This is a genomic window from Pseudodonghicola flavimaris, from assembly GCF_030164425.1.
Classification (GTDB): domain Bacteria; phylum Pseudomonadota; class Alphaproteobacteria; order Rhodobacterales; family Rhodobacteraceae; genus Pseudodonghicola; species Pseudodonghicola flavimaris.
The window spans coordinates 1-105,378 of the sequence record NZ_JASNJD010000017.1; the positions used below are offsets into that span (position 1 = coordinate 1).

Annotated in this window: 90 protein-coding genes, 3 tRNA genes, 1 pseudogene and 3 riboswitches; of the genes and pseudogenes, 45 read left to right on the forward strand and 49 right to left on the reverse strand. The window is 66.8% G+C overall.

All coding sequences use genetic code 11. The annotated features are described in order from the left end of the window. Positions 1 to 215 (forward strand): annotated as a pseudogene (purU, locus tag QO033_RS18370) (formyltetrahydrofolate deformylase); the annotation flags it as partial. 268 nt (positions 216 to 483) lie between these two features. On the opposite strand, the gene glnT reads toward purU, so the two are convergent. From glnT to QO033_RS18430, 12 genes are all read right to left on the reverse strand, one after another. Next, positions 484 to 1,803, reverse strand: a complete 1,320-nt coding sequence (gene glnT / locus QO033_RS18375) for a type III glutamate--ammonia ligase (protein WP_284482425.1) — start codon at positions 1,801 to 1,803, stop codon at positions 484 to 486. A gap of 68 nt (positions 1,804 to 1,871) precedes the next feature. Then, a complete protein-coding gene (locus tag QO033_RS18380; RefSeq protein ID WP_284482426.1) occupies positions 1,872 to 3,197 on the reverse strand; it encodes an FMN-binding glutamate synthase family protein in 1,326 nt (441 codons plus the stop codon). Positions 3,198 to 3,207: 10 nt separating this feature from the next. Next, positions 3,208 to 3,891 (reverse strand): GXGXG domain-containing protein, encoded by a 684-nt coding sequence (locus QO033_RS18385; RefSeq protein WP_284482427.1) that lies wholly within the window; start codon positions 3,889 to 3,891, stop codon positions 3,208 to 3,210. Positions 3,892 to 3,893: 2 nt separating this feature from the next. Further along, positions 3,894 to 4,781 (reverse strand): class II glutamine amidotransferase, encoded by an 888-nt coding sequence (locus QO033_RS18390; RefSeq protein ID WP_284482428.1) that lies wholly within the window; start codon positions 4,779 to 4,781, stop codon positions 3,894 to 3,896. A 161-nt stretch (positions 4,782 to 4,942) separates the two neighbouring features. Next, on the reverse strand, positions 4,943 to 5,581 hold the full coding sequence (locus QO033_RS18395; protein WP_284482429.1) for a helix-turn-helix domain-containing protein: 639 nt from the start codon (positions 5,579 to 5,581) through the stop codon (positions 4,943 to 4,945). A 408-nt stretch (positions 5,582 to 5,989) separates the two neighbouring features. Further along, positions 5,990 to 9,769 carry a methionine synthase gene (gene metH, locus QO033_RS18400; RefSeq protein ID WP_284482430.1) on the reverse strand — a complete coding sequence of 1,260 codons (3,780 nt, stop codon included), beginning with the start codon at positions 9,767 to 9,769 and terminating at the stop codon, positions 5,990 to 5,992. Positions 9,770 to 10,549: 780 nt separating this feature from the next. Beyond that, positions 10,550 to 10,957: a nucleoside triphosphate pyrophosphohydrolase family protein gene (locus QO033_RS18405; RefSeq protein ID WP_284482431.1), complete on the reverse strand. Its 408-nt coding sequence runs from the start codon at positions 10,955 to 10,957 to the stop codon at positions 10,550 to 10,552. After that, a complete protein-coding gene (nrdF, locus tag QO033_RS18410; protein WP_284482432.1) occupies positions 10,957 to 11,934 on the reverse strand; it encodes a class 1b ribonucleoside-diphosphate reductase subunit beta in 978 nt (325 codons plus the stop codon). Before nrdF ends, QO033_RS18405 begins: the two co-directional genes overlap by 1 nt. A 133-nt stretch (positions 11,935 to 12,067) precedes the next feature. After that, positions 12,068 to 14,149 carry a class 1b ribonucleoside-diphosphate reductase subunit alpha gene (gene nrdE, locus QO033_RS18415; protein WP_321170052.1) on the reverse strand — a complete coding sequence of 694 codons (2,082 nt, stop codon included), beginning with the start codon at positions 14,147 to 14,149 and terminating at the stop codon, positions 12,068 to 12,070. Positions 14,150 to 14,217: 68 nt separating this feature from the next. Then, positions 14,218 to 14,634 (reverse strand): class Ib ribonucleoside-diphosphate reductase assembly flavoprotein NrdI, encoded by a 417-nt coding sequence (gene nrdI / locus QO033_RS18420; protein ID WP_284482434.1) that lies wholly within the window; start codon positions 14,632 to 14,634, stop codon positions 14,218 to 14,220. Between the two features lie 20 nt (positions 14,635 to 14,654). Next, the gene (nrdH, locus tag QO033_RS18425) at positions 14,655 to 14,876 is read right to left on the reverse strand and encodes a glutaredoxin-like protein NrdH (protein WP_284482435.1); all 222 of its coding nucleotides are present in this window, start codon (positions 14,874 to 14,876) and stop codon (positions 14,655 to 14,657) included. 108 nt (positions 14,877 to 14,984) lie between these two features. Further along, positions 14,985 to 15,176: riboswitch (cobalamin riboswitch) on the reverse strand. A 124-nt stretch (positions 15,177 to 15,300) separates the two neighbouring features. Then, positions 15,301 to 15,843, reverse strand: coding sequence for a hypothetical protein (locus QO033_RS18430; protein ID WP_284482436.1), 543 nt, complete (start codon positions 15,841 to 15,843; stop codon positions 15,301 to 15,303). Between the two features lie 347 nt (positions 15,844 to 16,190). Between QO033_RS18430 and zigA the strand changes: the two genes are divergently transcribed. From zigA to thiD, 4 genes are all read left to right on the forward strand, one after another. After that, on the forward strand, positions 16,191 to 17,423 hold the full coding sequence (zigA, locus tag QO033_RS18435) for a zinc metallochaperone GTPase ZigA (protein ID WP_284482437.1): 1,233 nt from the start codon (positions 16,191 to 16,193) through the stop codon (positions 17,421 to 17,423). After that, positions 17,423 to 18,049 carry a DUF1826 domain-containing protein gene (locus QO033_RS18440; protein WP_284482438.1) on the forward strand — a complete coding sequence of 209 codons (627 nt, stop codon included), beginning with the start codon at positions 17,423 to 17,425 and terminating at the stop codon, positions 18,047 to 18,049. The genes zigA and QO033_RS18440 overlap by 1 nt, the downstream gene beginning before the upstream one ends. Then, entirely contained in the window at positions 18,046 to 18,336 is a 291-nt protein-coding gene (locus tag QO033_RS18445; RefSeq protein ID WP_284482439.1) for a DUF6525 family protein, read from the forward strand. Before QO033_RS18440 ends, QO033_RS18445 begins: the two co-directional genes overlap by 4 nt. Before the next feature lie 41 nt (positions 18,337 to 18,377). Beyond that, positions 18,378 to 18,494, forward strand: a riboswitch (TPP riboswitch). A gap of 45 nt (positions 18,495 to 18,539) precedes the next feature. Continuing rightward, complete coding sequence (thiD, locus tag QO033_RS18450) at positions 18,540 to 19,370, forward strand: bifunctional hydroxymethylpyrimidine kinase/phosphomethylpyrimidine kinase (protein ID WP_284482440.1); 831 nt, start codon at positions 18,540 to 18,542, stop codon at positions 19,368 to 19,370. Between the two features lie 121 nt (positions 19,371 to 19,491). Here the strand turns inward: thiD and thiE are convergent, their stop codons facing one another. The 3 genes from thiE to thiC are packed head-to-tail and all read right to left on the reverse strand — an operon-like array spanning position 19,492 to position 22,756. Continuing rightward, a complete protein-coding gene (gene thiE / locus QO033_RS18455) occupies positions 19,492 to 20,130 on the reverse strand; it encodes a thiamine phosphate synthase (protein ID WP_284482441.1) in 639 nt (212 codons plus the stop codon). Then, positions 20,127 to 20,945 carry a hydroxyethylthiazole kinase gene (thiM, locus tag QO033_RS18460; protein WP_284482442.1) on the reverse strand — a complete coding sequence of 273 codons (819 nt, stop codon included), beginning with the start codon at positions 20,943 to 20,945 and terminating at the stop codon, positions 20,127 to 20,129. Before thiM ends, thiE begins: the two co-directional genes overlap by 4 nt. 8 nt (positions 20,946 to 20,953) lie before the next feature. Then, on the reverse strand, positions 20,954 to 22,756 hold the full coding sequence (thiC, locus tag QO033_RS18465; RefSeq protein WP_284482443.1) for a phosphomethylpyrimidine synthase ThiC: 1,803 nt from the start codon (positions 22,754 to 22,756) through the stop codon (positions 20,954 to 20,956). Positions 22,757 to 22,859: 103 nt separating this feature from the next. Beyond that, positions 22,860 to 22,988, reverse strand: a riboswitch (TPP riboswitch). A gap of 118 nt (positions 22,989 to 23,106) precedes the next feature. Between thiC and QO033_RS18470 the strand changes: the two genes are divergently transcribed. After that, on the forward strand, positions 23,107 to 23,550 hold the full coding sequence (locus tag QO033_RS18470) for a PaaI family thioesterase (protein WP_284482444.1): 444 nt from the start codon (positions 23,107 to 23,109) through the stop codon (positions 23,548 to 23,550). Positions 23,551 to 23,701: 151 nt separating this feature from the next. Here QO033_RS18470 and QO033_RS18475 read toward each other — a convergent pair whose 3' ends face one another. Continuing rightward, positions 23,702 to 24,022, reverse strand: coding sequence for a DnaJ family domain-containing protein (locus QO033_RS18475; protein ID WP_284482445.1), 321 nt, complete (start codon positions 24,020 to 24,022; stop codon positions 23,702 to 23,704). Positions 24,023 to 24,050: 28 nt separating this feature from the next. Continuing rightward, positions 24,051 to 24,695, reverse strand: a complete 645-nt coding sequence (locus tag QO033_RS18480; protein WP_284482446.1) for a TetR/AcrR family transcriptional regulator — start codon at positions 24,693 to 24,695, stop codon at positions 24,051 to 24,053. Positions 24,696 to 25,012: 317 nt separating this feature from the next. Between QO033_RS18480 and QO033_RS18485 the strand changes: the two genes are divergently transcribed. Beyond that, positions 25,013 to 26,074: a 3-deoxy-7-phosphoheptulonate synthase gene (locus QO033_RS18485; RefSeq protein ID WP_284482447.1), complete on the forward strand. Its 1,062-nt coding sequence runs from the start codon at positions 25,013 to 25,015 to the stop codon at positions 26,072 to 26,074. 210 nt (positions 26,075 to 26,284) lie between these two features. Here the strand turns inward: QO033_RS18485 and QO033_RS18490 are convergent, their stop codons facing one another. Next, entirely contained in the window at positions 26,285 to 27,403 is a 1,119-nt protein-coding gene (locus QO033_RS18490; protein ID WP_284482448.1) for a THUMP domain-containing class I SAM-dependent RNA methyltransferase, read from the reverse strand. Positions 27,404 to 27,446: 43 nt separating this feature from the next. Further along, complete coding sequence (locus QO033_RS18495) at positions 27,447 to 29,120, reverse strand: amidohydrolase (protein ID WP_284482449.1); 1,674 nt, start codon at positions 29,118 to 29,120, stop codon at positions 27,447 to 27,449. Between the two features lie 365 nt (positions 29,121 to 29,485). Between QO033_RS18495 and QO033_RS18500 the strand changes: the two genes are divergently transcribed. The 6 genes from QO033_RS18500 to QO033_RS18525 all read left to right on the forward strand — a co-directional run bounded on the left by QO033_RS18500 (position 29,486) and on the right by QO033_RS18525 (position 36,243). After that, entirely contained in the window at positions 29,486 to 30,598 is a 1,113-nt protein-coding gene (locus tag QO033_RS18500) for an ABC transporter ATP-binding protein (RefSeq protein ID WP_284482450.1), read from the forward strand. Positions 30,599 to 30,603: 5 nt separating this feature from the next. Beyond that, a complete protein-coding gene (locus QO033_RS18505; RefSeq protein WP_284482451.1) occupies positions 30,604 to 31,578 on the forward strand; it encodes an ABC transporter permease in 975 nt (324 codons plus the stop codon). After that, positions 31,571 to 32,398 carry an ABC transporter permease gene (locus QO033_RS18510; RefSeq protein WP_284482452.1) on the forward strand — a complete coding sequence of 276 codons (828 nt, stop codon included), beginning with the start codon at positions 31,571 to 31,573 and terminating at the stop codon, positions 32,396 to 32,398. Before QO033_RS18505 ends, QO033_RS18510 begins: the two co-directional genes overlap by 8 nt. Before the next feature lie 81 nt (positions 32,399 to 32,479). After that, a complete protein-coding gene (locus QO033_RS18515; RefSeq protein WP_284482453.1) occupies positions 32,480 to 33,505 on the forward strand; it encodes an ABC transporter substrate-binding protein in 1,026 nt (341 codons plus the stop codon). A 93-nt stretch (positions 33,506 to 33,598) separates the two neighbouring features. Beyond that, complete coding sequence (locus QO033_RS18520; RefSeq protein WP_284482454.1) at positions 33,599 to 34,828, forward strand: serine hydrolase domain-containing protein; 1,230 nt, start codon at positions 33,599 to 33,601, stop codon at positions 34,826 to 34,828. Continuing rightward, positions 34,825 to 36,243, forward strand: coding sequence for an amidase (locus QO033_RS18525; protein ID WP_284482455.1), 1,419 nt, complete (start codon positions 34,825 to 34,827; stop codon positions 36,241 to 36,243). Before QO033_RS18520 ends, QO033_RS18525 begins: the two co-directional genes overlap by 4 nt. A gap of 118 nt (positions 36,244 to 36,361) precedes the next feature. Here QO033_RS18525 and QO033_RS18530 read toward each other — a convergent pair whose 3' ends face one another. The 3 genes from QO033_RS18530 to QO033_RS18540 form a co-directional block, all read right to left on the reverse strand. Then, on the reverse strand, positions 36,362 to 37,762 hold the full coding sequence (locus QO033_RS18530; protein ID WP_284482456.1) for a TRAP transporter large permease: 1,401 nt from the start codon (positions 37,760 to 37,762) through the stop codon (positions 36,362 to 36,364). Between the two features lie 27 nt (positions 37,763 to 37,789). Next, the gene (locus QO033_RS18535; protein WP_284482457.1) at positions 37,790 to 38,419 is read right to left on the reverse strand and encodes a TRAP transporter small permease subunit; all 630 of its coding nucleotides are present in this window, start codon (positions 38,417 to 38,419) and stop codon (positions 37,790 to 37,792) included. Positions 38,420 to 38,549: 130 nt separating this feature from the next. Continuing rightward, a complete protein-coding gene (locus tag QO033_RS18540; RefSeq protein WP_284482458.1) occupies positions 38,550 to 39,566 on the reverse strand; it encodes a C4-dicarboxylate TRAP transporter substrate-binding protein in 1,017 nt (338 codons plus the stop codon). 508 nt (positions 39,567 to 40,074) lie between these two features. Here QO033_RS18540 and acs point away from each other — a divergent pair. From acs to QO033_RS18585, 9 genes are all read left to right on the forward strand, one after another. After that, positions 40,075 to 42,039, forward strand: a complete 1,965-nt coding sequence (acs, locus tag QO033_RS18545; protein WP_284482459.1) for an acetate--CoA ligase — start codon at positions 40,075 to 40,077, stop codon at positions 42,037 to 42,039. A gap of 11 nt (positions 42,040 to 42,050) precedes the next feature. After that, on the forward strand, positions 42,051 to 42,737 hold the full coding sequence (locus tag QO033_RS18550) for an adenylate kinase (RefSeq protein ID WP_284482460.1): 687 nt from the start codon (positions 42,051 to 42,053) through the stop codon (positions 42,735 to 42,737). A 206-nt stretch (positions 42,738 to 42,943) separates the two neighbouring features. Further along, positions 42,944 to 43,228: a DUF4212 domain-containing protein gene (locus QO033_RS18555; protein WP_284482461.1), complete on the forward strand. Its 285-nt coding sequence runs from the start codon at positions 42,944 to 42,946 to the stop codon at positions 43,226 to 43,228. Between the two features lie 5 nt (positions 43,229 to 43,233). After that, on the forward strand, positions 43,234 to 45,018 hold the full coding sequence (locus QO033_RS18560) for a sodium:solute symporter family protein (RefSeq protein ID WP_284482462.1): 1,785 nt from the start codon (positions 43,234 to 43,236) through the stop codon (positions 45,016 to 45,018). A gap of 353 nt (positions 45,019 to 45,371) precedes the next feature. Next, the gene (locus QO033_RS18565) at positions 45,372 to 47,204 is read left to right on the forward strand and encodes a DUF294 nucleotidyltransferase-like domain-containing protein (RefSeq protein WP_284482463.1); all 1,833 of its coding nucleotides are present in this window, start codon (positions 45,372 to 45,374) and stop codon (positions 47,202 to 47,204) included. A 130-nt stretch (positions 47,205 to 47,334) separates the two neighbouring features. After that, on the forward strand, positions 47,335 to 47,859 hold the full coding sequence (locus QO033_RS18570) for a hypothetical protein (RefSeq protein WP_284482464.1): 525 nt from the start codon (positions 47,335 to 47,337) through the stop codon (positions 47,857 to 47,859). Further along, positions 47,859 to 49,271, forward strand: coding sequence for a 3'-5' exonuclease (locus QO033_RS18575; RefSeq protein WP_284482465.1), 1,413 nt, complete (start codon positions 47,859 to 47,861; stop codon positions 49,269 to 49,271). Before QO033_RS18570 ends, QO033_RS18575 begins: the two co-directional genes overlap by 1 nt. 135 nt (positions 49,272 to 49,406) lie before the next feature. Next, positions 49,407 to 50,486, forward strand: coding sequence for a calcium-binding protein (locus QO033_RS18580; RefSeq protein WP_284482466.1), 1,080 nt, complete (start codon positions 49,407 to 49,409; stop codon positions 50,484 to 50,486). A 215-nt stretch (positions 50,487 to 50,701) separates the two neighbouring features. Beyond that, complete coding sequence (locus QO033_RS18585; protein WP_284482467.1) at positions 50,702 to 51,775, forward strand: calcium-binding protein; 1,074 nt, start codon at positions 50,702 to 50,704, stop codon at positions 51,773 to 51,775. A gap of 46 nt (positions 51,776 to 51,821) precedes the next feature. Here QO033_RS18585 and apbC read toward each other — a convergent pair whose 3' ends face one another. The 4 genes from apbC to hemA all read right to left on the reverse strand — a co-directional run bounded on the left by apbC (position 51,822) and on the right by hemA (position 56,850). After that, positions 51,822 to 52,883, reverse strand: coding sequence for an iron-sulfur cluster carrier protein ApbC (gene apbC / locus QO033_RS18590; RefSeq protein ID WP_284482468.1), 1,062 nt, complete (start codon positions 52,881 to 52,883; stop codon positions 51,822 to 51,824). 161 nt (positions 52,884 to 53,044) lie between these two features. Beyond that, positions 53,045 to 54,181 carry a flavodoxin-dependent (E)-4-hydroxy-3-methylbut-2-enyl-diphosphate synthase gene (ispG, locus tag QO033_RS18595; RefSeq protein WP_284482469.1) on the reverse strand — a complete coding sequence of 379 codons (1,137 nt, stop codon included), beginning with the start codon at positions 54,179 to 54,181 and terminating at the stop codon, positions 53,045 to 53,047. A gap of 123 nt (positions 54,182 to 54,304) precedes the next feature. Next, positions 54,305 to 55,498: a helix-turn-helix domain-containing protein gene (locus QO033_RS18600; RefSeq protein WP_284482470.1), complete on the reverse strand. Its 1,194-nt coding sequence runs from the start codon at positions 55,496 to 55,498 to the stop codon at positions 54,305 to 54,307. Between the two features lie 128 nt (positions 55,499 to 55,626). Next, positions 55,627 to 56,850, reverse strand: coding sequence for a 5-aminolevulinate synthase (gene hemA, locus QO033_RS18605; protein WP_284482471.1), 1,224 nt, complete (start codon positions 56,848 to 56,850; stop codon positions 55,627 to 55,629). An 808-nt stretch (positions 56,851 to 57,658) separates the two neighbouring features. Between hemA and QO033_RS18610 the strand changes: the two genes are divergently transcribed. Next, positions 57,659 to 59,053 carry a M20/M25/M40 family metallo-hydrolase gene (locus QO033_RS18610; RefSeq protein WP_284482472.1) on the forward strand — a complete coding sequence of 465 codons (1,395 nt, stop codon included), beginning with the start codon at positions 57,659 to 57,661 and terminating at the stop codon, positions 59,051 to 59,053. 60 nt (positions 59,054 to 59,113) lie between these two features. On the opposite strand, the gene QO033_RS18615 is transcribed toward QO033_RS18610, so the two are convergent. From QO033_RS18615 to ggt, 6 genes are all read right to left on the reverse strand, one after another. Continuing rightward, positions 59,114 to 59,854 carry a hypothetical protein gene (locus QO033_RS18615; RefSeq protein WP_284482473.1) on the reverse strand — a complete coding sequence of 247 codons (741 nt, stop codon included), beginning with the start codon at positions 59,852 to 59,854 and terminating at the stop codon, positions 59,114 to 59,116. 87 nt (positions 59,855 to 59,941) lie between these two features. Further along, positions 59,942 to 60,178, reverse strand: a complete 237-nt coding sequence (locus QO033_RS18620; protein ID WP_284482474.1) for an RND transporter — start codon at positions 60,176 to 60,178, stop codon at positions 59,942 to 59,944. Positions 60,179 to 60,204: 26 nt separating this feature from the next. Then, positions 60,205 to 60,281: transfer RNA gene (locus QO033_RS18625), tRNA-Asp, on the reverse strand. A gap of 54 nt (positions 60,282 to 60,335) precedes the next feature. Further along, a tRNA-Asp gene (locus tag QO033_RS18630) sits at positions 60,336 to 60,412 on the reverse strand. A gap of 229 nt (positions 60,413 to 60,641) precedes the next feature. Next, a complete protein-coding gene (locus QO033_RS18635) occupies positions 60,642 to 60,953 on the reverse strand; it encodes an AtuA-related protein (RefSeq protein WP_284482475.1) in 312 nt (103 codons plus the stop codon). A 10-nt stretch (positions 60,954 to 60,963) separates the two neighbouring features. Then, positions 60,964 to 62,682 carry a gamma-glutamyltransferase gene (gene ggt / locus QO033_RS18640; RefSeq protein WP_284482476.1) on the reverse strand — a complete coding sequence of 573 codons (1,719 nt, stop codon included), beginning with the start codon at positions 62,680 to 62,682 and terminating at the stop codon, positions 60,964 to 60,966. Between the two features lie 138 nt (positions 62,683 to 62,820). Here ggt and QO033_RS18645 point away from each other — a divergent pair, with 138 nt between their 5' ends. The 3 genes from QO033_RS18645 to QO033_RS18655 all read left to right on the forward strand — a co-directional run bounded on the left by QO033_RS18645 (position 62,821) and on the right by QO033_RS18655 (position 66,694). After that, the gene (locus QO033_RS18645; protein ID WP_284482477.1) at positions 62,821 to 63,801 is read left to right on the forward strand and encodes a LysR family transcriptional regulator; all 981 of its coding nucleotides are present in this window, start codon (positions 62,821 to 62,823) and stop codon (positions 63,799 to 63,801) included. Positions 63,802 to 63,947: 146 nt separating this feature from the next. After that, positions 63,948 to 65,378, forward strand: coding sequence for an amidase (locus QO033_RS18650; RefSeq protein ID WP_284482478.1), 1,431 nt, complete (start codon positions 63,948 to 63,950; stop codon positions 65,376 to 65,378). Next, entirely contained in the window at positions 65,375 to 66,694 is a 1,320-nt protein-coding gene (locus tag QO033_RS18655; protein WP_284482479.1) for an acyclic terpene utilization AtuA family protein, read from the forward strand. Before QO033_RS18650 ends, QO033_RS18655 begins: the two co-directional genes overlap by 4 nt. Positions 66,695 to 66,715: 21 nt before the next feature. Here the strand turns inward: QO033_RS18655 and QO033_RS18660 are convergent, their stop codons facing one another. Next, positions 66,716 to 69,847: an efflux RND transporter permease subunit gene (locus QO033_RS18660; RefSeq protein ID WP_284482480.1), complete on the reverse strand. Its 3,132-nt coding sequence runs from the start codon at positions 69,845 to 69,847 to the stop codon at positions 66,716 to 66,718. After that, entirely contained in the window at positions 69,847 to 71,163 is a 1,317-nt protein-coding gene (locus QO033_RS18665) for an efflux RND transporter periplasmic adaptor subunit (RefSeq protein WP_284482481.1), read from the reverse strand. Before QO033_RS18665 ends, QO033_RS18660 begins: the two co-directional genes overlap by 1 nt. 422 nt (positions 71,164 to 71,585) lie before the next feature. Between QO033_RS18665 and QO033_RS18670 the strand changes: the two genes are divergently transcribed. After that, the gene (locus tag QO033_RS18670) at positions 71,586 to 72,002 is read left to right on the forward strand and encodes a CHAP domain-containing protein (protein ID WP_321170050.1); all 417 of its coding nucleotides are present in this window, start codon (positions 71,586 to 71,588) and stop codon (positions 72,000 to 72,002) included. Positions 72,003 to 72,217: 215 nt separating this feature from the next. Here the strand turns inward: QO033_RS18670 and QO033_RS18675 are convergent. The 3 genes from QO033_RS18675 to lon form a co-directional block, all read right to left on the reverse strand. After that, a tRNA-Val gene (locus QO033_RS18675) sits at positions 72,218 to 72,292 on the reverse strand. Positions 72,293 to 72,396: 104 nt separating this feature from the next. Then, positions 72,397 to 72,816, reverse strand: a complete 420-nt coding sequence (locus tag QO033_RS18680; RefSeq protein ID WP_284482482.1) for an HU family DNA-binding protein — start codon at positions 72,814 to 72,816, stop codon at positions 72,397 to 72,399. A 148-nt stretch (positions 72,817 to 72,964) separates the two neighbouring features. After that, positions 72,965 to 75,379 carry an endopeptidase La gene (gene lon / locus QO033_RS18685; protein WP_284482483.1) on the reverse strand — a complete coding sequence of 805 codons (2,415 nt, stop codon included), beginning with the start codon at positions 75,377 to 75,379 and terminating at the stop codon, positions 72,965 to 72,967. A gap of 552 nt (positions 75,380 to 75,931) precedes the next feature. Between lon and QO033_RS18690 the strand changes: the two genes are divergently transcribed. Then, the gene (locus QO033_RS18690) at positions 75,932 to 78,145 is read left to right on the forward strand and encodes a glycosyltransferase family 2 protein (RefSeq protein WP_284482484.1); all 2,214 of its coding nucleotides are present in this window, start codon (positions 75,932 to 75,934) and stop codon (positions 78,143 to 78,145) included. An 8-nt stretch (positions 78,146 to 78,153) separates the two neighbouring features. Here the strand turns inward: QO033_RS18690 and tgt are convergent, their stop codons facing one another. Further along, entirely contained in the window at positions 78,154 to 79,284 is a 1,131-nt protein-coding gene (gene tgt / locus QO033_RS18695) for a tRNA guanosine(34) transglycosylase Tgt (RefSeq protein WP_284482485.1), read from the reverse strand. Positions 79,285 to 79,427: 143 nt separating this feature from the next. On the opposite strand from tgt, the gene QO033_RS18700 reads away from it, so the two are divergent. From QO033_RS18700 to QO033_RS18725, 6 genes are all read left to right on the forward strand, one after another. Continuing rightward, positions 79,428 to 80,615, forward strand: a complete 1,188-nt coding sequence (locus QO033_RS18700) for an MFS transporter (protein ID WP_284482486.1) — start codon at positions 79,428 to 79,430, stop codon at positions 80,613 to 80,615. A 126-nt stretch (positions 80,616 to 80,741) separates the two neighbouring features. Then, on the forward strand, positions 80,742 to 82,145 hold the full coding sequence (rimK, locus tag QO033_RS18705; protein WP_284482487.1) for a 30S ribosomal protein S6--L-glutamate ligase: 1,404 nt from the start codon (positions 80,742 to 80,744) through the stop codon (positions 82,143 to 82,145). A gap of 74 nt (positions 82,146 to 82,219) precedes the next feature. Then, a complete protein-coding gene (locus QO033_RS18710) occupies positions 82,220 to 83,110 on the forward strand; it encodes an SPFH domain-containing protein (RefSeq protein WP_284482488.1) in 891 nt (296 codons plus the stop codon). Then, on the forward strand, positions 83,110 to 83,385 hold the full coding sequence (locus QO033_RS18715) for a hypothetical protein (RefSeq protein ID WP_284482489.1): 276 nt from the start codon (positions 83,110 to 83,112) through the stop codon (positions 83,383 to 83,385). The genes QO033_RS18710 and QO033_RS18715 overlap by 1 nt, the downstream gene beginning before the upstream one ends. 92 nt (positions 83,386 to 83,477) lie before the next feature. Then, positions 83,478 to 83,840 (forward strand): SUF system Fe-S cluster assembly protein, encoded by a 363-nt coding sequence (locus QO033_RS18720; protein ID WP_284482490.1) that lies wholly within the window; start codon positions 83,478 to 83,480, stop codon positions 83,838 to 83,840. A 315-nt stretch (positions 83,841 to 84,155) separates the two neighbouring features. Then, a complete protein-coding gene (locus QO033_RS18725; RefSeq protein ID WP_284482491.1) occupies positions 84,156 to 84,548 on the forward strand; it encodes a HesB/IscA family protein in 393 nt (130 codons plus the stop codon). 133 nt (positions 84,549 to 84,681) lie between these two features. Here QO033_RS18725 and QO033_RS18730 read toward each other — a convergent pair whose 3' ends face one another. Then, positions 84,682 to 85,599: an isopenicillin N synthase family dioxygenase gene (locus QO033_RS18730; RefSeq protein WP_284482492.1), complete on the reverse strand. Its 918-nt coding sequence runs from the start codon at positions 85,597 to 85,599 to the stop codon at positions 84,682 to 84,684. A 92-nt stretch (positions 85,600 to 85,691) separates the two neighbouring features. Between QO033_RS18730 and tpiA the strand changes: the two genes are divergently transcribed. The 3 genes from tpiA to QO033_RS18745 all read left to right on the forward strand — a co-directional run bounded on the left by tpiA (position 85,692) and on the right by QO033_RS18745 (position 88,998). Beyond that, entirely contained in the window at positions 85,692 to 86,441 is a 750-nt protein-coding gene (tpiA, locus tag QO033_RS18735) for a triose-phosphate isomerase (protein WP_284482493.1), read from the forward strand. Positions 86,442 to 86,631: 190 nt separating this feature from the next. Continuing rightward, on the forward strand, positions 86,632 to 87,087 hold the full coding sequence (locus tag QO033_RS18740) for an Lrp/AsnC family transcriptional regulator (RefSeq protein WP_284482494.1): 456 nt from the start codon (positions 86,632 to 86,634) through the stop codon (positions 87,085 to 87,087). Positions 87,088 to 87,108: 21 nt separating this feature from the next. After that, positions 87,109 to 88,998 (forward strand): cation:proton antiporter domain-containing protein, encoded by a 1,890-nt coding sequence (locus QO033_RS18745; RefSeq protein WP_284482495.1) that lies wholly within the window; start codon positions 87,109 to 87,111, stop codon positions 88,996 to 88,998. A gap of 136 nt (positions 88,999 to 89,134) precedes the next feature. Here QO033_RS18745 and cobT read toward each other — a convergent pair whose 3' ends face one another. Next, the gene (cobT, locus tag QO033_RS18750; protein ID WP_284482496.1) at positions 89,135 to 90,151 is read right to left on the reverse strand and encodes a nicotinate-nucleotide--dimethylbenzimidazole phosphoribosyltransferase; all 1,017 of its coding nucleotides are present in this window, start codon (positions 90,149 to 90,151) and stop codon (positions 89,135 to 89,137) included. A gap of 78 nt (positions 90,152 to 90,229) precedes the next feature. Here cobT and cobS point away from each other — a divergent pair, with 78 nt between their 5' ends. Beyond that, positions 90,230 to 91,003: an adenosylcobinamide-GDP ribazoletransferase gene (gene cobS / locus QO033_RS18755; protein WP_284482497.1), complete on the forward strand. Its 774-nt coding sequence runs from the start codon at positions 90,230 to 90,232 to the stop codon at positions 91,001 to 91,003. A 14-nt stretch (positions 91,004 to 91,017) separates the two neighbouring features. Here the strand turns inward: cobS and QO033_RS18760 are convergent, their stop codons facing one another. The 6 genes from QO033_RS18760 to QO033_RS18785 all read right to left on the reverse strand — a co-directional run bounded on the left by QO033_RS18760 (position 91,018) and on the right by QO033_RS18785 (position 97,105). Beyond that, a complete protein-coding gene (locus QO033_RS18760) occupies positions 91,018 to 91,806 on the reverse strand; it encodes a potassium channel family protein (protein WP_284482498.1) in 789 nt (262 codons plus the stop codon). A 158-nt stretch (positions 91,807 to 91,964) separates the two neighbouring features. Next, positions 91,965 to 92,474 carry a CarD family transcriptional regulator gene (locus QO033_RS18765; protein WP_284482499.1) on the reverse strand — a complete coding sequence of 170 codons (510 nt, stop codon included), beginning with the start codon at positions 92,472 to 92,474 and terminating at the stop codon, positions 91,965 to 91,967. Between the two features lie 277 nt (positions 92,475 to 92,751). Beyond that, complete coding sequence (gene fdxA, locus QO033_RS18770) at positions 92,752 to 93,090, reverse strand: ferredoxin FdxA (RefSeq protein ID WP_284482500.1); 339 nt, start codon at positions 93,088 to 93,090, stop codon at positions 92,752 to 92,754. A 64-nt stretch (positions 93,091 to 93,154) separates the two neighbouring features. Next, a complete protein-coding gene (locus tag QO033_RS18775) occupies positions 93,155 to 93,532 on the reverse strand; it encodes an RNA-binding S4 domain-containing protein (protein WP_284482501.1) in 378 nt (125 codons plus the stop codon). A gap of 6 nt (positions 93,533 to 93,538) precedes the next feature. Beyond that, positions 93,539 to 96,493, reverse strand: coding sequence for a helicase-related protein (locus QO033_RS18780; protein ID WP_284482502.1), 2,955 nt, complete (start codon positions 96,491 to 96,493; stop codon positions 93,539 to 93,541). A 30-nt stretch (positions 96,494 to 96,523) separates the two neighbouring features. Next, positions 96,524 to 97,105 (reverse strand): tetratricopeptide repeat protein, encoded by a 582-nt coding sequence (locus QO033_RS18785; protein WP_284482503.1) that lies wholly within the window; start codon positions 97,103 to 97,105, stop codon positions 96,524 to 96,526. 70 nt (positions 97,106 to 97,175) lie between these two features. On the opposite strand from QO033_RS18785, the gene QO033_RS18790 reads away from it, so the two are divergent. From QO033_RS18790 to QO033_RS18810, 5 genes are all read left to right on the forward strand, one after another. Further along, positions 97,176 to 97,463 carry an SCP2 sterol-binding domain-containing protein gene (locus tag QO033_RS18790; RefSeq protein ID WP_284482504.1) on the forward strand — a complete coding sequence of 96 codons (288 nt, stop codon included), beginning with the start codon at positions 97,176 to 97,178 and terminating at the stop codon, positions 97,461 to 97,463. Beyond that, positions 97,463 to 98,413, forward strand: coding sequence for an alpha/beta hydrolase (locus QO033_RS18795; RefSeq protein WP_284482505.1), 951 nt, complete (start codon positions 97,463 to 97,465; stop codon positions 98,411 to 98,413). Before QO033_RS18790 ends, QO033_RS18795 begins: the two co-directional genes overlap by 1 nt. Before the next feature lie 135 nt (positions 98,414 to 98,548). Beyond that, positions 98,549 to 100,384, forward strand: coding sequence for a M3 family oligoendopeptidase (locus QO033_RS18800; RefSeq protein ID WP_284482506.1), 1,836 nt, complete (start codon positions 98,549 to 98,551; stop codon positions 100,382 to 100,384). Between the two features lie 96 nt (positions 100,385 to 100,480). Then, positions 100,481 to 100,969, forward strand: a complete 489-nt coding sequence (locus tag QO033_RS18805; RefSeq protein ID WP_284482507.1) for a GNAT family N-acetyltransferase — start codon at positions 100,481 to 100,483, stop codon at positions 100,967 to 100,969. Beyond that, a complete protein-coding gene (locus QO033_RS18810; protein ID WP_284482508.1) occupies positions 100,969 to 101,202 on the forward strand; it encodes a hypothetical protein in 234 nt (77 codons plus the stop codon). The genes QO033_RS18805 and QO033_RS18810 overlap by 1 nt, the downstream gene beginning before the upstream one ends. Before the next feature lie 6 nt (positions 101,203 to 101,208). Here the strand turns inward: QO033_RS18810 and QO033_RS18815 are convergent, their stop codons facing one another. Next, on the reverse strand, positions 101,209 to 101,478 hold the full coding sequence (locus QO033_RS18815) for a DksA/TraR family C4-type zinc finger protein (protein ID WP_284482509.1): 270 nt from the start codon (positions 101,476 to 101,478) through the stop codon (positions 101,209 to 101,211). Between the two features lie 267 nt (positions 101,479 to 101,745). Continuing rightward, a complete protein-coding gene (gene rpoH / locus QO033_RS18820; protein ID WP_284482510.1) occupies positions 101,746 to 102,642 on the reverse strand; it encodes an RNA polymerase sigma factor RpoH in 897 nt (298 codons plus the stop codon). Positions 102,643 to 102,977: 335 nt separating this feature from the next. On the opposite strand from rpoH, the gene QO033_RS18825 reads away from it, so the two are divergent. After that, complete coding sequence (locus QO033_RS18825; RefSeq protein ID WP_284482511.1) at positions 102,978 to 103,655, forward strand: DUF4386 domain-containing protein; 678 nt, start codon at positions 102,978 to 102,980, stop codon at positions 103,653 to 103,655. Here the strand turns inward: QO033_RS18825 and QO033_RS18830 are convergent. Then, positions 103,609 to 104,652: an RluA family pseudouridine synthase gene (locus QO033_RS18830; RefSeq protein ID WP_284482512.1), complete on the reverse strand. Its 1,044-nt coding sequence runs from the start codon at positions 104,650 to 104,652 to the stop codon at positions 103,609 to 103,611. The two genes, QO033_RS18825 and QO033_RS18830, sit on opposite strands and share 47 nt — an antisense overlap. Here QO033_RS18830 and QO033_RS18835 point away from each other — a divergent pair. After that, on the forward strand, positions 104,624 to 105,019 hold the full coding sequence (locus QO033_RS18835) for a DUF6476 family protein (protein ID WP_321170051.1): 396 nt from the start codon (positions 104,624 to 104,626) through the stop codon (positions 105,017 to 105,019). The genes QO033_RS18830 and QO033_RS18835 overlap by 29 nt on opposite strands. Positions 105,020 to 105,378: the final 359 nt, after the last annotated feature.

Sequence of the window (105,378 nt, forward strand, 5' to 3'; positions counted from 1 at the left end):
ACCTGGACGAGGGCCCGATCATCGAACAGGACACGGTGCGGGTGACCCATGCGCAATCGGCGAGCGATTACGTCAGCCTCGGCCGCGACGTGGAAAGCCAGGTGCTGGCCCGGGCGATCCACGCCCATATCCACCGCCGGGTGTTCCTGAACGGCAACAAGACGGTGGTCTTCCCGGCAAGCCCGGGCTCCTACGCCTCCGAACGGATGGGCTGAGGCCCAAGGGCGATGGGGGCGCTGCCCCCGCCGCCCGGACGGGCACCTTCCCCGGGATATTTGGGGCCAGAAAAAGAGCCGGGGGTAGAGCGGCGCCGTTTCAACACGGACACTCCAGACAGGCTCTCAAAATACGGGCGGGACCACGCGGTCGCCGCCCGTTTTGCTGTCGTCCTTGCTGTCGCCTGGCCGAAACGGAAACGCCCCCGCCCGGGGGAGATCGGGCGGGGGCGCGGCGGCCGGTCGGACCGGCCGCAGAGACGGGGGATCAGATGTCCAGCGTGTTCTCACGCTCCCAATGGGAGAAATGCGAGACGAAGGAGTTCCACTCCTGCATCTTCATCTTCATGTAGGAGGCCGAGAACTCCGCCCCCATCATCTCCTTCAGCCCGGCATCGGCGTCGAAGGAGCGGATCGCGTCGAGCAGGTTCAGCGGCAGCTTCGGCGCGCCCTCGACCTTGTGGCCTTCGGCATACATGTCGATGTCGTATCGCGGCCCCGGATCGGCCTTGGACCGGATGCCGGAGAGACCAGCGGCGATGATCACCGCCTGCAGCAGATAGGGGTTCACCGCCCCGTCAGGCAGCCGCAGTTCGAACCGGCCCGGGCCCGGGACCCGCACCATATGAGTGCGGTTGTTGCCGGTCCAAGTCACCGTATTCGGGGCCCAGGTCGCCCCCGACATGGTGCGCGGCGCGTTGATGCGCTTGTAGCTGTTGACGGTGGGGTTGGTGATCGCCGCCAGCGCCTCGGCATGTTTCATGATGCCGCCGAGGAAATGCGCCCCCTGTTCGGAGAGCCCGACCTCACCGGTCTGGCCGGTGCCGTCCTTCGAGGCGAAGGCATTGGTCTTGCCGTCCAGATCCCAGACCGAGACATGGGCGTGGCAACCGTTGCCGGTGAGCCCCTCGATCGGTTTCGGCATGAAGGTGGCGCGCAGGCCGTGTTTCTCGGCGACCGATTTCACCATGAACTTGAAGAAGCTGTGGCGATCGGCGGTGACCAGGGCGTCGGCGAATTCCCAGTTCATCTCGAACTGGCCATTGGCGTCCTCGTGGTCGTTCTGATAGGGACCCCAGCCCAGCTCCAGCATGTAATCGCAGATCTCGGAGATCACGTCGTAGCGGCGCATCACCGCCTGCTGGTCATAGCAGGGCTTGGCGGCGGTATCGGCGGGATCGGAGATTTTGTCGCCCTCGGGCGTCAGCAGGAAGAACTCCGCCTCGATCCCGGTCTTGACCCTGAGTCCGGCCTCTGCCGCCTCGGCGATCAGCCGGCGCAGCACGTTGCGCGGCGCCTGGGCGACCTCGGCGTCCTCCATCACGCAGTTGGCCGCGACCCAGGCGACCTCCGGCTTCCACGGCAGCTGGATCGCCGTCGCGGGGTCCGGCACCGCCAGCATGTCGGGATGCGCCGGCGTCATGTCGAGCCAGGTGGCGAAGCCGGCGAAGCCGGCGCCATCCTCCTGCATGTCCGCGATCGCCTGTGCCGGCACCAGCTTGGCCCGCTGGCCCCCGAACAGATCGGTGTAGGAGATCATGAAATACTTAACGCCCTTCTCCTTGGCGAAGGCGGCGAGATCGGTCATCGGATTATCCTCGGTTTCCCCTGTTGTATCTAAAAAGGCGGAGGTTTCCCCCCGCCTCATGTTCCGGTTCAGAAGCCGGACTGGCCCGGGATCCAGCTGGTGCCGGCCAGCGGCACACCGGCCATGGCGGCGGCTTCGATGGTCAGCGCGCAGAGATCCTCCGGCTCCAGGTTGTGCACGTGGCTCTTGCCGCAGGCGCGCGCGATGGTCTGACATTCCAGCGTCAGCACGCTCAGGTAGTTGCGCAGACGCCGGCCCGCTTCGATCGGGTCGAGCCGCGCCGCCAGCTCCGGATCCTGGGTGGTGATACCGGCGGGATCGCGGCCCTCGTGCCAGTCGTCATAGGCGCCGGTGGTGGTGCCCAGCTTCTGGTATTCGGCTTCCCATTTCGGGTCGTTGTCGCCGAGCGCGATCAGCGCCGCAGTGCCGATCGAGACCGCATCGGCCCCCAGCGCCAGCGCCTTGGCGACATCGGCGCCGGTGCGGATACCGCCCGAGACCACCAGTTGCACCTTGCGGTGCATACCCAGATCCTGCAGCGCCTTCACCGCCGGGCGGATACAGGCCAGCGTCGGCTGGCCGACATGTTCGATGAACACATCCTGGGTCGCTGCGGTGCCGCCCTGCATGCCGTCCAGAACCACCACATCGGCGCCGGCCTTCACCGCCAGCGCGGTGTCGTAATAGGGTCGCGCGCCGCCCACCTTGATGTAGATGGGCTTTTCCCAGTTGGTGATCTCGCGCAGCTCCAGGATCTTGATTTCCAGATCGTCGGGGCCGGTCCAGTCCGGATGCCGGCAGGCGGAGCGCTGGTCGATCCCCACCGGCAGATCGCGCATGCCGGCGACCCGTTCGGTGATCTTCTGCCCCAGCAGCATGCCGCCGCCGCCCGGCTTGGCGCCCTGCCCCACCACGACCTCGATGGCATCGGCGCGGCGCAGGTCGTCGGGGTTCATGCCGTAGCGCGACGGCAGATACTGATAGACCAACTTCTCGGAATGGCCGCGCTCTTCCTCGGTCATGCCACCGTCGCCGGTGGTGGTGGAGGTGCCGGCCATGGTGGCGCCACGGCCCAGGGCCTCCTTGGCGTTGCCCGAGAGCGCGCCGAAGGACATCCCCGCGATGGTCACCGGGATCTTCAGCTCAATCGGCTTCTTGGCGAAACGGGTGCCCAAAACCACCTCGGTGCCGCATTTCTCGCGGTAGCCTTCCAGCGGATAGCGCGACATCGAGGCGCCGAGGAACAGCAGGTCATCGAAATGCGGCACCCGCCGTTTCGCCCCGCCGCCGCGGATGTCGTAGATGCCGGTCGCCGCCGCCCGGCGGATTTCCGAGTTGATCTCGTTGGAAAAGGTCCAGGATTGGCGCGGTTCGGTATGCGGTGTCTTGTCCATGTCGCGCTCCTCAGTATTCGCCGGCGTGGTCGATGTTGAAATTATAGAGCTTGCGGGCAGAGCCATAACGCTTGAACTCTTCCGGCTTGGCATCGGCGCCGGCTTTTGCCAGCAGCTCCTTCAGCACAGCCAGATGCTCGGGCCGCATCTCCTTCTCGACGCAGTCGGCGCCCAGCGATTTGACCGAGCCGCGCACGAAAAGCCGCGCCTCGTAGAGCGAATCCCCCAGCGCGTCGCCGGCGTCGCCCAGCACCACCAGGTTGCCCTTCTGCGCCATGAAGGCCGACATATGGCCGACATTGCCATGCACCACGATGTCGATCCCCTTCATCGAGATGCCGCAGCGCGACGAGGCGTTGCCCTTGACCACCAGCAGGCCGCCGTGGCCGGTGGCCCCGGCGTACTGGCTGGCATCGCCGTCGATGATGACGGTGCCCGACATCATGTTCTCCGCCACGCCCGGCCCGGCAGAGCCTTCGACATGCACGGTGGCTTCCTTGTTCATCCCGGCGCAGTAGTAGCCGGTCGAGCCCTTGACAGTGACCTCGAGCGGGCCATCCAGCCCCACCGCCATGGCATGGGAGCCACGCGGGTTCTCGATCACATAGGCCTCGTTCGCCAGCGATTTGGCGGCGGCCTGCAGGGTGGTGTTGACCTCGCGCAGCGGGGTTTCGGACATGTCCAGTACGGGCATTCTCAACGCTCCCAGAAATAGACGGTTGCGGGTTCGGGTTCCCAGACACGGGCGGTCTCGATCCCCGGCAGATTGGCCAGCGCCCGGTACTCCGAGCCGAAGGCGACGTAATCCTCGGTCTCCGCCATCACCGCGGGTTTGCAGGCGATCGGATCGCGCACCACGCCGAAGCCGTTCTTGGTGCCGACGACGAAGGTGAAGAACCCGTCCAGGTCCTCCAGCGTGCCTTCCAGCGCCTCGCCCAGGTTGGCGCCCTCGGCCAGCCGCGAAGAGATGTAGCAGGCCGCGACCTCGGTATCGTTCTCGGTCTTGGGGGCGAAGCCCTTCTCGGTCAGCACCCGGCGCATCTGGTTGTGGTTCGACAGCGACCCGTTGTGCACCAGGCACTGGTCGTCATCGGTGGAAAACGGGTGCGCCCCCAGGGTGGTGACGGCGCTTTCGGTGGCCATGCGGGTGTGGCCGATACCGTGGCTGCCCCCCATGGCGCGGATGCCAAAGCGGGCCGCCACATCCTTGGGCAGGCCGACCTCCTTGAAGATCTCCATCGCCGTGCCGGCGCCCATCACCCGGATGCCCTTCTCCTCGAGGAAGGCGCGCGCTGCGGCCTCGCTGCCCTCGGGCAGGCCCAACACCGCATGGGTGTCGATCACCTGCAGGGTCACCCGCTGCCCCAGCGCCGCTTCCAGCGCGCCGTCGAGCCCGGCGAAATCGGTTTCAGGGGTATCGGACTGAATGGTCATCTTCAGACCGTCCGCTTCATCGCCATAGATCGCGATCCCGGCACTGTCGGGGCCGCGGTCGGTCATGGTGATGAGCATATCGGTCAGCATGTCACCCAGACGCGGGCGCAAATCATCCTTTTTCAGGAACAGGCCAACGATGCCGCACATGTTTGTCTCCGTCGTGGCGCGACTCATCTGTCGCTCAGCCTTAGCTAACGGAAGACAGAGTTGCCCTTCAAGACATAAATTTTCTTTTCAGGAAATTTCTCACCTTGGTGGGAAAGCGCCCGCCCCCTGCCCGCTTTCTGGGCAGACGGCGCGCTGCCGGGTCAGGTCTTCTGTGGATAGGTGATGATCGACAGATAACGCGCCGGCAGCTCGACCAGCCCCTCCGGCCCGTGCGGCGCATCGGAATCGAACAACAGGCTGTCGCCCGGCTCCAGCCGGTAGATCGCCTCGCCATGGCGATAATCCACCACCCCTTCCAGCATGTAGAGAAACTCCATCCCCTCGTGCTGAAAGGCCGGGAAGCGGTCGCTCTCGGTCGAGAGGGTGATGACATAGGGTTCGACCACGACCCCCGAGCTGTTCGAACCGATATGGCCCAGAAGCGTGTACTGATGCCCGGCCCGGGTGCCGGCGCGGTCCACCTCGACCCCGCTGCCGGCCTTGATATGGACGCAGCCATGCTCCTCCTCGAAACCGGAGAACAACTGCGTCAGCGGAACCCGCAGGGCGTGGGCCAGCGCCTGCAGGGTATTGAGCGAGGGGGAGATCACACCATTCTCGATCTTCGACAACATGCCCACCGACAGCCCGGTCTGCTGCGCCAGGTCGGAGCCGGTCATCCGCGCCCGTTTGCGCAGCTCCCGCACCTGCCGGCCGATGGCGAGCTCCAGGTTCTTCTCGCGCGGCTCCCGCGTGGCATGCGGGTTCTGGGTCAGACGCGGCGCAGTGTCTTGGGTCATGGGCGGGGCTCTCCAGTCTGGCCGCGCGGGCCGCGCGGCAGGCGGATCAGAGCTATCACCCCTCGACCTCCCGCCACAAGTCCGGTGGTGGCAGGGGGCTCTGCCCCCGGCGCCTGCGGCGCCTCCCCCGGGATATTTGGGCCAGATCGAAGGGGCCCCAGTGCAAAGACACCCGATCCGGCGCTTTGTCGCTGGCGCGGAACCGGGTGCCTTCGACCTGGACGGTCATCGGCGTCCCCGCCTGTACCGCAGACCCACTCTGCCGGCGCCCGATTAACAAACCGCTACTGTCTTCGACCTGGAAACAAATATCCTCGGGGGTGAATTGGCCCGGCAGGGCCAAGAGGGGGCAGACGGCCCCCTCCTTCCGCCGGCGGCCTCGGCCGCCGGCCACGCCTCAGCGCCGGATCATTCGGCGGCGATGGCGGCCGCATCGCCCGGGGTGTAGTTCAGGATCGGCGCCAGCCAGCGCTCGACCTCGGCCACATCCATGCCCTTGCGCGCGGCGTAGTCCTGAACCTGATCGCGCTCCACCTTCGCCACGCCGAAGTAATAGCTGTCGGGATGGCCGATATAGAGCCCCGAGACCGAGGAGCCGGGCCACATGGCATAGCTTTCGGTCAGCTCCACCCCGGTGGCAGCGGTGGCATCCAGAAGCTCGAAGAGCGTCGCCTTCTCGGTGTGATCGGGCTGCGCCGGATAGCCCGGAGCGGGCCGGATCCCGGCGTAGCGTTCGGCGATCAAATCGGCGTTGGAGCTGTCCTCGTCGCGGGCATAGCCCCAGAGCTCCTTGCGGACCATCTGGTGCATCCGCTCGGCGAAGGCCTCGGCGAAACGGTCGGCCAGCGCCTTGACCATGATCGAGGAATAATCGTCGTTCTTGTGCTCGAAGGCTTCGGCGATGGCGATCTCCTCGACCCCGGCGGTCACCACGAAGCCGCCGATGTAATCCGGCGCCTGGCCTTCGGGGGCAACGAAATCCGCAAGCGCGACATTGGGTCGGTCGCCACGCTTGGCGCTTTGCTGGCGCAGGGTATAGAAGGTCGCCTGGCTCTCGGACCGCGTGCCATCGGTGAAGACGCGGATATCGTCGCCCACCGCATTGGCCGGCCAGAAGCCCACCACCGCGCGCGGGTGGAACCATTTTTCGTCGATGATCCGGGCCAACATCGCCTGGGCGTCGTCGAACAGCGCCCGTGCCGCGGCGCCCTGTTTCTCGTCCTCCAGGATCTTCGGATAGACGCCCTTCATCTCCCAGGTCTGGAAGAACGGCGTCCAGTCAATATAGCCGGCGAGCTCTTCCAGGTCCCAGCCGTCGAAGCTGCGGGTGCCGAGGAAGCTCGGCGCCGGAACCTTGTACTCAGAGAAGTCGATCTTCAGCGCGTTGTCGCGGGCCTGCTCCAGGGTGATCCGCTTCTTGGCCAGCTCGGCGCGGGCGTGTTTCTCCGCCACATCGGCATATTCGCTCTGGATATTGGCGACATAGCCGGGCTTCTGCCCCTCCGACAGCAGCGAGGAGACCACCCCCACCGCGCGGGAGGCATCGGTGACATAGACCGCTTGCCCCTTGTCGTAGCGCGGGTGGATCTTCACCGCCGTATGCACGCGGGAGGTGGTGGCGCCGCCGATCAGCAGCGGGATATCGAAGCCTTCGCGCTCCATCTCCGAGGCGACATGCACCATCTCGTCGAGCGAGGGAGTGATCAGACCCGACAGGCCGATCACATCGACATTCTCCGCCCTGGCGGTGGCGAGGATCTTCTCAGCCGGCACCATCACGCCCAGATCGATGATCTCGTAATTGTTGCAGGCCAGCACGACGCCGACGATGTTCTTGCCGATGTCATGCACATCGCCCTTCACCGTCGCCATCAGCACCTTGCCGGCGCTGCTGCGGCCGTCGCCGCCAGATTGCGCCTTTTCCTCTTCCATATAGGGCAGCAGAACCGCCACGGCCTGTTTCATCACCCGGGCCGATTTCACCACCTGCGGCAGGAACATCTTGCCCGACCCGAAGAGATCGCCGACCACGTTCATCCCGGCCATCAGCGGGCCTTCGATCACATGCAGCGGGCGCTCCGCCTGCTGGCGGGCCTCTTCGGTGTCGGCCTCGATGAATTCGGTGATGCCGTTGACCAACGCGTGTTCCAGCCGCTTGTCGACCGGCAGCTCACGCCAGGACATGTCCTTTTCGCGCCCCTTGGCACCGCCCTGACCACGGTATTTCTCGGCGATTTCCAGCATGTTCTCGGTGGCGGAGCCGCCGCTGGCCGGGGTGCGGTTCAGCACCACGTCCTCGCAGGCCTCGCGCAGCTCCGGGTCGATCTGGTCGTAGACCGCCAGCTGGCCGGCGTTGACGATGCCCATGTCCATCCCCGCCTGGATGGCGTGATAGAGAAAGACGGCGTGCATCGCCTCGCGCACCGGTTCGTTGCCGCGGAACGAGAAGCTGAGGTTCGACACCCCGCCGGAGATATGCACCCCGGGACAGTCCTGGACGATGCGGCGGGTCGCCTCGATGAAATCGACCCCGTAATTGTCATGCTCCTCGATACCGGTGGCGACTGCGAAGACGTTGGGGTCGAAGATGATATCCTCGGGCGGGAAGCCGACCTCCTCGGTCAGCAGCCGGTAGGCCCGGGTGCAGATCTCGACCTTGCGCGCCTCGGTATCGGCCTGGCCGTCCTCGTCGAAGGCCATCACCACCACGGCGGCCCCATAGGCGCGGCAGAGCCGGGCATGGTGCAGGAACGCCTCCTCCCCTTCTTTCATCGAGATGGAGTTGACGATGCTCTTGCCCTGCACACAGCGCAGCCCGGCCTCGATCACCTCCCATTTGGAGCTGTCGATCATGATCGGCACCCGGGCGATATCGGGTTCGGCGGCGATCAGGTTCAGAAACTCGATCATCGCATGTTTGCTGTCGATCAGCCCCTCGTCCATGTTGATGTCGATGACCTGGGCGCCGTTTTCCACCTGGTCGCGCGCCACGTCGAGCGCGGCGGCGTAATCGGCATTGGTGATCAGCTTGCGGAACCGGGCGGAGCCGGTGACATTGGTGCGCTCGCCGACGTTGACGAAGGGAATGTCGCGGGTCAGCATGAAGGGCTCCAGACCCGACAGCCGCATCTGCCGCGGCGGTTCGGGCAGTTTGCGCGGCGCATAGCCCGCGACCGCGCCGGCGATGGCGCGGATGTGGTCATAGGTCGAGCCGCAGCAGCCGCCGACGATGTTCAAAAGCCCCTCGCGGGCGAACTCCTCGATCTGCGCCGCCATCGCCTCGGGGCTTTCGTCGTATTCGCCCATCTCGTTGGGCAGCCCGGCGTTGGGATAGGCGCAGATCATCGTGTCGGCGACGCCGGCGATCTCGGCCAAATGGGCCCGCATGGCGGCGGCCCCCAGCGCACAGTTCAGCCCCACGGTCAGCGGCTGGGCGTGGCGCACCGAATACCAGAAGGCGGTGGGGGTCTGCCCCGACAGGGTACGGCCCGACAGGTCGGTGATGGTGCCGGAGATCATCACCGGCAGGCGCAGGCCGCGTTCGGCGAAAATCTCCTCACAGGCGAAAATCGCCGCCTTGGCGTTCAGCGTGTCGAAGATCGTCTCGATCAGCAGGATATCGGCGCCGCCGTCGATCAGGGCACGAGCCTGTTCCCCATAGGCCTTGCGCAGATCCTCGAAGCTCACCGCGCGATACCCGGGGTTGTTCACATCCGGGCTGATCGAGGCGGTACGGTTGGTCGGCCCCAGCGCGCCGGCAACGAAACGCTTGCGGCCATCCTCGGCCTCGGCCCGGTCCATCGCCTGGCGTGCCAGACGCGCGCCCTGGAAATTCAGGTCGTAGACGGCCTGTTCCATCGCGTAATCGGCCTGGGCGATGGTGGTGGAGGAAAACGTGTTGGTTTCGACGATATCGGCCCCCGCCATCGCATAGCGATAGTGGATCTCCTCGATCACCTCGGGCCGGGTCAGGTTGAGCAGATCGTTGTTGCCCTGCTGCGGCTGGCCATCGCCATGCGGCAGGTGACAGCTGCAGCCGGCGCCGCTGCAGTGAAAATCCCCCTCGCTCAGCCCCAGTTTCTGGATCTGGGTGCCCATGGCGCCGTCGAGGATCAGGATGCGGTCGCGGGCGGCGGCGGTCAGCTGGTCGAAGACGGGAGATTTCGCAATGCGGGAAGAGGAGGACATGATTTCCTGACGGTATGTGCGCGGGAGCGGCGCGGTGAATGACAGGGCCGCACCCTAAGCCTCTGCGATCCTCTTATCCAGTTCATATTGGTCAACGACTTTATGAGTGGAGCTCATGTTCCCGCATCGGTCGCTCCGCCCTCGGATATCGCCGCCGGTCCCGGGGCGGCGGCCGAAAACCTGACTGAAAAACTCATATCAAAACACCTGAGAAAATCACTCAACTATTTGATTTTCAATGCTTTTATTGACAGCCCTCACGACTCGCCCTAAATAAAGTTTCAAGACAGCCAGCTCGCAAATCGCCAGCCAGCCATCAGCATCCCAGCCAGACAGACGAGACTCCGGGTTCGCGCGTTGCGGCCCTGCCGCTCCGGATCCGTTGCCAGCTTTCGCCAGCCTTTCCGCCAGCTTCATCGATGCTTTGATCGCGATCCGTCTCCGGCCCGCAGCCCGCAGCCGCCGGTCCCAGCCCGCCGCCTCCAGCCCTTCGCCAGAGACCAGGCCCGCAAGCCAGGACAACCGGCCGCCCGCAGCCACGCCTGCCGGGGATGCCGCGATCGCACCGACAGGCCCGGACCAGACGGCGCCCCGGCGGTTTCCGCGGCACCAACGCCCGGACCCACGAAGGCCCGCCAAAGGGCGGGTGCCTGTCTCTGAAACAGATGTGTTGTCGAAAAAAAGGGGGCTCTGCCCCCGACGCCTGCGGCGCCTCCCCCGGGATATTTGGGCCAGATCGAAGGCGCAAGCCTGCCGTGGCCCGCCTGTCACGGAGGGGTCTTAGTCCCCGGACCGGGCGGCCAGCACGGCCGCCAGATCGGGCGGCGAGAAAGCCGGCCCCTTCAGCACCTTGCCATCGGCGCGCAGCACCGGGCGACCGTCGGCGCCGAGCTTGGACATGTTGGAGCGGTGCACCTCTGCCATGGCGGGCGCCTTTTGCCGGTGCAGGCCGAATTCCAGGAAGGTGCCGTCGAGCACATACTGGATATCGCAGAGCGCATCGAGCACCTCGACCAGATCGCCGGTCGCCACCGCCGCGCGCAGCTCCGCCACCTCTTCCTCAAGAAGCGCCAGACGCATCGCCGCGCGCTGCGCCGGGAGGCCTGGGGTTCCAGCCACCGGCACCCCGAAGGCCTCATGCCAGGCGCGCACCAGCGCCAGCGTGTCGGAACCGGTCGGGGCCGTCATCAGAAATCCCAGTCCTCGTCCTCGGTCGCCACTGCCTTGCCGATCACATAGGAGGAGCCGGAGCCGGAAAAGAAATCGTGGTTCTCGTCGGCATTGGGGCTGAGCGCCGCCATGATCGCCGGATTCACCTTGCAGAGCTCGTCCGGGAAGAGCGATTCATAGCCCAGATTCTGCAGCGCCTTGTTGGCGTTGTAATGCAGGAAGGCCTTCACATCCTCGGTGAGGCCGAGACCGTCATAGAGCTGTTCGGTATAGCGCCCCTCGATATCGTAGAGTTCGAAGATCAGCGAGAAGGCGAAATCCTTCAGCTCGTTGCGCTCGGCCTCGGTCAGCACCTCCAGCCCGCGCTGGTACTTGTAGCCGATGTAATAGCCATGCACCGCCTCGTCGCGGATGATCAGGCGGATCAGGTCGGCGGTATTGGTCAGCCGCGCGCGCGAGGACCAGTGCATCGGCAGGTAGAAGCCAGAGTAGAACAGGAAGCCTTCGAGGAAGACGCTGGCGATCTTCTTCTTCAGCGGATGCGAGGCGCTGTCGTATTCGTCGAGGATCAGCCGCGATTTCTGCTGCAGATGCGGGTTTTCCTCGGACCAGCGGAAGGCCTCGTCAACCTCGGCGGTGGAGCAGAGGGTGGAGAAGATCGAGGAATAGGATCGCGCATGCACCGCCTCCATGAAGGCGATATTGGTCAGTACCGCCTCCTCATGCGGGGTGATCGCATCGGGCATCAGCGCCGGCGCGCCGACGGTGTTCTGGATGGTGTCGAGCAGTGTCAGCCCGGTGAAGACGCGGATGGTCAGCCGCTGCTCCTCCTCGGTCAGCTGCGACCAGGAGGGGATGTCGTTCGACAGCGGCACCTTTTCCGGCAGCCAGAAATTGACGGTCAGGCGGTTCCAGATTTCCAGATCCTTGTCGTCCTGCAGCCGGTTCCAGTTGATGGCGCGGGGGACGGGACGGACGGTGGTGAGGTCTTTCATGGCAGCATTCCTCTGGCAGAGGTCATTCGGGACGAAGGGCGGCGCCCGGCCCGGCGTTGTGGGGGCAAGGCACCCGCCCCGTGTCGGACGGATCGGGCGCGGCCCGGGGCGCTAGGCCCCCGGGCACGTCGGATTACAACGAACAGGACACGCAGCCCTGCACCTCGGTCCCTTCCAGGGCCATCTGACGCAGGCGGATGTAGTAGATCGTCTTGATCCCCTTCTTCCAGGCGTAGATCTGGGCGCGGTTGATGTCCCGCGTCGTCGCCGTGTCCTTGAAGAACAGCGTCAGCGACAGCCCCTGATCGACGTGCTGGGTCGCCGCCGCATAGGTGTCGATGATCTTCTCGGCGCCGATCTCATAGGCATCCCTGTAGTATTCGAGATTGTCGTTGGTCATGAAGGCGGCCGGATAATAGACGCGGCCGATCTTGCCTTCTTTGCGGATCTCGATCTTGGCGGTGATCGGGTGGATCGAGGAGGTCGAGTTGTTGATGTAGCTGATCGAGCCGGTCGGCGGCACCGCCTGCAGGTTGCGGTTATAGAGCCCGTCGGCGATCACCGCATCGCGCAGCGCCGCCCAATCCTCGCGGCTGGGCACGGCGATGCCGAATTTCCCGAACAGCGCCTGGACCGTCTCGGTCTCCGGCAGCCAATCGCGGTCGACGTATTTGTCGAAGAAGGAACCGTCGGCATAGGTCGACCGTTCGAACCCGGCGAAGCTGCGGCCGCGCTCGCGCGCCAGCGCGTTGGAGGCGCGCAGGCAGTGATAGAGCACGGTGCAGAAGTAGATATTGGTGAAATCCACGCCTTCGGGCGAACCGTAATGGATCCGCTCGCGCGCCAAGAAGCCGTGCAGGTTCATCTGGCCCAGCCCGATGGCGTGGCTTTCGTCGTTGCCGCGCCGGATCGAGGGCACCGCGTCGATCGCCGACATCTCGGAAACCGCATTCAGCGCCCGCACCGCCGCCTCGACCGTGGCGCCCAGGTCGCCACCGTCCATCGCCTTGGCGATATTCAGCGAGCCGAGGTTGCAGGAGATATCGGTGCCCATGTGCTTGTAGCTGAGATCCTCGTCGAATTCGGAGGCCTCGTTCACCTGCAGGATCTCAGAGCAGAGGTTCGACATGTTGATCCGCCCCGCCACCGGGTTGGCGCGGTTCACCGTGTCCTCATACATGATGTAGGGATAGCCGGATTCGAACTGGATCTCGGCGATGGTCTGGAAGAAGGCGCGCGCGTTGATCTTCTTCTTGCGGATGCGCGGGTTGTCGACCATCTCGTGATACTTCTCGGTGACCGAGATTTCCGAGAACGCCCGGCCATAGACCTTTTCCACGTCATGCGGCGAGAACAGGTACATCTCCTCGTTCTTCTTGGCGAGTTCGAAGGTGATATCCGGGATCACCACGCCCAGCGACAGCGTCTTGATGCGGATCTTCTCATCCGCATTCTCCCGCTTGGTGTCGAGGAAGCGCAGGATATCCGGGTGGTGGGCATTCAGATAGACCGCCCCCGCCCCCTGCCGCGCGCCCAGCTGGTTGGCGTAGGAGAAGCTGTCCTCCAGCAGTTTCATCACCGGGATGACGCCGGAGGACTGGTTTTCGATGCCCTTGATCGGCGCCCCGTGTTCGCGGATGTTGGTCAGCAGCAACGCCACGCCGCCGCCGCGCTTCGACAGCTGCAACGCCGAGTTGATGCCGCGGCCGATGCTCTCCATGTTGTCTTCCAGCCGCAGCAGGAAGCAGGAGATCAGCTCGCCCCGCTGCGCCTTGCCGGCATTCAGGAAGGTCGGCGTCGCCGGCTGGAACCGGCCGCCGATGATCTCCTGCATCAGCGACATCGCCTGCGCCTCGTCGCCGCGGGCCAGGGTCAGCGCCACCATCACCACGCGGTCCTCGAACCGTTCGAGGTAGCGTTTGCCGTCGCGGGTCTTCAGCGTGTAGCTGGTGTAATATTTGAAGGCGCCGAGGAAGGTCGGAAAGCGGAACTTGGCAGCATAGGCCGCGTCCCAGATCTGGCGGCGGAACTCGGTCGAATACTGCTCCAGCACATGGGCCTCGTAATAGCCCTCCTCGACCAGATAGCGCAGCTTCTCCTCCAGCGAGTGGAAGAAGACGGTGTTCTGGTTCACATGCTGCAGGAAATACTGCCGCGCCGCCATGCGGTCGGCATCGAACCGGATGCGCCCCTGGTCGTCATAGAGGTTCAGCATCGCGTTCAGCGCGTGATAATCCAGACCCTGCCATTCCGCCGGCACCGCCTTGGCGGGTGCGGCGTCGGTCACGTCGCGGTCGAGCACTGCGTTGTCCAAAACCTGTCCAATCCTTCTCTGACGCGGGCGAGATCGGTTTCCGTCCCCGCGAGTTCAAAACGATAGAGCACCGGCACGGCGCATTTGCGCGCGACCACATCGCCGGCCGAGGCGAACAACCGGCCGAAGTTGCGGTTCCCCGAGGCGATGACGCCGCGCAGATGGCATCGGGTATCCGGATCGTTGAGGAACCGGATCACCTGTTTGTGGACCGCCCCGCGCCCCTGCCCGTCGGCATAGGTCGGGGTGATCAGGACGAAGGGCGCCCGCGGCGCCGGCAGCGGGGCATCGGGCTCCATCGGGATGCGGCTCGCCGCCAGGCCCAGCCGCTCAACGAACCGGCGGGTGTTCCCGGTGCGGGAGGAATAGTAGACAAGCCCGCCCATCGGCCGCGCCCCCGGTCCGATCAGGACAGCGCGGCGATCTTGTCGGGGCGGAAGCCCGCCCAGTGATCGTCCCCCGCCATCACCACCGGCGCCTGGCGATAGCCGAGCTCGGTCACCTTGGCCATCGCCTCGGCGTCCTCGGTCAGATCGACCAGATCGAAGGCAATCCCCTTGGCGTCCAGCGCCCGGGTGGTGGCGGTGCATTGTACGCAGGCCGGTTTGGAATAGACGGTGATGGTCATGGCAGTGTCCCTAGTCTGGTCTTTCGGTGCCGGACTGCGGGGAAGAGACGCCGTCGGCCGCCCCCGAAGGATGCGTCCCGTCGCACGTCCCGGACCCACCGCCCGGCCTGATCTCTCGTCGTCCTGGCAGGTCTCCTGGCTCACGGCTCGGATGCCGGCCCCGCCCTTCCCGATGCGCTGCACCAGTGGCTTGCGGGTCACGGCTTGCCGCTTACAGTTGCGGGGGCAGCGCCGGATTTTCACCGGTCTTCCCGTTTTCACCCGTGACGAGTCACGGGCACCAAGACAACAGGATATTGACGCCGAAGCGGGGCAACTGTCAATATATAGATCGCCGGACCAGACAAAACGCAACACGGCCTTGTCCCGTGGACAAGCCGCAGGGCACCGGACCCAACCGAAACAGGGGAAAGGCCGCGCGGCCTCAGGTCGGCAGCAGACCGCCGGGACCGCCGTGGCCGACGGAAACCTCTGCCCGGCCGGCGCGGGACCTCTCGCACAGCGGCGCGCGCACCTCCACCAAGGTCACCTCGCTGAAACTGCCGTCCGACAGCAGCAACGGCACGGTATCGCCCAGCCGGACGCCGATCAGCGTCGCCCCCAGCAGCGAGCGCACAGGCACGATCATCGGATCGGCGCGGAACCAGGCCCGATGGCTCAGCCGTCCACCGCGCAGCTGCTGGCCGCGAATCCGATAGCTGAGCACACTGTTGCCCATTGCCACGCCAGCCGCCGGGGCGGTCGAGGGCATCCGCCGCGCATGGCGCAGCTTGTGGCGCAGGATCTCTCCGGTCAGCGCCGCGATCCCGGTCAGTTCGATCTCGCAAGAGCTCAGGTGGCGCTGTACCGCCTCGATATCCCGCAGCGACAGAACCGACCGCCGCGCCAAATCGATCAGGCCGGCGAAGACATCGACTCCCAGATCATTGGGGCCAATCGGCCCCAGTCGTCCTGCATCATCCTTCATGAAGCCTCTCCAGCCGTCAGCGCGCTGAAAACAGATAACAATTCGCTTTTTACTCTGACCCGGTCTCCGGCGGCGCCGCGATCCGGGACCGATCACACCGCAGGCGACCCGAAAACACCGTCCGTTCGGAAAATTGTCCGGGCGGCTCATCAGATCTCTTAATAACCTGAACAGACTACGCCCCGGGCGGAAGTGCCGTCAATCGGCTGCTGCCGCCCTGTTCGCCGCTTCGCCCCGAGCGTGTCTTTGCTGCATCCCTTCGCCAGCGATGCGAAGGGGGTTGTCGGCCCCGGCGTCATTCAATAATGTTACGTTATAACATACCAAATTCCATACGGAGTCCCCCCATGCCCGCCCCTGCCAGGTCCGACGATCCCCGCCTGCCCGTCACCGTTCTGTCCGGCTTTCTCGGCGCCGGCAAAACGACGCTGCTGAATGACGTGCTGAACAACCGCGACGGCCGCCGCGTCGCCGTGATCGTCAACGACATGTCCGAAGTGAACATCGACGCCGACCTGGTCCGCGACGGCGGCGCCGAGCTGAGCCATGCCGAGGAAAAACTGGTCGAGATGACCAACGGCTGCATCTGCTGCACCCTGCGCGACGATCTGCTGACCGAGGTGCGCCGGCTCGCCGACGAGGGGCGCTTCGACTATCTGCTGATCGAATCCACCGGTATCTCCGAACCCCTGCCGGTGGCAGCCACCTTCGAATTCCGCGACGCCAATGGCGACAGCCTGTCCGATGTCGCACGGCTGGACACCATGGTGACGGTCGTCGACACGGTGAACCTGCTGAAGGATTACGCCAGCCACGATTTCATCCGCGACCGCGGTGAATCCCTGGGCGAGGCCGATGAACGCACGCTGGTCGACCTGCTGGTCGATCAGATCGAATTCTCCGATGTCGTGGTGCTGAACAAGGTCTCCGCCGCCGGGCCCGAGCGGCTGGATGCGGCCCGCAAGATCGTCACCTCGCTGAACCCCGACGCCCGCATCATCGAGACCGACTTCGGCAAGGTCGAGGGCAAGGACATCTTCGACACCGGCCTGTTCGATTTCGACACCGCCCATGACCACCCGCTCTGGGCCAAGGAGCTCTATGGTTTCGCCGATCACGTACCGGAAACCGAGGAATACGGCGTCACCTCCTTCGTCTACCGGGCGCGGCGGCCGTTCGATCCGCAGAAGGTCCACGATGTGCTGAACGGCCCGCTCCCCGGGGTGATCCGCGCCAAAGGGCATTTCTGGATCGCCACCCGGCCGGACTGGCTGGCCGAATTCTCGCTGGCCGGCGCGCTCAGCAGCGTCCGTCCGATGGGCATGTGGTGGGCGACGGTGCCGCGCGACCGCTGGCCCGATCACCCGCAGGCGCGCGAGTATCTTGAGCGGCACTGGCAGGAGCCCTTCGGCGACCGCCGGCAGGAACTGGTCTTCATCGGCTTCGACATGGACCGGGCCGGTATCACCGCGGCGCTGGATGCCGCCCTGATCGGCAGCGACAGCAGCTTCGACCCCAGCGCCTGGAGCGATCTGCCCGATCCCTTCCCCGGCTGGCGCCGCGCCCCCGAGGCCGCCTGATGCTCCTGCAGAAGCGGCCGCCGAGGGCCGCCGTCACCGTGGCCGAATCCGCCGCCCCCGAGGGGCTGGAGCGGATCCGGACCCCGGGCTGCGCCGCCGCGATCTGGCAGCGGCGGCCCGATCCGCTGTTTCACCAGTGGCTGGACCGCCTGCCCGCCGACAGGTTGCCGGCGCTGCGGGCGGAGCTGGCGGTGCCCGAGGTCGGCGATGCGGTGGTGCGCGCCTGCGCCGCCTCCGGCCTCGCCGATGGGGCCGGCCGCACCCGGCTCTGCCGCGATATCGCGGATCTCGCCCGCCGGTTCTCCCGACTGATGCACAGCCCGCTGCTGCGGCTGCGGCTGGATGTGATCGGTGATGACGCTTGCCGCCGGTTCCATCTGGACAATGTGCCGGCGCGGCTGTTGTGCACCTATCGTGGCAACGGCACCGAATACGGCCCGGCCGGCCCCGGGTCCCGGCCCGAACCGGTGTTTCGCATGGCGCGTGGCGCGGTCGGTGTGTTTCGCGGCCAGCGCTGGCCGGGGGCGGAGCCTTGTGGCCTGCTGCACCGCTCGCCGCCCGTCGCCCGGACCGACGACACCCGACTGCTGTTGGTGATCGACCTCGCCGAAGGGGTCGGCGGATGACCCGTAGCCGCCACCGCAACAGCCGCAGCACGTTGCGCCGCCGCGCCCGCGCCGCCGATCCGATGCGCGCTTTCGACCGGCTGCCGGCAGAGCTGCGCGGCTGGCTCGCCGGCGCCGCCCTGCCGTGGTCGCCGCAATCGGCGCTGAAGGCCTGGCACCGGGCGCTGGCACGATCGGGCGGCGATCCGGCGGCGGCCCGCGCCTGGCTCAGCGCCAGCGAGGCGCGGCAGCTGCGCCGCGACTGTGCCCGGATCTGGGGGCCGGATCATCCCGCCGCCGGCGCCTGAGCGCCCTTTCCCCGGCCGCCCCGGCAGGCTAGAACGGCCCCACCCGAGGGGGGCCCCGACAAGGGGCTGAGATATCGATGGCATGGCGGCCCGCTGGCCGCCGGGCAGCGCGGTGACCCTTTGAACCTGATCCGGATCATGCCGGCGAAGGGACTGGTGAGCGCGCCCGCCTTTTGCCGGCCTCAGACACACGAGGCCGCCCGATGACTTCCCCGATCCCCAATATCCTGTCGATTGCCGGCACCGACCCCTCCGGCGGCGCCGGCATTCACGCCGATCTCAAGACCTTCTCGGCGCTCGGCGCCTATGGGATGAGCGCGATCACCGCAGTGGTGGCGCAGAACACCTGCGGCGTGCGCGGCGTGGTAACGCTGGAGCCCGATTTCGTCGCCGCCCAGATCGACGCGGTCTTCGACGACGTGCGGGTCGATGCGGTCAAGATCGGCATGGTCGCCAATGCCGGCATCATCCGCGCGGTGGCCGACCGGCTGCGCACGCATCGCGCCGCCAATGTGGTGTTCGATCCGGTGATGGTGGCGAAGAGCGGCGACCGGCTGCTCGACCCCGAGGCGGTGGCGGCACTGAAGACGGAGCTGCTGCCGCTCGCCACGGTGATCACCCCCAACCTGCCGGAGGCGGCGGTTCTCCTGGAGCGGGCCGGAGAAGGAGACGGGGCAGACGACTGGACGGCCGCGACCATGCAAGGCGCCCTGCCCGCGCTGCGCGCCATGGGCCCCGACTGGGTGCTGCTGAAGGGCGGTCATCTGGCGGGCAGCGTTGAGAGCACCGATCTGCTGGCCGGCCCTCACGGGATGCAGAGCTTTTCCGCCCCGCGTATCGCGACGACAAACGATCACGGCACCGGCTGCACCCTGTCGGCGGCCATCGCGGCGCTGCTGCCTCGGATGCCGATGGCACAGGCGGTCGGCCGCGCCAAGAGCTACCTGCAGGGGGCGCTGGCTGCTTCCGACCGGCTGGATGTCGGCCATGGCCACGGGCCGCTGCACCATTTCCACGAGGTCTGGACCAGCTGACCGGGCGGGCTCGCCCGGTGCACGAGAGCCATCGCCGAGAGCGATCACACCCGGCCCGAGGGGGATCGGGCCGGGCGCCAACCGGGGCTCTGGCGTTCTGGCCTTGTGGCGTTCTGGCGAACTATCCCCGTGCCGCCGCCACCGCCCAGGCGATCTCGCGCGCGGCCGCCTCCGGATCGGGCTGGCCGCAAATCGCCGAGACCACCGCCACGCCCTGCGCCCCCGCGCCAAGAGAGGCCGCGACATGCCCCGCCTTGAGCCCGCCGATCGCCACCGCCGGCACCGGCGAGGCGGCGATCTGGGCGGCAAGCCCGTCGAAACCCACCGGGGTCTTGTGATCCAGCTTGGTCGGCGTGGCGAAGACCGGCCCGGCGCCGATGTAATCGACGGCACCCGGATCGACGGCGGCGGCCAGATCGGGGCGTTCCACCGTCAGCCCCAGAATGGCATCCGGCCCGATCCGCGCGCGGGCCTCGGCCACGCCCATGTCGCCCTGCCCGATGTGGATGCCATCGGCGCCGATCTCCACCGCCGCCGCCACATCGTCGTTGACGATGAGCGCCGCGCCGGTCCCCGCCAGCGCCGCCTTGAGCGCCCGGCCGGTCTCGACCATCCGGGCGGTGCCGCCGTCCTTGTCGCGCAGCTGCACCATGGTGGTACCCCCCGCGACCGCGCGGCGGGCGGTCTCGACCATGCCGATCCCGGCGCAAAGGCCGGGATCGAGCACCAGATAGACCGACAGATCGATCTGCCGCCTCATGCCGGAACCGCGCCGACGGCACCGACGGGCCGGATCGCTGCCTCGGCATCGAGGGTCTCCGGGGTGAGCAGGTGCAGCGCGTCGAGGAACGCCGGGGCGAAACTACCCGGCCCCCTCGCCTCCCGCTCAGCCCGGGTGCCGGCCACCGCATAATGGGCCAGTGCCGCCACCGCGGCATCGAAGGGATCGGCCGCCACCGCCGCATAGGCGCCGCAGAGGCCGGTCAGCGAACACCCCAGCGCGGTGTTCAGCGGCATCAGCGGCGAGCCGCCGGCGATCCGCACCGCACGGGTGCCATCGGTGACGAAATCCACCTCTCCGGTCACCGCCACGACGCCGCCAGTCTCCTGCGCCAGCCAGCGCGCGCCGTCTTCCGCCGCAGCCACGGAATCGCGCCCGTCGACGCCCTGGCCGCGGCTCGCCTCGCCCGCCAGCGCCAGGATTTCCGAGGCATTGCCACGGATGATCGTCGGCTTCAGTGCCACCAGATCGGCCGAGGTCCGCCGCCGGAGCGCCGTCGCCTGGCAGGCCACCGGATCGAGCACCCAGGGCTTCCCGGTCGCCTGCGCCCCCTCGATCGCCGCCCGCATCCCGGCAACGAAGGGGGCCGACAGGGTGCCGATATTCACCGTCAGCGCCCCGGCGATGCGGGCGAATTCCCCCGCCTCCTCGGCATCCGAGACCATCGCCGGCGAGGCGCCCGCCGCCAGCAGCACATTGGCGGCGATGTTCATGGCGACGAAGTTGGTGATGCATTGCACCAGCGGCGGCTCCGCCCGCAGCGCGGACAGCAACGCGCCCGGGGTCCGGGTCATCTTGTAACTCATTGCTTGTCCTCCAGCGGCATGTAGAGCTCTCCGCCGGCGCGGAATTTCTCGGCCATCTTCGCCATGCCTTCCTTCTGCGCCTCGGCCCGGATGTCGTGGCTGATCCGCATCGAGCAGAACTTTGGCCCGCACATGGAGCAGAAATGCGCCACCTTGTGGGCCTCCTTCGGCAAGGTCTCATCGTGGAAATCCCGCGCGGTATCGGGATCCAGCGACAGGTTGAACTGATCTTCCCAGCGGAACTCGAACCGTGCCCGGCTCAGCGCGTCGTCGCGGATCTGCGCCGCCGGATGCCCCTTGGCCAGATCGGCGGCATGGGCGGCGATCTTGTAGGTGATCACCCCCACCTTCACATCGTCGCGGTCGGGCAGGCCCAGATGTTCCTTCGGCGTGACGTAGCAGAGCATGGCGCAGCCATACCAGCCGATCATCGCCGCCCCGATGCCGGAGGTGATATGGTCGTAACCCGGCGCGATATCGGTGGTGAGCGGCCCCAGCGTGTAGAACGGCGCCTCGCCGCATTCGCGCAGCTGCTTGTCCATGTTCTGTTTGATCTTGTGCATCGGCACATGGCCGGGGCCCTCGATCATCACCTGGCAGTCCTTGGCCCAGGCGATCTGGGTCAGCTCGCCCAATGTCTCCAGCTCGGCGAATTGCGCCTCATCGTTGGCATCGGCGATGGAGCCCGGGCGCAGCCCGTCGCCAAGACTGAAGGACACGTCATAAGCTCTTGCGATATCGCAGATTTCGTCGAAATGCTCGTAGAGGAAGCTTTCGCGGTGGTGATGCAGGCACCATTTCGCCATGATCGAGCCGCCGCGGCTGACGATCCCCGTCACCCGGTTCACGGTCATCGGGATCATGTGCAGCCGGACGCCGGCATGGATGGTGAAATAGTCCACCCCCTGCTCCGCCTGCTCGATCAGCGTGTCGCGGAACACTTCCCAGCTCAGGTCCTCGGCGATGCCGCCGACCTTTTCCAAGGCTTGATAGAGCGGCACGGTGCCGATCGGCACCGGGGAGTTGCGGATGATCCAGTCGCGGATGTTGTGGATGTTGCGGCCCGTCGACAGGTCCATCACCGTATCGGCGCCCCAGCGGGTGGCCCAGACCATCTTCTCCACTTCCTCCGCCATCGAGGAGGTGACAGCGGAGTTGCCGATATTGGCGTTGATCTTGACCAGGAAGTTGCGGCCGATGGCCATCGGCTCGGCCTCCGGGTGGTTGATGTTCGACGGGATGATCGCCCGGCCCCGCGCCACCTCGTCCCGGACGAATTCCGGGGTGATGAAATCCGGGATCTCGGCACCGAAGCTCTCGCCGTCGCGCAGCAACGCCTCCTTGGCGGCCTTGCGGCCGAGGTTCTCGCGGATCGCCACGAATTCCATCTCCGGCGTGACGATGCCGGCGCGGGCATAGGCGATCTGGGTCACCGCCTTGCCAGCCCGGCCGCGCAGCGGCTGGTGGCGCACCGGGAATTCCGGCGTCAGCCGCGCGCCTTCGGCAAAGCCGTTGTCCTCGGGCTTCACATGCCGCCCGTCGTAGCGTTCGACATCGCCGCGCCCGGTGATCCAGCCTTCGCGCAGCCGCGGCAGGCCCTGATCGATGGCGATCTCGGCGTCCGGATCAGTATAGGGGCCGGAGCTGTCATAGACGGTGACAGGCGGTTCACCCGCCGAGGGGTGCAGATCGATCTCGCGCATGGGGACGCGGATCTGCGGGTGCAATTCGCCGGCATGCCAGACGCGGCGCGACGCGGGCAGCGGGCCCGTTGTGACGGTGGGAGAGAGGTCTTTCATCGGTCGGAGCCTCCATAGCTCAAAGCGTTGGAGACCCAGTTCCGCGTCGAATGGAGGTTGGCCCGCACGGAATACGCCTGAGACACGTATCGGGCAGAATGCCCATGCAGCCGGTGCACCATCCCTACGCCAGTGTGAACTGGATCAGGTTCATCGGGTCACTGCGCTGCACGGGCCTTGCGGCCGGCCATCAGTATCTCAGCCCCTTGTCGGGACCCCCCGGGTGAGTGCGCCGACCCTGCACCCGGACCACCGAACTGTCAATGCACCTTGCGTCACAGCCCGTCGCGGGGGCTGTCCGCCGGCGCCGATGCCGCCTATCCTCGATCCGAGGAAGAGGAGGACATCCGATGCAGATCGGCGAAGAGCTGGACCCGCGTGTGCTGGCGCGGATGCAGGAAAGCTATGCCAGACAGGGGCTGATGGCGCATCTGGGCGCGGAAATCACCGAGATGCGGGCCGGGCTGGTCACGCTGTCGATGCCGTTCCGCCCGGAGCTGACCCAGCAGCACGGTTATTTCCACGCCGGCGGCAGCGCCGCGATCGCGGACACCGCCGGTGGCTTCGCCGGCTTCACCCTGTTTCCCGACGACGCCCAGGTGCTGACAGTGGAATTCAAGCTGAACCTGATCAACCCGGCGCAGGGCGACCGGCTGGAGGCGACCGGCCGGGTGATCAAACCGGGCCGCACGCTGACGGTCTGCCAACTCGACGTCTGGGGGGTGACCGGAGAAGCCCGCAAACATGTGGCGACGGGGATGCAGACGCTGATCTGCCTGCGCGAGGGGGCCTAGGCCCCAGAGCCCCACCACCCCCATCGGGTCCGGCGGGTCATGGCAAGACCTGAGGCGCGCGCCCGGCGCCCGGGCGCGAACCGGGGGCACACCGCAGGACAGGTCTTCCCCACACCCGCCGGATCACTGGACCCGGGCGCGGATCCGCTCCTCATCCGCCGTAGTACTTGCGCCGAGCTTCCTCCTGGATCGCCAGCGCCTGGCTCAGCTCGGCGAATTTGCGCATCTCTTCCTTGCGGGCCACCGGGTCGGTGGTGTCGCGCAACACCCGCGCCTGCGTCTCGATGGCCTTGCGCAGTTCCACCTCCTTCGGCAGGGCGCCGGCCTCCGCCATGATGCGAAAGCCCGCCGCCTCGGCATAATCGCCGCCGCCCACCGGCGGCAGAGGCTTGCCGGCCCCCTTGAGGTTGTCGAGCTGCCCCTCGGCCTGCGCCTTGAGGATCTGCCGTTCCGAAAGCTGCGAGAATTTCATCCCTCTCTCCTCAGTCCTCCGCGCCGGGTCAGCCGCGCGGTTCCGTTGTGTCGCCCCCGCCCTGCCCCGGCGCCAGCAGCCCGCGCTCCGCCTCGTCGAACACCGGCCAGTAAAAGCGCAGCACCGGCGTCGCGCTGCGGCCAAAGGCGGTCAGGGCGCCGCTCAGCATCAGCGCCGCGGCAAGGGGGTCCATATCGGCGCGGAAAATCCCCCGATCGCGCCCCTTGGCCAGGATCTGGCGGAACCGGTCGGCCCATTGGCCGGTGAACTCGGCGATCATCGCCGCCACCGCCGGATTGTCCGGCGCCGCCAGCGCCAGCCGGGCGAAGCAGACGGACAGATCGGGCCGGTCGCGCAGGCTGTCGTGATAGACCTGCGCCTCCGCCCGCAGCTGGGCGCGCGGGTCGCCGGCCGGATCGGGATCGGGCGGCAGCAGGGCGAGAAAGGCATCGCGGCTGGTCTCTGCCACCAGCGCGATCAGCGCCGCCTTGGATTTCACGTGGAAATGCAGGGTGGAGATATTGATCGCCGCCCGCTCTGCCACATCGCGGGTGCGCAGCCCCTCCACCCCCTTCTCGGCAATGATCCGGCGGGCCGCCTCGGCGATCATCTCGCGCCGCGCCGCCTTGCGCAGATAGGCATGCGGGGTCTCGGGGGAATGCGTGGTGTCCATAAATCAATCATATGATTGATTCTTGAGAAATAGCAAGTCCGTTTCCCCCGCCCCCGCGCCAACCCGACCGGCGCCTGGAAATTTCAGGGGTGACAGCGGCGCGGAAATCGCCTATCCGGTTTCGCATGTCGAATGCTTGCCCCTTTGCCACCTATTTTTATTGGTTCCGCTCTCTTCAGCGGAGCTGGGTGGCTGTGTAGCAACGACAAAGGCAACACACCGATTTCCCAAGAGCCGCTGGTCCGACCGGCGGCTTTCGTGTTTTCCACCCCCCGGTCAGGCCCTCTCAAGACCAAACGCAGAGGACACCAAGACCCATGTTGACCCAGACCGAAGACCTGCGCATCGCCGATATTCGGCCGCTGCCCACCCCACAGGATCTGATCCGCGCCCTGCCCCGCGACGCGGCAGTGACCGAGACGGTGACCCGCGGCCGCGATGCGATCCGGGCGATCTTCGACCGCAGCGACGACCGGCTGCTGGTGATGATCGGGCCCTGCTCGATCCACGATCCGGCGGCGGCGCGCGATTACGCCACCCGCCTGGCCGGGCTGCGGCGGCAACTGTCCGACCGGCTGGAAATCGTCATGCGGGTCTATTTCGAGAAACCGCGCACCACTGTCGGCTGGAAGGGGCTGATCAACGATCCGCATCTGGACGGCAGCTGCCGGATCGATGACGGGCTGCGGATCGCGCGCGAACTGCTCCTGGACATCAACCGCATGGGGCTGCCGGCGGGGACCGAGTTCCTCGACCCGATCACGCCGCAGTATTTCTCCGACCTGATCACCTGGGGCGCCATCGGCGCGCGCACCACTGAAAGCCAGATTCACCGCCAGCTCGCGTCCGGCCTGTCCTGCCCGGTGGGCTTCAAGAACGGCACCGACGGCGGCGTCAAGATCGCGCTCGACGCGATCCAGTCCGCCAGCCAGCCGCATCACTTCCCTGCGGTGACCAAGGACGGCCGCGCCGCCATCGCCCAGACCACCGGCAATGACGATTGCCATGTGATTCTGCGCGGCGGCAACGGCACCAATTACGATGCCGCCTCTGTCGCCGCCGTCGCCGAGGCTGCGGCCCGCGCCGGGGTCGATCCGCGGATCGTCATCGACGCCAGCCATGCCAACAGCGGCAAGGACCCGGCGCGCCAGCCCGCGGTGGTCGCCGATGTGGCCGACCAGCTGCGCACCGGCGATTGCCCGGTGCGCGGCATGATGATCGAAAGCCATCTGGTCGGCGGTGCGCAGAAGCTGGTGCCGGGTCAGCCGCTCATCTACGGGCAGAGCATCACCGACGGCTGCATTGGCTGGTCCGAGACCGTCGCAGTGCTGGAGGATCTGGCGGGGGCGGTCGCCTCGCGCCGCCGGGTGGCCGCGTAACCGCCGGCGCGGCCTCCTGTCCCGGGGCCGCGCCCAAGCCGACCACGGGAGGGGGCGGCGCAACATCGACAGCCGGCGCCGCCTTCTTCTCTGTCCAAATACTCTCGCCGAAGGCATGGCGCGCAGCGCCATTCCCCAGCCCGCCATAATCCCCCCCGCAAGCGCCCGCCTCGCAAGCCGTTTTCCTGGGCCGCCAACCGGGCCGGCGGCTCAGGAAAGCTGACAGCGATAGAGCTTCACCTTCAGCCCGCCATGCGCCACCGGCGGCCCCGGCGGATCGAAGGGCAGGTTGCAGGCCTTGGCCAACCCGCCCTCGCTGGTGACCAGACCGACGCGCCAGCCGGCGAACCGTTCGCGCAGAACGCCCCCGAGGGCGCCGTAAAGACCGTAGAGCAGTTTCTTGTTGCCGATCCGCGCCCCGTAGGGCGGGTTGATCATCACCAGCCCGGGGGCGCCTTCCGGCGGGGTCAGATCGGCGAAGGGCATCTGGGTGAAACTGCACCACTCGGCCACGCCGGCGCGCGCAGCATTCTCGCCCGCCATCCGCACCGCGCCGGCGTCGCGGTCCGATCCGTGGAACCGCTGCGCCGGAATGCGGTCCGGCATCGCGGCGCCGGCCCGCATCCGCTCCCAGGCCGCGGCGTCGAACCCGGCCAGCGTCTCGAAGGCGAAGCTGCGCGACCGTCCCGGGGCCAGACCGGCGGCGATCTCGGCCGCCTCGATCACGAAGGTGCCGGAGCCGCACATCGGATCGACCACCACCTCCGCCCCGGTATAGCCGCAGCTGCGCAGGAACAGCGCCGCCATGGATTCGCGCAGCGGCGCCTTGCCCATCGCCTGCTTGTGACCGCGCTTGTGCAGCGGCTCGCCGCTGCTGTCGATGCTGAGCGTACAGAGGTTGTCCTCGATCCGCAGCATCACCCGCAGCGCCGCCTCCGGCGAGACCGGCGCGCCCAGTTCCTCGGCAATCGCCTTTTCGACCCGCTGCGCCGCCGCCTTGTGGTGATAGATCTTCGACGCCTTGCAGGTCGCCTCGACCCGCACCGGAACATCCCAGCGCAGGAACTGGCCCCAGGGAAACCGGCGCGCCCGCTTGTCCAGTTGGGCCAGGTGAAAGGCGCGGAATTCGCCCATCCGCACCACCACCCGGGTCGCCCCGCGCAGCCACAGATTGGCGCGCCAGACCTCCGCCCAGCCGCCCCGCAGGGTCACGCCGCCGGGCGTCAGCCGGGCGTCGGCAAAACCCAGCGCCCGCGCCTCGTCCAGAAGCGCGGGTTCCAGCCCCGGCAGGGCCACCAGAAAGATCTCGAAGTCGGCAGGTTTTTCCATCGCGCCTGCTTACCGCGAAGCCGGCGCGACGGCGAGGGGGATTTTACCCCTCCGAGGCCTGCCAGACGATCTGACCGTCACAGATGGTCATCGCCGCCCGGGCCCGATCCACCGCCGCGGCACCCAGCGCCTCCAGATCGCTGTCCATCACCACGATGTCGGCCAGCAGCCCCGGTTTCAGGCTCCCCAGACGATCCTCGTCAAATCCGGCATAGGCGCCGCCCGCGGTGTAGTAGCTCAGCGCCTCATGCAGCCCGATACGGTTGTCGGGATCGCCCGCCTTATACGGCTGGCGGGTCATCGCCGCCTTGACGCTGCGCATCGGGTTGATGTCGGCCACCGGCCAGTCGGAAGCGAAGCAGATCGGCACGCCGAGATCGCGCAGCGCCGCCACCGGGAAGGCATAGGGCCAGCGCGCCTCCCCCACCTTGAGGGTCCAGGGGGTCAGCGGGAAATCCAGCGCCCCCGGCGGATGCGACGGCTGCATCGAATAGACCACACCCAGTTCCTTCACCCGCGGGATGTCGTCGGGATGGATCACCTCGATATGTTCGATACGGTGACGGGAATCGCGGGCGCCATTGGCCTCACGCGCGGCCTGATAGCCGTCGAGCACCCGACGCACCGCCCCGTCGCCGATGGCATGGACCGAGATCTGCAGCCCCCGCTTGTCGGCCTCGACGCAGATGGCCTCGAACCGCTCCGCCGAATGCAGCGGCTCCCCCTTCCAGCCCGGCTGATCGGCGTAATCCTCGACCATCACGGCGGTGCCGCTGTCGATCACCCCGTCCATGAACATCTTCACCCGGCCCGAGCGCAGCCTGTCGCTGCTGAACTCCGCCGTCATGCGGCTGGCGATGTCGATCGAGTCAATCGGCGCCGTCTGGTTCATGTGATAGGGAATCTCGATCCGGCAGATCAGCTCGCCGCGCTGTTCCAGTTCCCGCAGCAGCTTCAGCTGATAGAGATTGCCATCCATGTTGTGCAGCGAGGTGAACCCGAAGGAGGCGCAATAGGTCAGCCCCCGGCGCATCGTCTCCAGATCCTCCTCCCATTGCTCCGGCGTGACCTCGATATCCGGTTCGTTGCCGGTCATCCCGAGGTTTTCGCGCCCGCCAGTGCTGCGATGGCGCATCACCAGCATATAGGCGTCGAATTCGCGCAGCTCGCCGGTGGCGGTGCCGTCCTCGCCCATCACCACCTCGGTGCCGATCACGGTTTCGGCGCCCTCAAGAATGCCCGCCATCTCCATCGCCGCGGTATTGGCCCAGGCGGTGTGATGATCGCCCGAGATCAGAATCACCGGCCGATCGGCCAGCGCCTGGTCCAGAAGCTGCCGGGTGGTCGCGATCCCGGCGCCGAACAGGTTGTAATCGGCCCCCTTGCAGATCAGCAGCGCCGCGTCGGGGTTGTCGTCGGCATATTGGCTGAGCGCCGCACGCAGCGCCTCCAGCCCCTGCACCCCGGCCAGCTGCAGCTGGCGCAGCCCCACCGCGCCGGGGAAGATATGCAGATGCGCCTCGGTCATCCCGGGCAGCACCGTGGCGCCCTTCGCGTCGATGCGCCGGGTCTCCGGCCCGGCCAGGGTGACGATCTCCGCGGCACTGCCGACGGCAAGCAGGCGATTGCCCGCGACCGCCACTGCCTCGGCGCGCGGGGCGTCGGGATCCATGGTCAAAACCTTGGCGTTCTCGATGATCAGGCTGGCGTTCGGCATGTGGTTCCTTCCCTGTTTCCGGCCGCGAGAGCGCATAATTTCCCGGCGCTTCCGGCGGTCACCTGACGTCAGATACGGCCGTGAACAGGGCGCATCTCGATCAACTTGATCAAAAGTTGACCCCCGTCAAATGTCAAGAAAAGCCATGCACATTCACTGTATTTCAGGGCAATATGTGCATGATTTTCAGAACTTACATCCCCCCTATCGCATATGATCAAAAACTGAACGCCGGTCAGAAAACTGCGCCCATCGCAGCGGGCGACCCAACAACAGGCTTGCCAAACCGCTCTCGCCCTGTAGCGTTTGATCAAAATACCTGTGGTTCTGGAGCGAACCACCAAAACGGCTGACGGGGAAAAACAATGCAGCACCAAGCCCAGCCGATGCCCAGCACCGACAGCGCCGACGATGTCGCTGTCGATGTGGACCGCATCTCAAAGATTTTCCAAGGTGAGGACGAGGTTCGCGCACTCGACGACGTCTCTGTCGCGATTCGGCGCAACGAGTTCTTCACCCTGCTCGGCCCCTCGGGCTGCGGCAAGACCACGCTTCTGCGGGTGATTGCCGGTTTCGAACCGCCGACCATGGGCGCGCTCAGGCTGGGCGGGCGCGATATCTCGCGGCTGCCGCCGAACAAGCGACCGATCAACACGGTGTTCCAGAACTACGCGCTGTTCCCGCATATGAGCGTAGCCAACAACATCGCCTTCGGGCTGGAAATGCTGGGCAAGCCAAAGGGCGAGATCCAGACGATCGTCTACGACATGCTCAAACTGGTGCAGATGGAGCATCTGAAGGCGCGCCGCACCTCGGAAATCTCCGGCGGGCAGCAGCAGCGTGTGGCTTTGGCCCGGGCGCTGGCCCCGAAGCCGGAAGTGCTGCTGCTGGACGAACCGCTCAGCGCGCTGGACCTCAAGCTGCGCAAGGAAATGCAGATCGAGCTGAAGCGGCTGCAGCATGAGACCGGGATCACCTTCATCTTCGTGACTCACGATCAGGAAGAAGCGCTGACCATGTCCGACCGCATCGCGGTGATGAACGCGGGCAAGATCCTGCAGGTCGGCAGCCCGCGCGACATCTACGAACGGCCCGCCGAACGCTTCGTCGCCAACTTCATCGGCGAGTCGAACTTCCTCGACGCGACGCTGAACGGCCATACCGTGACACTGAAGGCCGGTGGCCGATTCCAGGCCAGCCCGCCCGCCGGTGTCGCCGATGGCGCCGTCAGCGTGCTGGTCCGCCCCGAACACGGCCAGGTCCGCATGGGCGAGGCCGCCGAGGGCGAACTGGCCGCCACCATCGACACTGTGGTCTATTCCGGCGAGGCGACGACGGTTCACCTGCGGCTGACCACCGGGGAGCTGTTCAAGGCGAAGATGCCGAACACCCCGAGCGAGGATGGCCGCAGCATCGAACAGGGGGCTGCCGCCGCGCTGAGCATCGCGCCCGGGGCCGTCACCGTGCTGAAGGACTGATCCAGATGCCCGAGACCCCCGCCCCCGCCTCCGCAACAGCCGATGCCCCGGTGCCCGGCGGTCTGATCCGCGGCGAACTGGAACGCGAGCTGGAACAGACCGATAACCGGACCCGCTGGCTGCTGTCGCTACCGGCAATCCTGATCATCCTCTTCTTCGCCGCCGCGCCGCTGCTGGTCATGGTGGTCTATTCCTTCCTGACGCCCGGCGACTACGGCAACGTCAAGTGGATTTTCTCCACCGAAGGCTGGGTCAATGTGATCCTGCAGCGCGATATCTTCGACGACACGCTGATCTGGGCAGATGCCCATCTGTCGATCTTCTGGCGCTCGGTGAAACTGTCGATCGTCACCACGCTGCTGACGCTGATCTTCGGCGTGCCGACCGCCTGGTTCGTCGCCACCCGCCCCAAGGGCAAGCGCGAATTCTGGCTGTTCCTGGTCACGGTGCCGTTCTGGACCAACCTGCTGGTGCGCACCATCGCCATTCAGGAACTGATCCGCGCCGAGGGCGTGATCAACAACTTGCTGATGGCGCTGCATATCGTCGATCAGCCGATCCAGATGATGTTCACCGATTTCGCCATCGGCTTCGGCATGACCTATGTCTACCTGCCGCTGATGGTGCTGCCGGTCTATGCCGCGGTCGACAAGCTGGATTTCCGCCTGGTCGAGGCGGCGCATGATCTCTACGCCGGGCGCTGGACCGCGTTTCGCCGGGTGATCCTGCCGATGATCAAGCCCGGCATCATCGCCGGCTCGATCCTGGTCTTCATCCCCTGTCTCGGCGCCTATGTGACGCCGCGGGTGCTGGGCGGCGGCAAGAACCTGATGTTCGGCAACCTGATCGAGCTGCAGTTCGGCGCCGGCCGCAACTGGCCGCTGGGGGCGGCCCTGTCCTTCACCCTGATGGCCATCGTCATGGTCGCGCTGATCTACTATGTGCGCCTCACCTCGCGCGAGGAGAAAACCGATGTCTGACACCGCCCTGCCCCGTCACAGCTCGCGCGGCTATTCGGTCCGCTCCCTGCCCGGTTTCGCGGTCATCGCCCTGTTCACCATCTTCGCGCTCTATGCGCCGATCCTGATCCTGGTGGCCTATTCCTTCAACGCCGGCAACTCGCTGGCGATCTGGGAGGGATTCTCGCTGAAATGGTACGCCCAGGCGGCCCAGAACAGCGCCGTGATCGACGCGGCGATCCGTTCGCTTTATCTGGCGCTCTCCGCCGCCGGCGTCGCCACCGTCGCCGCCACCATGGCGGCGCTGGCCACCACCCGGACCCGCCGGTTCCCCGGCAAGACGATGATCTATGCCCTGATCAACCAACCGCTGATGGTGCCGGAGATCGTCACCGCGGTGGCCCTGTTGATCGTCTTCGCCTGGATCAAGGTCGCCACCGGCTATACCAGCATGATCTATCTGATCGCCGCCCATACCGCCTTCTGCGTGCCCTTCGCCTATCTGCCGATCCGCGCGCGGCTGGAGACCATGGACTACACGCTGGAGACCGCCGCCCGCGATCTCTATGCGACGCCGATGCAGGTGTTTATGCGGGTGACGCTGCCGCAGATGTGGCCTGGTATCATCGCCGGCATGATGCTCGCCTTCGTCATTTCGATGGATGACGTGGTGATTACCGAATTCGTCAAATCCGCCGGCCAGGAAACCATCCCGACCTACATGCTGGGCCAGCTGCGCCGCGTCGTCACCCCGGAGGTCAATGCGATCTCCACCGTGATCCTCGCCGCCGGTGCGATCCTGGTGTCGCTGTTTTTCTGGCTCAGCCGGGAACGGCGCTGATAATCTGAGTTCAACCGACCAACCGGACATTCAAGAATCCGGGTCAAACAAAAAAGAAACGCAACAAGGAGACATGAAGTCATGAAACGTCTGTTTGCCGCAGCCTCGGTTCTTGCGATGACCGCCGCTGCCGCCGCCTCGGCCGAAGAGCTGAACCTTTACAACTGGGGCAACTACACCAGCCCCGAGCTGCTGGAGAAATTCGAGAAAGAGACCGGCATCAAGGTCATCGTCACCGATTTCGACAGCAACGACACCGCGCTTGCCAAGGTCAAGGCCGGTGGCCACGGCTTCGACCTGGTGGTCCCCTCGGCCGCCTATGTGCCGATCTGGATCAAGGAAGGCCTGCTGGAAGAGGCCCGTCCCGACCAGATGGAGAACTTCAAGAACATGGACCCCGCCTGGGTCGATGTCGACTGGGATCCGGGCCGTCACTATACCGTGCCGTGGCAATGGGGCACCACCGGCGTGGTGGTGAACACCAAGTACTATGACGGTGACATCGACACCTCCGCCATCTTCCTCGATCCGCCGGAAGAGCTGAAAGGCAAGATCAACGTGGTCCCGGAGATGGGCGACGTGATGGGCCTGGCGGTGATGTATTACGGCGGCGAGCCCTGCACCGGCGACAAGGAAATCCTGAAAAAGGTGCATGCCGGCCTGATCGAGGCCAAGAAGAGCTGGCTCGGCATGGACTACGGCAACATCGAGAAATTCGCCAAGGAAGACCTCTGGGCCGGCGTCAACTGGAACGGCTCGACCTTCCGCATGCGGCTGGAGAACCCGGCGATCCACTACGGCTATCCGAAAGAAGGCTTCGTCGTCTGGATGGATTCGGTCGCCATGCTGAAGGATGCCACCAACCCCGAAGCGGCGAAAAAATTCATGAACTTCATCATGGAGCCGGAAAACGCAGCGCTGATCTCGCAATTCGCCCGCTATGCCAACGGCATCAAGGGCTCCGAAGCCTTCATGCCCGAGGACATGAAAACCGCCCGCGAGATCAACATCCCGGCCGAGCTGAAGGACAAGGGCCGGTTCCTGCCGACCTGCGAACCGGACGTGCAGAAGCTCTACACCCGGATCTGGACCGATCTGCAGAAATAAGAGCCGAGGGGGCATTGTGCCCCCTCTTTCCCTTCCCCTCCCGGGGAGGGGCCGCCCGGCCGGCCCGGGCGACAGTCTGATCCGAAAGCCCCCATGCGCAGCTATCGCAATTCCGACCCGCGCCCGCCGATCATGCAGGGCCACCCGGTGCCGCCGGAGTGGCGGGTGCCGCCGCACGACTGGGACAGCCCGCCCTGGAACCGCTGGGCGTTCCAGCATATGCGCGAAATGGTGCCCACCGTCGAGGTCCGCCGGGGCGAGACCGTCTGGCCGCTGCCCGGCACACCGGGCGATATCGCCGGGATCCCCTATGACACCCTTGACGGCCGCCGCTCCGACTGGGGCGCGATGCTGGAGGAGACCTACACCGATGCGGCGCTGATCTGGCTCGACGGCCGGGTGATCGCCGAAACCTACTGCAACGGCATGGACAGCCGTCGCCCGCATATCGCCTTCTCGGTCTCAAAGAGCGTGGTCGGCGCCGTCGCCGGCAGCCTGATCGCCGAGGGGCAGCTGGACCCCGCCGCGCCGGTCACCGACTATGTCCCCGAGCTCGCCGCCACCGCCTGGGCCGGCGCCACGCTGCAGCAGGTGCTGGACATGACCAGCGGCACGACTTTCGACGAAAGCTATGGCAATCAGGACGCGCATGTCTTCCTGCTCGACGTCGCTGCCAATATCAAACCCATCTACCCCTTCATGGACCCCGACCGGGTGCCCGGCTGCATCTGGGAGCTGATCCTGTCGCTCACCGAGGCCGAGGCGCCGCACGGCAGCCGGTTCGAATACCGCTCGATCGAGACCGACCTGCTCGGCGCGCTGATGGAACGGGTCAGCGGCCAGCGGCTCGCTGATCTGGTGTCGGACCGCCTGTGGGCGCCGATGGGCGCGGCAGAGGACGGCTTCTTCACCGTCGATCGTGCCGGCTTCGCCATGGCCGATGGCGGGTTCAACGCGACGCTGCGCGATTTCGCCCGGTTCGGCCGGCTGCTGCTGGAAGACGGCGCACGCGACGGCCGCCAGATCCTGCCCCGCACCTGGATCGAGGACATCCGCGCCGGCGATCACGGGCTGTTCAACGCCCAGGGCCGCGACATGCTGCCCAGGGGCCGCTATCGCAACCAGTTCTGGATCGAGGACGACAGCCGCCCGGCGCATCTGAGCCTCGGCATCTTCGGTCAGCATATCTATGTCGACCCCGAGATCGGCCTGGTCGCGGTGAAACTGTCAAGCTGGCCGGATTTCCTGAGCGCCGAGGGTCACATGCAAAACTGGCTCCGCGCCGTCAAAGCGGTGGCCGCGGCATATGGGGCCCCGGCATGAGCGATGATCTGATCTACATGAGCGCCACCGAAGCGCTCCGCCGCTTCGCCGACCGCAGCCTGTCGCCGCTGGAGCTGCTCGACGCGCAGATCGCCCGGGCCGAGGCGGTGAAGGACCCGGTCAACGCCCTGACCGACTGTTATTTCGACGAGGCCCGCAGCGCCGCCCGCGCCGCCGCCGACCGCTGGGCACGCGGCGCCCCGCTGGGCGCGCTCGACGGGCTGACGGTGGCGGCCAAGGACGAAAGCTATATCGCCGGCAAGCGCACCAGCTTCGGTTCGCTCATCACCCGCGATTTCGTGCCCGAGGAGACCTCGGTCAACAACGAGCGCATCATGGCCCAGGGCGGCATCATCCACGCCCGCACCGCAACACCGGAATTCTCCTGCGCCGGCGTCACCTGGAGCCGGCTCTGGGGCGTCACCCGCAACCCCTGGAACCCGGAGATGACGCCCGGCGGCTCCTCCGGCGGCTCCGGCGCCGCACTGGCCGCCGGCATGACCACACTCGCGACCGGCTCCGACATCGGCGGCTCGATCCGCATCCCGGCCTCCTGCTGCGGGCTGGTGGGCTACAAGCCACCCTATGGCCGCAACCCCGACGATCCGCCCTTCAATCTGGATTTCTTCTGCCACACCGGCCCGATGGCGCGCAGCGTCGCGGACACCATCCTGCTGCAGAACGTGATGTGCGGCCCCTCGCCCCGCGATATCGCCACGCTCTATCCCAAGCTGGAGCTGCCCACCGCCTACCCCGATCTGAAAGGCTGGCGCATCGCGCTGTCGATGGATCTGGGCAGCTATGTGGTGACCGAGGAGGTCCGCGCCAATACCCGCGCCGCCGCCCGGATCTTCCGCGATCTCGGCGCCGAGGTCGAGGAGATCGATATCGGCTGGGGCCCCGAGGTGCAGCAGGCCTGCTGGGATTACCTGAGCCATCTCTTCGGCGGCTCGATGGCACAGCTCCTGTCCGAACACGCCTGCGACATGACCCCCTATTGCCGCGACTTCGCCGCCAAGGCGCAGCAGAGCCAGGTGACGGATTACCTCAGCGCGCTGGAGACCGCCAATGCCGCCTATCGCAAGCTCGGCCCGCTGCTGGAACAGTTCAACGCGCTGATCTGCCCGACCACCGGGATTCCGGCGGTGGCCGCCGATTACGATATGACCGGGCTGGAGATCGACGGCACTCCGGTGCGGCCGGAACTGGGCTGGGCGCTGACCACCCCCTTCAACATGCTCAGCCGCTGCCCGGTGCTGCAGCTGCCCTCGGGCGTCGCCGCCAACGGCGTGCCCACCGGCCTGCAGATCGTCGGCCCCAGCTATCGCGACGCGGTGGTGTTCCAAGCCGCCATGGCCTTCGAAACCGCCCGCGGCAGCTGGTATCAGAGCCCGGAAACCCGCCCCGCGCTCTGATGCCCTCGCGGGCACCGCGCCCGCGTCTTCTTCTCTGTCCAAATACTCCCGCCGGAGGCACCCGCCGGCCCGCCCCAGGCGACCGGCCCTGCGGATCCGCCCCGGCCCCGGCCTTCCGCTAGGAGGCCAGCGCCGGCAGGTAGAGCACGATCCCCGGGAAGGCGACCAGCAGCGCGATGGTCACCGCGTCGGCGACGAAGAAGGGCATCACCCCGCGGAACACGTCCTGCACGCTCAGGTCGGGCTGCACCCCCGCCACCACGAAACAGTTCAGCCCGATCGGCGGGGTGATCAGGCAGAACTCTGCCATCTTCACCACCAGGATACCGAACCAGATGGCGCACATCGGCCCCGACATGCCGAAAGTGCTCTCCGCCGCGCTCACCGCCTCGCCGCCATTCAGCGCCATCACCGCCGGGTAGACCACTGGAAGGGTCAGCAGCAGCATGCCGATCGCATCCATGAACATCCCCAGCACCGCATAGGCCAGCAGGATGCAGACCAGCACCAGCAGCGGCGGCATCGACAGCCCGGTGATCCAATCCGAGAACACCCCCGGCAGATCGGCGAAACCGAGGAAGCGCACGTAGATCAGCACCCCCCAGATGATGGTGAAGATCATCACCGTCAGCTTGGCGGTCTCCAGCAGCGCCGATTTCAGCTCCGCCCAGCGCATGCCCCGCGCGATCGCCATCAGGAAGACCACGAAAGCCCCCAGCGCGCCGCCCTCGGTCGGCGTGCCCCAGGCATCGCCGAAGGGGTTGTAGACGAAGAAGATGATGATCACGACGACGAAGACGATGGGCAGCGCCGGCGGCAACGCCACCAGCCGGTCGCGCCAGGAAAATCCCCGCACCGGCGGGCCCACCGATTTGAACACCACCGCGATACCGACAATCAGGATCGCGTAGATCACCGCCGAGAAGGCGCCGGGGATGAACCCCGCCAGCAGCAGCTTGCCCACATCCTGTTCGACGATAATCGCATAGATCACCAGGATCGCCGAAGGCGGGATCAGCGAGGCCAGCGTGCCCCCCGCCGCCACCACACCGGCGGCAAAGCGCTTGTTGTAGCCGATCGCCGTCATCTCCGGGATGGCAATGCGGGCGAAGACGGCGGAGGTTGCCACGCTCGCCCCCGAGACAGCGGCAAAGCCAGCGGTGGCGAAAACGGTGGAGACCGCCAGCCCGCCCGGCATCCAGGCAATCCAGCGTTTCGCCGCCTCGAACAGCGCCCGGGTCAGCCCGGCATAATAGGCCAGATAGCCGATCAGGATGAAGGTGGGAATCAGGCTGAGCGTCTGGCTCGACACCTTCGAATGGGGCACCTGCCCCGCGGTCTTGGCCGCCACCGTCAGCGCCCAGCCCAGCTGCGCGGTGTCGAACCCGCGCTTGGACCAGAAGATCAGCACCAGCCCGACCAGCCCCGCCAGCCCCGCGGCGAAGGCCACCCGCATGCCCAGCACCACCATCAGCAAGAGCCCGGCGGTGACCCAAAGCCCGATTGTAATCGAATCCATCGATCTCTCCCTGCCCTGTTTGCGGTCCTATCGCTGACCGTCGAGTTGTTCGGCCTCTGCCGCCGCCTGCGCGGCGACGTCCTGAATCAGCGGCACCGCCACCGGATTGCTGAGCCCGAGGATCAGTGCCCGGCCATAGCCCCAGGCCTGCAGCAGCAGCCGCACGCACAGCACCGAGAAGGCCACCGGCGCCAGCAGCTTGGCCGGCCAGATCGGCAGGCCGATGTCGATCGAGCTGTCGCGGCTCCACATCGGGGCGTTCCAGTCGAAGCTACGGTCGAAATGCGCCCAGCTGCCCCAGACCAACAGCATCATCAGCAGCAGGATCATCAGCACCGACAACAGTTCCGCCGCCCAGAGCGCCCGGCCCCTGAGCTGGCCGATGACGATATCCATGCGGATGTGACCGCCATCGCGCTGGACATAGGAAATCCCCATGAAGGCGATCAGCGGCATCGCCTGTTCGATCCAGTCGACATACCCCGGCAGAGGCATGTTGATCAGGTTGCGGCCACCGACGGAGATCACCGCCAGCACCATCAGCGAAAACACCGCAAGCCCACTCAGCAGGCCGAAAAACCGTTCCAATCGCAACAAGTTCTGGTCCAGACGGCTGAGCAGGCTGCCGTCCTCCAGCACCGAAGAGCTTCCGGCCATGAGGGGTTCCTTCTGACTGGCTTCTGACGGGGTTCATATGGTGCCCGGCGCACAGGCTCCCGCCGGGGTCCGGCCCGGGACCTCACGTCCCGGACCGGAGCCTGTGGCAAAGACCCGGCGCCGGCGGCGCTCAGTTACCCATCCGGGTTTCTTTCAGGGTGGTCTCCACCAGATCATAGAGCTCCTGGCCGGGCAGGCCCTGCGCCTCCATGTCGGCGATCCACTTGTCCCGGGCCGGGGTCGCGGCGATATCGCGGAACTGCTGCAGCACCTCCTCGGAGATCATCACCTTCTCCACGCCCTTCTCTTCCAGCACGCTGTCCCAGCGGGTCAGAAGCTCGCCGTAGTTGGTGAGGTAATGGGCGATCGCCTCGTCCACCGAACCGTCGAGCGCGGCGCGTTCCTCGTCGCTGAGTGCGTCATAGGCGTCGATGTTCACCACCACCGGGCAGTTCACCGTGCCGGGGTTCAGGTTGGCCGTCCACCACTCGGCGCGGTTGATGGTGCCGAAGGACAGATGCGCGTGCTGCGCGAAGGCGACGGTGTCGACAACCCCAGCTTCCATCGCGTTATAGGCCTCGGTCGCGGGCACCGAGGTCGGCACCCCGCCCACGGCCTTGAACGCCTCGCCCAGGCCGCCGGTGGCCCGCACCCGCATGCCGTCGAATTCCGCCAGCTCGTCGCGCGGCGCGCCGGTGCCCACCAGGTTATACTGCGGCATCGGCGAGGTCATCAGCAGCCTGGCGTTCCACTGCGCCATCTCTTTCTGCACCGCCGGATGGGCATAGACCGCATGGCTGACGGCGACTTCCTCCTGCAGGGTGTTCACCCCGAGAAAGGGCAGCTCCAGCACGGTGATCAGGCGATTCTTGTCGGGGTGATAGCCGGCGCAGAACTGCGCCATCTCGAAGGCCCCGATCGAGATCCCGTCCAGGTTCTCCTTGGGCTTGGACAAGCCGCCATAGCTGACGTTCATGGTGAAGGCGCCGCCGGTCTTCTCGGCCACCAGCTCGGCGATCTTCTCGACATGTTCGGTAAAGGCGCGGCGTTTGCCCCAGACCGATACATTCCACTCCGTCGCCGCGGCTTCGGATGCGATTCCTGCGGCCAGCGCGGCCACAAGGGCGCCCTGCATCATCCTGTTCATGATTTTCCTCCCGTTGGCGCGGCCCGTTGCGGGGCCGCTTGCGGGAAGGCTAGCGACAAGACCGGCGCCTGCCAACCCCCCGGCGCGCCGCGATCATTCCGCCCGCCCGACCGCGGCGCCTGGGCCGCCCCATGGCGGCGACTCACCCCCGCCCGATCCGGATTCGCTGCGCGATGCCGCGCTGCGGCGAAACAAAATGTCACACTCAGATGCCATTGCGCAACATCGCGCACGCCGGTCTCTGCCGGGGACGAGCGGGTTTGCCTCATCGCGCAGTTTGACACCCAATTGCTTGCGCAGACGAGTGTTTTTCCCGGCCCTGTCGGCTTAGTTTACAACATTCTGCATGCTTCCGAAATAAATTTACAAGCAAATCGTTATTTTACCGTAGGTTATTCCATTCTTTTCAATTCGCACTATTATGGCGGGTGGAGTGGAAGCATTCGTCTGCGCCTGGTGTAAACTGCGGTAGAGACGAACTGAAAATGTCTAGAGGGAGGAGCCTCATATGACCAATCCTGCGCATCCGGAGATCCGGGTTTATCCGCCTGCGGCCGATGTGATCGCCCGCGCCCATGTCGACGCGGCCACCTATGACGAGATGTATGCCGCCTCGGTCAACGACCCGGATGCCTTCTGGGCGGAACACGGCAAGCGCATCGACTGGATCAAGCCCTTCACCGAGGTCAAGAACGTCAGCTTCGCGCCCGGCAACATCCATATCGAGTGGTTCGGCGACGGCACCCTGAACGTGTCCGCCAACTGCATCGACCGCCACCTGGACACCCGCGCCGACCAGACCGCGATCATCTTCGAGCCCGACGATCCGCAGGAGCCGGCGGAATATATCACCTATGCCCAGTTGCACCGCAGGGTCTGCCGGATGGCCAACATCCTGGAGACCATGGGCGTGCGCAAGGGCGACCGGGTGGTGATCTACCTGCCGATGATCCCCGAGGCCGCCTATGCCATGCTGGCCTGTGCCCGGATCGGCGCGATCCATTCCATCGTCTTCGCCGGCTTCTCGCCCGACGCGCTGGCCGCCCGGATCAACGGCTGCGACGCCAAGGTGGTGATCACCGCCGACCACGCGCCGCGCGGCGGCCGCAAGACACCGCTGAAATCCAATGCCGATGCGGCGCTGCTGCACTGCAAGGATTCGGTGAAATGCCTGGTGGTGAAGCGCACCGGCGGCCAGACCACCTGGATCGACGGGCGCGACTACGACTATAACGAGATGGTGCTGGAGGCGAACGACTACGCCCGCCCGGTCGAAGTCAACGCCGAAGACCCGCTCTTCATCCTCTACACCTCCGGCTCCACCGGCCAGCCCAAGGGGGTGGTGCATACCTCCGGCGGCTATCTGGTCTATGCCGCAATGACGCATGAGATCACCTTCGATTACCACGAAGGCGACGTCTACTGGTGCACCGCCGATGTCGGCTGGGTGACCGGGCACAGCTATATCGTCTACGGGCCCCTGGCCAATGGCGCCACCACGCTGATGTTCGAGGGCGTGCCGACCTACCCTGATGCCAGCCGGTTCTGGGAAGTCTGCGAGAAACACAAGGTGACCCAGTTCTACACCGCCCCCACCGCGATCCGGGCGCTGATGGGCCAGGGCGACGAATTCGTCACCAAATGCGATCTCTCCAGCCTGCGCCTGCTGGGGTCGGTCGGGGAGCCGATCAACCCCGAGGCATGGAACTGGTACAATGACGTAGTCGGCAAGGGCAAATGCCCGATCGTCGACACCTGGTGGCAGACCGAGACCGGCGGCCATCTGCTGACCCCCCTGCCCGGCGCCCACACGCTGAAGCCCGGTGCGGCGATGAAGCCCTTCTTCGGGGTGCAGCCGGTGGTTCTGGACCCGCAGTCGGGCGAGGAAATCCATGAAAGCCCGACCGAGGGCGTTCTGTGCCTGCGCGACAGCTGGCCGGGGCAGATGCGCACCGTCTGGGGCGATCACGAACGCTTCGAGAAGACCTATTTCGCCGATTACAAAGGCTATTACTTCTCCGGCGACGGTTGCCGCCGCGACGAGGACGGCGATTACTGGATCACCGGCCGGGTCGACGACGTGATCAACGTCTCCGGCCACCGGATGGGCACCGCCGAGGTCGAAAGCGCGCTGGTGGCCCATGCCGCCGTGGCCGAAGCCGCCGTGGTCGGCTACCCGCATGAGATCAAGGGTCAGGGCATCTACTGCTATGTCACCCTGATGAACGATCAGGAACCCTCCGAGGCGCTCTACAAGGAGCTGCGCAACTGGGTGCGGACCGAAATCGGCCCGATTGCCTCGCCGGATGTGATCCAATGGGCGCCCGGCCTGCCGAAGACCCGGTCCGGCAAGATCATGCGCCGCATCCTGCGCAAGATCGCCGAGAACGACTTTGGCGCGCTCGGCGACACCTCGACCCTGGCGGATCCGTCGGTGGTCGACGACCTGATCGCCAACCGCGCCAACAAGTGAGGACCGAGACGATGGACGGAACCACCCAGGTGACCACCCCCGCCGTTCTGATCCTGCTGGGCCCGCCGGGGGCCGGCAAGGGCACTCAGGCGCGCATGCTGGAAGAGAAATTCGGCCTGGTGCAATTGTCGACCGGCGATCTGCTGCGCGCCGCGGTTGCCGCCGGGACCGAGGCCGGCCTTGCCGCCAAGGCGGTGATGGAGGCCGGCGGCCTGGTCAGCGACGAGATCGTGATCGCCATCCTGCGCGACCGCATCGCCGAGCCCGACTGCGCCCGGGGCGTCATCCTCGACGGTTTCCCGCGCACCACGGTGCAGGCCGGGGCGCTGGACGAGCTGCTGGGCGAAAGCGGCCAGAAGATCAACGCTGCCATCAGCCTCGAGGTGGATGACGGCGCCATGGTGGAGCGGATTTCCGGCCGCTACACCTGCGGCAACTGTGGCGAAGGCTACCACGACAGCTTCAAGCAACCGGCAGTCGCAGGGGTCTGCGACAAATGCGGCGGCACCGAAATGAAGCGCCGCGCCGATGACCGCGCGGAAACCGTGGCCAGCCGGCTGGAGGCCTATCACGCGCAGACCGCGCCGCTGATCGCCTATTACGGCGGCAAGGGCGTGCTGCAATCCATCGACGCCATGGGGCAGATCGACGATATCGCCGCCGAGATGGCGCGGATCGTCACCGACGTCACCGGCTGAGACGACAAGACCCGGGGCCCGGTCAAGACGGGCCCCGACCGCAAGACCAACCCAAGACCAAGACGACCGAGACTGTTCCCGAAGACCCGCCCTGGCGGACCGGGGAAGGTGTGCCCGCCGGCAGGGCGGCGGGTAAATGAGTGGGCTGGGATCCCGCGCCGATGGCGTTCGTCCCGATGCCCAGGAGGAAGCAAGGAGGAACCGCGATGGCGGATAAATCACAAGGCTCCGCTCAGGGGCCGGGGGCCGGCAAGGCCTATTGGCAGGTCAACCTGCGCATCATTCTGATCAGCCTGGTGATCTGGGCGCTCTGTTCTTTCGGGTTCGGCATCCTGCTGCGCCCGATGCTGTCGGGCATTGCCGTCGGCGGCACCGATCTGGGCTTCTGGTTCGCGCAGCAGGGATCGATCCTGGTCTTCCTGGCGCTGATCTTCTTCTACGCCTGGCGGATGAATGCCCTCGACCGTGAATACGGCGTGGATGAGGAGTGAGCGTCATGGATCAGTTTACCATCAACCTGCTGTTCGTGGGCGCCTCCTTCGCGCTCTATATCGGCATCGCGATCTGGGCCCGGGCCGGGTCCACCAGCGAATTCTATGCCGCCGGCCGGGGGGTTCACCCCGTCACCAACGGCATGGCCACCGCGGCCGACTGGATGTCGGCGGCTTCCTTCATCTCGATGGCCGGCCTGCTGGCCTTCGGCGGCTATGACACCTCGGCCTATCTGATGGGCTGGACCGGCGGCTATGTGCTGCTGGCATTGCTGCTGGCGCCCTACCTGCGCAAGTTCGGCAAGTTCACCGTGTCCGAATTCATCGGCGACCGGTTCTATTCCAAGACCGCGCGTCTGGTGGCGGTGATCTGTCTGATCGTTGCATCCACCACCTATGTGATCGGCCAGATGACCGGCGTCGGTGTTGCCTTCGGCCGCTTTCTGGAAGTGTCGAACACCACCGGCCTGCTGATCGGCGCCGTGGTCGTCTTCGCCTATGCGGTCTTCGGCGGCATGAAGGGCGTGACCTATACCCAGGTGGCGCAATACTGCGTGCTGATCTTCGCCTATACCATCCCGGCGATCTTCATCTCGCTGCAGCTGACCGGCAACCCGATCCCGGCGCTGGGTCTGTTCGGCGATCACGCCGCCAGCGGCGAGCCGCTGCTGGCCAAGCTGGACCAGCTGGTCAACGAACTGGGCTTCGCCGAATATACCGCACAGCATGGCGATACCTTCAACATGCTGCTGTTCACCCTGTCGCTGATGATCGGCACCGCCGGTCTGCCGCATGTGATCATGCGCTTCTTCACCGTGCCGAAAGTCGCCGATGCGCGCTGGTCGGCCGGCTGGGCGCTGGTCTTCATCGCGCTGCTCTACCTGACTGCCCCGGCGGTGGGTGCGATGGCGCGGCTCAACATCACCGACATGATGTGGCCCAACGGCACCGATGGCGACGCCGTCGCGGTCGAGCAGATCGAAACCGATCCGCAGTACGCCTGGATGGAAACCTGGCGCAAGACCAACATGCTGGGCTGGGAAGACAAGAACGGCGACGGGCTGATCCAGTACTATAACGACGCCAACCCCGCGATGCAGGAGAAGGCGGCCGCGGCGGGCTGGAAAGGCAACGAGCTGACCAACTTCAACCGTGACATCCTGGTTCTGGCCAACCCGGAAATCGCCAACCTGCCCAGCTGGGTGATCGGCCTGGTGGCCGCCGGCGGTCTGGCCGCCGCGCTTTCCACCGCTGCCGGTCTGCTGCTGGCGATCTCCTCCGCCGTCAGCCACGACCTGATCAAGGGCTCGATCAACCCGGGCATCAGCGAAAAGGGCGAACTGCTGTCGGCCCGGATCGCCATGGCCGTGGCCATCGCGGTGGCCACCTACCTGGGTCTAAACCCGCCGGGCTTCGCCGCCCAGACGGTGGCCCTGGCCTTCGGTCTCGCCGCCGCCTCGATCTTCCCGGCGCTGATGATGGGCATCTTCTCGACCCGCATCAACAACGCCGGCGCGGTCGCGGGCATGGTCTCCGGCCTGGTGGTGACGCTGATCTACATCTTCCTGCACAAGGGCTGGTTCTTCATCCCGGGCACCAACAGCTTCACCGATGCAGACCCGCTGCTGGGGACGATCAAATCGACCTCCTTCGGGGCGGTGGGCGCGCTGGTGAACTTCGTGGTCGCCTATGTCGTCTCCGGCATGACCAAGGAGACCCCGCAGGAGATCAAGGACCTGGTGGAAAGCGTCCGTATCCCCCGCGGGGCCGGCGCGGCGCAGGACCACTGAGCCTTACCGAACCGTCCCGGGCGTGACCTGCGCCCGGGACCCTGCCGGCGCCTTCGGCTTTCCCCCTGCGGCGCCGGCATTTCCTTTTCCCGCGCCGGCCCGGTCCGAAACCCGCCGGCCGCCTGACCGACTGGGGCACCACGGCGCAGAGCCTGCCATTCAGCCCTTTCCCCCGGGCCCAGGCTGTCGAATACTGGGGCGCAGACCAGCTCCCTAAGGAATGAGACCCGACATGGCAGTCCGACCGATCCAAGGGGCGACGCCAATGGCCCTCCCCCCCGCCCGGAATGCCCGCCGCGCCGGCGGCGTCTCCGCCCCGCTCTCTCCCCCAACATCTGCCTGAGCCGACCGCCATGCCCCTGTCCCAGACCGACCTGATCCGCTTTCTGTCCTCGGTACACCCCTACGACAGTTTCGAGGGCGACCGGCTGGAGAGCATCGCGGCGAAATTCCGGCTGCTCGATCTGGCGGCCGGCACCCCGATCTACCGGATCGGCGCGCCGCTCGACGGGCTCTACCTGGTGCATCACGGCGAGGTGGAGGTGGTCGACGAGAATGACATCCCCGTCTCGCTCCTCGGGCCGCGCAATTCCTTCGGCGAACGCGGGCTGACCCGCGACGGCCGCGCCGCCACCTCCGCCCGCACGGTGGGCGATACGCTGCTGCTGCTGCTGCCGCGCGCCGAATTCGACGCGCTGATGCAGAGCGAGCCGCGATTTCACCGCTTCTTCGACCGCCGTCGCCCCGCCGCCCCTGCCCCGCACGGCAGCGATCTGGCCGCGGCGCGGGTCGACAGCTTCATGGCGGCGCATCCGATCACCTGCGGGCGGGAAGACAGCACCGCCCATGCGGCCCGGGTGATGCGCGACCGCAATGTCTCCTGCCTCTGCGTCACCGACGCGGCCGGCGGGCTGACCGGCATCGTCACCCTGCGCGATCTGGTCCGGGTGCTGGCCGAGGGACGGCCGACCCATACACCGGTCCACAAGATCATGACCGCCGATCCGGTGAGCCTGCCGCCCGGGGCGATCGGCGCCGACGTGCTGCAGCTGATGATGGAGCGGCGGATCGGCCATGTGCCGGTGGTGGAGAACGGCCGGCTGGTCGGCATCGTCACCCAGACCGACCTGACCCGGGTGCAGGCGCTGAGTTCGGCCGAGCTGGTCGGCACCCTGGCCCGCGCCGACAGCGCCGAGGACATGGCCCGGGTCACCGCCCGCATCCCCCAGCTGCTGGTGCAGCTGGTCGCCGGCGGCAGCCGCCACGAGGTGGTGACCCGGCTGATCACCGATATCGCCGATACCGCCACCCGGCGGCTGCTGGCACTGGCCGAGGCGCGGCTGGGTCCGCCACCGGTGCCCTACCTGTGGCTGGCCTGCGGCAGCCAAGGACGGCAGGAGCAGACCGGGGTCAGCGATCAGGACAATTGCCTGATCCTGCACGACGATGTCACCGAGGCGCAGCAGACCGGCTATTTCGCCGATCTGGCGCGGTACGTCAGCGACGGGCTGGATGCCTGCGGCTATTTCTACTGCCCCGGCGACATGATGGCGACCAATCCGCGCTGGTGCCAGCCGGCCCGCGCCTGGGGCCAGTATTTCGCCGGCTGGATCGCCCGACCGAACCCGGAGGCGCAGATGCTGGCCTCGGTCATGTTCGACCTGCGCCCGATCGGCGGCGACAAGACGCTGTTCGAAGGGCTGCAGACCGACACCCTGAAGGCCGCCGCGGAGAACTCCATCTTCGTCGCCCATATGGTGTCGAACGCGTTGAAGCACACGCCGCCGCTTGGGCTGCTGCGCGGGCTGGCGACGATCCGCTCGGGTGAGCATCGCAATACGCTCGACATGAAACACGCCGGAGTGGTGCCAGTGGTCGACCTGGGCCGGATCTATGCGCTGCGCGGGCAGATCGCCCAGGTCGGCACCCGCGCCCGGCTGGAGGCGGCGGCGCAGACCGGCCAGCTCAGCGCCGCCGGTGCCCGCGACCTGCTCGACGCCTACGATCTGATCGCCGAGACCCGGCTGCAGCATCAGGCGGCGCAGATCAAGGCCGGCGCGACGCCCGACAACTATCTGTCCCCCGCCGATCTGTCGGATTTTGAGCGAAGTCATCTGCGCGACGCCTTCGTGGTGGTAAAGACCCTGCAATCGGCGCTGGGACAGGGCAAGGCCATGCTGAGCTGACGCGCGCCCGGACGGGCAGTGACCGGCAAGCGGCAGCGCCGGCCCTGCGGGCGGGAGCCTCCGGCGGGAGTATTTGGGCAGAGAAGAAGACGCGGGCGGACCCCGCAGGACGGACGGAAGGAAAGACCACATGTTTCTGGAACTGATCGCGGTGATCGTGGCGGGGATCGCAGTGGCGGGGCTGATGCTGCTGATCCGGCGGCTGAGCGGCGGCCGGCTGCCCGGCTGGCTGGTGCCGGCGGCGGCGGGCGCGGCGATGATCGTGGTCACCATCGCCAGCGAATACGGCTGGTATGCCCGCACCCGCGCCACGCTGCCCGAAGGGGTGGAGGTGATCGACGAGGTCGAGAGCCGCGCCGCCTACCGGCCCTGGACCTATCTGGTGCCGATGGTCGAACGCTTTGCGGCGCTGGATCGGGCCGGCCTGCGGCAGAACCCGGCGCGGCCCGGGGTGTTTCTGGTCGATCTCTATCTCTTTGCCCGCTGGAGCGCACCGAAATGGGTGACGGTGGCGGTGGATTGCCAAGGCGGGCGCCAGGCGCTCTTGACGGCGGATGCCGATTTCGGGCCCGATGGCGACATCACCGGCGCGGCCTGGCAGCAGATGGACCCGGAGGATCCGCTGGCCGCGGCGCTGTGCAACGGGGGGACGTGATGGCACATCGGCTGGGCCTGCGGCTGCGGATATTCCTGTTCTTCTGCCTGATGGGGCTGGGCGGCAGCGCGGTGGTGCTGCTGGGGCTCTGGGCCGGATACGCCCGCACCGGCGGTGCCGATCCGCTCGATGCCTTCGTCATCGCGGCGCTGGTCAGCGTGCTGGGGCTGCTGGCGCTGAGCGTGGGGGTCTGGCTGCTGTTCGACGAGAACGTCGCCCGGCCGATCGAGCGGTTGGCGGCGCAGCTGCGCAGCCGTGCCCATGCCGGAGTGGAGACCGATCTGGATCTGCACGCGGCGCGCTATCTCGGCGATCTGGCGCCGGCGGCGGCGGCGATGGCGGGACAGCTGAGTGCCAGCGCGCTGGACACCGCCGGCGCGATCGCCGCCGAGACCGCCCGGCTGGAGGCCGAGAAGGCGCGGTTGGCGAGCCTGCTGACCGAAGTGCCGCTGGCCACCATCCTGCTGAGCCCGGCGCATCAGATCGTGCTCTATGACGGTCAGGCCGCCGGCATGCTGGCGCAGGTGGCGCATCCCCGGCTCAATGCCTCGCTGTTCGATTATCTGGAACGGGGCGCGGTGGAGGCAGCCTATGCCCGGCTGGTCCGCACCGGTCGCGAGGTCAGCCTGACCGCCGCCGGCGCCGACGGCGCGCAGCGCTACAGCGCCCGGATGAAGCCCCTGGGCGATGCGCCCGGCTATCTCCTGATCCTCGACGACAGCACCGCCACCCTCGCCCCCGAGGCGGCGCGGCCGCTGGTCTATGATTTCGCCCTGCTCGATCAGCCCGAACACGCCGGGATGGAGGCGCGGCGGCTGCAGGATCTGACCTATGTCGTCTTCGACACCGAGACGACCGGCCTGCTCCCACATAAGGACGATATCGTGCAGATCGGCGCCGTGCGGGTGCTGCGGGGTCGGATCGTCCCCGGCGAGGAGATCGATCAGCTGGTCGACCCGGACCGGCCGATCCCGCCGGCCTCGACACGGGTGCATGGGATCAGCGATGCGATGGTGGCCGGCGCGCCGGGCCTCGACCCGGTGGCGCGCAGCTTTCACCGTTTTGCCAGCGGCGCGGTGATCGTCGCCCATAACGCTCCCTTCGACATGGCCTTTCTGCGGCGCCAGGCGCAGCAGAGCGGGCTGGTCTGGGATCACCCGATCCTCGACACCGTGCTGCTCTCGGCGGTGCTGTTCGGCGCCTCTGAAAGCCATACGCTGGATGCGATCTGCGCCCGGCTGGGCATCGCCATTCCCGAGGATCGCCGTCACACCGCGCTGGGGGACGCGCGAGCCACGGCGCAGGTGCTGTGCCGGATGCTGCCGATGCTGGAGGCCCGCGGGCTGGCCACCCTGGGCGCGGTGCTGGAGGAGACCCGGCGGCATGGGCGGTTGCTGGAAGATTTGAACTGACGCCAAACGTGTGTCATTACGCAAAACTTCAATCTATAAGGGAATCACCCTAAGGTAGTACCGGGTCAGTGCTCTGGCGGTCGTACGCGGGCCGGCCCGGTACGTTTGCCGACAATCCTGGCCCGGAGGTTCCTGATGGCTGTTGTTTCTTTCTCCCCGTATCTGCCGATCTATGAGGAGCTGACCTCGAACCTTGGCACGCTGCTGAAGATCGACGGCCCGCTGAGCGCAGATGACGGCACGATCATCGCGATGACCTCGGCCTCCTACGGTTCGGAGCTCTCCCATGACGGCCTCCAGTGGACCCAGCTGGAGATCCGGCTGGATGGCAGCTTTTCCTATGGTCCGCTGGCCACCGTCGCCGGCACCGTCACTGGCGTTACAGTGATGCTGGAAGGCGAGACGTTCGCCACGATATCTGGCCTGACCGGCGACGCCAGCCGCATCTGGGCCGGTATGATCGGCGGTCGCGCGCCGCTGTTGGCGATCCTGACAGGCGATGACGATATCGACGGCACGGATGGCATCAACAGGATCCACGGCTACAAGGGTGATGACGTAATCCGGGGGTTTGGCGATCACGACACCATCTATGGCGATGGCGGACAGGACTGGATCTACGGCGGGGCGGGCCAGGACTATATCAAGAGCGGTCTTGGCGACGACCACGTGTTCGGCGGCATCGGTCATGACGATCTCTATGGCGGTAGTGGAAATGACGTGCTGCGGGGCGCGGGCGGGAATGATTATGTCGGCGGCGGCAATGGCGACGACCGGCTGTTCGGCGGAACCGGCGCGGATCACCTGGTCGGTGGCGAGGGGGACGACTGGATGGATGGCGGCGCCGGAAACGATTTCCTGCATGGGGACTCCGGCGCGGATCTGCTGTTCGGCGGGCTCGGGCGCGACACGATCAATTCCGGCGACGGTGACGATGTCATTTCCGGCGGCGCCGATGCGGACCGGTTCATTTTCTATGACTTCGGAGAGAACGCCGCCAGCGGCGCCGATGTGATCACCGATTTCGAAGCCGGCGAAGTCATCCGGCTGGGTCGGGTGGCGGATCCGGACATGGTGGTCATCACGCAGGCGGGGGACGATGTGCTGATCGCCCTGAGTGATGAGACGCTCGGCAATTCGATCACCGTGCTGAACGCGCTGGTCACCGATGTCTCTGGCGCGACCGAGACCACCAGCTGGTACGCTTTTTCATGAGCCGCCCGCCCCCAAGAGGCCTGCCCGCCTAGCCCGGCCACCTCGTCCTGCCAGATCGCCCGCTCCACGACACCGCATCGGGATCCCGAGGTCCTGTGCTATGCTGCTGTCACACGCGCGCGCCTTGGGCGGATTCGGCCAGCACCGGCCCGCCCGCAGGCACTGGAACATTTGAACGCTTTTCTTTTGTCTTCATTAACTTAGGGGGGTTTCCCGTGGCAATTGTATCTTTCGCGTCCTTGCCGGACGACCTGCTGGACTATTATATCGATCTGAACGCCCTCATGCGGGTGGACGCGGCGGTCTCTGCCGACGCCACGACGATCGAGGCCTCCGGCAGCTATCAGATCTTCGCTCCGCCCTACTACACGTCGGATGCCAGCCCGATACGGGTCACTCTTGAGGGCGACTTCACCTACGGCCCGTTGTCCACGGTCAGCGGCACGGTGTCCACCGTAACCCTGGCCCTGGATGGGGTGGTGATCTGCACCATCACCGATATCGGTGGCGATGCCAGCGCCATCTGGGCCGGCCTGCAGAGCGACTATTCCCCGTCTCTGCCGATCCTCTTCGGCGACGACAGCATCACCGGCACCGACAGGTCGGACCAGCTCCAGGGCTATGACGGCGATGACGTGCTGCACGGGATGGCGGGGGCCGACACCCTCAACGGCGGAGACGGGCGAGACACGCTGCTGGGCGGCGACGGCTATGACTACCTCAGCGGCGGCGATGGCCGCGACCGGCTGGAGGGCGGCAAGAACAACGACAACCTGCATGGCGGCGACGGCAAGGACGTGCTCTTCGGCAACAATGGGCGCGATTACCTCTATGGCGGGAAATTCGCCGACCGGCTCTTCGGGGGCAACGGGAACGACCGGCTCGACGGCGACGCCGGCAATGACACGGTGCATGGCGGCAACGACAACGACCGTCTCTTTGGCGGCCGTGGGCTAGACCAGCTGTTCGGCGACGATGGCGACGATTCACTCTACGGCGACGCCGGGGATGACGAGCTCACCGGTGGCAGCGGCGACGATCTCTTCATCTTTTCGCGTTTCGGGACCGGCAACAAAACCGGCGCGGACATGATCATGGACTTCGAGACCGGCGATGGCATCCGCCTGGGCCGGGTCTCCGACGCCGACGCCGTTGTGGTCACTCAGGACGGCGACGACGTGCTGATCACCTACGACGATCCGGAGGTGACCAATGCGATCACCGTGCTGAACGCCCTGGCTGCGGATGTCTCCGACGCCATCGACACCTCCAGCTGGTATTTCTACTGAGCCCCGAATGCAGCGCGCCGGTGCTGCCGGCGCGCTGCCCCCTGGATCAGACCAGACCGCGTGCGATCATATTCTGCGCCACCCGGGCGAAGGCTGCGGCCTGCGCGCTGTCGGGCTGAGCGGCGACAATCGGCGTGCCGCCATCGGCGGCCAGCCGGATATCCAGATGCAGCGGGATCTCCGCCAGCAACGGCACCCCCAGCGCCTCCGCCTCCGCCTTGACGCCGCCATGACCGAAGACATGTTCTTCGTGGCCGCAGTTGGAGCAGATATGCGTCGACATATTCTCGATCATGCCCAGGATCGGGGTCTTGAGCTGGCGGAACATGTCGATGCCCTTGCGCGCGTCCAGCAGCGCCACGTCCTGCGGCGTGCTGACGATAATGGCACCGTCAACGGCGAACTTCTGGCTCAGTGTCAGCTGCACGTCGCCGGTGCCCGGCGGCAGGTCGATCAGCAGCACGTCCAGTTCGCCCCAGGCCACCTGCAGCATCATCTGCTGCAGCGCGCCCATCAGCATCGGCCCGCGCCAGACCACGGCCTGGCCGTCCTTCATCATCAGGCCGATGGACATCATGGTGACCCCATGCGCCTGCAGCGGGATGATGGTCTTGCCGTCTGGGCTGGCCGGCCGCTTTGACACCCCCATCATACGCGGCTGCGACGGCCCGTAGATATCGGCATCCAGCAGCCCGACCTTCCTGCCCTGCGCCGCCAGCGCCACGGCGAGGTTGGCGGCGACGGTGGATTTGCCCACGCCACCCTTGCCCGAGGCGATGGCGATAATGTGCTTGACCCCCGGCACCGCCTGCGGCCCCGCGGGTTTCGGTTTCGCCGCCGGCTTCAGATCGGGCGGCGCCTTGTCGGCATGGGCCGTCAGCATGACTGCGACTTTCTCGACCCCCGGAAGCTGGCCCAACCGCTCCTCCGCCAGCAGACGCACGGTCTCCATCCGCTCTGCCATCTTCGGGTCGATCTCCATCACGAAACGCACCTGCCCGCCCTCGACGGTCAGGGCGCGTACCACGCCGGCTTCGACGATATCCTTGCCGCTGGCCGGATCGGTGATCTGTTTCAGCGCCTCGACAACTGCATCGCGTGTGGCCATCTGCTCTGATCCTTCTGTCCTGGCTTGCAATCCTGACTGCTTCGCCCTTTCTGCCCCAGAGCACCGGCGGCCACCAGCCCCCGGCCCCGGCAAAAGGCGCAAAGCTCCATTGCAAATATATCTTTATACCCGTGTCGGGGAACCGGCGCCGCCCGGCAGGGTCACTCGGCGGCTTCGGGGGCCTCTGCCGCGCGCTCGGCCTCCAGCGCGATGGCGCGTTTCTCGACCTCCAACACGATATGGTCGATCATCTGGTCATTGGACATCTTGTGGCTGGCCTTGCCCGCCAGATAGACCATGCCGGCCCCTGCCCCGCCGCCGGTGAAGCCCACGTCGGTCATCAGCGCCTCGCCCGGGCCGTTGACCACGCAGCCGATGATCGACAGCGACATCGGTGTCTTAATGTGCTCCAACCGCTTTTCGAGGATTTCCACCGTCTTGATCACGTCGAAGCCCTGCCGCGCGCAGCTGGGGCAGGAGATGATGTTGACGCCGCGATGGCGCAGGCCCAGCGATTTCAGGATCTCGTAGCCGACCTTGACCTCTTCCACCGGATCGGCGGAGAGGCTGACGCGGATCGTGTCGCCGATACCCATCCACAGCAGGTTGCCCAGACCGATGGCCGATTTGATGGTGCCGGACATCAGCCCGCCGGCCTCAGTGATGCCCAGATGGATCGGCGCATCCGTCGCCTCGGCAATGCCCTGATAGGCGGCGGCGGCGAGGAAGACGTCAGAGGCCTTCACGCTGATCTTGAACTCGTGAAAATCATTGTCCTGAAGGATGCGGATATGCTCCAGGCCGCTCTCCACCATCGCCTCGGGACAGGGTTCGCCGTATTTCTCCAGCAGGTGCTTTTCCAGCGAGCCGGCGTTGACGCCGATGCGGATCGAACAGCCGTGATCCTTTGCCGCCTTGATCACCTCGCGCACCCGTTCCGGGCTGCCGATGTTGCCCGGGTTGATGCGAAGGCAGGCGGCGCCGGCTTCGGCGGCCTCGATCCCGCGCCGGTAATGGAAATGGATATCGGCGACGATCGGCACCGGGCTTTCCGCCACGATCTCCTTCAGCGCGCGGGCCGATGCCTCGTCCGGCACCGACACGCGCACGATATCGGCGCCGGCATCCGCCGCCGCCTGCACCTGCGCCACGGTGGCGAAGACATCGGTGGTCGGCGTATTGGTCATGGTCTGCACCGAAATCGGCGCATCGCCCCCGACAGGAACATTGCCCACCATGATCTGGCGCGATGTGCGACGATAGATGTTGCGCCAGGGGCGCACCTGGTTCAGCGACATGACGGCGATCCGTTTGCTGGTGTCCGTTGCCCTGCTAAATAGGGCGCCCCGGCCCGGGGGGCAATGGCACTCTGCCCCGCTCCGCGGATTGTCACACCCGCGGCCGCACGTCAGGCCGCCGTGTCAGGGATTTGTGCCGGGCTCTGTCTGCGCCTGGGCCACCATGCGGGCCAGATCGCGGTCCTGCTCCAGATCGGCGACGTGATAGCGTTCCGTGACCTCGCCGATCGACAGCGGCAGATTCGAGGTCACCACGCCACGCTGGCCGACCGGGCCGTAATGCTTGCCGTTCAGCGCGAAATAGATCGCCCCGGATTCGCCCGCGCGCAGCGTCGGCGGTTCCTCGGTGGCGGGAATATCGTAGGTCTGGCCGCTTTCCATGATGCCTTCGAAGATGACAGTGCCATCGGCGGCGCGCACCCGCACCCAGGAGGGACGGACCGCGACCATGGTCAGTTTCGGTGCGGCCTCCTCGACCACCTGCGGCACCGCTTCGTCCGGGCGGGCCGGCAGGGCGGCAGAGGCGATCTGCACCCGCGGCAGTTCCGGCACGGTCAGCGTGCCCACGTTGCGCGGGTCGAGAGTGGAAATCGGCGCATCCCGCGCCACCAGCACCGGCACATCCAGCGCCTGCGGGCGATAGAGCCGGTCCAGCGCCTCGGCTGTGGGGCCGGTCATGCCGTCTTCCCCCGCCGCGACGCCGGCGCCCTTCAGCGGATCGAGATCGGAGAGCACCATCGGCACCTGCTCCACCGGCGCGACCTGCACCTGCTGCACTTCCTTCAGTACGGTCCAGCCGCCATAGCCGATGCCGGCGATCAGGGCGAGAAGCACCAGCGAAGACCCCACCGCCCGCGGTTCGATCCGGGACAGGAACCCCTCGCTCTCGGGGATAAAGGGGGTGTTGGGGGTGATGAAGGGATCGCGCTTTTCGCTCAGCCCGGCCTTCGGTTCGCTCTTACGGGCGGTATTGCTGCCGGAGGCCTGCGCCGACATGCCATGCGCCACCGTGAACCCGCTCTCGAGGCAGAAGGCGGCAAAGGCCTGATCGGGGTCCATGTTCAGATAGCGCGCATAGGACCTCACATAGCCGGCGATGAAGCCCGGCGTATCGAAGGCGGACGGATCGGTATTCTCGATGGCGGCGATGTAATTGGCCTTGATGCGCAGCTCCCGCTGCACATCAAGCAGGGACTTCCCCATTGTGGCCCGCTCACCCCGCATCACGTCGCCGAGGCGCAGTTCGAAGTCGTCGAAGCCTTTCAGCTCGACGTTTTCTTCCACATCAGATTTGCGCTGGAGTTTGCGCCCAATCATCCCTGCCGTCCCGTGCCGCCTGCCGCGTGTTCCGATGCCACGCAGTGGAATCGTCTATCAGATTCGCCTGCGCTTGTTGTTCAGACAAAGCTAACACACCGCAAGGCGTTTGCACAGAAACGGCGGGCTCAGCCAGCCAGTTCGGCACGATTCAGCGCACACTGCGACCAAAGTTCGTCCATCGCCTGAACCAAACGGTTCATTTCATCCGGACCATGCACCGGCGACGGGGTAAACCGCAGCCGTTCGGTGCCCCGCGGGACGGTGGGGAAGTTGATCGGCTGCACGTAGATGCCGAAGCCTTCCAGCAGCATATCGCTCAGCATCTTGGTGTGGACGGGATCGCCGACCACAACAGGAACGATATGGCTGCCGTGATCGATGATCGGCAGACCCAGCCCCTTGAGCCGCAGCTTGAGGGTTTTGGCCTGCTCCTGATGCTTGTCCCGCAGCGCCTGATCGGTCTTCAGATGCGCGATCGAGGCGGCCGCCCCGGCGGCGATTGCCGGCGGCAGCGACGTGGTAAAGATGAAGCCCGGCGCATAGGAGCGGATGGCGTCGCACATCCGGGCGGAGGCGGCGATATAGCCGCCGAAAACGCCGAAGGCCTTGCCCAGGGTGCCGTTGATGATGTCCAGCCGATGCTGCAGCCGGTCGCGCTCCGACACGCCACCGCCGCGCGGGCCGTACATGCCGACCGCATGCACCTCATCAAGGTAGGTCAGCGCGTTGAATTCGTCGGCCAGATCGCAAATCTCGGCAATCGGGCCGAAATCGCCGTCCATCGAGTAGACCGATTCAAAGGCGATCAGCTTGGGCGCCTCGGGGTCATCGGCGGCCAGCAGCTCGCGCAGATGATCCAGATCGTTATGGCGGAAGATGCGCTTGGCGCCGCCGTTGCGCTTGATGCCTTCGATCATCGAGGCGTGGTTCAGCTCATCCGAATAGATGATCAGCCCCGGGAACAGCTTGTGCAGCGTCGAGAGCGTCGCGTCATTGGCGATATAGGCAGAGGAGAAGACCAGCGCCGCGTCCTTGCCATGCAGATCGGCCAGCTCGGCCTCCAGACGCTTGTGATAGACGGTGGTACCGGAGATATTGCGGGTGCCGCCGGAGCCGGCGCCGGTGGCGTCGATCGCCTCATGCATGGCCGCCAGCACCACCGGATGCTGCCCCATGCCCAGATAGTCGTTGCCGCACCAGACCGTGATGGGTTGCTCCGTACCGTCCGGCTTGCGCCAGATCGCATGGGGAAACTGCCCGTTCTTGCGTTCGATGTCGATGAACGTGCGATAGCGGCCTTCCTGATGCAAACGGTCGATCGCCAGATCCAGATATGCGTTATAGTCCACGCGTCTTCCTCTTTGCTTTGGCGTCCCGGTCAGGTGGCCGGGGGCTCTGGTCAAAGGGGCCCAGGCCCCTTCCCTCTTCGCTGAGTGGGACTGTTATAAGCTGCAACAGCACTTTTAACAGGCTACAAATTGCCGCTATGCCCTTTCGTTGACCTAAGTCAAGACGACGCCCCCGAACCGGGCGGCGCTGCACTGCGGCATATTCGCCGCCCCCTCTTGTTTCCGCCCCGGTGACGGAAGGCCCGCGACAAGGGGGAAAATCGGCCGACTTTCCCCCTTGGCAATCGTGCCCTCGCCGACCAGCCGACGTCGCCCCGACCAGAAAGGAATGCGCGGGCAGGTGGCGGCGCCCCTGGCCGATCTCCCCGTGCCCGCCCGTCAGAAGAAGGCTCGACGGTGCGGGTCCACGCGCCCGAAATCGCCGATCGCTCGATATTCCCTATATCCTTCAGTATGTTGCCCCGACACCCTCAATCCTAAGGCGTGCCACGACATGCCTGCACCGCTAGGGCCAGCCCGCGGTGGCTGCCGCCCTTCCCCGATCGTTCCCCTTGCCGAATGTCGCCTCTCTGCCAGTTCACCCCGCTGCCGCCCTGCCCGGCCGAGGACAGCCGCCCCGGCCCTGCATCCGCGATCATCCCGCTCGCGCAACCGCACGGCCCCACCGCAGCCGACCACCAGCGCGATCATGCTGCGCCTGCATGATCAGCAGCGGAAACCGACCTGCGCCAGGCGCATGGCGCCCGCGCTGGACACCCCCGCGCGCAGTGCTAGTCTCCGCCCATCCAAGCAAATTCAGGAGTCGCCCATGTCCCTTTCCGCCGTGCTCGCCCGAATCGACGACGATCTGCCCGCGGCCACCGACCGGCTGATGGAATTCCTGCGGATCCCCTCGATCTCGACCGACCCGGCCTACAAGGCCGAATGCGACAGCGCCGCCGACTGGCTGGTCGCCGATCTGAAATCGCTGGGGATCGACGCAGAGAAACGCCCGACCCCGGGCCACCCGATGGTCGTGGGTCATGTCGGCGAGGCCGCCGAGGGCGTACCGCATCTGCTGTTCTACGGCCACTACGATGTGCAGCCGGTCGACCCGCTGGCGCTGTGGAACACCCCGCCCTTCGAGCCGCAGATCGAAGAGACCGACAACGGCCCGGTGATCCGCGGCCGGGGCGCCTCGGACGACAAGGGCCAGCTGATGACCTTCGTCGAGGCCTGCCGGGCCTGGAAAGAGGTGTTCGGCAGCCTGCCCTGCCGCATCACCTTCTTCTTCGAGGGCGAAGAGGAATCCGGCTCGCCGTCGCTGATCCCCTTCATGAAGGAGAACGCCGAAGAGCTGAGCGCCGATCTGGCCCTGATCTGCGATACCTCCATGGTCTCGCGCGGCGTGCCCTCCATCGCCTCGCAGCTGCGCGGCATGCTGAAAGACGAATTCACCATCGTCGGCCCGCGCATCGACCTGCATTCGGGCCATTACGGCGGCCCGGCGCTGAACCCGCTGCGCGAAATCTCCCGCATCGTGGCCTCCTTCTACGACGAAGACACTGGCCGCGTCGCGGTCGACGGCTTCTACGAGGGCGTGCATGAGGTGCCGGCCGATCAACTGCGGCAATGGGGCATCTGCGGCTTCGACGAGGAAGACTACCTCTCCTCCGTCGGGATGACGCAGCCGCATGGCGAAAAGGGCTATTCGACGCTGGAACAGCAATGGACCCGCCCGACGCTGGAGGTCAACGGCCTCTGGGGCGGCTACAACGGGGCCGGCTCCAAGACCGTGATCCCCTCGGAGGCGCATTGCAAGATCACCTGCCGCCTGGTCGGCGACATGGATCCGGACGCGCTGCGCAGCAAGATCCGCAAACATGTCGAAGACCGGCTGTCGCCCGATGCCAAGGTGCGCTGGGACAACGACATGGAAGGCTCGCGCGCGCCGGTGATGGATATCACCCGCCCCGAGTTCGAAGCCGCCCGCGGCGCGCTGTCGGACGAATGGGAGCGTGAGGCGGTCTTCACCGGCATGGGCGGCTCGATCCCGATCGCCGGGTTCTTCCAGAAGATCCTGGGGCTGGAATCGATGCTGATCGGCTTCGCCAATGACGACGACGCGATTCACAGCCCGAACGAGAAATACGACGTGAAGAGCTTTCACAAGGGCATCCGCAGCTGGGCGCGGGTGCTGGCGGCGCTGTCGAAAACCGCCTGAGCCCGATCGTTCCGCCCCCGAACAGCGGCGCGCCCTTCCGGGCGCGCCGTTTTCTTTGGCTCAATCCGAGCCGGCCGCGATCCTGCGGTAATAGGCGGTGCCGTGCCGCGCCAGCCCCAGCGCCAGGGCCGCGCTGACCGCGATCACCAGCATCTCGCCTCCGTCCTCGATGACGCCGGCGGCCTCGCTGAACTGCGGCGGCAGCAGCGCGTGCAGCATGTCGACCACCATGCCGAAGAAGACCAGCCAGACGAAGCACAGCAGGAACGGCACCACGACGCCGAGATCGCCGGCCCGGCGCCGGCGCCAGAACCACAGGAAGACCAAGGCGACGAAGACCCCACCCATCGCCCAGGCCAGAAGCTCCCCCAGTTCCTGGGGGCCGAGCCCGAGGGTCTTCGGCAGGTTCAGCACGGCGCCGATCTTGCCGCCGGCGCGTTCGTGAAAGCTGACCGAATCGTCGAACCAGATGAACCCGTAGAGCGCCGCGAGAAAGATCATCACCCGCGACCGCAGCTCGATGAAACACATCAGGAACAGCATCACCGCGAGGAACGCCAGCCCGTGATTGAACTGCTCAGGCAGCATGTCGTCCAGACCCAGATCGAAGTTATGGCGCAACGCATGGCCGATGGACGAGGTTCCGGCCCAGGGTCCGGCAGCGACATAGATCAGGATCATCGCCAGAACCACGGCAAGGAAGATGCCCAGCATCGCGCGCAGCACCCGGTCCCCCCGGAAGAGTGTGAGCAGAAGCACAGCCTCACGCTGCGCGTCGGCAAGAAGTGACGCTTTGGGCACACCGTGCCTCCCGGAAAGAATGAGCAACCCCAGAACTGGTTCATCGGTAATCAACCGACGCAAGGTCACCCAGACGTCACAAAACTGTCAAGTTCCACGCAGCGTGGCGCGCGTACACTTCGCCGCGAGCAGCAGCCATGGTGCGCCGTGCAGCAGCAGATCGCCGATATCGATCGTCCGGCTCAGCCCGCCATGGGCCAGCATCCGCAACTTTTCCCAGATATGCGGCTCGGGCAGATAGGGCGCCAGCCCCAGGGTCACGACCAACAGCACCGCAGTGCCCCAGGACAGACGGTCAAGCAGGCCACCCATCGTCTTATGCATCGCTCCAGAGAGAGGGGAGAAGAAAGTGGCGCGGTTGACGGGGCTCGAACCCGCGACCCCCGGCGTGACAGGCCGGTACTCTAACCAGCTGAGCTACAACCGCGCATGGTCTTTCGACTATCTGGTCCGTTACCCCCGGACCGGGGTTTGGCAGTGATGGCGCGGTTGACGGGGCTCGAACCCGCGACCCCCGGCGTGACAGGCCGGTACTCTAACCAACTGAGCTACAACCGCTCACTGCCCTTCCGGGTCGCCCCGGAACGTTGCGCTGTATTATGGCCCCGCCCCTGCCCCGTCAAGCGGGGTTCGTGCATTTTTCCCGGATTTTTTCCGCCGGCTCATCGCCGCCGGACGGCCCCCCGGAAAACGCCCCGCCCCGGGGGCGCCGGCGCCCCGACCGCACCGCATCGGCGCGGCCGGGGCCTGCGACACGGACGCCGGGAAGAGGTGGCCGAGGACGGGTTCAGCCCGGCAGATCCAGCTCGATCGCCAGCATCACGCCGGAGAGCGTCTTGCCATGCCGGTCGAGCCGGAGCGAACGGGTCACGCCACCGCCCAGGCTGCGGCGCAGCACGAAATTCAGCGCCCCGATCGCCGGCACCTCATAGCGTTCCACCGGCCCGTCGAGGATCGGAGCGAAATGTTCCGCCACCCGCGCCGCCGTCAGTACCCGGGCCAGCGCGTCATAGCGATCCGGGTCGAACAGGATCACCGAGATGCAGGAATCGTTTCCCTTGTCGCCTGCCCGGGCATGGGCGACCTCATGCAGCCGCATGTTTCCCCGCTCAGGTCTTGGCGCCGCCGGCCCGGCTGGCCAGCCGGTGATCGGGCCAGAATTGCGTGCCCTCGCGCGCCAGCCCGCCGCCGATCCCGGCCGGCGTGCCATCGGCCCGCCAGCAGGCGGCGCCGCGCATCTGCCCGTCCTCCAGGAACTCGATCGCGCACATGCCGCCGGCGATATGGGCGACCTCGCGGATCGGATGGCCCATCGCGGTCAGCTGCTCCTGCTTTTCGACGGCGAAGGCCGGTTCGCATTCGCAGTCCTGCCCCTGGGTCCAGACCCGGGGCGCCTCGACCGCCTCCTGCAGGCTCATGCCGTGATCGATCAGGTTGACCACCGCCTGCATCGCCGATCCATAGAGCCGCGCCCCGCCCGGCAGCCCCAGCGCGAACACCGGCCGGCCATCGCGATAGGCGATCAGCGGCGACATGGTCGAGGTGATCCGCTTGCCCGGCACCAGCGACAGCGTGTGTCCCGGATGCGGATCGAACAGGAACATGTAATTGTTCGGCACGATGCCGGTGCCCGGAATAATCATCCTGGCGCCGAAGACGCTGTTGATGGTCTGGGTCGAGCTGACGATATTGCCGAAGCGGTCGGCCACGGTGACGTGGGTGGTGTTCTGCGATTCATTCGACAGCGCCGCGGGTTCATAGTGGCCGGCGCGATCCATCGCGATCTCGGCCCGGCGTTCGTCGCCATAGGCCTTGGACATCAACCGCGCCACCGGCACGTCGACGAAATCGGGATCGGCGGTGGAGGCCCGCCGGTCGGTGGCGGCGATTTTCAGCACCTCATAGAGCAGATGCATGCCGGTCACCGTCCCAAAGCCGATCTTGGCGATATCGAAACCTTCGAGCAGGTTCAGCATCTGGGTAACATGGACGCCGCCGGAACAGGGCGGCGGCGCGCCCAGGATCCGGGTGCCGCGATAAAGCCCCTCGACCGGCTGGCGGTCGATGGTGCGGTAATCGATCAGATCCTGTTCGGTCAGCAGCCCGCCCGCAGCGGCGAGCCCCTCGGCCACCCGGCGCCCGAGGCTGCCGCCATACATCGCGGCGGCGCCTTCCTCGGCGATCTGGCGCAGCGTGGCGGCGTAATCGCTCTGCACGATCAGGGTGCCGGGCTCCGGCACCTTGCCGCCGGGCAGGAACACCCGGGCGATCTCCGGATCGTGCTGCATGTCGGCGGCGGCGCTGGCGATGCAGTTGCACAGATAGGGCGTGGCGCGGAACCCGTCTTCGGCGTGGCGGATCGCGGCGGACATCACCTGTTTCAGGCTGCAGGTGCCGTGGCGCTCCAGCGTCTCGCACCAGGCCAGCAGATTGCCCGGCACGCAGATCGATCGCGCCCCCACCGCGTTTTCGCGCCCCTCGACCTCCATGTAATCGGGCCAGGTATCGGAAACCGGGGTGAAGGTATCGGGCCGCGCCGCCGCCGGCGCCCGGCACATGCCGTCGATGGCCAGTTCCTCGCCCGAGGCCAGCCGGATCAGCGAGGTACCGCCTCCGAATATGCCCACCATCATCGGCTCCACCACCGAGAGGGTGAACAGCGAGGCGATCAGCGCATCGATCGCATTGCCGCCGGCGGCCATGATCTCCACCGCCGCGGCCGACGCCAGGGGGTGGTTGGTCACCACCATGCCCCCCGCTGCGGTCACCGGGGTTTTCTGAACGTCGAACGGGGTGCCTGCGCGGTCGCGCCAGCCAGTCTGAGACATGCTAATCCTTCCTCTCCGGGCCGCCATGGACCGCGGCCGCCCGATCGGGCAGCGCCCCGGATACGGCGCTTCATATTTGCTAGCATCATACAACCACGCGATTGATTTGAATTCCTTATTTATTTATCGCTGCCGCCTATGAATTTGAATCTGCGCCAGCTCAGGGCCTTCATCGCCGGGGTGCATGCCGGCTCCTTCTCCGAAGCAGCGGAGCGGATCGGCATCACCCAACCCGGGTTTTCCCTGCTGATCCGGCAATTGGAGACCGAACTGGGGCTCAGGCTGTTCGACCGCACGACCCGGCGGGTGGAGCTGACCCCGGAAGGGCGCGAATTCGCCGGGCGGGTGCAGCGGGTGCTGGACGATCTGGACAGCGCCTGCCGCGATCTCGAAGACATGCGGCTGATGAAACGCGGCAGGGTGCGCATCGCCATTCTGCCCTCGGCCGCCTCCACCATCCTGCCGGCGCTGGCCCGGCGGCTGTCGCTGGAGGCCCCCGATCTGGAAATCAGCATCACCGAACGGCCCGCCGACCTGCTTCAGGACTGCGTCGAGCGCGGCGACGCCGACTTCGGCATCGGCCCACCCCCCGATGCAGCTCCGGGGCTGTCCTTCGTGCCGCTGACCACCGACCGGCTGGTCTGCATCTGCCGCGAAAGCGACCCGCTCGCCGCCCGCGCGGAACCGGACTGGGCGACGATCTGCGGATTTCCCTTGATCGGCTTTCCCCCCGGCACCTCGATCGATCAGCAGGTGCGCGCGCTCGCCGATCTGCACGGGCAGCCGATCCCCCGACGCAGCGAGGTCAGCGGCATCAACACCGCCATCGCCCTGGTCCGCGCCGGGCTGGGTTTCACCCTGATCCCGGAACTGGCGCTCGGCGGGCTCGACCTCAGCGGGCTGAACCTGCGCGCCATCGACAGCCCCGCCGCCCGGCGCGACGTCGGGCTGATCATGCAGCGCCGGCGCACCCGCAGCCCGGCAACGCTGACCGTGCTCGACCTGTTTCAGCGCGCCGGGGCCGGCGTGGCGCAGGAAATGCTGAGCCAGTTCCGCGATCTGGAGCGCATCACGCTGCCCCCGACCCGCCCCGTGCCCGCATCCACCCCGACCGCCTGAACGATCATTCATAATGCAGCGTTATCAATGATCCGATTTATTTGATTTATCTTACCTCTGCGCCGCTGCCATGATGGCCGCGATCCGCGCCCGCCCTTCCCCGAGGGCGCCGCGACGCAACGCCCGACAGCCAGAGGAGCCCTGCCTTGACCCAAGATCTGACGGAGCTGAGCGCCACCGAGGCGGTGGACCTGCTCACCCGCAAGGAGATCACCCCGCTGGAGCTGATCGACGCCGCCGCCGCCCGGACCGAAGCGGTGGACGGAGAGATCAACGCGCTGCCGATCCGCTTTTTCGAAGCCGCCAGAGAGAAGGCCGAAAGGCTGCAGCAACCGGAGGACGGGCGGGTCTGGCTGGCTGGCCTGCCCATCGCCGTCAAGGACCTGAGCGATGTCGCCGGCCAGCGCACCACCAAGGGTGGCTCTGCGCTGTTCCGCGAGAACGTGGCGGAGACGTCCAGCTATGAGGTGGCGATGCTGGAACGCAACGGCGCGCTACCGGTGGCCAAGGCGACCTCGCCCGAGTTCGGCTTCAACGCCACCACCTACAGCGAGCTCTTCGGCTATACCCGCAACCCCTGGAATACATCGCGGTCGACCGCCGGTTCCTCGGGCGGATCGGCCGCCGCGGTGGCCGCCGGCGCGATCTGGCTGGCCACCGGCTCCGATCTTGGCGCCTCGATCCGGGCACCGGCGGGGTTCTGCGGCGTCGTCGGACTGCGGCCCAGTCCCGGACTGGTCGCCAAGGGCCCCAGCAACAATCCCTTCTCCACCCTGCCGGTGGCCGGCCCGATCGCGCGCACCGTCGCCGACGCGGCGCTGATGCTGGATGCGATGGTCGGGCTGGTGCCGGCAGATCCGCTGTCCTTCCCGCCGACGGTGCCCAGCTATCGCGCCGGGCTGGAGCGGGAACTGGCACCGACCCGCGCCGCCGTCTCGGTCGATCTCGGCATCACCTATTGCCATTCTGAAATCGCCGCCGCCGTGCGCAAGGCCGGGCGGGTCTTCGAGACCATGGGCGCCGAGGTCGAGGAGACCTGCCCCGATTTCAGCGGCATCGTCGATGCCTTCTACGATGTGCGCGGCTTTGGTCACATCGTCGGCATGGGGCCGCTGGTGGACCGGGCGCGCGACCGGCTGACGCCGGAAATCACCTGGAGCGTCGATACCGCCCGGGCGCTGGAGCCGGAGGTGATCGCACGCGGCGAACGCACCCGCGCCGCCGTCTATGCCCGGGTGGCGGCATTCTTCGACAGCCACGATCTGCTGCTGATCCCCACCGCCGTGGTGCCGCCCTTCCCGGTGGAATGGACCACGGTGGAGCGCTGCGAGGATCATCGCTTCGACCGCTATATCGACTGGATCGCCATCACCTTCGCGATCTCGATGATGGGGCTGCCGGCGATTTCGGTGCCCTGTGGCTTTACCTCGGACGGGATGCCGATCGGGCTGCAGATCGTCGGCCGGCCGCGCGGCGAGGCGGAGGTGTTGCAGGCCGCAGCCGCCTTCGAACGCGCCGCCGGGCTGGGCAGGCTGACACCGATCCTGCCCCGTGCCGGAGAAAGCCGCGCCCCATGAGACCGCTGCGGCTGGGATGCGGCGCCGGCTATGCCGGCGACCGGATCGGCCCGGCGGCGGCGCTGGCACGGCACGGACGGCTGGATGTTCTGGTGTTCGAGTGCCTGGCCGAACGCACCGTGGCGCTGGCCCAGCTGGCACGCCAGCGCGATCCGCAGGCGGGCTTTGACCGGCTGCTGGAACCGCGGCTGCGCGCGGTGCTGCCCGAGTGCGCCGCCCAGGGGATCACCATCATCTCCAACATGGGCGCCGCCAACCCGCGCGGCGCGGCGGAGAAAGCGCGGCAGGTCGCCCGCGATCTGGGGCTGCGGGGGCTGAAGATCGCGATTGTCGAGGGCGACGATATCTTCGATCGCCGGCCCCCCGATCTCCACCCGGAAGATGCCGATGTCTCGCCCGACCGCGTCCTGTCGGCCAATGCCTATCTCGGCGCCGCACCCATCCTTCAGGCGTTGCAGCTGGGCGCCGATATCGTGCTGACCGGGCGGGTCGCCGATCCTTCGCTGTTCGTCGCGCCGGTGCTGCATCACTTCGGCTGGGCCGCCGACGACTGGCACCGGCTGGGCCAGGCGACGCTGGCGGGCCACATGCTGGAATGCGCCGCCCAGGTGACCGGCGGCTATTTCGCCGATCCCGGGCGCAAGGAGGTTCCGGGGCTGGACGATCCGGGCTTTCCCATCGGGGTGATCGCTGCCGACGGCGGGCTGGAGATCACCAAGCTGGCACAGAGCGGCGGCAGCATCACGCTGGCCGGATGCAAGGAACAGATGCTCTACGAGGTCTTCGATCCCGCCGCCTATCTGACCCCGGATGTCACCGCCGATTTCTCCCGCGTGCGGATGACCCGACCCGGCCCCGACCGTGTGCGGCTGGAGGGGGCGACGGGACGGCCGGCGCCGGAACGGCTCAAGGTCTCGATGGGCTATCGCGCCGGTTTTCTGGGCGAGGCATCGATTTCCTATTGCGGCAGCACTGCTGGCGCCCGCGCACGGCTCGCCACCGGGATACTGGCGCGGCGGCTGGCGCGGGAGACCCGCGCGCTGGAGCTGCGCTGCGATACCCTCGGGGACAATGCGCTGTCGCTGGGGTGCGGCCACCCCGGGCCCGAGCCGCTGGAGGCGAGCGCCCGGGCCGCCGGGCTCTATGCCACCGAGGCGGAGGCGCTGCAGGTCGGCGACGAGGTCGAGGCGCTCTATGTCAACGGCCCCTTCGGTGGCGGCGGCGTGCGCCGCTCGGTCGAGGAAGTGATCGCCATCACCTCCGCCTATGTGCCCCGAGACAGCGTCACTCCGCGGGTCGAGATGCTGGAGACCTGAGCAGCTCGGGCACGGCAGCGATCATGCCGGTCTCCCCGCCGCGTCTCCGGCCTCCTCCGCTTCAGCCGTCTCGCGGCGGATCAGCCGCAGATCCTGCAAGACCGCGAAACAGGCCGGTGTGACGAAAAGCGCCAGCAGCGTCGCCGCGCTCAGCCCAAAGGCCAGGCTGGCGACGATGGGGCGCAGGAACTGCGCCTGGGTGCTTGGTTCGAAAAGCAGCGGCCCCAGCCCCACCACCGTGGTCAGCGAGGTCAGGAAGATCGCGCGGAACCGGTCGCGCACCGCCGAACGCGCCGCCACAAGCATCGCATCGCCTGCCGCCAGTCGCTCCTTCATGAAGCTGACCAACAGGATGGAATCGTTCACCACCACACCCGCCAGCGTCGCCAGCCCCACCAGGCTCGGCAGTGAAATCTGCAACCCCAGCGCCATATGGCCCCAGACCACCCCGATCAGGCTGAGCGGAATGGCGCTGAGCACGACGACGGGCTGCACGAAGCTGCGGAACTGGAAGGCGAGGATCAGATAGACCCCGATGATGCCGATCGCCAGATTGCGGCCGAGAGAGGCGCCGGTGGTCGCGGTATCCTTCGCCTCGCCCTGCAGGGTCACGCGCACCTCTGGCCGCCGGTCCGCCAGCCCGGGCAGGTAATCGGCCTTCAGCGCCGCCATCAGATCGCGCGCATTGGCGACGGCGGGATTGATCGCCCCCTGCACCGAAACCGTCCGCTGGCCGTCGACCCGGTTGATGCTGGCATAGCCGCGCCCGATCCGCACGTCCGCCACCGCCGCCAGCGGGATCAGCGCGCCGTCGGGTCCCGCGATGCGCAGCGCCAGGATGTCCTGCAGGCTGGTGCGGCTTTGCGGCGCCAGCCGCGCCATCACGTCGAGCGGCCCCAGACCGTCCTGCACCTGCAACCCGGTGTCGCCGCGAAACCCGGCCCTGAGCGCCGCCGCCACCTGGGCGGCGGTGATCCCCCGGGCCGAGGCCGCGGTGGGGCGCAGGGTCACGATATATTCGGTCTTGCCCGGCTGCAGATCGAAACTCACGTCGCGCACCCCGTCGAAATCGCGGAAGAACCGGCGCATCTCTCTGGCGGTGTCGCGCAGCGCCGCCAGATCGGGCCCCTGCAGGCGGATATCGATGGGCTTGCCGCCGGCGCCGCGTTCCTTGTCGGTGAAGCGCAGCGCCGCCATGTCCGGCATCGGTCCGGTCAGTTTCTTCCAGCGGTCGAGAATCTCGGTCACCTCGGTGACCCGCAGGCCGGCCGGCAGCAGCCGGGCGCTGATCGTCGCCATATGGGCGCCAGTCTCAGGCGTGTCGGCATTGCTGCCGTAGGTGATGGTGTAGCTCTGGACCAGCGGCTGACCGCCGGGCTGCGCCGGCGTCAGATCGGCGTTGATCTGCTCCAGCGCCCTGACCGCCCGTGCCACACGGGCCTCGGTCCGGGCCAGCGGCGATCCCTGCACCAGAAGCAGCCGCGCCTCGACCGTGTCGCTCTCGAGATTGGGGAAGCTCTGAAACTTGATGAAACCGCCGCTGTAGGGCGCCAGCGAGACCAGAACCAACCCGCCTGCAACCCCCAGTGTGAGATAGCGGAACCGCAGGCAGAGCCCGGCGAAGGGCACGACCACCCCGTCGCGCAGCGCATCGAACCCGTGATTGACCCGGCGGCGGATCGCCCCCGGCCGCAGATCGCCCTGCAGCGCGTGATGCAGGTGATGGGGCAGGATCAGGAAGGCCTCGATCAGGCTGACCACCAGCGTCATCACCAGAACGATGGGGATATATTTCAGCAGCGCGCCGATATTGCCCGTCATGAAGCCCAGCGGTCCGACAATCATCACCGTGGTCAGGAAGGACGACACCACCCCCGGCGCCACCTGCGCGGCCCCGTTCACCGCCGCCGCCATCGCGCCTTCCCCCGCCTGGCGGCGGCGCACGATGTTCTCGGCGATCACGATGGCATCGTCCATCAGCAAGCCGATCGCCACCAGCAGCGCCACCATCGTCATCATGTTGATGGTGAAACCGAAGAGCTGCATGGCGAAGATCGTGCCGAGAAAGGACACCGGCAGCCCCATCGCCACCCAGAAGGAAAACCGGAAGCCGAAGAACAGCCACATCACCGCCAGCACCAGAACCAGCCCCTGCGCGCCGTTTTCGGCGATGATCCGCAGCCGGTCGCGGATATTGCCGGTGCTGTCCTGCGAGATCGCCAGCGCGATATTGCCCGGCGCCTCGGCCCGGGCCTGCTGCACGATCGCATCGAGCCGCGCCTTGACCGTCAGCGCATCCTGCCGCGCGGTCTTGTTCACCTGCACGATGGCGGCGCGCTGACCGTTGAAATAGGCCGCCTGCGCCGGATCGGAAAAGCCCTGCGAAATCCGCGCCACATCACCCAGCCGCACCTCTGCCCCCGCGGCAGAGGCGGTCAGCGGCAGCGCCGCGAATTCCCCCGGGGTGCGGCGCGTGCCCAGAAACCGTACGGCGGCGTCGCCCTGGCGCCCCTCCAGCACCCCGGCCGGCATGTCGAGACTGCCCTGCCCCAGCACCGCTGCGATACCGGCGATGGAAAGCCCGTAGCGCTCCAGCGCCGCGGCATCGAATTCCACCGCGATCTCACGGTCGGAAAACCCCGCGATCTCCACCTGCGAAATCGCCGGATCGGCCTTGAGCCGGTCGGCCAGCGCGTCGGCATAGGCCAGAAGCACCGCCGGATCCTCCGGTCCCGTCACTGCCACCGAGGCGACCGAGGCGACCCTTTCGACCACCCGCGTCACCGGATCCTCGGCCCGGTCGGGGAACTGGTCGATACCGTCGACGGCCGCCTTCAGATCGTTGTGGAACCGGGTCATGTCGGCGCCTTCGACGATCTCGGCGGTGATCACCGCCATGTTGTCGCGCGACAGGCAGGCGAGTTCGGCCAGGTTGTCGACGCCGCGCAGCGGATCCTCCGCCACCTCACAGATGCCGGTCTCAACCTCGGCCGGAGCCGCGCCGGGATAGGCGATACGAATCTCCACCTGCGAAGGCGGGGTCAGCGGAAAGGTGTCGCGCTGCAGCGACGGCAGCGCCACCAGCCCGAGGCCGAGCAGCGCCAGCATCAGGATATTGGCGGCGGTGGGATGGCGCGCAAAGAGCCGCAGCATCATTTCGTCCCCTTGCCGCGTCCGGCCGACCCGGCCGCCCCCGCCGCGCTGGCGGCAAGCTGCGCCGCCAGCTGCTTGTCCTCGACCGGTTTCACCTCCATGCCCGGCACCGCGATGGCCGGATCGGTCACCACCAGCCGATCGCCGGCCGCAAGCCCATCGGCGATCACCGCCAGGTCGCCGATGCTGTAGCCCAGGGAGACCTCGCGCCGCTCCAGCCGGCCCTCGGCGCTGACCACCAGCGCCTTGCCGCCGCGCACCGCGTCGAGCGGCGCCACCAGCGCCGGACCCGGCGGCGCCATCAGCACCACCTCGACGAAGGTGTTGCGCCGCAGCGGCGGCCGCTCTCCCGGTGCCGCCTGAGAATAGGGATCCGCCACCCGCACGATGATCGAGGTGCTCTGCGTCGCCGCATCGATCGCCTCGCCCACCCGGTCGACCCGGGCGGCCCAGACCACGCTGTGCCCGGCCGCCGGCAACCGCACCCGCGCCTTGAGATCAGCCACCGTCCGCCCTGCCCCCATGGCCCGGATCACCGGCCCCAGCCGACCGATGGGGAATTGCGCAGCGATCTCCACCGCTTCCGTCCCCTCGCCGGCCAGCAGGGTCTGGCCGGCTGTCACCACCTGCCCCAGCTCGGCCGCGACATCGGTGAGCCGCAGATCATAAGGTGCTGTGATCACGGTGAAATCCAGCGACCGCGCCACCGAGGCCCGGCGTGCGTTCAGCACCTCGCGCTCCGCCGCGTTCAGCGCCAGTGCGTTTTCCACCTCGACCACCTTGGCCCGGGCCGCGAGCTCGATCCGCTGGGCGTTGTCGAGGCTGGCCTGCGCCGCCGTGCCCTGCGTCACCAGCTGGCGCTGGCGCGCCAGATCGGCACGGCTCAACTCCAGGTCCGATTGCATCACCGCTCGCGTCGCCGCCAGCGTCTGATCCTTCACTGTCAGCGCTGCCAGCTGGCTGTCGATCTCGGCCAGCGCCAGCCGCAGATCGGTATCGTCCAGCCGCAGCAGCGCGGTGCCCGCCGGCAGCACCTCGCCATTGCGCAGCCTGGGATGGGTCTCGACCACCTCGGCCTGGACCCGGGCGACCGCATGCCATTCGCGCGCCGGAGCGACCGTGCCAAAGCCGGAGACGCGCGGCAACACCTCGACCGGCGCCAGCGTGATCACCCGCACCGCCGTGGGCCGGCGCTGCGCCGTCTTGGCGGCGGGCGGCTGCCTGAAATCGCCGGCAAACCCCACCACCACGGCACCGATGGCCAGCGGCAGGACAAAGGCCAGCAGCCGTAGCGTGACCTTGATCGTCGGTCGCATGAAATCTCCCCCGCGCAACAGAAATTTGGTGTCTGACATCAATTAGAGAAATTCTAAGCACAGAAGCGTGACAACCGCCTAGGGGCAGAGGTGGACGGTGGAAAAATGCCGCAGGCGGGCCATTTCTGCCCAGAGGGCATGCAGCCCGGCCGCGCCCGCCCCCGGTTTCCGGCAAAATCCCGCCACTGTCCTCACCTCTGCTCACAAAGGGGTTGGCGAAGCCGCTGCAGTATCGGACAGTCCGCGCACCCTCACGGGACAGCCCGTTCGCGGGAAATTGGGGAAAGACTGGGACAGAAAAATCCGTGACTGCAAGACGCCTGAAGCTACCTTTGCGCGGCCTGGTGCCGCTCCTGTTGTGCGCCGTCGCTGCCTGTGGGCAGGTTCAGACAAACCAGAGTTCGGGAATCGCCCCCGCCCGCATGGCCTTCGCCATGCAGGAGGTCGAGGTGCTGCAATCGAAAGGCAGCCGCGTCTGGTGCGTGCCCTTCGCCCGCAACCTCTCCGGTGTCGAGATCCGCGGCAATGCCGGAACCTGGTGGAACACTGCCAAGAAGACCAGCTACGACGTCAGCCACGACCCCGAGGTCGGCTCGGTCATGGTGTTCAGCGCCACCCGCAGCATGCCGATGGGCCATGTTGCCGTGGTCTCGGAAGTGCTGGATAATCACAAGATCCTGGTCGATCACGCCAACTGGCACCGCAACAAGGTGTCGCTGGGCATGGCGGTGATCGACGTATCGGCCAAGCAGGACTGGTCCCGCGTCCGGGTCGAAAGCGCCCCCGGCGCCTTCGGCAGCGTCTATCCGATCAGCGGCTTCATCCTGCCCAACAGCTGATCGCGCCGCGATCCGGGTGGTCCCCGGGTCGCGCGACAACAGCTCCGGCCTTGCGTTCAGGTGCAGAACGCCCCGCCGCCCTGAGGCGGCCCAGCCCCGCCACGGGGCTTTTCTATTTTCCGAAAGCCTCCGCCGCACTATCCCGCCGCGCCGGCGCGATGCGATCCACGCACACGGCCTGCGGCCGTTCAGATCAACCCGAAAAAGAGGGAAAGTGGTGGGTGATAAGAGATTCGAACTCCTGACATCTTCGATGTGAACGAAGCGCTCTACCACTGAGCTAATCACCCGTGCGAGCGGGATTTACAGAAGCTTTCCGGGGGGCGCAAGCCCCTATTGGCGAGAAAATTGCCCCCCGGCGCACGGTCGATCGGATCGGCGATCCGACCGGCCGTCAGCTGTCTTCGACGATCTCGTCCACCGTCGGCACAGAGGCGCTGCCCTTCGACTGGCGCAGTCGCGCGATGGTGACCCGGCGGTCGGATTTATCCACCTGGCGGGTGATCCGCAGCTTGCCGAGGGGCTCCAGCGTGAGGCCGCGCCCCTCCGCCACCGCCTCACCCAGAACCGCCAGCATCGCCTCCACCAGCGGCTTGACCTCGCGCGGCTTGGCGCCGCTGCGCGCCACCACCTGCTCAATCAGTTGCCTTTTGGTCAGATCGGGCGCGGAGGGGTCGCCATCCACCACCTGCGTCACATGCAGGCTCTCCGCCACGGGCGCCGCGGTGGCGGTCTCCAGCAGCCGCCCGGCCGCCGTCTTTCCCGCCCCGCCCCGGCCGACCCGGCCGGGTTTCTTCTGCTTCACCTTTGCCATGATGGCTGCCTCCGAACTTGAACACTCTCCCGGACCCTAGACCTGCCCCCGGCCGAAGGCCAGCGGCGGAAAACCCGACCCGGCAGCAAAAAGGCGGGCCCGAAGACCCGCCTTTCCATATCTCTGCCGAAGCCTGACGGCCCCGGGATCAGTGCGCGGTGGCGCTGGCGCCCTCTTCGCTCGTCATCCGGGCGGCGCGGGCGGCGGCGGCTTCTTCCTCCGCCTCCTCGTCCCACTCGATCGGCTCGGGCTGGGATACCAGCGCATGCTTCAGCACCTCCGACACATGGCTGACCGGGATGATCTCCAGCCCCTCCTTGACGTTGTCGGGGATGTCAGGAAGGTCCTTTTCGTTCTCTTCCGGGATCAGCACAGTCTTGATGCCGCCACGCAGCGCCGCCAGCAGCTTTTCCTTCAGCCCGCCGATGGCGGTGGCATTGCCACGCAGGGTGACCTCGCCGGTCATGGCGATGTCCTTACGCACCGGGATCTGGGTCAGCACCGAGACGATGGCGGTGACCATGGCCAGACCGGCCGAGGGGCCATCCTTCGGCGTCGCCCCGTCGGGGACGTGCACGTGGATATCCCAGCGATCGAAGCGCGTCGGCTTGATGCCCAGCTGCGGCGCGACCGAGCGGACATAGCTGGAAGCCGCGTCGATGGATTCCTTCATCACGTCGCCCAGCTTGCCGGTGGTCTTCATCCGGCCCTTGCCCGGCAGCCGCAGCGCCTCGATCGACAGAAGCTCACCGCCGACGCTGGTATAGGCCAGCCCGGTGACCACGCCGATCTGATCCTCTTTCTCGGCCAGACCGTAGCGGAACTTCGGCACCCCGAGGAAATCGTCCAGATTGTCGGCCGTGACCTCGACCCGCTCCGTCTCTTTCTTGACGATGCGCGTCACCGCCTTGCGCGCAACCTTGGCAATCTCGCGTTCCAGGTTCCGCACCCCCGCCTCGCGGGTATAGTGGCGGATGATCCCGGTGATCGCATCGGCCGAGAGGGAGAATTCCTTGTCCTTCAGGCCGTGGTTCTTCATCTGCTTGGGCAGCAGATGCTGTTGCGCGATCTCGCGTTTCTCGTCCTCGGTATAGCCCGACAACGGGATGATCTCCATCCGGTCCAGCAGCGGCCCTGGCATGTTATAGCTGTTCGAGGTGGTCAGGAACATCACGTCCGACAGATCGTATTCGACCTCAAGATAGTGGTCGACGAAGGTCGCGTTCTGCTCCGGATCGAGCACCTCCAGCATCGCCGATGCGGGATCGCCACGGAAGTCCTGGCCCATCTTGTCGATTTCATCGAGCAGGATCAGCGGATTGGTGGTCTTCGCCTTCTTCAGCGCCTGGATGATCTTGCCGGGCATCGAACCGATATAGGTCCGGCGGTGGCCGCGGATCTCGCTCTCGTCGCGCACCCCGCCCAGCGAGATGCGGATGAATTCGCGCCCCGTGGCCTTGGCGACCGATTTGCCCAGCGAGGTCTTGCCGACACCCGGAGGGCCGACGAGGCACATGATCGGGCCTTTCAGCTTCTTGGAGCGCTGCTGCACCGCGAGATACTCGACGATCCGCTCCTTGACCTTCTCAAGCCCGTAGTGATCGTGATCGAGGATCTCCTCGGCGCGGGTCAGATCTTTCTTGACCCGCGACTTCACGCCCCAGGGGATCGACAACATCCAGTCGAGATAGTTGCGCACCACGGTGGCCTCGGCCGACATGGGCGACATGTTCTTCAGCTTCTTCAGCTCGGCATCGGCCTTTTCCTTGGCCTCTTTCGACAGCTTGGTCTCGGCGATGCGGGCCTCGAGCTCGGCAATCTCGCCCTCGCCCTCCTCGCCGTCGCCCAGCTCCTTCTGAATGGCCTTCATCTGCTCATTCAGATAGTACTCGCGCTGGGTCTTCTCCATCTGGCTCTTGACCCGGGTCTTGATCTTCTTCTCGACCTGCAAGACGGACATTTCGCCCTGCATCAGCCCATAGACCTTTTCCAGCCGTTCGGAGACCGACAGCGTTTCCAGCAATTCCTGCTTGCGATCGACCTCGATCCCCAGATGACCGGCGATCAGGTCGGCCAGCTTGGCCGGATCGGTGCTTTCACTGACGGCAGCAAGGGCTTCCTCGGGGATGTTCTTGCGCACTTTCGCGTAGCGTTCGAACTCATCCACCACGGTGCGCAGCAGCGCCTCCGTCGTGGTGACATCGCCCGGCATCTCGGTCAGATATTCCGCCGTCGCCTCGAAGAAGGAGTCGTTTTCGAGGAAATCGACGATGCGCACCCTCGCCTGCCCCTCGACCAGCACCTTGACGGTGCCATCGGGCAGTTTCAGCAGTTGCAGCACATTGGCCAGCACGCCGGCCTTGTAAATGCCATCGGTATCGGGGTCGTCCACCGAAGGGTCGATCTGGCTCGACAGCAGGATCTGCTTGTCGTCGGCCATCACCTCTTCCAGCGCCCGAACGGATTTCTCCCGGCCCACGAACAGCGGCACGATCATATGCGGAAACACCACAATGTCGCGCAGCGGCAGGACCGGGTAGGAGGAGTTGAGAGGCTCTTGCATATGTTTTCCTTGGTTCCTGGCAAGATGGCACTGGCCCCTCATCGAGGCGGCACCCGGCCATCTCCTGTCATCAGATCGTTACGTGGGGCGCGGCCCCCGCCATTTCAACCTCGCCCCACTCCGGGGCGTCGGACAGCATGGCTTGCCCCCGGCGGCGCCGCAAGACGTGAAATCGCGCTTTGCTGTGGAAAACCTGCGGTTCCGGCGCATTTGTGCATACCCCAAACGGGACGGGCAATTTGAAGCCGAAACGCGAAGCGGAGCCAGCAGGGCCGCAGCCGGCGCCGCGCGGCGATCCGTATCGGTTCGCCCCGGCAAACCGATCCAAACTCTATCTTGATTGAGTGGATAGGTTCTTTTTTCTTGCATGGGTTGTGTCGACTCCGCACATTTTGAATTCAATTGTAGTAACCAGTTGGAGTTTCGCCATGGGGTTCTCTGCTCTGCTGATCGCCATCGTTGCCATGGCCGGCCTGGCCTTCACCATCGACGTGGATGACGACGACGAGGCGGTGGAGCCGCCGCCCAGCCTGTGATCCGCCGGGGCGCACCATGACCAGCCTCAGCCTGATCGTCCCCTTCTATGACGAAACCGCCTATCTGCAGAGCGCGCTGAATTCGATCCTCGACCAGCGCATCGACGGGCTGCAGATCATCGTCGTCAACGACAACCCCGACCGGTTCAGCGCCGCAGATCTGGCCCGGTTAGGTGCCCTGCGCAGCCAGGCCGAACTGATCCAGCATCCGCGCAACCTCGGGCTGTCGGCGGCGCGCAACAGCGGGCTCGCCGCCGCCCGCGGCCGCTATATCGGGTTTCTCGACGCCGACGACTATTACACCCTGGGCGGGCTGGCGCGACAGCTGCGGCTGGCCGAGGAGACCGGCGCCGATATCGTGCATGCCCCCACCTATTTCCGCCCCATCGGCAGCGCCCGCACCGAAATCCTGCCCCGCGACCGCAGCTTCTTCTGCGTCCCGAAGACCGCCGCCGGGCTGCAGGCCGCCGAGGAGGCGCAATTCATCACCTCCTCCTGGTCCAGCCTCTATGCCCGCGACTTCCTCACCGCGCAGCGGCTGCGCTTCGACCCGGCGCAGCGCAAGTTCGAAGACCGGCTGTTCGTGCTGCACACCGTCACCCGCGCCCGCCAGATCGCCTTTCTCGGCCGGCCCACCCGGGTGTGGCGCGGCCGGGCCGGGTCGATCTCGGTCACCGCGGCGGACCCGGAGCTGCATCTGCTGCAACTGCAGCTGCTGGAAAAATGCATGGCGCATATGCGGGCCGAATGCGCCGCCGGCACCCTGCCCCCCCGGTTCGAGAAACGCGAGCTGTTCAATACCCTGTCGCGGCTGATCTGGGATCTCGACCTGATCGAGGCGATTACCGAGGCCCGCGATCCCGCCTATGCCGACATGGCCCGCCGCATCCCCGCCCTGCTGGGCGAGGCCAGTTTCGGGCAGTCGATCTTCGAGGATCGCATTCTCGCCCCGATCAGCCGGGTCGGGCAGAAAACCCAGCGCGGCCGCATCACCCGCGCCGCGTTTTTCCAGATTCACCGCGCCCTGCGCGCCGGCGATTTCGCCGCGGCACGGGACCAGATCGCCGGCTGCGCCCTGCCCGTCACCGCGCCCACACCCCGCCCGTCGCGCCGGACGGGCCGGCACGGGCACCCGCGGCTGCTGCTGCACCTCGGCCTGCACAAGACCGGCAGCACCCATATCCAGCATCACCTGCTGCAGCATCGCGCCGCGCTCGCCTGCGCCGGAATTCTGGTGCCCGAGACCGGGTTTCAGCGCCCGGAGGCGCCGCTGCGCCGGGGCGCCACGCCCGGGCATCACGATCTGGTCGCCGCCCTGCGCCGGGGCGATGACGATCTTTGGGACCGGCTCGACCGGGAAATCGCCAGCAGCGGCGCCAGCACCGTGCTGATCTCCTGCGAGAACATGAGCTTTCCGCTCGATGCCGGGCGCAGCAGCCTGATCGCGGCGCTGGCCGAGCGGCTGAAGGGCTTCGCCGAGGTCCGCCTGCTGGCGCTGGCGCGGCGGCCCGACGCCTATGTCGAGGCGCTCTATCGCGAACGGATCGCACTGGGGATCCGGCCCGGCGCCCGCGGCATCGGCGCCTTCCTGGTCGATCACGCCGCCGCGCTGACCGACTGGCCCGGGCTCTTCGCCCCGTTCGAGGCCGGCTTCGGCAGCAGCGTGGCTCTCGGCGATTTCGACGCGATGATCGCCGGCGACGGGCTCTGGCCCGGGTTCGCCGCGCTCGCCGGGCTGCCGGCGGATCTGCCCGCGCTGGACCTGCCGCGCTATGCCGGCCCCGACCGGGAAACCGTGGTGCTGCTGCAGCTGCTCAACACGCTGGTGCCAGATGCGGCGCTGCGTGCCGGGCTGGTGCGCGCCTGGTTCGCGCTGCATCCGGCCACCGGCAGCGATGCCAGCCTGCTGCCGCCCGAGGAACGGCAGGAGCTTTTGGACCTCTGGCAGACCCAGTCGCAAACCTTTGCGGCGGCGCGTGGCTATGCCCCCGATCTCAGCGCCGCGGGCGCCGCGCTCAGCACCGAGCTCTGGGCGCCGCCGCATTCGGTCCCGGCAGACGCGCTCTGCGATCTGATCGACCTGGCCCAGCAGGCGGCGGAGCCGCTGTTTGCGCTACCGCAGCGGACGCCGTCCCCACCGCAACGCAGCGCCCCCCGGGATCTGTCGCTGAAAATCCGCCTGCGGCCCTGGGCGGCCGATCTGGTACGCCGGCTCGGGCTCACCGGCTGAGGCGCACCTCAGAGCGGCGCGATATCGCCCTCGGCCCGTTGGGCGTGGAACTGCGCTTCCCAGGCGTCGAACCGGCCCTCGGCGATGGCGTCGCGCATGCCCTGCATCAGGTCCTGGAAATAATGCAGGTTGTGCCAGGTCAGCAGCATCGAGGAGATGATCTCATGGCTGCGGAACACATGGTGCAGATAGGCGCGGGAATAATTGCGGCAGGCGGGACAGCCGCAAGCCTCGTCCAGCGGGCGCGGATCGTCCTGGTGCCGCGCGTTCTTGATGTTCAGAACGCCGTGGCGGGTGAAGACCTGCCCGGTTCGCCCCGAGCGCGACGGCAACACGCAGTCCATCATGTCGACGCCGCGCTTGACCGCGCCGACGATATCGTCGGGCTTGCCCACCCCCATCAGATAGCGCGGCTTGTCCACCGGCAGCATGTCGGGGGCGTAATCGAGACAGTCGAACATCGCCTCCTGCCCCTCCCCCACCGCGAGGCCGCCGATGGCGTAGCCCTCGAACCCGATCTCCTTCAGCGCCTCGGCGCTCTCGCCGCGCAGGTCCTGTTCCAACCCGCCCTGCTGGATGCCAAAGAGGGCATGGCCGGGCCGATCGCCGAAGGCCGCGCGCGACCGCGCCGCCCAGCGCATCGACAGCCGCATGCTCTGGGCAATCCGGTCACGGTCGGCGGGCAAGGCGGGACATTCGTCGAAACACATCACGATGTCCGAGCCCAGCAGCCGCTGGATTTCCATCGAGCGTTCCGGGCTCAGGTGATGTTTCGAGCCGTCGACATGGGATTTGAAGGTCACGCCTTCTTCCGTCAGCTTGCGCAGGCCGGAGAGGCTCATCACCTGGAACCCGCCCGAGTCGGTGAGGATCGGCTTTTGCCAGTTCATGAACTTGTGCAGGCCGCCCAGCCGGTCGATCCGTTCGGCGGTCGGGCGCAGCATCAGGTGATAGGTATTGCCCAGCAGGATATCGGCGCCGGTCGCCGCCACGCTTTCCGGCATCATCGCCTTGACGGTCGCCGCCGTGCCCACCGGCATGAAGGCGGGGGTACGGATGGCGCCGCGCGGCGTGTCGATCACCCCGGTCCGCGCCTTGCCGTCGGTGGCGTTGAGCTGAAAGGAAAAAGTCTTGGTCATCGTGCCGGCCCCGGGTTGATCGCGCTGGTGATCGCCTTCTGATCGGGCCGGTATTGCGGCAAAGCCGCCGGGCTGACAAGCCCCCGGGCCATCGCGCCGCCCTACCCCTTGCATTCGCCGCCAGTGCCGGTCATGCCAAAGCCATGACCCCAAGCCACCCCCACCGCTCCCCCTGGATTGCCATTTTCGCGCTCTATGCCGCGGGGCTGGGGGCGGCAGGGCAATTCGCCAAGATGGCGGTGATCCTGCCGGAACTGGGGCGTGCCTATCCACAGGCCGGCGCCGCGCTGGGGTTCCTGATCTCGCTAATCAGCCTGATGGGAGTGCTGCTGGGGCTCGTTGCCGGGCTTCTGGTCGCGCGGATCGGGTTTCGCCGCACGCTGCTGTGGGCGCTGCTGATCGGCGCCGCGATTTCGCTGATCGAGACGCTGTTGCCGCCCTTGCCGCTGATGCTGGGGCTGCGGGTGATCGAGGGCAGCACCCACCTGGCGCTGGTGGTGGCGGCGCCGACGCTGATCGCCCAGGTGGCGCCGGACCGGATCCGCCCAGCGGCGCTGACGCTCTGGGGCACCTATTTCAGCGTCGCCTTTGCCGCCACGGCCTTTCTCGGAGTGCCGCTGGCGCGCAGTTTCGGGCCGCAGATCCTGTTTGCCCTGCACGCCGGCTGGATGATCCTGATGGCGCTGGTGCTGCTGCGGCTGCTGCCCGCCGACCGGACCCGGCCCCAGGCCAGCCCGCAGATGGCGCTGTCCCCCGCCGCGCTGCTGCGCCGGCACCTGAGCCTTTACAGCTCGGCCTTCCTGTCGGCACCGGCCTGGGGCTGGCTGTTCTACACGCTGACCTTCGTCGCCATTCTGGCGGTCTGGCCGCCGCTGCTGCCGCCGGCCACCGGTACGCTGACCGCGACGCTGGCGCCGCTGGCGGCGATCACCGCCTCGATGACGCTGGGGGTGACGCTGCTGCGCCACTGGCCGGCGGTGCGGGTGGTAATGCTAGGCTTCGCCCTGGCGCTGGGGCTGGCGCTGATCCTGCCCTTCGCGCCGGAGAACCCCGTGCCGGTCATCGCGCTGTTCGGCGCGCTGGGGCTGGTGCAGGGCGCCAGTTTCGCCGCCATCCCGCAGTTGAACGACACCGTCGGCGACAGGGCGCTGGCCAATGGGGCACTGGCGCAGATGGGCAATCTGGGCAACATGCTGGGCACGCCGCTGATGCTGGGGGTGCTGGCGGTCGGCGGCAAACCGGCGGTGATCGCCGTTCTGGCACTCTGCTACGGGATGGCGCTGATCACCCATCTGGGCCTTGACCGGGCCCGGCGCCGTCTGCAACCCTGAGCCGGACGCCGCCCCGATCACCTCCTCCGCCCGCCGGGACCGCTCCCGCCCCTGCCCGCCCCCCCTTGCGCCGCCGCCGCAAACCGCTAGGGAAGCGCCCGAGTTCAGGACCGCAAAGGCAACACCATGACCGATTCCGCCGCCACGCCCGCGCCGCTGACGTTCGGCTGGGAAGAATGGATCGCCCTGCCCGAACTGGGACTGCCGGCGATCAGCGCCAAGGTCGACACCGGCGCCCGCACCTCTGCCCTGCATGCCTCGGACATCGAGATCTTCGGCCCCTCCTCCACGCCGATGGTGCGCTTTACCGTGCATCCGATTCCCGGCCGCGACGATCAGGCGATCGCCTGTTCCGCCCAGGTCACCGACCGGCGCGAAGTGACCTCGTCGAACGGCGAATCCGAACTGCGCTATGTCATCACCACGCCGCTTGAGGTGTCCGGCCAGAGCTGGCCGATCGAAATCACCCTGACCAACCGCGCTGGCATGGCCAGCCGGATGCTGCTGGGCCGGCAAGCACTAACCGATCACATCACCATCGCCCCCACCGAACGGCACCTGCAGCCGGTGCTGAGCTATGACGTCTACCATTCGAAGAAGGTGCGGCAGGAGGCCCCGAATCGCGCCCTGCGCATCGCCGTGCTCAGCCGCGAGGACAATTATTCCACCCGCCGGCTGGTCGAGGCCGGCGCCGCCCGTGGCCATACGGTCGAAGTGATCGACACCACCCGCTGTTACATGGCGATCAACGCGCTGGCGCCCGAGGTCTATTACGACGGCCAGCGGCTGCCGCGCTATGACGCGGTGGTGCCGCGCATCGGCGCCTCGATCACCCAATACGGCACCGCGGTGATCCGCCAGTTCGAAACCATCGGCACCTATTGCGTCAACGGCTCTGCCGGGATCACTGCCAGCCGCGACAAGCTGCATGCGCATCAGGTGCTGGCCCGCCACAAGATCGGCATGCCGATGACCGCCTTCGCCTCCTCGCCCAAGGACACCGGCAACCTGATCGGGCTGGTGGGCGGCGCTCCGCTGATCGTCAAGCTCTTGGAAAGCACTCAGGGCAAGGGCGTGGTGCTGGCCGAGACCAAGAAGGCGGCGGAATCGGTGATCTCCGCCTTTCGCGGGCTGCGCGCCAACTTTCTGGTGCAGCAGTTCGTCAAGGAGGCCGCCGGCGTCGACGTGCGCTGCCTGGTGATCGGCGGCAAGGTGGTGGCGGCGATGAAACGCACCGGGGCGGAGGGCGATTTCCGGTCCAACCTGCATCAGGGCGGTCAGGCCAGCGTCACCCGCATCAGCCGCGAGGAACGCGATGTCGCCGTCCGCGCCGCCCGCGCCTTCGGGCTGAACATGGCCGGCGTCGACCTGTTGCGCAGCAGCGAGGGGCCCAAGGTTCTGGAGGTCAACTCCTCCCCCGGCTTCGAGGGCATCGAACAGGCCACCGGCAAGGATCTGATCGCCCGCCTCTATGACGAGATCGAAAGCCACGTCCGCCCCCGGCCGGTGCCACGTCGGCGCCGGGATTGAGCCTGCCGGCCCCGGCTTGATGCCCCGCCGCGGCAACCCCATATCTTTCAGAGGTTTTTTCAGGGAATGAGTATATGAACGAGGATCTCGCGCTGGACCTTCTGTCGGGCAATATCGTCTATCTCCTGGCGGCCGCCTTTATCGTTCTCGTCATTCTCAAGGGCGTGCGCATCGTGCCCCAGTCTGAGAAACACGTGGTCGAGCGCTTCGGCCGGCTGCGCGCAGTGATGGGGCCGGGCATCAACTTCATCGTCCCCTTCCTCGATGTGGTGAAGCACAAGATTTCCATTCTCGAACGTCAGCTGCCTACCGCCAGCCAGGATGCGATCACCCGCGACAACGTTCTGGTCGAGGTCGAAACCTCGGTCTTCTACCGCATCACAGAACCGGAAAAGACCGTCTACCGGATCCGCGACATCGACGCTGCCATCGCCACCACGGTGGCCGGCATCGTCCGCGCCGAGATCGGCAAGATGGATCTGGACGAGGTGCAGTCGAACCGCGCCCAGTTGATTTCCACCATCAAGGCCTCGGTCGCCGATGCGGTCGATGACTGGGGGATCGAGGTGACCCGCGCCGAAATCCTCGACGTCAACCTGGATCAGGCGACGCGGGACGCCATGCTGCAGCAGCTCAACGCCGAACGCGCCCGCCGCGCCCAGGTGACCGAGGCCGAGGGCCGCAAGCGCTCGGTCGAGCTGCAGGCCGATGCCGAGCTCTATGCCGCCGAACAGACCGCCAAGGCCCGCCGCATCCAGGCCGAGGCCGAAGCCTATGCCACCGAGGTGGTCGCCAAGGCGATCCGCGACAATGGCATCGAGGCGGCGCAATATCAGGTGGCGCTGAAACAGGTTGAGGCGCTGAACGCCCTCGGCAACGGCAGCGGCAAGCAGACCATCGTGGTCCCCGCCCAGGCGCTCGAGGCCTTCGGCGATGCCTTCAAGCTGCTGAAAGGACGGTCGTGATGATCCTTTGGGCGCTATGGTGGGTGTGGATGGCGGCGGCGCTGCTCCTCGCCATTCTGGAAATTCTGGTGCCGGGTTTCATCTTTCTCGGCTTCGCGCTGGGGGCGCTGGCGGTGGGGCTTCTGCTGGTGGCGGTCGATGTGGTGTTCTCGCTGGCGCCCCTGCTGCTGATCTTCGCGCTGTCGTCGCTGGTGGCCTGGCTGGTCCTGCGGCGGCTGTTTGCCCTGCCTGGCGGCGGCCAGACCCGGATCATCGACAAGGACATCAACGACTGAGCCCGACGCATCGGCCGCCGACCGGACACCCCCTCTGGACGGGCCGCCATGGTTTTCCTATATAATCGCTCAGGATACAGACCGAGGCCCGAATGACCAATGTGACAGAACCGCTGGAAGGGGCGCCCCTGATCGCGCCCTCCACCGTGGACCACCCGCTCTACGATCAGATCGTGGATGCCTGCCGCACCGTCTATGATCCGGAGATCCCGGTCAATATCTTCGAACTCGGCCTGATCTACACCGTCGAGATCAGCCCCGAGAACGAGGTGAAGATCATCATGACCCTCACCGCCCCGGGCTGCCCGGTGGCCGGCGATATGCCCGGATGGGTGGCCGATGCGGTCGAGGCGGTGGCCGGCGTCAAGCAGGTCGAGGTCGAGCTGACCTGGAACCCGCCCTGGGGCATGGAAATGATGTCGGACGAGGCCCGGCTGGAACTGGGCTTCATGTGACGCCCCGCCGGGGCCGATCGCTTATCCACAGAAAACCCGCCCCTGTCGCAAAACCTTGACGCCGCCGTTACAGCCTTGTCGACGTTGCGTTACATTGCCGCCCGAGGCTCCGCCCCGGGTCCGCCGACAGGCGCGCCCGATGCCCCCCGGGGCCCGCGCGCGGCTCAGTCCCCCCGGCACCGCGGCACCGCCCCCGACAGGGCCGCCCTGCCCCGGGCGGCCCTTTTTCATCTCCCCGCTTTCGCCCCCGCACCGGTTCCCGGGGGGTTGAGCCCGCCGCTCCGCGGCCCTAGATTAATGATGAAGGAGAAACCCATGTTTGGCATTCCCGGCAAGCAGGCCGTCACCATGACCCCCCGCGCCGCGGCGCAGATCGCGAAGCTGATGGAAAAGGGCGGCCACGCCGGCCTGCGCATCGGCGTCAAGAAAGGCGGCTGTGCCGGCATGGAATACACCATGGACTATGTCGACGAGGCCAGCGCCCATGACGAGGTGGTGGAACAGGACGGCGCCCGGGTGCTGATCGCCCCGATGGCGCAGATGTTCCTCTTCGGCACCGAGATCGATTATGAGGTCAGCCTGCTGGAATCGGGTTTCAAGTTCAACAACCCGAATGTGGCCGAGGCCTGCGGCTGCGGCGAGTCGATCAAATTCAAGGACGCCGCCGACCCCGCGCCCGAGACCGCGGACGGCATTCCCCGGCTCTGACCGCCCTGGCGCCGCGCCCTCTGCCGCGAAAACAGGCAGGTGGCGCCGCACCTCTCCCTTTTTCTGGCCCGAAATATCCCGGGGGGATCGCCGCAGGCGATGGGGCCAACGCCCCCTCCTCCACCGGCTGCGCTCACCCCGCCCCGTGCTGCAGATGCACATAGGTCTCGCGGAACCGCCGCGTCAGATGATCGCCGGCACGGATTTCACCTGTCGCGCCCGGCGTCGCCACATTGGCGTCATGGGCCGGGTTGAAGAACAGCGGCACCGAAATCCGCTCCTCCGGGCCGCCGATCACCCTATGCTCGGTCGCCTTGATGCGGCCGCCGCTCCAGAGCTCCAGCATCTCGCCGAAATTGATCACGAAGCGCCCCGGCCCGGCGGTGACGGGCGCCCATTCGCCATCGGGCATCCGCACCTCCAGCCCCGGCGTGCCATCCGCCGCCAGCAGGGTCAGGCAGCCGTAATCGGTATGGGCGGCGATGCCGAAATCCTTCTCACCCGCCCAGTCCGGCCGCGGCGGATAATAATTGCCGCGCAACAGCGCCATCGGTGGATCGAAGGCCGCGTCGAAGGCTGTCTCCGCCTCTCCCAGCGCCAGTGAAATCGCCCGCAGCAGATCCATCGCCACCGCCAGCGCGTCGCAGTAATAGGCGCGGATAGTGTCGCCGAAATCCGGCAGATCCTCTGGCCAGAGGTTGGGGGCATAGACCGACAGGCCACGCGCCTGCAGCGGATGATCCGCCGGCAGCTCGTAGCCGCAGTCGAAGACCTGCTTGAAATCCGGGTTGGCCTGCGGATCCACCTGCTCCGATCCCGGTCGCCCCCAGCCCCGGTTCGATCCGGTGCGCGCCATGTCCACCGCGGCCTTGCGCGCGTCGGGCAGGCGGAAAAACGCCCGATAGGCGGCGATGGTCCCGGCCACCCGCTCCGCATCGAGCGCGGTGTTCGAAACCGTCAGAAAGCCCACCTCCGTCACCGCCCGGGCCAGCCGCGCCATTTCCCGCGAGTCCCGCGATTTCAGCTTTTCCATATCCAGATCGGCAATCATCCCCGCTCTCCCCGTCCGGCGCCGGTTGCGCAATTGTCTCACCCTGCGACCGATGCTACGAGAGGTCCAGAGCAACAAACAAGGGGGCGGACATGCGGCGCAAACTGGCGGCAGGAAACTGGAAAATGAACGGCACCGGCGCCGCGCTGACCGAGCTGAGCGCGCTGATCGCCGCCGATCCCGCCCCGAAGTCGGAGATTCTGATCTGCCCGCCCGCGCCGCTGATTCACCGCGCCGCCGAGATCGCCAGCGAGACCTGCGTCCGGATCGGCGGGCAGGATTGCCATGCCGCCCATGCCGGGGCCCATACCGGCGACGTCAGCGCGGAGATGCTGCTCGATGCCGGGGCGGCCTATGTCATCCTCGGTCACTCCGAACGCCGCAGCGATTATGCCGAAAGCGATGCGCTGGTCCGCGACAAAACCGAGGCCGCCATCGGCGCCGGACTGACCGCCATCGTCTGCGTCGGCGAGACGCTGGATCAGCGCGAAGGCGGGGCCACGCTGGACATCATAGCCGGCCAGCTGGCCGGATCGGTGCCCGCCGGGATCACCGGCGACACGCTGGTGATCGCCTATGAACCGGTCTGGGCGATCGGCACCGGCCTCGTGCCCAGCCTCGGCCAGATCGGCGAAGTTCATGATTTCATGCGCGAAAAGCTTGAGGCCCGGTTCGGCGCCGAGACCGGAAATGCGATCCGGCTGCTCTATGGCGGTTCGGTCAAGGGCAGCAACGCGGCAGAGATCTTCTCGGTCTCCAATGTCGATGGTGCGCTGGTCGGCGGCGCCAGCCTGTCGGCGCAGGATTTCCTGCCGATCATCTCGGCGCTCGACGCCGCCTGATCCCCCCGGCGGGCGCGGCCCTTTCGCCACCGCCCAGCAAACCAGCGGTTTCATCGGCAGATCGGCACCGCACCGCCGATCTGTCACCGCCCTCGACCTTTCCACCGGCTTTGCGCGTTTTTTCGCGGGAATGCGATTTGACATGCGGGATTCGCGCATTACGCTCTGCGTGAACAGGGAAACACCGCATATGCTGGATGAAACCGATACGCGGCTGCTGGCCGCGCTGCAAAAGGATGCGCATCTGACCGCGCAGGAGCTGGGCGAGCTTCTGAACCTCTCTCCCAGCCAGGCCGGCCGCCGCCGTCAGCGACTGGAGGCGGAGGGCTATATCGTCGGCTATGCCGCCCGGCTCGACCCGGTCAAGCTGGGGCTGCATGTCCAGGGGTTTGTCCAGGTGCTGCTGGGCACCCATGGCCAGGAGCAGGCGGCGAGCTTCGCCCGGCTGGTGCGCTCGCGCCCCGAGATCATCAGTGTCTGGACCATGACCGGCGAGGCCGATTACCTGCTCAGGGTCTATTGCGCGGATCTGCCGGCGCTGAACCGGCTGCTGCATGACATCATCCTGCCCCACCCCTCGGTTGCCCGGGTCCAGAGCCAGATCGTGATGGATCAGCTCAAACCCGACGCGCCGCTGCCCACCTGACCCCGGAAAGGAACGGTCGTTTTGGAAAGCTTTCTCTACCAGGCCACGATCTATCTGGCCGCCGCCGTGATCGCGGTGCCCTTCGCCGCGCGCATGGGGCTGGGATCGGTGCTGGGCTATCTCGCCGCCGGGCTGGTGATCGGACCGGTGCTGGGCCTGGTGGGGTCGGAAACCCAGGATCTGCAGCATTTCGCCGAATTCGGCGTGGTGATGATGCTGTTCCTGATCGGGCTGGAACTGGACCCCAGGGCGCTCTGGGACATGCGGCACCGGCTGATCGGGCTGGGCGGGCTGCAGATCATCTTCTCCACCCTGGCGCTGATGGGCGCGGCGATGGCTGCCGGTGAAAGCTGGGAGGTCGGACTGGCACTGGGGATGGCGCTGTCGCTCTCCTCCACCGCCATCGTGCTGCAGACACTGTCGGAAAAGGGGCTGATGCAGACCGGCGGCGGCCGCTCGATGTTCTCGGTGCTGCTGACCCAGGATATCGCGGTGATCCCGATCCTGGCCTTCCTGCCGCTGCTGGCGGTGGCACCGCCGGGCGTCCTGATCGGTGAGGACGGCTCGATCCAGCGCACCGCCGGGGCGGCGGAGCACGGCGGCGGCCATGGCGGCACGCTGTCGCTGGTCGAAGGGCTGCCGGGCTGGGCGGTGACGCTGGTCACCATCGCCGCGGTGGGGTTCGTCATCCTCGCCGGCGTCTATCTGACCCGGCCGGTGTTCCGCTATATCCACCTGGCACGGCTGCGCGAGATGTATACGGCCCTGGCGCTCGGCATCGTGGTGGGGATCTCCTTCCTGATGACGCTGGTCGGCCTGTCGCCGGCGCTCGGCGCCTTTCTGGCCGGGGTGGTGCTGGCCAACAGCGAATTCCGGCACGAGCTGGAAAGCGATCTGGAGCCCTTCAAGGGGCTGCTGCTGGGATTGTTCTTCATCACCGTCGGCGCCGGCATCAACTATCAGGCGTTTCTGGCCGAGCCGCTCGACCTGATCGGCCTGGCGCTGCTGGTGATCCTGGCCAAGGGGATCGTGCTCTATTTCGTCGGCCGCGCCTTCAAGCTGCGCGGCCGCAACCTGTGGCTGTTCACCCTCGGGCTGGCGCAGGCCGGCGAATTCGGCTTCGTGCTGCTGGCCTTCTCCACCCAGCTGAACGTGATCCCCTCCGACCTTTCGGAAAAGCTGTTGCTGGTGGTGGCGCTGACCATGCTGATCACGCCGTTGCTCTTCATCCTCTACGATCAGCTGTCGAAACGGCTGAAGGAGGCGACCGGCCCGGCGGAAGAGGCCGACGAGGTCGACGAGGAAGGCCCGGTGATCATCGCCGGCATCGGCCGTTTCGGCCAGATCGTCAACCGGCTGGTGCGCGCCAGCGGCTTCAAGACCATCGTGCTGGATCACGACATGGAGACGATCCAGCTGATGCGCCGGTTCGGGGTGAAGGGGTTTCTGGGCGATCCCACCCGGCCGGAGCTGCTGAAGGCGGCGGGGCTGGCCAAGGCGCGGATCCTGGTGGTGGCGCTCGACGATCCGGAAAGCTCGACCAAGCTGGTGGCCTATGCCCGGCGCGAACGGCCCGATCTGCATATCATCGTGCGCGCCCACGACCGCCACCATGTGTTCGAGCTCTATAACGCCGGCGCCAACGACATCGTCCGCGAGATGTTCGACAGCTCGCTGCGCGCGGGCCGCTATGTGCTGGAGAACATCGGGCTCAGCGAATACGAGGCGGCGCAGGCCGAACAGACCTTCTATGCGCATGACCGCTACTCGGTGCGGGAGCTGGCCAAGCTGTGGCAGCCCGGCGTCTCGCCGCGCGATAACGCGGCCTATATCCAGCGGGCGCAGGAGCTGGAGAAGGAGCTGGAATCGGCACTGCTGGCACTGGGGGAAGACGAGCGCAAATCGGCCTGACCGAGACGGCCGGAGGCGGCCGTCGGACAGGCGGGGCTCTGCCCCAGGGCGCGCGATGCGCGCACCCTTCCCCGGGATATTTGCAGCCAGAAAAAGACCTGAGAGGGGCGCGCCGAGACGGCGGCGCCCCTGCCGCTCAGCCCTCTGACACGCCGGCCTCGGCAAAGGTGGCCATATCGGAATGGCAGGCCAGCGCGCCCTTGATCAGCGGGATCGCCAGCGCCGCGCCGGAGCCCTCGCCCAGCCGCAGCCCGAGCTGCAGCAGCGGCGCCTTGTCCAGCGCCGCCAGCAGCCGTGCATGTCCCGGTTCGGCGCTGGAATGGCCGGCAATGGTGTGATCGAGCGCGCCGGGCACGGTCTTTTCCAGACAGGCAGCACCGGCGCAGCAGATAAAGCCGTCGAGGAGCACCGGGATACGCAGCTGGCGCGCCGCGGCGATGGCCCCGGCCATGGCGGCGATCTCCCGACCGCCGAGCCGGGCCAGCGCGTCGAGACCGTCACCGATCTGCGGCGCGTGCAGCGCCACCGCCTCGGCCACCACCCGGGTCTTGTTGGCAAGCCCGGCGTCATCGAGCCCGGTGCCGCGCCCGGTCCAGTCCGCCGCCGTGCCGCCGAAAAGCGCCAGGCTGAGCGCCGCCGCCGCGGTGGTATTGCCGATCCCCATCTCGCCCACCACCAGAAGATCGGTGGCAGGATCGACCGCCTGCCAGCCGCAGGTCAGTGCCTGGAGCAATTCCGCCTCGGTCATTGCCGGACCTTGGGTGAAATCGGCGGTCGGACGGTCGAGCTCCAGCGCGATCACATCCATCCGGGCGCCGGCCGCCCCGGCCAGTTGGTTGACCGCGGCGCCGCCGGCCTGGAAATTCGCCACCATCTGAACCGTCACATCGGCCGGGAAGGCAGAGATGCCCTGCGCCACCACCCCATGGTTGCCGGCGAAGACGATCACCTGCGGCGCCGTCAGACGCGGCCGCGGATCGGCGCGCCAGCCGGCGTACCAGATCGCGATCTCCTCGAGCCGGCCAAGCGCCCCGGGGGGCTTGGTCAACTGGCCGTTCCGCTCCGCGGCCGCGCTGCGGGCGGCCGCGTCCGGCGCCGGCGCTGCGGCCAGCAGGTGGCGAAAGCTGTCGAGGTCTTGAAAATCTGCAAGCATGGCTCAGTCTCGTTGCATCGGGTCCTGCCCCGGTGTTTAACCCCCACACCCTGCACCTCAACCCCGGAAAGGGCGACGATGCGAAAAACCGATGGGCCTTGGCGCTGGCTGCTGGATTGCGGCGTGGCGCTGGTGCTGCTGACGCGGCTGCCGCTGCCGGCGCTGCCGCAGCAGGCTTTCGCACGTCAGGCGCAGGCGGTCTGGGCGTTTCCGCTGGCCGGGCTGGCGACCGGGCTGCCGGCGGTGGCGGCCGGCGCCGCGGCGCTGGCGATCGGCCTGCCGGCCCCGGTGGCGGCGGGGCTGGTTCTGGCGCTCCAGGTGATCCTGAGCGGCGGCATGCACGAGGACGGCCTGGCCGACAGTGCCGACGGGCTCTGGGGCGGGCTGACGCGGGAGCGGCGGCTGGAAATCATGAAGGACAGCCGCATCGGCAGCTATGGCGTGCTGGCGCTGGTCCTCGGCCTGGGGCTGCGCTGGTCGGCGCTGAGCGCCCTGATTGGCGCCGGCGCCTGGGGCGCGATCCTGGCGACTGCGCTTCTGTCCCGCGCGATGATGCCGGCGCTGATGGCGGCGCTGCCGCCAGCGCGGGCGGGTGGGCTGTCCCGCTCTGTCGGGCGGCCGCGCCCGGCGCCGGCGCTGGTGGCGCTGCTTCTGGCGCTGGCACTGGGGCTCGGGCTGGTCGGCGGGCCGGTCTGGGCCGCGCTCCTCGCCGCCGGGATCGTCGCCTGGGGCTGCGCCGCACTGGCCCGGGCCAAGATCGGCGGCCAGACCGGCGATATCCTGGGGGCGACCCAGCAGCTGACGGAGATCGCCGCGCTTCTGGCCTTCTGCACCCGGATCGGCCCCGCCTGATCCGCCTCTCCGCCCTAATCCGCCCCTTCGGTGGGGATGTTCAGCAGATGGCCGCAGTGCTTGCAGTGCACCGCGTCGGGATCGTGCCGCAGCAACCCGCAATCGGGACAGGTGAACCGCACCTTCTGCGGCTGGAACAGCGCCCGCGCCAGATTGACGAAGAGCGCGACGCCGAAGACCATCACGAAGATCGAGAACAGCTTGCCCCCCGTGGTCGCCAGCGTGATATCGCCGAAGCCGGTAGTTGTCAGGGTCGCCACGGTGAAATAGAGCGCATCGACATAGGCCCCCGGCCCCGGTGTGCGGTCGAAGAACAGCACATAGGCCAGCGAGGCAGTGGTGAAGAGAAATACCACCAGGTTGACGGCGGCGATCACCGCATCCTCACGCAGGCGAAAGAACCGGCTGTCGCGGCGCAGATCGCCCAGCAGATGATAGGAATGGATCAGCCGCAGCCCCCGCAGGATGCGCAGGAAGGCCAGGCTGTGGGTCAGGAAGGGATCGAGGATCAGCACCACGATCACCACCAGATCGGCCAGCGTGTACAGCCGGGTGAGCAGATGCCAGCGATCGCGGGCGAGCCACAGACGGATCGCGAAATCCGACAGGATCGCCACCCCGAAAACCGAGCTGACCAGATGCACCGCGACCGAGCTGGAAAAGGGCGCGGTGACGATGAAATAGAGGATGCTGACCGCATCGAAGACGATCAGTCCGTAGCGAAACCGCGCCGATTGGCGGGTCGTACCGTTGTAAAGGGCGTCGAGACGGGATTTCAGGCTGGACTTCAGACTGGCGGGCATGACATGCGGCGGGCTGTTTCGGACTGGAAGGCCCAGTCAACCGCAAAGCGGCCCGGCGCCGCAAGGCCCAAAGCCCCCTTGCAGATGCAAAACGCGCCCCGAAGGGCGCGCCTTGGTGGTCCGCATCGCGGCCACGGCAAAGATAGGTCGCGATCGCCTCAGGCGGCGCGCGACATCAGCACGTCGTCGACCTGCTTGGCGGCGGACACCTCGTCGCCGCCGGACACGGCAGCGACTTCACGGGTCAGACGTTCCAGCGCCGCCTCGTAGAGCTGACGCTCGGAGTAGCTCTGTTCGCGCTGATCATCGGTGCGATGCAGGTCGCGCACGACCTCGGCGATGGAAATCAGATCGCCCGAGTTGATCTTCTGTTCGTATTCCTGCGCCCGGCGGGACCACATGGCGCGTTTGACCTTGGCCTTGCCCTTCAGGGTTTTCATGGCCTGGTCGATCACGTCGGGCGAGCTGAGCGAACGCATGCCCACTTCGGTGGCCTTGTTGGTCGGCACCCGCAGGGTCATCTTGTCCTTTTCGAAAGAAATCACGAACAGTTCCAGAGTGAGGCCGGCAACCTCCTGCTCCTCGATCGACACGATCTGGCCGACACCGTGGGCCGGGTATACAACATAGTCGTTCGGGCGGAATTCGAGTTTCTTGGACTTGGTCATTCAGGTCTTTCCTTGTTATCCAGGATCGTTCAGGCGACAAAAACACAGCGGCGGGTCAGACAATGTGCCCCGTCAAGCTGCGTTCCACGACGATTTAGCGTACCCTGATGGCGTTGTTCACAGGGGATCCTGGCGTTCATACCTACTGAGCGCCCTATATAACATAAAATCACCCACTCTGGAAGAGGGCGCAGAGAAACATCCGGAAAACCGGCCTGATCTCAAGGGCTTAGCCTGTATAATCGAGGGCCCCGAAAGGCAGGACCGCTCGAATCACTCAGTTCCCCTCGCCCGGCGCCTCAGAGAAGTACTTGTCGCGCTTGCCGGTCTCGCCATCGCGTTCCTCGGCCTCGGGCAGCGGGTCCTTGCGGGCGATGATCACCGGCCACATCTCGGAATACTTGCGGTTGAACTCGACCCAGTCTTCCATATCCGGCTCGGTGTCCGGGCGGATGGCATCCGCCGGGCATTCCGGTTCGCAAACGCCGCAGTCGATACATTCGTCCGGATGAATGACCAGCATGTTCTCCCCCTCGTAGAAGCAATCCACGGGGCAGACCTCGACACAGTCGGTGTATTTGCAGGCGATGCAGTTGTCGGTCACAACATAGGTCATGGGCAGAAATCCGTCTGAACGTTCGGCCCACTAGCTAGAACAGCGGGCGCTGTACTTCAAGGCGTCAATCGGTTCCGGGGCGCAAGGAAAGATCAAGTGCCCGCCGTTCGCGCTTTCCCGGACGCCCCTTTCCCTCATATCCGGGATTGGGCGGGCTATCGTCCCGGTTATCCTCAAGTTCGGTGTAAAGCGTTTGCGCCTCGCTGGCAGGGCCGCGCCGCAGGCCCAGCGCCTCGACCCGCACCACCCGGACGCGGCGCGGCTGCACCAGCGTCAGCACGTCGCCGGGGCCGATGGCCTGGGCGGGTTTCGCCGCCCGGGTGCCGTTGATACGGATATGGCCGGCGGTGACTTGGGCGGCGGCCACGCTGCGGGTCTTGCAGAACCGCGCGTGAACCAGCCATTTGTCCAGCCGCAGGCGCAGGGCGGGAGCCTCGCTCATCCGCCCCTACTTGCCGGTTTTCAGCCCCATCAGCGCGGCGGCGAAGGGGTTGTCGGGGTCGATCGCCTTTTCCTTCTTCGGCGGGCGGGCGGTATAGGTCTTGCCACCCTGCGCCGGCCGGTCGCCCTTGGGCTTGCCGCCCTGGGGTTTCTTGCCGCGCGGCTTGCCCTGCCCCCGGGGCCGGTCGCCTACCGGCGCACCGGCAGCAGCGGGTTTTCCCCGCCCCTGCGGACGCCCGCCGCGGGCCGGCTTGCGGGCCCAGGTGAAGGTGTAGAAGACTTCCATCTCCGGCGCCTCATCGACGGCGGTCTCCGCTTCGGGGGCGTCGGTGGCATCTGCCGCAACCGCCTCCTCGACCGGGGCGCTTTCCTCGGCTGCGGGCTCGGCCGACACCTCGGCCTCCGCGACGGGGGCTTCCACCGGCGTCTCGGCGACAGCATCCGCCGCTTCTGCCGGGGTCTCGGTCCCTGCCTCCGCAGCGGTCTCGGCAGGCGCTTCCGCCTCCTCTGCCCCGGCATCGGTCGCGGCGCCACTGTCGTCCGAAGCGGTGGCCGCCGGCGTCTCGACCGGCTTGACCTTGACCCGCTCGCCCTTCTCGGCGCGATAGCCAAGCCCTTCCATCAGGCCGGCGAACTGTTCCAGCGTCATGCCGGTGATCGACAGCATGTCGGGCGTCGCCTCGAAGCCCGCACGGCTGTCCTGCGCGCGCAGCAGATCGGCCAGACGTTCCAGCATGTCGATGCGGATCGCCCGCTCACCGGCATTGCGATAGCCGCACATGGTGTCATAACCCTGCGGCGCGTCGGTGGCGACCGGCACCGTCACCAGACCCGGCGGCGGCGCGGCGGGGAAATCGTCGAGCCCCTGCGCCAGCGACCACAGCAGCAGACGCAGACGGGTCGGCGCCGGCTTCAGCAACAGCGGCATGAAGATGGTGAACTGGCCGAAACGGATGCCATGCTTGCGCAGCGCGCCCCGGGCCTCCTGATCCAGCGCCTTGACGTCATCGGCGACGCTGGCGCGCGGCAGAAGCCCCAGCGACTCGACCATCTGGAAGGCAAAGCCACGGGCCAGACCACTCAGCGTCTCGTCGCGCTGCAGGTTCATCAGCGGCTCGAACAGGGCGGCGATCTTGCGGTCGATGAAATGCTGCAGGCGGCGTTCCACCTTCTGCGCCACATCGGCACCGGCGGCATCATCGACAAAGACCTCGATCCGCGGCTTCAGCGGATCGGACCCCGCCACCAGCTTGCCGACGGCGCTGTCGCCCCACATCAGCCCGCCCTGATCGGTATAGTCGATCTCGGTATCCGGTGCGTTGTAGAACCGGTCCGCCCGCAGATGGAAATGCGGCGCCAGCGCCTGCAGCGCCGCCGACTTGATCGTCTTGGCCTCCGCCCCTGCGGCGCCACCCGACGCAGCCTTGTCCGGAGAAAACCGGAACCCTTCCAGCCGACCGACGAATTCGCCCTCGACGGTCACCTCACCCTTGTCGTTCACTTCGGCCAAAAGGGCCTCCTTCTGCTTGAGCCGGCGCAACAGCACACTCGTGCGCCGGTCCACAAATCTCTGCGTCAGACGGTCGTGCAATGCGTCAGACACCCTGTCTTCTACAGCGCGCGTCTCTCCACGCCAATGGCTTTCATCATGCACCCAGCCGCTGCGTTGGGCGACATAGGTCCATGTGCGTATAAACGCCAATCTTTTACTTAATGTGTCGATATCGCCGTCGGTACGATCGATCCGGCGGATCTGACGCGCCATGAAATCGTCGGGAATCGCCCCGCGTTCATGCAGGTGGTTGAAGATCACCTCCAGAAGCCCGGCGTGTTCGGCATGGCTGATGCCGCGAAAATCGGGGATCCGGCAGACGTCCCACAGCAATCGCACGCTGCGCCCGTCGCTGGCCCGGGCCGCCACCTCCGGCACCTGGGCCAGGCTTTTCAGCGCGCCCAGGTCGTCGGCCTCGCGGGCGCGGACCAGCCCCTCGTCCTTCGGGCTTTCCTCCAGCGAGTGGATCAGCCGGTCGATGGAGCCGAACTGCAGCGCCGCGTTGCGCCAGTTGAGTTTCTTCAGCGGCGTGAAGCGATGCTCCATGATCGCCTCGGCCACCCCCTCGTCCAGTGGTCGGGCATCGCCGGTCACCCCGAAGGTGCCGTTCGACATGCCGCGCCCGGCGCGCCCGGCGATCTGCGCCAGCTCATTCGGCTGCAAGGGCCGCATCCGCCGGCCGTCAAACTTGGAAAGCGATGAAAAAGCAACATGATCGACGTCGAGGTTCAACCCCATACCGATGGCATCGGTGGCGACCAGATAATCGACCTCGCCACTTTGATAAAGCGCCACCTGGGCATTGCGGGTGCGCGGCGACAAGGCCCCCATCACCACCGCCGCGCCGCCCTTCTGACGGCGGATCAGCTCGGCGATCGCATATACATTATCAACAGAAAACCCGACAATCGCACTGCGTGCCGGCATTCTGCTTATCTTTTTCGAACCTGTGTAGACAAGCTGGCTCATCCGCTCGCGGCGCATGAACTGCACCCCCGGAACCAGCGCCGCGATCGGCCCGCGCATGGTGTCGGAGCCCAGAAACAGCGTCTCTTGCAGGCCCCGGGCGCGCAGCAGCCGGTCGGTGAAGACATGGCCGCGCTCGGGATCGGCACAGAGCTGGATTTCGTCGATCGCCACGAAGTCGGCGCCCATGCCCTCGGGCATCGCCTCGACGGTGCAGACCCAGTACTGGGTGCGCGGCGGCACGATCCGCTCCTCGCCGGTGACCAGCCCCACCACCGAGGGCCCCCGCGCCGCGACGATGCGATCATAGACCTCGCGCGCCAGCAGCCGCAGCGGCAGGCCGATCACCCCGGTCCGGTGGCCCAGCATGCGTTCAATGGCGTAATGCGTCTTGCCGGTATTGGTCGGGCCCAGAACGGCCACGACACGGGATTCGCTGCTCACCAATTCCCCCTCGGCCCCGGTCCCGCAGGATCAGAGCGCCTTGCCTTCGATTTCCGGCTTCAGCCGGTCCATCGCCTTGGTGACCTCCTCGTGGTGGGGATTCAAGGCCCGCGCGCGGGAATAGGCTTCATAAGCCAGTTTCGGATCGCCAAAGGCCTCAAGCAGGGAACCGAGACCGAAGATCGCATCGTAATTGTTCGGGTTGAGCGACAGCGCATGTTCCAGATCGGCGAAGGACGGACCGAAAAGCCCGGCCTGATAATACGCCGTCGCCCGCATATACCAGCCCTCGGCGAAATCCGGCGCATGGTCGGTCAGCGCGGTCAGATGTTCGATCGCCACGCCAATCTCGCCCCGCTCCAGCGCCTCGCGGCCGCGTTTGAGCAGCAGATCCATCGCCGCCGACCCGCTCTTGTTCCAGAGCGCCTGCAGCTGCCGGTCGAGCCGCTGCGCCTCCTCCGGGCCGGCCTCGGCCAGCGCGTCGAGCAACGCGCTCTCATCGGTCAGATCCGCCGATCCCTGGTCAGCGCGCGCCACAGGCGACAGCGAAATCGCCGCGCAAACCGCGATTGCCGTCACGATACCTTTGAGATTGTGGCGTTTCATGCTCATAACAGACATCAATGTAACGCGGCGCGCGCCGAATACCAGAGGCCCGCCAAGAGAGAGCGAGACAACAGCCATGAGCGATTTTCTGGAACAGGCCGTTTCCGAACTGAATGACAAGCTTGAGGGCGGTTTCGACGGCTCCGCCAAGCTGGCAGTGACCGATCTGGGCGCCATCATGCTGGACGCCAGCGGCGCCCGCATCGCCGACGAAGAGGCCGACGTCACCCTGAGTGCCGATTCGGAAACCCTGCAGGCCATCGTCACCGGCGAACTGAACCCGACCTCGGCCTTCATGACCGGCAAGCTCAGCGTCGACGGCGACATGGGCATGGCGATGAAACTGGCCGCGCTGCTGGCCTGATGAGCTATCCGGCGGCCCCTCTGTTCACGGATGTGGCGGAGGCCCCCGACGGCGGGGCCGCCCATTGGCTGACCGCGTCCGACGGCGTCAGGATTCGCATTGGCCACTGGCGCCCCTCGACCGGCGCCCGCGGCACCGTGCTGCTGTTCCCCGGCCGCACCGAATATGTCGAGAAATACGGCCCCGCCGCCGGCGATCTGGCGGCGCGCGGCCTTGCCACCCTGGCCATCGACTGGCGTGGCCAGGGGCTGGCCGACCGGCTGCAACAGGATCCGCGCCCCGGCCATATCGGCCATTTCGCGGATTACCAGAAGGATGTCGCTGCCGCGCTCGAGTCCGCCATCGCGCTGGATTTGCCGCAACCCTTCTTTCTGGTCGCCCATTCGATGGGCGGATGCATCGGGTTGCGCGCCCTGACCGAGGGGCTGCCGGTGGCCGCTGCCGCCTTCACCGGCCCGATGTGGGATATCGACCTGTCGCCGCCGAAACGGCTGCTGGCCCGCTGGGTGACCTCGCTCGGGCTGGCCCTGGGTCAGGGAAACCGGCTGATGCTGTCGACCCGGCCAGACAATTACGTGCTCTATCAGCCCTTCGACGACAACGCGTTGACCACCGATCCGGAGATGTATCGCTTCATGCAGCGGCAGCTGCAGGAGCATCCCGATCTCGGGCTCGGCGGCCCCAGCATGCGCTGGCTGAACGAGGCGCTGCAGGAAACCACCGACCTGGCCCGTCAACCGGCCCCCGATCTGCCCTGTCTTACCTTTCTCGGCACCGCCGAATCCATCGTCTCGGCCCGGGCGATCCGGACCCGGATGGCCGGCTGGCCCCGTGGCCGGCTGGAGATGGTCGAGGGCGCCCGCCACGAGGTGATGATGGAAGGCCCGGCCACCCGCGCCCGTGCCTTCGACCAGATGGCGGCGTTCTTCTCCGAGGCCGCCGGCGCCTGATCATCGCGGTCCGTCGTCAGCCCCGCCCCGCCGCACACACGCGCGCCCCGGGTGGTGAAACACCGCGCAAGGCTTGAACAGCCGGGCGGCTGCACATACTCCTTTTGAAAGACAAGACACGAGAGGATTGCCATGATGCCCTTCGCCGCCCCCTTCCCCACCCAGCGCCCCGCTTTCGAGAAGCCGGAGGCCGGGGGCGCCGCGCCGCTGGGCAACCTGCCGGACTGGGACCTGAGCGATCTCTACCCCTCGCCCGAGGCGACCGAACTGAAACGCGATCTGGACTGGCTGGAACAGGCCTGCGCCGATTTCGCCGAGGATTACGAAGGCAAGCTGGACACGCTGGACGCCGACGGGCTGCTGACCTGCGTGCTGCGCGACGAGAAGATCAGCCAGATCGCCGGCCGCATCATGTCCTACGCCGGCCTGCGCTATTACCAGCAGACCACCGACGCGGACCGCGCCAAGTTCCTCTCCGACTGCCAGGAAAAGATCACCAATTTCACCACACCGCTGGTCTTCTTCAGCCTGGAGCTGAACCGGATCGAGGATGACAAGCTCGCCGCGCTGCTGGCGGAAAACGCCGATCTGGCGCGCTATGCCCCGGTGTTCCGCCGGCTGCGGGCGATGAAACCCTACCAGCTCTCCGACGAGATGGAGAAATTCCTGCATGACATGGGCGTCGTCGGCGACGCCTGGGAGCGGCTGTTCGACGAGACCATCGCCGGGCTGGAATTCGAGGTCGACGGCGAGGAGCTGGGCATCGAGGGCACGCTGAACCTGCTGACCGAACAGGATCGCAGCAAGCGCGAGGCCGCTGCGCGCGAACTGGCCGCCGTTTTCGAGAAGAACATCAAGACCTTCGCCCGGGTCCACAACACCCAGGCGAAAGAAAAGGAAATTATCGACCGCTGGCGCGGCATGCCCACCGCCCAGACCGCCCGGCACCTGTCCAACGACGTGGAGCCCGAGGTGGTCGAGGCGCTGCGCACCGCCGTGGTCGAGGCCTATCCCCGGCTCAGCCACCGCTATTACGAGCTGAAGCGCAAATGGCTCGGACTCGACCGTATGCAGGTCTGGGACCGCAACGCGCCGCTGCCGATGGAGGCCACCCGGCTGGTCGGCTGGGACGAGGCCGAGAGCACGGTGATGGAGGCCTATAGCGCCTTCGATCCGCGCATGGGCGAGATCGCAGCGCCCTTCTTCGCCAAGGGCTGGATCGATGCCGGTGTCAAACCCGGCAAAGCGCCCGGCGCCTTCGCGCATCCCACGGTGACCGACGTACACCCCTACATCATGCTGAACTACCTCGGCAAACCACGCGACGTGATGACCCTGGCGCATGAGCTGGGCCACGGCGTGCATCAGGTGCTGGCCGCCGGCCAGGGCGAGATGCTGGCCTCCACCCCGCTGACCCTGGCCGAGACCGCCAGCGTCTTTGGCGAGATGCTGACCTTCCGCAAGATGCTGGACAAGGCCACCAACCCGGCCGAACGCAAGGTGCTGCTGGCCGGCAAGGTCGAGGACATGATCAACACGGTGGTCCGGCAGATCGCCTTCTACGATTTCGAATGCAAGCTGCATGCGGCACGCCGCGGCGGCGAACTGACGCCGGACGACATCAACGCCCTGTGGATGAGCGTTCAGGCAGAGAGCCTCGGGCCGGCGTTCGATTTCATGGAGGGCTACGAGACCTTCTGGGCCTATATCCCGCATTTCATCCATTCGCCCTTCTACGTCTATGCCTATGCCTTCGGCGACGGGCTGGTGAACGCGCTCTACTCGGTCTATGCCGAGGGCGCGCCGGGCTTCCAGGACAAGTATTTCGAGATGCTGAAAGCCGGCGGCTCGAAACACCACAAGGACCTTCTGGCCCCCTTCGGTCTGGACGCCTCCGATCCCAAGTTCTGGGACAAGGGGCTCAACATGATCTCCGGCTTCATCGACGAACTGGAGGCGATGGAGGAATGAGCGAATGTCCCGGAAACCTTCCAGAACCGCCGTTCACGGACGACCGGAAGGGGCCCGGGACCGGCGCCGCAGCTAAGACGGACCCTGCTCAATATCATGCCTGACGTCACCCTCGCCCCCCTGCCCCGCGACCGGCTTGATCTGATCGCGCATCTGAGCCTGCCGCCGGAACAGCATCAGTTCGCGTTCCCGCCGGTTACGGCGATGGCCCGGGCAGACGGCCAGCGGGACGGTCATATGATCCTGGAGGGCGACGCGGTGGTCGGTTTCTTCGGCATCGATCCGGGCTATGCGGAGGCACATGACTTCGCCGAGGCCGGCAGTATCGGGCTCAGGATGTTCTCCATCGATCATCGTGCGCAGGGGCGCGGCATCGCGACCGCCGCCAGCCGGGCGCTGCAGCCCTATCTGCGGGCGCAGTATCCCGGGGTGGCCATCTGCTATCTGACCGTCAATCATCGCAACCCGCATGCGAAATCCGCCTATCTCAAGGGCGGTTTCGTGGACATCGGGGCCGATTACCTGGGAGGCGCCTCCGGCCCGCAACATATCCTGCGGCTGGCCTTGAGCGATCCGGCCGGCTGATGATCCGCTGGGCCGATATCCGGGCCCGGCTGCAGCCGACCCTCAACAGGATCAACGCACGGGTGCCACGCGGGGCGCGGTTCCTGCTGGGGATTGTGCTGATGCTGGGCGGCGTCTTCGGGTTCCTGCCGGTCCTGGGTTTCTGGATGCTGCCGCTGGGGGCAATGATCGCCGCCTTCGATCTGCGGCTTTACCTGCGCTGGCGGCGACAGATGAAGCGCCGCAACCGCTGAGCCGGATCACTTCAGCTGGCTGTCCTTGGAGCCGCGCCGGTTGATGCCGCCCCGGGCCTTGTAGGCGCCGTCGCGTTCCTGCTGGCAATCGATACAGAGCTTCACTCCCGGGATCGCGCGGCGCCGCGCCTCGGGGATCGGCTCGTCGCATTCCGCGCAATGGGTCAGGCTCTCGCCCACCGGCGCGCGTTTCGCCTTCAGCCGCGCCAGCTCATCGCTGATCGAGGCTTCGATCTGTTCGTTCACCGCGCCGTCGCGCGACCATCCACCGGCCATGACGTATCCTCCAGAGGCTGCAAATCTATGTCGCCGGGCCGGCCTTGCCCAGAGGCGCCGGCGCGATGGCGGCGATTTTCCCCCGCCGGCGCCCAAAGCATCAGCCGATGCGCGCGCCGCAACCAGCGGGATTGAGGGGCCAGCCCCTCAAACTCCCCGGGATATTTGCCGCCAGATCGAAGGGGGGCGCAAAAGAAAACCCCGCCTGTTGCGGCAGGCGGGGTTTTCGCAAGGGCCGGTGTGGGGAGACCGGTCTGCCGCTCCGGTTCAGGCCGGGGTCAGCATGCCCTTTTCCTTGGCCAGATCGCGCATCTTCTTCTGCAGCTTTTCGAAGGCGCGCACCTCGATCTGGCGGATGCGTTCGCGGCTGACGTTGTACTGGCTGCTCAGATCCTCCAGCGTCAGCGGTTTCTCCGCCAGCCGGCGCTGAGTCAGGATGTCCTTCTCGCGATCGTTCAGCACATCGAGCGCTTGGGACAGCAGCTCGCGCCGCGCCTCAAGCTCGTCGCGGGCCTCGTAATCGGCGGCCTGATCGGCATCCTCGTCCTCAAGCCAGTCCTGCCATTGCATCGAGCCTTCGCCCTCGCTGCCGACGGTGGCGTTGAGCGAGGCATCGCCGCCCGACATCCGCCGGTTCATCGAGGTCACCTCGTCCTCGGTCACGCCGAGGTCGTTGGCGATCTGCTTGACATGTTCGGGGCGCAGGTCGCCCTCCTCCAGCGCGCCGATGCGGGCCTTGGCCTTGCGCAGGTTGAAGAACAGCTTCTTCTGCGCCGAGGTGGTGCCGAGCTTCACCAGCGACCAGGACCGCAGAATATATTCCTGGATCGAGGCGCGGATCCACCACATCGCATAGGTCGCCAGCCGAAACCCCTTTTCCGGGTCGAAGCGCTTGACCGCCTGCATCAGGCCGACGTTGGCCTCCGAGATCACCTCGGCCTGCGGCAGACCGTAGCCGCGATAACCCATGGCAATCTTGGCCGCCAGCCGCAGGTGGCTGGTCACCATCTTATGCGCGGCCTGGGCGTCCTGCTCCTCGACCCAGCGCTTGGCCAGCATGTATTCCTCTTCCGGCTCCAGGAGGGGGAATTTGCGAATCTCCTGCAGATACCGATTGAGGCCCCCTTCGGGCGTCGGTGCCGGCAGGTTTGCATAATTCGCCATGATCCTCTGTCTCTCCGTCTCTCTACGTTATTTCGCGTTATGTATATTAGCTTAACATTAAGGTAGGTAAGTGTCCTTGCCTTTTCAAGGCCCACCTCCTTATTGGCTGATACGCAATATGGGCCCGGTTCCGTCGCTGCGAAAGACATGCAACAGCGCGTTCACGCGCATGTGGTCTGCCGTGCAGAAGATGTAACATTCTCCCCGAGCCCCGGCGAAACCCGATATGGGTTCATTTTCGCTTGATTTTTCGCCAATACCGTGTGGTTTTCTTGTGCCGCGCAACCGTTCGGCCGGGGCGCATCCGTTCAGCCCCCGTACCGAAAGGCTTCGCGTTGACTGCCCACTCCGTCTCTCTCGCCGCCGCGCGCCCGCTGTTGCGCCTTGCCGGCCTGCTCTACCTGGTGATCATCCTCTGCGGCATCGGTGCCGAAGTGGCCGTCCGGGCACCGTTGATCGACCCGCAGGCGCCGACCGAGACGGCCCGTGTCATCGCCACCGCCCTGCCCCTGTGGCGGCTGGGGCTGGCCGCCGATCTGGCGATGATTCTGGCCGATGTCGCCATCGCGGCAGTGTTTCTGCGCCTCTTCGCCACCGGCTTTCCGGTGCTGGCGCCGATGGCCTTCGGGCTGCGGCTGGTGCAGGCCGCAGGGATCGCCGCGGCGGTGATCCCGCTGGCGCTGGTGCCGGAGCTGACCGACCACCCCATCGCCCTGCTGCAGGCTTTGCGGCTGCACGACCTGGGCTATGACACCGCGCTGATCTTTTTCGGGTTGAACTGCCTGCTGATGGCGCGGATGCTCTGGCCGCTGATGCGGCCGTTCCTGCCACTGGCAATGGCCGGCGCCGGCGCGGTCTATCTCACCGGCAGCCTGGCGGCGCTGACCGCGCCCGCTCTCGCCGCGGCGCTGGAGCCCGCCTATCTGCTGCCGCTGGTCGCGGAAACCGGGCTCTGCCTCTGGCTGATCACGACGGGTTTGCGGTCTCCCCGCGCAGGGCAGCCAGAAGGCTGACCATATCCCCGGGCAAGGGCGCCTCGAACCGCAGCGCCGCGCCGCTCAGCGGATGCACGAAGCCCAGCACCGCCGCATGCAACGCCTGACGGGGAAATGCCTGCACCGCCTCCAGCGCCACCGGGCTCAGCGCCTTCTGCGCCAGTTTACGCCGCCCGCCATAGGTCGGATCGCCGATCAGCCCGTGGCCGGCGTGCGCCATATGAACCCTGATCTGATGGGTGCGTCCGGTTTCCAGCCAGCAATCGACCAATGCCGCCACTTCGGGGGCGCCGAAGCTTTCCTCGACACGCACCCGGGTCACCGCATGGCGGCCGCCCTGGAACAGCACCGCCTGCCGCTGACGGTCGGTCCGGTGGCGGGCCAGCTGCGTGGTGATCTTCATGATATTGCCCGGCTCGAAGCTGACCCCGCGCACACCGCGCAGCCGCGGATCGTTGGCATCCGGCACGCCGTAGCAGATCGCCTTGTAGTGCCGCTCGGCGCTATGGGCCTCGAACTGGGCCGCCAGCCCATGGTGGGCGGCATCGCTTTTCGCCACCACGAGGAGGCCGCTGGTATCCTTGTCGATCCGGTGCACGATGCCCGGACGCCGGACGCCGCCGACGCCGGAAAGCTCGTCCCCGCAATGATGCAACAGCGCGTTGACCAATGTGCCCGAGGGCGACCCCGGCGCGGGATGCACCACCATGCCGGCAGGCTTGTTGATCACGATCAGATCGGCATCTTCATAGACGACGTCCAGCGCGATCGCCTCCGGCCCGATATGGCTGTCTTCCGCCGCCTCCAGCGTGATCTCCACCCGGGCTCCTTCGGCGATGCGGGCCTTGGCATCGGTGACCGGCTGGCCATCGATCGCCACCGCCCCCTCGGCAATCAGGCGCGCCAGCCGTGTGCGCGACAATGCAGCCTCTGCTGGCACATCCCGCGAAAGCGCCTTATCAAGGCGGGGCGGCGGATCGGCCGCGATGTCAAACACGATACTCCGGCTGTTCATGAGCGATCCCCTGCCCGATCCTTCCCGCGATCCGTCCCCCGCCACCGATGGCGGGCCCGGACATTTGACGCCCTCCCCCGAACCGGCGGCGCCTGAGCCGCGCCAGCTGAAGGTCCTGCGCCTGCTGGTCACCACGCTGATGGTGGTGATGATTCTCGGCGTTGTAGTGATCGTCGGCCTGCTTGTCACCCGGCTGACCGCCGACCGCACACCGCCGCTGCCCGAAACCGTCAGCCTGCCCGATGGCGCCCGCGCCCAGGCGGTGACCATGGGCCCCGGCTGGTACGCCGTGGTCACCGAGGATCAGCGCATCCTGATCTTCGATGCCGACACCGGCGCGCTCCGCCAAAGCATTCAGATCGACTGATCGGCGCGACGGGATCGCGAAACAGTCCCGCGCTGAGCGCGGGGAGCAGGGTCCACGATCTGGTGGCGACCGTCCTCTTCTGGCTGAGAATCCTGCCCCGGGACATGGTCCGCCGCCGCTTCATTGGGATTGACCTGCCCCGCTCAACACCGTCGCCTGGACGCCCCCCGCAAAAGAAAACCGGACCGGGAAACCCCGGTCCGGCTGAGAGCACTTGGCTTGCGGTGACGCGCCTGGCCCCGATCAGAAGAACGAGAAGTCGGAGACGTCCAGATCGGCCTTGTGCACGCCCAGGAGCGTGATGGTGTTGGACGCATCCACCGTGATCACGGTGTTGGGGCCCACATCGGCGGTATGGC

Coding starts and splice junctions, on each gene's coding strand:
- QO033_RS18480 (WP_284482446.1), bottom strand. CDS start 24,695: ATGGACACCACGCATTCCCCCGAGACCCCGCATGCCTATCTGCGCAAG.
- QO033_RS18510 (WP_284482452.1), top strand. CDS start 31,571: ATGTCTGACACCGCCCTGCCCCGTCACAGCTCGCGCGGCTATTCGGTC.
- QO033_RS18565 (WP_284482463.1), top strand. CDS start 45,372: ATGCCCCTGTCCCAGACCGACCTGATCCGCTTTCTGTCCTCGGTACAC.
- fdxA (WP_284482500.1), bottom strand. CDS start 93,090: ATGACCTATGTTGTGACCGACAACTGCATCGCCTGCAAATACACCGAC.
- QO033_RS18785 (WP_284482503.1), bottom strand. CDS start 97,105: ATGAGCATGAAACGCCACAATCTCAAAGGTATCGTGACGGCAATCGCG.
- thiD (WP_284482440.1), top strand. CDS start 18,540: ATGACTTCCCCGATCCCCAATATCCTGTCGATTGCCGGCACCGACCCC.
- glnT (WP_284482425.1), bottom strand. CDS start 1,803: ATGACCGATCTCGCCGCCTTCGCCAAGGAGAAGGGCGTTAAGTATTTC.
- nrdH (WP_284482435.1), bottom strand. CDS start 14,876: ATGACCATCACCGTCTATTCCAAACCGGCCTGCGTACAATGCACCGCC.
- QO033_RS18430 (WP_284482436.1), bottom strand. CDS start 15,843: ATGAAGGATGATGCAGGACGACTGGGGCCGATTGGCCCCAATGATCTG.
- QO033_RS18445 (WP_284482439.1), top strand. CDS start 18,046: ATGACCCGTAGCCGCCACCGCAACAGCCGCAGCACGTTGCGCCGCCGC.
- cobT (WP_284482496.1), bottom strand. CDS start 90,151: ATGCTTGCAGATTTTCAAGACCTCGACAGCTTTCGCCACCTGCTGGCC.
- QO033_RS18600 (WP_284482470.1), bottom strand. CDS start 55,498: ATGATTGGGCGCAAACTCCAGCGCAAATCTGATGTGGAAGAAAACGTC.
- QO033_RS18760 (WP_284482498.1), bottom strand. CDS start 91,806: ATGCCCGCCAGTCTGAAGTCCAGCCTGAAATCCCGTCTCGACGCCCTT.
- QO033_RS18610 (WP_284482472.1), top strand. CDS start 57,659: ATGTCCCTTTCCGCCGTGCTCGCCCGAATCGACGACGATCTGCCCGCG.
- QO033_RS18575 (WP_284482465.1), top strand. CDS start 47,859: ATGGCACATCGGCTGGGCCTGCGGCTGCGGATATTCCTGTTCTTCTGC.
- QO033_RS18560 (WP_284482462.1), top strand. CDS start 43,234: ATGGATCAGTTTACCATCAACCTGCTGTTCGTGGGCGCCTCCTTCGCG.
- QO033_RS18520 (WP_284482454.1), top strand. CDS start 33,599: ATGCGCAGCTATCGCAATTCCGACCCGCGCCCGCCGATCATGCAGGGC.
- metH (WP_284482430.1), bottom strand. CDS start 9,769: ATGTCCTCCTCTTCCCGCATTGCGAAATCTCCCGTCTTCGACCAGCTG.
- rimK (WP_284482487.1), top strand. CDS start 80,742: ATGACCGATTCCGCCGCCACGCCCGCGCCGCTGACGTTCGGCTGGGAA.
- QO033_RS18660 (WP_284482480.1), bottom strand. CDS start 69,847: ATGCTGCGGCTCTTTGCGCGCCATCCCACCGCCGCCAATATCCTGATG.
- ggt (WP_284482476.1), bottom strand. CDS start 62,682: ATGTCTCAGACTGGCTGGCGCGACCGCGCAGGCACCCCGTTCGACGTT.
- QO033_RS18715 (WP_284482489.1), top strand. CDS start 83,110: ATGATCCTTTGGGCGCTATGGTGGGTGTGGATGGCGGCGGCGCTGCTC.
- QO033_RS18810 (WP_284482508.1), top strand. CDS start 100,969: ATGATCCGCTGGGCCGATATCCGGGCCCGGCTGCAGCCGACCCTCAAC.
- QO033_RS18815 (WP_284482509.1), bottom strand. CDS start 101,478: ATGGCCGGTGGATGGTCGCGCGACGGCGCGGTGAACGAACAGATCGAA.
- QO033_RS18795 (WP_284482505.1), top strand. CDS start 97,463: ATGAGCTATCCGGCGGCCCCTCTGTTCACGGATGTGGCGGAGGCCCCC.
- QO033_RS18470 (WP_284482444.1), top strand. CDS start 23,107: ATGCAGATCGGCGAAGAGCTGGACCCGCGTGTGCTGGCGCGGATGCAG.
- QO033_RS18720 (WP_284482490.1), top strand. CDS start 83,478: ATGACCAATGTGACAGAACCGCTGGAAGGGGCGCCCCTGATCGCGCCC.
- QO033_RS18710 (WP_284482488.1), top strand. CDS start 82,220: ATGAACGAGGATCTCGCGCTGGACCTTCTGTCGGGCAATATCGTCTAT.
- QO033_RS18540 (WP_284482458.1), bottom strand. CDS start 39,566: ATGAACAGGATGATGCAGGGCGCCCTTGTGGCCGCGCTGGCCGCAGGA.
- QO033_RS18680 (WP_284482482.1), bottom strand. CDS start 72,816: ATGGCAAAGGTGAAGCAGAAGAAACCCGGCCGGGTCGGCCGGGGCGGG.
- ispG (WP_284482469.1), bottom strand. CDS start 54,181: ATGTCGCTGAACCAGGTGCGCCCCTGGCGCAACATCTATCGTCGCACA.
- QO033_RS18740 (WP_284482494.1), top strand. CDS start 86,632: ATGCTGGATGAAACCGATACGCGGCTGCTGGCCGCGCTGCAAAAGGAT.
- QO033_RS18495 (WP_284482449.1), bottom strand. CDS start 29,120: ATGCCGAACGCCAGCCTGATCATCGAGAACGCCAAGGTTTTGACCATG.
- thiE (WP_284482441.1), bottom strand. CDS start 20,130: ATGAGGCGGCAGATCGATCTGTCGGTCTATCTGGTGCTCGATCCCGGC.
- QO033_RS18570 (WP_284482464.1), top strand. CDS start 47,335: ATGTTTCTGGAACTGATCGCGGTGATCGTGGCGGGGATCGCAGTGGCG.
- QO033_RS18395 (WP_284482429.1), bottom strand. CDS start 5,581: ATGACCCAAGACACTGCGCCGCGTCTGACCCAGAACCCGCATGCCACG.
- QO033_RS18805 (WP_284482507.1), top strand. CDS start 100,481: ATGCCTGACGTCACCCTCGCCCCCCTGCCCCGCGACCGGCTTGATCTG.
- QO033_RS18580 (WP_284482466.1), top strand. CDS start 49,407: ATGGCTGTTGTTTCTTTCTCCCCGTATCTGCCGATCTATGAGGAGCTG.
- QO033_RS18725 (WP_284482491.1), top strand. CDS start 84,156: ATGTTTGGCATTCCCGGCAAGCAGGCCGTCACCATGACCCCCCGCGCC.
- QO033_RS18665 (WP_284482481.1), bottom strand. CDS start 71,163: ATGCGACCGACGATCAAGGTCACGCTACGGCTGCTGGCCTTTGTCCTG.
- QO033_RS18790 (WP_284482504.1), top strand. CDS start 97,176: ATGAGCGATTTTCTGGAACAGGCCGTTTCCGAACTGAATGACAAGCTT.
- QO033_RS18390 (WP_284482428.1), bottom strand. CDS start 4,781: ATGTGCGGCATCGTTGGCCTGTTCCTGAAAAAGGATGATTTGCGCCCG.
- QO033_RS18700 (WP_284482486.1), top strand. CDS start 79,428: ATGACCCCAAGCCACCCCCACCGCTCCCCCTGGATTGCCATTTTCGCG.
- QO033_RS18635 (WP_284482475.1), bottom strand. CDS start 60,953: ATGCGGCTGCATGAGGTCGCCCATGCCCGGGCAGGCGACAAGGGAAAC.
- QO033_RS18515 (WP_284482453.1), top strand. CDS start 32,480: ATGAAACGTCTGTTTGCCGCAGCCTCGGTTCTTGCGATGACCGCCGCT.
- tpiA (WP_284482493.1), top strand. CDS start 85,692: ATGCGGCGCAAACTGGCGGCAGGAAACTGGAAAATGAACGGCACCGGC.
- QO033_RS18500 (WP_284482450.1), top strand. CDS start 29,486: ATGCAGCACCAAGCCCAGCCGATGCCCAGCACCGACAGCGCCGACGAT.
- nrdF (WP_284482432.1), bottom strand. CDS start 11,934: ATGAAAGACCTCACCACCGTCCGTCCCGTCCCCCGCGCCATCAACTGG.
- QO033_RS18485 (WP_284482447.1), top strand. CDS start 25,013: ATGTTGACCCAGACCGAAGACCTGCGCATCGCCGATATTCGGCCGCTG.
- QO033_RS18690 (WP_284482484.1), top strand. CDS start 75,932: ATGACCAGCCTCAGCCTGATCGTCCCCTTCTATGACGAAACCGCCTAT.
- rpoH (WP_284482510.1), bottom strand. CDS start 102,642: ATGGCGAATTATGCAAACCTGCCGGCACCGACGCCCGAAGGGGGCCTC.
- QO033_RS18440 (WP_284482438.1), top strand. CDS start 17,423: ATGCTCCTGCAGAAGCGGCCGCCGAGGGCCGCCGTCACCGTGGCCGAA.
- cobS (WP_284482497.1), top strand. CDS start 90,230: ATGCGAAAAACCGATGGGCCTTGGCGCTGGCTGCTGGATTGCGGCGTG.
- nrdI (WP_284482434.1), bottom strand. CDS start 14,634: ATGGGCGGGCTTGTCTACTATTCCTCCCGCACCGGGAACACCCGCCGG.
- QO033_RS18670 (WP_321170050.1), top strand. CDS start 71,586: ATGGCCTTCGCCATGCAGGAGGTCGAGGTGCTGCAATCGAAAGGCAGC.
- QO033_RS18405 (WP_284482431.1), bottom strand. CDS start 10,957: ATGACGGCCCCGACCGGTTCCGACACGCTGGCGCTGGTGCGCGCCTGG.
- QO033_RS18775 (WP_284482501.1), bottom strand. CDS start 93,532: ATGAGCGAGGCTCCCGCCCTGCGCCTGCGGCTGGACAAATGGCTGGTT.
- QO033_RS18525 (WP_284482455.1), top strand. CDS start 34,825: ATGAGCGATGATCTGATCTACATGAGCGCCACCGAAGCGCTCCGCCGC.
- QO033_RS18475 (WP_284482445.1), bottom strand. CDS start 24,022: ATGAAATTCTCGCAGCTTTCGGAACGGCAGATCCTCAAGGCGCAGGCC.
- QO033_RS18830 (WP_284482512.1), bottom strand. CDS start 104,652: ATGAACAGCCGGAGTATCGTGTTTGACATCGCGGCCGATCCGCCGCCC.
- thiC (WP_284482443.1), bottom strand. CDS start 22,756: ATGAAAGACCTCTCTCCCACCGTCACAACGGGCCCGCTGCCCGCGTCG.
- QO033_RS18380 (WP_284482426.1), bottom strand. CDS start 3,197: ATGGACAAGACACCGCATACCGAACCGCGCCAATCCTGGACCTTTTCC.
- acs (WP_284482459.1), top strand. CDS start 40,075: ATGACCAATCCTGCGCATCCGGAGATCCGGGTTTATCCGCCTGCGGCC.
- lon (WP_284482483.1), bottom strand. CDS start 75,379: ATGCAAGAGCCTCTCAACTCCTCCTACCCGGTCCTGCCGCTGCGCGAC.
- tgt (WP_284482485.1), bottom strand. CDS start 79,284: ATGACCAAGACTTTTTCCTTTCAGCTCAACGCCACCGACGGCAAGGCG.
- QO033_RS18645 (WP_284482477.1), top strand. CDS start 62,821: ATGAATTTGAATCTGCGCCAGCTCAGGGCCTTCATCGCCGGGGTGCAT.
- QO033_RS18490 (WP_284482448.1), bottom strand. CDS start 27,403: ATGGAAAAACCTGCCGACTTCGAGATCTTTCTGGTGGCCCTGCCGGGG.
- QO033_RS18765 (WP_284482499.1), bottom strand. CDS start 92,474: ATGACCAAGTCCAAGAAACTCGAATTCCGCCCGAACGACTATGTTGTA.
- QO033_RS18550 (WP_284482460.1), top strand. CDS start 42,051: ATGGACGGAACCACCCAGGTGACCACCCCCGCCGTTCTGATCCTGCTG.
- QO033_RS18505 (WP_284482451.1), top strand. CDS start 30,604: ATGCCCGAGACCCCCGCCCCCGCCTCCGCAACAGCCGATGCCCCGGTG.
- thiM (WP_284482442.1), bottom strand. CDS start 20,945: ATGACCCGGACCCCGGGCGCGTTGCTGTCCGCGCTGCGGGCGGAGCCG.
- apbC (WP_284482468.1), bottom strand. CDS start 52,883: ATGGCCACACGCGATGCAGTTGTCGAGGCGCTGAAACAGATCACCGAT.
- QO033_RS18730 (WP_284482492.1), bottom strand. CDS start 85,599: ATGATTGCCGATCTGGATATGGAAAAGCTGAAATCGCGGGACTCGCGG.
- QO033_RS18655 (WP_284482479.1), top strand. CDS start 65,375: ATGAGACCGCTGCGGCTGGGATGCGGCGCCGGCTATGCCGGCGACCGG.
- QO033_RS18555 (WP_284482461.1), top strand. CDS start 42,944: ATGGCGGATAAATCACAAGGCTCCGCTCAGGGGCCGGGGGCCGGCAAG.
- QO033_RS18385 (WP_284482427.1), bottom strand. CDS start 3,891: ATGCCCGTACTGGACATGTCCGAAACCCCGCTGCGCGAGGTCAACACC.
- nrdE (WP_321170052.1), bottom strand. CDS start 14,149: ATGCTGAACCTCTATGACGACCAGGGGCGCATCCGGTTCGATGCCGAC.
- QO033_RS18620 (WP_284482474.1), bottom strand. CDS start 60,178: ATGCATAAGACGATGGGTGGCCTGCTTGACCGTCTGTCCTGGGGCACT.
- QO033_RS18800 (WP_284482506.1), top strand. CDS start 98,549: ATGCCCTTCGCCGCCCCCTTCCCCACCCAGCGCCCCGCTTTCGAGAAG.
- QO033_RS18530 (WP_284482456.1), bottom strand. CDS start 37,762: ATGGATTCGATTACAATCGGGCTTTGGGTCACCGCCGGGCTCTTGCTG.
- QO033_RS18535 (WP_284482457.1), bottom strand. CDS start 38,419: ATGGCCGGAAGCTCTTCGGTGCTGGAGGACGGCAGCCTGCTCAGCCGT.
- zigA (WP_284482437.1), top strand. CDS start 16,191: ATGCCCGCCCCTGCCAGGTCCGACGATCCCCGCCTGCCCGTCACCGTT.
- QO033_RS18835 (WP_321170051.1), top strand. CDS start 104,624: ATGTCAAACACGATACTCCGGCTGTTCATGAGCGATCCCCTGCCCGAT.